This window comes from Salinicola sp. JS01, from assembly GCF_030284585.1.
Taxonomy (GTDB): domain Bacteria; phylum Pseudomonadota; class Gammaproteobacteria; order Pseudomonadales; family Halomonadaceae; genus Salinicola.
The window spans coordinates 2750745-2863267 of record NZ_CP127244.1 but is presented as its reverse complement, the minus strand read 5'-3'; the positions used below and the strand labels follow the sequence as shown (position 1 = coordinate 2863267).

Genomic DNA, 112523 nt, shown 5'->3' with positions numbered 1-112523 from the left:
AGGCCGTGCGGTAGAGCGCCGTCGGTCTCGGGCGCGGTCCACGGCGCCAGGCGCTGCTCCAGCGTGGCCTGGGCGAGCTCGCTGTCGGCCACGCGCTGATCGCGCTGCGCGCCGAAGCGGCTGCCGCCGGAACCGAGGTAGATGATCGAGCTGCCGCGCTCGCGCTGCAGGGCGTGCACGCAGCGACTGATATCGCTCACCACGGCGACGGTCGCGGAAAGCGCCGCGAGCTGCTCGCGCTGGAGCTTACTGGCTGCTTGCAGCAGCCGTCGGGTAGCGGTCATGGGGTAGCCTGGGCGTTATTGTTGTGGGTACCGGAGCGCCGGATACGGCCTGCGACCAAGGTCTAAGAAAACTCTATCGCGTCTCGGCACGCCGTGCACGCGGGTCGTTCGTCTGACTGTCTCGCTTCAAGACTGGGGTGGGAGCGATGGCAGCAAGACGACCGCGCCGACGTCACTGTGGTGGCGTCGGCGCGGTCGCGCTGAGGGGAAGAGGAGGTGGAAGGACGGCTTCAGCGCTCGGAGCGCACCTCGTACTCGCCTTCCAGCACGCGCTGGCTGCGGGAGCTCGCCGCCGGGCTCGGCGTGGTCGGCGCTGCCGCCGGCGTACTGGGCGCGGGAAGCGCGTACCTGCTCGGCGCGTTTCTTCATGCGGTGGCGCAGGAAGGGCAGCATGGCCCAGCCGACGAGCAGGAAGAACATCCCCAGCAGGGTACCGACGAACAGCACGATCCCGAAGATCAGCCAGGTGAAGAGCATTCTCAGCCCGCTCGCACCCTGGCCGGGGCGGGTCCGGTCAACCCGCTCGCGCCACTGCTGGGCGGCGCGCCAGGCGGCGTTTTGCTGCTGTTGGCGATGATCGGTCATCGGGTCTCTCCGGTGGCGGTGAGGGCATCGCGGCGCAGGTCGAGATCGAGGTCGCGCTGGTTGGCATCGTAGCCTTCGATCTCGACGTGCCCATTACTATCGACCTCGAGTTCGTCGAAGCGTTGCATCCCGCGTGCCTGGGCCAGGCTCAGGGCCTGGCGCAACTGGTCGCCGGTGAGGCTCCAGTCGGGCACGCTGGAGCGGCGCTGGCTCTCGCGGGTCAGGCTGGCGTCGTCGAGCTGCATCGAGACATCCAGCTCCCAGCCATCGTTGCGCCAGCCCTCGACTTCCAGCACATTGTCGTCGCGGTCGACGTCGAGTTTTTCGTAACGGCTGAAGCCGTACTGTTCGGCCTTGCCGAGCAGGCCATCGAGCTCAGCGTAGGAAAGGGTGCCATCGTTGGCCATGGCGCCGGTACTCAGGCCGCAACCCATGGCGACAGCGGGTAACATCCAGAGACGATATTTCATGGCAGTTCTCCCTGTCTATCCGGCAGCGGGCGCCGCGTGGCGAACGCCCTGTTCCTTCGTTATACGCGGGCCGACCTTGCCCGGGACTGACAGTGCCGTTCATCTGCGGTTCATCGCCTCCGGCCCACGCCAGCACGGTGGGCGTTCATTCCCGGTTCATCGCCGATGGGTCAGACTGAGCGCATGAAAATGCGCAACGTTATCGCTCTACTGATCGCTCTGCCGTGCCTGGCCAGCGGTGCCCTGGTGCCCGTGTCGGCGGCGGATGACGAGGCCGACTCGGCGAACCAGGACTGGCACGACCTCCACCAGGAGGTCAAGGCCGGCCATCTGGTGCCGATGACCGCGATCATGGATTGGCTCGAGGCGCGGTTCGAAGGGCAGATTCTCGAGGTCGAGCTGGAGCAGGACCATGGCCACGGCAGCATCGAGTACGAGGTGGAGATGATCGGCCCCCAGGGTCAGGTGGTGGAGTTCGAGTTCGATGCCACGACCGGCGAGCTACTCAGCATCGAAGGCGTTAATATCGAGGCCATGAAGAAGAAGACGCCTTGAGCCGGCCCGACCTCGAATATCGAGGCGGCTGGGTCGAGACGGTAGCGTCGATGGACTTTAGGTGCTGTTTGAAAAGTCGACGAGCGAAGGCCAGGCAAGGCAAAAATCGGCGAAAACGCGGAGTTTACGTGTTGTAAATGAGCATTTTGAGCCGATTTTTAACGCCGCATGGGCGAGCACAGTACTTTTCAGACAGTGCCTAGTCGAGGGATGGGAGTCGAGGTATGAAAGTACTGCTGGTCGAGGACGACGCGGCGCTCGCCGAAGCGCTGGTGGCGGCGCTGGAGGAGGCCGGCCTGCTGATGGAGTCGACCACCACCGGCAGCGAGGCCGACTATCTGGTGCGCACCGAGCGCTACGATGCGCTGATTCTCGATCTCGGCCTCCCGGACGGTGATGGCACTCGCTGGCTGTCGCAGTGGCGCGAGGACGAGATCGATCTGCCGGTGCTGGTGCTGACCGCGCGCGAGCGCTGGTCGGACAAGGCCGCGGGCTTCTCCGCCGGCGCCGACGACTACGTGGTCAAGCCGTTCGAGACCGCCGAGATCCTGTTCCGCCTGCGCGCCCTGGTGCGCCGCAGCCACGGCCACTCGCACCCGGTGCTGCGGGTCGGCGAGCTGACCCTGGACACCCACACCGGCAGCGTCACGCTGGCCGGGCGGCCGATCACCCTGACCGCCCAGGAGTCGCGCCTGCTCTCCTATTTGATGCACGCCTCGCCGCGTATCGTCAGCCGCGCCGAACTCTCCGAACACGTCTACAACCGTGACCACGAGCCCGACTCCAACGTCATCGACGTGCAGATCAGCCGCCTGCGGCGCAAGTTCGGCCGCGCGCGGATCGAGACGCTGCGCGGCCAGGGCTACCGGCTGATCGACCTCGAGGCCGAGGCTTGAGCGCCAGTCGATTCCCGCGTCTGACGCGGGCAAGACACCGGCTTTACTGTGCGCCTCTCGGTACCCGGTTGCTGCTGGCCTCGCTGGTGCTGGTGGTGGTGCTGCTGCCGCTTGCCGGCTTCGGTCTCACCTACAACTTCCGCGAGTCGGCCACGGCTTCCTTCGACAGCCGCCTGGAGTCCCAGCTCAATGCGCTGCTGGCGGGCATCCAGATCGATGGCATGGGCCAGCACCTGCGGCTCAACCGGTCGCTGGGGGATGCGCGCTTCGAGCGGGTCTACTCCGGCTGGTACTGGCAGGTGACCGACGAGGGCGATCTGACACTCACCTCGCGCTCGCTGTGGGATCAGCGCCTGCCCACGCCGGCGCCGCAGAACGGCGTCAGCGTATTCGCCATCACCGGCCCCCGCGACGAGCCCCTGCGCATGATCGAGCGCGATATCCGCGTGCCCGGCCACCCCGAGGTGATCCGTGTCGCCCTGGCCGGGTCCACCCGTGAACTCGACCGCGAAGTGGGGCGCTTCGAGCGTTTGCTGATCATCTCGCTGGCCACCTTTGCGGTGCTGCTGCTGGCCGGGCTGGCGCTGCAGATGCGCTGGGGGCTGGCGCCGCTGCGGCGCATGTCGGCCAATTTGCGCGCGGTGGAGGAGGGCGAAGCCGAACGCCTGGATACCCAACTGCCCGCCGAGCTCGAGGAGCTGGCACTGGCGATGAACAGCGTGCTCGAGCGCGACCGCCGCCTGATCGAGCGCGGGCGGGCCGCCGCGGGCAATCTGGCGCACGCGCTGAAGACCCCGGTGAGCGTGCTCAAGACCCTGGCCGAGCGCTTCCCCCCGAGCAGCGCCAGCCGATCAATACCGAGCTCGCGCGGATCGACGACGCCGTGCGCCACCATCTGGCGCGCGCCTCCGCTGCCGGCGGGCTGGCCTTCGCCGGGCGGGTCACCATCGCCGAGGCGATCGCGCCGGTGGTCCAGGGACTGTCGCGTCTCGCCGAGCGCCGCGGGGTCAGCTTCGAGGCCCAGATCGACCCTACCGCGACGGCGCGCATCGACCCGCAGGACCTCCAGGAGCTGGTCGGTAACCTGCTCGAGAACGCGCTGCGCTGGGCCGAGACGCGGGTGATCTTCGTGGTGCGCCGGGCCGAGCACGGCGTGCGCCTGCGGGTCGAGGACGATGGCCCCGGGATGACCCGGGCGCAGAGCGAATCGGCGCTGGCGCGCGGTGTGCGGCTCGACACCAGCGCGGCCGGCTCGGGCCTGGGGCTGGCGATCGTCGAGGATCTGATGGCGCTCTACGGCGGTGAGCTGACCCTGGACCGCGCCCCGCTGGGCGGGCTCGCCGCGGATGTCTGGCTGCCGGCATCGCCGGTCTCGGCACAGTTGGAGAAGTCCGGTTGAACACCCTCTGAGGGCATTGCATTTGCCACCGATGAGACGGGGTTGAGATGATTCCCAGCGAGGCACCCGGCTCGGGCACAGGTAAGACAGGCAATGGACAAACACGAACTCAAGCGTGAACAGGCGGCCCGTGCGGCGTGGCTCTCCTACGTCGGCGGGCGCACCCAGGACGAGATCGCCGCCCAGCTGGGGGTCTCGCGCCCGGGCGTCCAGCGCCTGCTGGCGCTGGCGCGGGACGAGGGGTTGGTCAAGATCCGTATCGACCATCCGATTGCCGGCTGCATGGCGATGGGCGATGCCATTCGCGCGCGCTTCGATCTGGCCTTCTGCGACGTGGTGCCCAGTGGCCCCGATGCGATCGGCGGCAACGCCGCCTTCCTCGCGCCCTCCGGGGCCGAGCGCCTGGCCGGGCTGCTCGAAAGCCAGGCGCCGCTGACGCTGTGCCTCGGTACCGGGCGTTCGGTGCGTGCCGCGGTGGAGGCGCTGGGGGTGATGGCGCGGCCGCAGCACCGGATCGTCTCGCTGGTGGGCAACGTCGCCCGCGACGGTTCCGCCAACCGCTACGACGGGGTGATGATGCTGGCCGACAAGGTCGGCGCCAGCCGCTTTCTGCTGCCGGCCCCGGTGGTCGCCGCCTCGGTCGAGGAGAAGTCGGTACTATTGGCGCAGCCGCTGGTACAGGCGGTGTTCGCGGTGGCCCGCCAGGCTCAGGCGGGGGTGATCGGAATCGGCCGCGTCGACCCGCAGGCGACCCTGTTCCAGGATCACTTCATCAGCCGCGGCGAGCTCGACGAGCTGCTCGCGGCGGGGGCCGTGGGCGAGCTGCTGGGCTGGCCGATGAATCTGGCCGGCGAGCTGATCGACTGTCCGCTGACCCGGCGCATCACCAGTCTGCCGCTGGCCGAGCTCGGCGCGCAGCCGCTGATCGGCCTGGCTGGCGGGCGCGACAAGGGCCCGGCGATCCTGAGCGCGCTGCGTGGCGGCTGGCTCAAGGGTCTGGTGACCGATGAGGCGGCGGCGCGCTATCTGCTCGAGGCCTGACCCCGAGGTCTGTCTCCCAGTACTGTCTCCAACGCCTGGCTCTAATAACGCGGTGGACGAAGCGGGCTAATCCGGCGGAAGGGCGTCGCGAGGGCGCTGTAAACCCCTCCCTGGGCGCTACCTTTGCCATCCCTGGCAAAGGCCCCTCGCTTTGCCCTACCCCCGGCGCCCATCATCTGAGACTGGGAGATGAGCGCTAATTACTGCCCCAAAGCGCTGCCTCCAAGTGCGGGATCTAAGTACTGGATTTAAGCACTGGAACTAAGCACCGCCAACGACCGCTAGCGTTACCTCCAGGCGTGATTGACGAGGCTATAGACCATGGTCGATAGCCCCGCTGCCGCGTGCGTGCTGGTTTTTTCCTTCGCTAAATCAGCGGATTGTGATTTTTTGCGGGCGCCTTTGGCCAAAGTCTAAGGGTCAGGGGTTTGCTTTTCGCGGCAGGCGAAATGATCATTTGACTACGCTGTGAGTAGATTGATCAAAACAACGCCCGCCCTCGCTGAAGGAGCCCTCCATGCGCCCGATCTCCCTGATACCTGCTGCCGGTGTCGCGCTGCTGACCTCGCTGGCCGCCCACGCCGAGACCATTACGGTGGCGACGGTCAACAACAACGACATGATCATCATGCAGGGGCTGACCGACGAGTTCGAAAAGGCCCACCCCGACATCAAGCTCGACTGGGTGGTGCTGGAAGAGAACGTGCTGCGTCAGCGCTTGACCACCGACATCGCCACCAACGGTGGCCAGTTCGACGTCATGACCATCGGCACCTATGAAGTGCCGATCTGGGCTCGTCAGGGCTGGCTGACCGCGCTCGACGATCTGCCCAAGGACTACGACGAGAACGATCTGCTCAAGCCGATCCGTGACGGCCTGAGTCAGAAGGGCAAGCTCTATGCGCTGCCGTTCTACGGCGAAAGTTCGATGATGTACTACCGCAAGGACCTGTTCGAGAAGGCCGGCATCCAGATGACCGAGCAGCCGACCTGGAAAGAGGTGCGCGGCTGGGCCGACAAGCTCAACGACCCGGACAACGGCGTCTACGGCATCTGCCTGCGCGGCAAACCGGGCTGGGGCGAGAACATGGCGTTCCTCTCCACGCTGGTGAACACCTACGGCGGGCGCTGGTTCGACGAAAAGTGGCACCCGGAGATCGACTCGCCGGCGTGGAAGGAAGCGGTCTCGTTCTATGTCGACATGATGAAGCACGATGGCCCCCCGGGCGCCACCTCCAACGGCTTCAACGAGAACCAGGCGCTGTTCTCCAGCGGCAAGTGCGGCATCTGGGTCGACGCCACCTCGGCGGCGGGGCGCATCTTCGACCCCAGCGAATCCAAGGTCGCCGACGAACTCGGCTTCGCCCCGGCACCGATCGCCGAGACCCCCAAGGGCTCGCACTGGCTGTGGTCCTGGGCTCTGGCGATTCCTGAATCGTCGAAGTCCAAGGACGCCGCCAAGACCTTCATCACCTGGGCGACCTCCAAGGGCTACGTCGACCTGGTCGGCGAGAAGAAGGGCTGGACCAGCGTACCGCCGGGCACGCGCAAGTCGACCTATGACAATCCCAAGTACCAGCAGGCTGCACCCTTCGCCGATTTCGTGCTCAAGGCGATCGAGACCGCCGATCCCACTGACCCGAGCGCCAAGCCGGTGCCCTACACCGGGGTGCAGTACGCCGACATCCCCGAGTTCCAGGCCATCGGCACCCAGGTCGGCCAGATGATCGCCGCCGCCCTGGCCGGGCAGCAGACGGTCGACCAGGCGCTGAGCAACGCCCAGCGCAGCGCCGACCGCACCATGCGTCAGGCCGGTTACTACAAGGATTGATCCGGTATAGGGACTGATCCGGCAGGACGAGGATCGTCCCGGCGCCCGCTCGCGGGCGCCATCGATTGTCACGGCGCGGCCCGCTCGAATCCGGCCGCGCTTCCCTTCCACGCTTACCGATGGGCCTAGCCATGCGTCATAGAGCTTCCGGTCGCACCGTAGGCGGAATGCGTTCGCTCCTGCTGCAGGCGCCCGCCGTCTCCCTGCTGCTGTTGTGGATGCTGGTACCGCTGTGCATGACGCTGTGGTTCTCGTTCCAGCGTTACAACCTGCTCAACCCGTTTATCTCCGGCTTCGCCGGGGTCGACAACTACACCTACCTGCTCACCGATCCGGCGCTGTGGACGGCGATGGGCAATACCCTGCTGCTGGTCGGCTGGGTGCTGGCGATCACCGTGGTCGGCGGCACGCTGCTGGCGGTGCTGTTCCAGCAGGAGTTCTTCGGCCGCGGCATCGCGCGCCTGCTGGTGATCGCGCCGTTCTTCATCATGCCCACGGTCAGCGCGCTGATCTGGAAGAACATGATGATGCACCCGGTCAACGGGGTGTTGGCGTGGCTGTTCAACCTGTTCGGCTTCCAGGCGGTGGACTGGTTCTCGTCGCTGCCGCTGACCTCGATCATCATCATCGTGTCGTGGGAATGGCTGCCGTTCGCCCTGCTGATCCTGCTCACCGCGATCCAGTCCCTCGATGACGATCAGGTCGAGGCGGCACGCATGGATGGCGCCGGGCCCATTGCGATCTTCTGGTTCATCACCCTGCCGCACCTGAAGCGCGCGATCAGCGTGGTGATCATGATCGAGATGATCTTTCTGCTCACGATCTTCGCCGAGATATTCGTCACCACCTCCGGCGGGCCGGGGCTGGCGTCGACCAATCTGGCCTACCTGATCTATATCCGCGCGCTGCTCGACTTCGATGTCGGCGGGGCGTCCGCCGGCGGCGTGATCGCCATCGTTCTGGCCAACATCGTGGCGATCTTCCTGATCCGCACCGTGGCCCGGCATCTCGAGACCTGAGGCGAGGTAGCGCATGCACTCTTCCATCACCAAGAAACTGGCGATCACGCTGCTGGCCTGGGCCATCGCGCTGGTCGTGTTCTTCCCGATCTTCTGGATGATCCTCACCGGCTTCAAGACCGAGGGCGAAGCGGTGGCGACGCCGCCCAGCCTGTTCTTCGAGCCCACCCTGAGCGGCTACCACGAGGTCATGGCACGGGCCGACTACGTCAAGTTCGCCATCAACAGCGTGGTGGTGTCGCTCGGCTCGACCCTGCTGGCGCTGCTGATCGCGGTGCCGGCGGCCTACTCGATGGCGTTTCTGCCCACGCCGCGCACCCGCGGCACGCTGTTGTGGATGCTCTCGACCAAGATGCTGCCCCCGGTGGGTGTGCTGATGCCGATCTACTTGCTGTTCCGCGATCTGGGGCTGCTCGACAGCCTGAGCGGGCTGATCGTGATCTACATGCTGATGAACCTGCCGATCGTGGTGTGGATGCTCTACACCTTCTTCAAGGATGTGCCTAAGGACATCCTCGAGGCGGGGCGCATGGATGGCGCCGGCACCCTCCAGGAGGTGCTCTACCTGCTGGTGCCGCTGACCCTGCCGGGGATCGCCTCCACCGGCTTGCTGTCGGTGATCCTGAGCTGGAACGAGGCGTTCTGGAGTCTCAACCTGACCACCTCCAGCGCGGCCCCGCTGACCGCCTTCATCGCCTCGTTCTCGAGCCCCGAAGGGCTGTTCTGGGCCAAGCTCTCCGCCGCCTCGACGATGGCCATCGCGCCGATTCTGATCCTGGGCTGGATGACCCAAAAGCAGATGGTTCGCGGTCTGACCTTCGGCGCCGTCAAATAAGGAATGCATCATGGCAACGCTCGAACTCAACAATATCGTCAAGGACTTCGCCGGCACGCAGGTCATCAAGGGGGTCGACCTGGAGGTCAAGGATCGCGAGTTCGTGGTCTTCGTCGGCCCCTCCGGCTGCGGCAAGTCGACCCTGTTGCGCATGATCGCCGGGCTGGAGAGCGTCTCCAGCGGTGACATCCTGATCGACGGCCAGCGCATGAACGAGGTCGGCCCGGCCGAACGCGGGCTGTCGATGGTGTTCCAGAGCTATGCGCTCTACCCGCACATGACGGTCGAGGACAACATGGGCTTCAGCCTGCGCCTGGCCAAGGTGCCAAAGGCCGAACGGCGTGAAAAGGTGCTCGAGGCGGCGCGCATCCTGCAGCTCGAGAACCTGCTCGAGCGTAAGCCCAAGGCGCTCTCCGGCGGCCAGCGTCAGCGCGTGGCGATCGGCCGCGCGATCGTGCGCAACCCCAGCATCTTCCTGTTCGACGAGCCGCTCTCCAACCTCGACGCCGCGCTGCGGGTGCAGATGCGCATCGAGCTGGCGCGTCTGCACGAAGAGCTCGACGCCACCATGATCTACGTCACCCACGATCAGATCGAGGCGATGACCATGGCCGACAAGATCGTGGTGCTGCAGGGCGGCATCGTCGAGCAGGTGGGCTCACCGATGGAGCTCTACCACCACCCGCGCAACCGCTTCGTCGCCGGCTTCATCGGTTCACCGAAGATGAACTTCATCGATGTCGAGGTGCGCGACGCCCGCGGCGAGGGCGTCTCGGTGCGCCTGCCCGGCGGCGGCGAGTACGCGGTACCGGTGGACGGCAGCGGCTGCCAGGCCGGCGATACCCTGAGCCTGGGCATCCGCCCCGAACACCTGGCCCTCGACGAGGCCGGCCCTTTGGAGGGCGAGATCACGGTGATCGAACGCCTCGGCGGGGTCACCTCACTCTACGTGCAGTGCCATGGCGAGGAGTGGATTCTGGTCACCGACGGCGAAGTCGCCCACCGCGTGCGCGACAGCGTGCGCTTCGGCTTCGCCCCGGCGCGGGCGCATCTGTTCGCGCACGATGGCCTGGCCCTGAGCCACCTCGAGCGCCACCCGCTGGTCGATGTCGAGCGGCGCCAGAACCGCGCCTCGACCGCTGCCGATGCGTCCTGAGGAGGGTGGCATGGGGTTACTGATTTTCGACTGCGATGGGGTGCTGGTCGACAGCGAGACCATCGCCGAAAGCGTGCTGCACGAGCAGCTCGCGGCCTGGCTGCCGGACCTGGCCGCCGAGCACGAGCTGCGCGGTGCGCTGGGCATGACCACGGCGGGGATCCTGGCCCATCTGGAGGGGCTCAGCGTGCACCAGCTGCCGCCGGATGCGCTGCTCAGCATCGATGCGGCCATCGAACGTAGGCTGGCCGGCGAGCTCAAGGCGATCGCCGGCATCAGCGAGGCGATCGACGGTCTCGATCTGCCGCTGGCGATCGTCTCCAACAGCCGCCGCGCGCGGGTGCTCGCCTCGCTCTCCCACACCGGGCTCGACACGCGGCTGGGGGCAGCGCCGCTGTTCACCGCCGAACAGGTGGCGCGACCCAAGCCGGCGCCGGACGTCTATCTGCTGGCGGCGGAAACGCTCGCCACCGCGCCGGCCGACTGCCTAGTGGTGGAAGACAGCGTCTCCGGGACCCGCGCCGCCTGTGCCGCCGGGATGACGGTCATCGGTTTCACCGGTGCCAGCCATATCGACGCCGGGCACGCCGAACGGCTGCGCGACGCCGGGGCCTGGGCAACGCTCGAGCACATGACCGGGCTTGGCGAGCTGGTCGCCCGCTGGCAGCGCTGGCGCGCCGCCTGAGCGGGCCATCCACGCCCGCTTCATCAAAGGCTGTCTATCAGAGACTGGCTATCAAAGGCTGACTATCAAAGATTTGGGCTATCAACGACTGCGTGATCAACACAGGAATATTGCGATGAAACTCGATAGGCGCACGGCAGTGGTGACCGGTGGGGCCCGTGGCATCGGGCTGGCGATCGTCAGCCGCTATCTGGAAGAGGGCGCGCGGGTAGCGATCGCCGATATCGATCTCGCCGCCGCCGAACAGGCCGCGGAGACGCTGGCCGCGCGTCACGGTGATGCGGTGATGGCGGTGCGTCTGGATATCTGCAGCAGTGAATCGCGCACGGCGATGATCGAGGCGGTCCAGGCGCGCCTGGGGCCGATCGACATCCTCGTCAACAACGCCGCGGTATTCGACATGGCGCCGGTGCTCGAGGTCAGCGAGGCGAGCTATGACAAGCAGTTCGCGGTCAACGTCAAGGGCACCTTCTTCACCCTGCAGGCGGTGGCGGCGCACATGGTCGAGCGCGGTGAAGGTGGCAAGATCATCAACATGGCGTCCCAGGCCGGGCGCCGCGGCGAGGCGCTGGTGAGCATGTACTGTGCCACCAAGGCCGCGGTGATCAGCCTGACCCAGTCCTGCGGGCTCGACCTGATCAAGCACGGTATCCACGTCAACGGCATCGCCCCGGGGGTGGTCGACACCCCGATGTGGGACGAGGTCGACGCGCTGTTCGCCCGCTACGAGGGGCGCCCGCCGGGGGAGAAGAAGCGTCTGGTCGGCGAGGCGGTGCCCTACGGCCGCATGGGGCGCCCGGAGGATCACGTGGGCGCGGCGGTGTTCCTGGCCAGTGCCGACAGCGATTACGTGGTGGCGCAGACGCTCAATGTCGATGGCGGCAACTGGATGAGCTGACATGGCCGACACCACGCCCACCTTCGACATCGTCACCGCCGGGGAGCTGCTCGCCGAGTTCGTCGCCGAGCGCCGCGGCCAGCGCTTCACCGAGGCGGGGCGCTTTCTCGGCCCCTTTCCCAGCGGGGCGCCGGCGATCTTCGCCTCCCAGGCGGCACGCATGGGCGCCCGGGTCGCCTATGCCGGCTGCGTCGGGGCGGATGGTTTCGGCGAGTTGATCCGTGAACGCCTGACCGCCGACGGCATCGATATCGGTGCCGTCGCCTGCGATCCCGAGCGCCCCACCGGCACCGCCTTCGTGCGCTACCGCGATGACGGCGAGCGTGACTTCGTGTTCAACCTGGCGCACAGCGCGGCGGCGCGGCTGGCGCTCGACGAGGCCGGGCTCGCCCGGCTCGCCGATACCCGCTACCTGCACGTGATGGGCTCCTCGCTCACCTCGCCCGAGGCGATCGCGCTGATCGATGCCCTGGTCGAGCGGGTCCACGCCCGCGGTGGGCAGGTCAGCTTCGATCCCAATATCCGCCCGGAGCTGATGCGCGACCCGGCCAGCCGCGAGGCGGTCCTGCGCCGGGTCGACGACTGCGACATCTTCCTGCCCAGCGAGGCCGACATCGCCTGGCTGGGGCAGGGCGAGGGCCAGGGCGAGGGCCAGGGCGCGGTTCAGAGCGAGAGCGAGGGTGAAACGGAGGCCGACACCGTGGCCCGGCTGCTGGCGACCAAGCGCCTGTCGCTGCTGGTGCTCAAGCGCGCCGAGCGTGGCAGCGAGGCCTTTCGTGCCGGTGAGCACCAGCGCGTGGGCGCCTTCAGCGTGACCGAGCGCGACCCCACGGGGGCCGGAGACTGCTTTGGCGGGGCGCTGATCGCCGCACTCGCCGCCGGTGATTCGCTCCCCCGCGCCCTGACCCTGGCCAGCGCCGCCGGCGCCCACGCGGTGACCCGGATCGGCCCCATGGAGGGGGCCAGCGACCGCACCACCCTCGACGCCCTGATCGCATCCCATGGAGATCTCACATGAGTGGCCATCTGCTCGACGCCATCGTCGCCGCCAACCGCGCCGGGCGGCCCAGCGGCATCTACTCGGTCTGCTCGGCGCATCCGCTGGTGCTCGAGGCGGCCTTCGACCGTGCCCTGGCCGATGGCTCGCCGCTGCTGATCGAGGCGACCTGCAACCAGGTCAACCAGGAGGGCGGCTATACCGGCCAGACCCCCGAAGACTTTCGCGCGCGGGTGGTGGCGATCGCCACGCGACGCGGGTTCGACCCGGCCCGCCTGATCCTGGGCGGTGACCACCTGGGCCCCTCGCCGTGGCAGCACCTGCCCGCCGCCGAGGCGATGGCACGCGCCGAGACGCTGGTCGCGGCCTACGCCGCGGCGGGCTTCACCAAGCTGCATCTGGACGCCAGCATGGGCTGTGCCGACGACCCCGCGGCGCTCGACGATGCCGAGATCGCGGCGCGCGCCGCGCGCCTGTGTCACGCTGCCGAGGCCGCTGCCGGTGAGCGCCGCGGCGAGCTGCGCTATGTGATCGGTACCGAGGTGCCGACCCCCGGCGGTGCCCATGAGCGGCTCGAGGGCGTGGCGGTCACCACTACCGCCGATCTGGCGAGCACGCTGGCGGTTCACGCCGCGCGCTTCGCCGATGAGGGGCTCGACGACGCCTGGCGCCGGGTACGCGGCGTGGTGGTGCAGCCGGGCGTGGAGTTCGGCCACGCCGAGGTGGTCGATTTCGACCCGGCCGGTGCCCGGGCGCTGAGCCAGGCGATCCTCGACTGGCCCGATCTGGTGTTCGAGGCGCACTCCACCGACTACCAGACGCCGGCGGCCTACCGCGCGCTGGTCGCGGGGCACTTCGCCATTCTCAAGGTCGGCCCCGCGCTGACCTTCGCCATGCGCGAGGCGCTGTTCGCCCTGGCCGCCATCGCCGCCGAGACCCCGGGTATCGAGGCGCCGGATCTGGACGCCGCGGTCGAGCGGGCGATGCTCGACGAGCCGCGCTACTGGCGCGCCTACTACCCCGGCGACCCTGCCGAGCAGCGTTTCGCCCGGCGCTACAGCCTGAGCGACCGCATCCGCTACTACTGGGGCGTGCCCGCGGTCGCGGCCACGGTGGAGTCGCTGTTCGCCGCGCTGGAAGCGCATCCGCTGCCACTGCCGTTGATCAGCCAGTACCTGCCCGATGCGTATCGGGCGATCCGCGTCGGCCGGCTCGCCCCCGAGCCGCGTGCGCTGGTGCGCTGGCATATCGAGGGCGTGCTCGACGCCTACGCCCGGGCCTGCCAGGACACCGCCGATACTCCCGCGTGCGATTCATGATGAGGATGATGCGATGACCCAGGTGCAGTTCGACTTCAGCGCCAGCGTGGTGATGATCACCGGGGCGGCCAGCGGCATCGGTCGCGAACTCGCCCAGCGCTTCGCCGCCGCCGGCGCCAGTCTGGTGCTGGTCGACAAGCAGGCCGAGATCGAGACCGTGGCGGCGGGGCTGGCAGGCGAGCCTCTGGCCGCGGTACTCGACATTACCGACGAGGCCGCTGTCGAGGCGCTGGTCGAACGCGCCGTCGCGCGGTTCGGGCGTATCGACGTACTGGTCAACAATGCCGGTATCGGCCCGTTGGCGGCGGCCGAGGCGATGGAGACCGCGCTGTGGGACGCCACCCAGGCGGTCAACCTGCGCGGGGTCTTCTTCGGCTGCCGCGCGGTGGGGCGGCAGATGCTGGCGGCGGGCTACGGGCGCATCGTCAATCTTGCCTCCCAGGCCGCCAGCGTCGGGCTCGAAGGGCATCTCGCCTACTGTACCAGCAAGTCCGGCGTGCTCGGGCTGACCCGCACGCTGGCGCTGGAGTGGGGGCCGCGCGGGATCACCATCAATGCGGTGTCGCCGACCGTGGTCGACACCGAGCTGGGGCGCTACGGCTGGGCCGGCGAGAAGGGCGAACGGATGAAGGCGCTGATCCCCACCCGGCGCTTCGCCACGCCGGCCGAGATCGCCCACGGGGTGATGTTCCTGGCCTCGCGGGAGGCGGCGATGATCAACGGCGCCGATCTGCGCATCGACGGCGGCTACACCGCCTGCTGATACATCAGCTAATGACCTGCTGACATGTCATGGACGGACCCATACGTCATCACATCAGGTCATCACACCATCTACGCAGAGGAGCAGACGCATGTCGATCACGCCTGACGCCACGGGCTCGGCGCTGCCCATGTCGCCATCGCTCGAAGTGATGGCCGAGCGCGTGCTGGCGGCTTCCCGCGCCGAGCGGCGCACCCTGGTCGCCATCGCCGGGCCGCCGGCGGCGGGCAAGTCGACCCTCGCCGAGGCGCTGTGCGCGCGCATCGATGCGCTGCGTCCGGGCTATGTCGCGCTGGTGCCGATGGATGGCTACCACTTCGACAACGCGGTGCTGATTCCCCAGGGTCGACTCGACATCAAGGGCGCACCGGAGACCTTCGATGTCGCCGGGCTGAGCCACGACCTGGCCAGACTGCGGCGCGACGATGGCCCGGTGGCGGTACCGCTGTTCGACCGCCCGCTGGACCTGGCCCGGGCCGGTGCACGACTGATCCAGCCCGGCCACCGGCTGGTGCTGGTCGAAGGCAACTATCTGCTGCTCGACCGCGCGCCCTGGCGGGCGCTGCGCTCGTTCTTCGACCTCACGCTGTTCATCGAGGTGCCCGACGCGGTGCTCGTCGAGCGACTGCTCCAGCGCTGGCACGACCTCGGCCAGGATGCGGCGGAGGCGGCCAGGCGTACCCATGCAAAGGACATGCTCAACGCCCAGCTGATCAAGGCCCACTCGGTGGCGCCGGACTGGCACTGGCACTTTCTGGCCGGCACGTCGGACGCGCCCGAGACCTTGGGCGCGCCGGCTATCGCTGATTCGTCCGATACCGCGGGTTCAATCGATACCGCGGGTTCAAGCAGAGTATCGGATTCACCCGGCCCCGCTGGCTGACGCCGAAGCGTCGTTTCATCCCGAGCCCGCGTCGCGCGGGCCACACCCATGCTCAAGCCCCAGCGCCGCCGGGCGCGCGGCAACACGGATACAGGCCGTGGCCGGCCCAAGGAGACCCCCGATGACCGCACTCAACCAAGCCAATCTGACCCAGCTCGATGCCGCCGTGGCGACCCCGAGCTATGCGCGTGATCGGGTCACGCCGGGTATCGTCCACTTCGGCGTGGGTGGCTTTCACCGCGCCCACCAGGCGATGTACCTCGACACCCTGATGAACCGCGGCGAGGCGCTCGACTGGGGCATCGTCGGGGTCGGGGTGATGCCGGGCGACAAGCGCATGCAGGCGGCGCTGGCGGCTCAGGACCACCTCTATACGCTGGTGGTCAAGCACCCCGACGGCGAGTACCAGCCGCGGGTGATCGGCTCGATCGTCGACTATCTCTACGCCCCGGACGATATCGAGGCGGTGCTCGAGACCCTGGCCGATCCGCGCATCCGCATCGTGTCGCTGACGGTCACCGAGGGCGGCTACAACTTTCACCATGTCACCGGCGAGTTCGATCTCGACAACCCCGATGTGCAGCACGACCTGGCCTCGCCGCAGACGCCGCGGACCACCTTCGGCATCGTCATCGAGGCGCTGGCGCGGCGTCGGGCGCGTGACATCGCGCCGTTCACGCTGATGTCCTGCGACAACATCCAGGGCAACGGCGAAGTCGCGCACAAGATGTTCGTCGCCTATGCCCGCGCCCGCGACCCCGAACTCGGCGCCTGGGTCGAGGCCGAGGTGCGCTTCCCCAACTCGATGGTCGATCGCATCACGCCGGTCACCACCGCCGCCGACATCGACGAGATCGCCGAGCGCTTCGGCCTCGAGGACCGCTGGCCGGTGGTGTGCGAGCCCTTCACCCAGTGGGTGCTGGAGGATCATTTCAGCCTCGGCCGGCCGGCCTTCGAGACGGTCGAGGTGCAGGTGGTCGAGGACGTCATTCCGTATGAATTGATGAAGCTGCGTCTGCTCAACGCCAGCCACCAGGCGCTGACCTACTTCGGCTATCTGGCAGGCTACCGCTACGCCCATGAGGTGTGTCAGGATCGAACCTTCGTCGATTTCCTGCTCGCCTACATGGATCGCGAGGCGACGCCGACGCTCTCGCCGGTGCCGGGGGTCGATCTCGACGCCTACAAGCACACCCTGATCGCGCGTTTCGCCAATCCGGAGATCAAGGACACCCTGGCGCGGCTCTGCGCGGAGAGTTCGGATCGCATTCCCAAGTGGTTGGTACCGGTGATCCGTGAGCGACTGGCCCAGGATGGCGATATCCGTCTCAGCGCGGCGGTGGTCGCCAGCTGGGCGCGCTATGCCGAAGGGGTCGACGAGCAGGGCGCGCCGATCGAGGTGGTCGACCGGCTCAAGGATTCGCTGATGGCGATCGCCCAGCGCAACCGCGATGAACCCACGGCATTCATCGAGAACCGCCAGCTGTTCGGCGATCTGGCCGACGACCCACGCTTTCGCGCGGCCTATCTCGACGCCCTGGAACGGCTGCACCGCGACGGCGCCCGCGCCTGCGTCGAGCACCTGATCGGCGCCTGATACGCGATACCCCGGACCCGCGACAACACAGACAAGGAAACCAGCATGTACATCGGCGTGGATTGCGGCACTCAGAGCACCAAGGTGGTGCTGGTCGACGGTGCGGACGGGCGGATCGTCGGCGAGGCGTCGCGACCTCACGCGCTGGATCAGGGCGACAACGGGCGCCGTGAGCAGCGCGTCGAGAGCTGGACCGACGCCTTTCGTGGCGCCCTCGACGAAGCCCTGGCGCAGGCCGGGGTCGACGGCCGCGCCGTGCGCGCGATCGGCATCTCGGGCCAGCAGCACGGTATGGTGGCGCTGGATGCCGCCGGCGTGGCGGTGCATCCGGCCAAACTCTGGAACGATACCGAGACCGCGGCCTGGAACGCGGATCTTATCGAACGGCTCGGCGGCGAGGCGGGCTGTCTCGACAAGCTGGGCCTGGTGCTGCAGACCGGTTACACCGCCTCCAAGGTCGCCTGGCTGCGCGAGACCCATCCCGAGGCCTACGCGCGCATCGCCACGCTGCTGCTGCCGCACGACTATCTCAACTTCTGGCTCACCGGCGAGCGCGTGGCCGAAGCCGGGGACGCCTCCGGCACCGGCTACTTCGACACCCGAACCCGCCAGTGGCGCCACGATGTGTTCGCGACCATTGCCCCGGAGCTCGACCCGGCGCAGGTGCTGCCGCGGCTGATCGATTCGCGCGAAGCGGCCGGTACGGTACGCCCCGAACTCGCCCGTGAGCTGGGCCTGGGCGAGGACGTGCTGGTCGCCAGCGGCGGCGGCGACAACATGATGGGCGCGATCGGCACCGGCAACATCGTGCCCGGGCGGGTGACCATCAGTCTCGGCACCTCGGGCACCATCGCCGTGCACTCGCCGGAGCCGGTGGTGCCCGACAGTGCCATGGTGGCCAACTTCTGCGCCAGCCACGCCGGCTGGTTGCCGCTGATCTGCACCATGAACGTGACCTCCGCCACCACCACCATACGGGAGCTGGTGGGGCTCGATATCGCCGGCTTCAATCGCGCGGTCGAGAGCGCCGAGCCAGGCGCCGGCGGTGTCACCCTGCTGCCGTTCTTCAGCGGCGAACGGGTACCGGCGCTGCCCCAGGCCCACGCCAGCCTGCACGGCCTCACCAGTCTCAATACGCGCCCCGCCAACCTGTGCCGGGCGGCGGTGGAGAGCGCCACCTACGGTCTGCGTTACGGGCTCGAGCTGCTGGGGCCGCTGGCCGATCAAGCGACCCAGGTGCGCCTGGTCGGCGGTGGCGCCAAGAGCGCGGTGTGGCGCCAGATCGTCGCCGACGTGCTGGATGTGGAGGTGGTGTGTCCGGTGGTGACCGAAGCCGCCGCCTTCGGCGGTGCGATTCAGGCGCGCTGGTGCGACCGGCGCGACGCTGACATCGATCTCGCCGCGCTGTGCCAGGCCTGGGTGGCGCTGGACGAGACCACGCTGACACGGCCGCGCCCCGAGGTGGTGGCGCGCTATCACACCCTCTATCGCCACTATCGCGAGACCTTGGCGGCGCAGTATGCGATCGCCGACTGAGCCTGCCGGATCGAGGTGTGATCGCCCGGCGAGCCCGGCGGATCAGTGTTATCCTTTAGGGATTGGGATTGCGAAGGGGTGCAATCCACACATCAAGACGATGGAGCGATTCATGACACAGCAGCTCGACTCTCTCAAACAGCTTTCCATGGTCGTGGCCGACACCGGCGATCTCGACGCCATCCGGCGCTATCAGCCGCACGATGCTACGACCAATCCGTCTTTGATTCTCAAGGCCTTCGATCTCGACGGCTATCAGGACCTGATCGACGAGACCCTGGCTGCAGTGAAGTCCGAGGTCTCCGACCCCGATGCGCGCATCGAAGAGGCGGTCGACCGGTTGTCGGTGGCGATGGGTACCGAGATCACCAAGATCGTACCGGGGCGCGTCTCCACCGAAGTCGCGGCCAAGCTCTCCTTCGATGAAGCGGCCAGCATCGACAAGGCCCATCACCTGATCTCGCTCTACGAGAAGCAGGGGGTCTCCAAGGATCGCGTGCTGATCAAGCTCGCTTCCACCTGGGAAGGCATTCGTGCCGCCGAGAAGCTCGAGAAAGAGGGCATCAATTGCAACCTGACGCTGCTCTTCTCCGATGCCCAGGCGCGTGCCTGCTTCGAGGCCGGGGTGTTCCTGATCTCGCCCTTCGTGGGTCGCGTCACCGACTGGTACAAGAAGGCCACCGGTACCGACTCCTACGCGCCGGACGAAGATCCGGGGGTCAAGTTCGTGCGCGGTGTCTGCGACTACGCCAGCCGCTACGGCTACCAGACCGTGGTGATGGGCGCCAGCTTCCGTAATACCGACCAGATCCTGGCGCTGGCGGGCTGCAACCGCCTGACCATCTCGCCGGCCCTGCTGGAAGAGCTTTCATCCACCGAAGGTGAGGTGACGCGCAAGGTCACCGATGAGAGCGATCGTGCCGAGCACCCGGGCCGGATCGGCGAAGCCCAGTTCCGCTGGGAGCACAACGAAGACGCCATGGCGACCGAAAAGCTCGCCGAAGGCATTCGCAACTTCGCCGCCGACCAGAAGAAGCTCGAAGGGCTGCTGGCCAAGCGCCTCGCCTGATACGCCTCTCGGTTGCTCGTGCTAGACCCCAACACCCGGCCATGTGCCGGGTGTTTTGCTATGCGGGGATGCCATCATAGTGCTTCCAGAATAGTATTCTGCATTGCGTTTTAAATTATCGATAAAGGGCATGTTTTTACCCGAACATAAATCCCGATATAGAGATTTAAATTGATTTATTCTAGTCGGTTGCTTTTTTAGTTCGCAATAAAAAAAATACTTAGGTTCATTTTTTTCGTTGCTCCCCTTCTCCGATAATGCGCCCGCTTGCACGGTTTGATCCCTATCATCGTGCTGACGACGAATCTTGAGGAGGGTGGGTAATGGCTGTCACATTTGATGTCATCCAGACCGCGGGCATCGCGGCAGTGGTCTATTTCTTTGCTATGTCGATCAAGCAGCGGGTAACGTTGCTTAGACACTTTTTCATTCCGGCACCGGTCATCGGCGGGCTTATCGTCAGCCTGCTGTTATTCGCGATGTCCCAGGGGGGCGGGGTAGAGGTGCATTTCGACAAGACCCTGCAGAACTTTTTCATGAACCTGTTCTTCACTTGCGTGGGGTTCACGGTCAGCGCCGCGTTGATTCGCTTCAGTGGCCGGCAAGGTGCGCTGCTTGCAGTCATCGCGGTGGCTTTTCTTGTGATCCAGAACCTCGTTGGGGTGGGCTTAAGCCGATTGCTGGGCATCAATGAATTGCTGGGCATCGCCATGGGTTCCATCTCGATGTCCGGTGGTGTCGGTTCGGGCGCAGCATTCGGGCCGACGCTGGAAGCGGCCGGTGCAGTTGGCGCGACGACGATCGGCATCGCCGCGGCCACCTTCGGGTTGCTGATGGGCAGTCTCATCGGTGGCCCCGTTGCCAAACGCCTGATTGACCGGCACGGTCTGCGGTCGGCGGGAAAAGAGAGCTATGACGTTCAGTCGACAGAAGCGTCGATCCCGTTGACCGGTAGCGGGTTGTTCCGGTCGACCCTGGTCATTCTGATCGCCGCCGCCATCGGTACCGTGATCTCCTGGTTGCTCAATCTGACGGGAATCCAATTCCCCTATTACGTCGGCTGCCTGTTCGGCGGCGCGCTGGTACGTAATTTTGCCGACGCGGGCCGGTTCTCGCTGCGCATGCCCGAGATCGATGTAATAGGGGACATTTCGCTCAATCTCTTCCTTTCGATCACGCTCATGAGCCTCAACATCGCGGCGCTGATTGGGCTGGCGCTGCCCATGGTACTCATTCTCCTGGCGCAAATGACGGTCATGGCGCTCTATGCCTATGTCGTTACCTTTCGGTGTATGGGGAGAGACTACGACGCGGCCGTGATGGCGGCGGGGCATTGTGGCGTGGGGCTGGGCCAGACGCCCAACGCCTTGGCGAACATGTCCGCGGTCATCGAGGACCGGGGGCCCGCGCCTCGGGCGTGGTTCGTGCTACCGATCATCACCGTGGTGTTCATTAACATCTTCAACCCGCTGGTCATCACGCTGTTCATCAATCTGTTCGCGTGACAGTGTACGTTAAATATTCTTAAAAAGAATATTTAAAGATATAAAAATATCGCTTTTTGAGTTTATTGCCGTCGCTTACCGTGATCGAAACCACAAGCCTGGAGTCCGACATGAGCCTTCACCCCCATGTTTCTACCGTTCCCACGTTGGCCGATCCTGCGCTTATCGAGGCGCTTCAGAGCATCGTCACACCGCACCTTAGTGACAACCTTGATCGCTTGAGCGGCATTCGGGGGCTCACGCCCCACCACGACGGCACGAAACTGGTCGGCACCGCGTTCACGGTCAGGTGCCGTCCCGGTGACAACCTCTATGTCTACCAGGCACTGACGCTGATCCGTCACGGGCATGTCCTGGTGCTCGAAGGCGGGGGACATCTCGACAACGCGCTGATCGGCGAGTTGATCAAGCTTTACGCCCAGCAGCGCGGCTGTGCGGGGTTCGTGGTCGACGGCGCCATTCGCGACGTGGAGGCGTTCGCCAGCGATAGCATGCCGTGCTACGCCCGGGGTGCCGTGCATCGTGGCCCGTACAAGCACGGCCCCGGCGCACTCAACGTGCCGGTCTCGGTCGGTGGTCAGGTGGTCAATCCGGGCGACATCGTTGTCGGCGATGCGGATGGCCTGGTCACGTTTTCACAGACGGAGGCGGAGCCGCTGATCGCGGCGGCTCGCGCCAGCGCGCGCAAGGAGGTCGGCATCATGGAGGAGATCGCCACCGGCGCGCACCACCAGCGCTGGCTCGACGCTGTGTTGTCGGCGCAGGGGCTCGACTACGGCAGGGAGTCCGCATGAGCCAGCAGTTTGCTGATCGCCTTGCGCGCATCCAGCCGTCACCCAGCGTCGAAGCCAATGCCCGCGTCACCGAACTGCGCGCCCAGGGCAGGGACATCGTCAACTTCACCATCGGCGAACCCGACTTCGATACGCCGGCACACATCGCCGAAGCGGCGATCGCGGCGCTGAAAGCGGGCGATACCCACTACACGCCGTCGGCCGGTACGCAGGCGCTTCGTCAGGCAGTCGCCGACAAGCTCGCACGTGACAACAATCTTGGCTACGCCCGCGACGAAGTGGTAATCGGTGCCGGTGGCAAGCACATCCTCTATCACGCTCTGGCGGCAACGTTGAACCCCGGCGATGAGGTGATCGTGCCGGCGCCCTATTGGGTCTCATACCCCGACCTCGTCGCGCTCAACGAAGGCGTGCCGCGCATCGTCATCTGCGATGCTGCCTGTGGTTTCAAACTTTCGGCGAAGGCCTTGGCCAGCGCGATTACCCACAAAACACGTTGGCTGGTGCTCAATACGCCGTCCAATCCCACCGGTGCGGTCTATACCGCGGCTGAACTCGATGCTCTGGCGGCTGTGCTGCGCGAGAACCCCCATGTGGGCGTGATTTCCGACGAGATCTACGAGCACTTCGTCTATGCGCCGGCGAGTCATCTCTCCTTGGTCAACGTCGCGCCAGATCTCAAGGCACGCACGCTGATCGTCAACGGCGCTTCCAAGGGCTACGCCATGACCGGCTGGCGCATCGGTTTCGGCGCCGGGCCGCGCGATCTGGTCCGGGCGATCGTCAAGCTGATCTCTCAGACGACGACCTGCCCGAGTTCTCTCAGCCAGGCCGCCGCGGTGGCGGCCTTCGCCGGTGACCAGGCACCGGTACGTGAGATGGCTGCGCGTTACACCGAGCGTCGACGGCTGATGCTAGAGGGAATTCAGTCGGTGATAGGTGTAAGTAGTTTCGCCCCAGATGGCGCCTTCTACGTCTATCTCGATGTTGGTGGTCTGATCGGGCGAGAGACTCCGACGGGGCAGCGGCTCCAGAGTGACGACGACGTGGTGCTCTACTGGCTCGAATCGGTCGGGGTGGCGGGGGTCAGCGGCAAGGCCTACGGGCTGTCCCCCTATGTCCGAGTCTCCTTCGCTATCGGGGAGGAGGCGATTCAAGAGGGATGTCGAAGGCTCGGCGAAGCATGCCGTGCGTTGCGCTGATGTGAGCGGAACCCTGATGGAAACAATCTAACAATTCACAATGACGACAACGAGGTTCTTATGACGATCACTATCCGAGGCGCTCGGGGCTTGCCCGTGCGAATTTTCATCGGCTTCGTGCTGGGCATTGCCTGCGGTTTACTGTTCTCTAATTTCTCCTTGGCGATCAAGCCATTGGGCGACGCTTTCATCAGTGGCATCAAGATGCTCATAGTGCCGATCATCTTCTTCTCGGTGGCCGGCGGCATCGCCAACATGGGCGATGTTCAGCAGCTCAAGCGAGTGGGTGGCAAGACGCTGCTGGTCTACACAGTGATGACTGTCGTCGCCGGGGTTATTGGACTGAGCGTCGCTTCCATCATTCAGCCCGGGCAGGGGCTAGATATTGACGCTAATGCACCAGTGAATGCTGCAGCGAACGGTTTGGATATCGGCCAGTTCCTGCTTCAGATGATTCCCAGCAATCCCGTCGAAGCCATGGCCAGTGGCAATGTCATCCAGTTGATCGTGTTTACCATCCTGGTTGGCGTCGCCATGGTCATGCTGGGTGAGCGCGCCGCCAGGCTGCGTGAGCTGTTCGACGAGGGCGCGGCGGTCTCGTTTCGTATCCTCGATATGATCATGGCCGTCTCTCCGCTCGGTATCTTCGCGCTGATGGCGTACGCGGTCGCCAACTATGGCATCGATATCTTCGGTCAAATCGGCAAGTTTGTGCTGGCGGACTACGCTTCGTTGCTGGCGATCTGGATCGTGGCATCGATCCTGCTGGTGATGTTCACACGAATCTCCTACGCACGCTTCGCACGCAAGATGGTGCCGATCTGGCTGATGACCTTGTCGACCACCAGCAGCAACGCCACGCTGCCGGTGACGATGAAGGTCACCAATCAGGACCTCGGCGTACCGAAATGGCTGTGCTCGTTCATGCTGCCGCTGGGGGCCACGATCAATTTGATGGGGGCCGCTGCTTATCTTTCGGTGCTGGTGGTTTTTGCTGCGGGCTTCTACGATCTGCCGCTGAGTCTGTCGCAGATGGTGAACGTGATCTTCATCGGCACCATCCTCTCGATGGCGGCACCGGGCATCCCTGGCGGCGGCATCGTCATGGGCACGCTGATACTGCAACTGATGAACCTGCCGTTCGAGCTGGTCGGGGTGATCGCCGGTATCTATCGCATCGTCGACATGGGCCACACCACGCTCAACGTCTCCGGGGACGTGATCGGCGCGCTGCTGGTGGCGAAGAGCGAACGTTTGCTGGACACTCATCGGGCTGCGTCGCCGGTGGCCGCCCCGCACTCCGCCGACGGTGCCTCCTGAAAAGGGCATCCGCTGGCAACGACATCAGTAAGAGTTGAAATAGAGCTGGTCGAAGCAGCAGGCCTGTTTCGCCAGCTCGACGATCGCGTCGTTGAGATTGGCCTGGCGATCGGCGCGGTAGAGCGCGCAATACCGCACGTGAGGCAGCCCTGGCGCGGTATTCAGCACCTGAAGCATTCCGCGGTCGATTAGAAACTGCAGACAGTGGCGGGGTAGATAGCTGATGCCCACCCCGGCCAGGGTCAGGCCCACCTGTGCCAGCAGATAGTCGCTGACGAGGGTGTTGCGCAGACGCACTCCATGCTGGGAGAACCAGCGCTCGTACACCAGACCGGTGCCGGAGTGGCTGCCCTGGGAGAGCACGGTGAACTCGGCGAGTTCCGCCAGCGTCAGCATATGATCTTCCGCCACCGTACCGGGCGCCGCCATCCAGGCATTCTCCACGCTCTTTAACGGCTGCGACACGAAGCGCGTATCCGAGAACACGTCGGGCACGACGACCATGTCCAGCTTGTCTTGCTCGAGTTTATCGAATAGATCACTGCTGAGTTCGATGGACGGTTCGATGTTCAGACGGGGGAAGCGCACACGAATGCTCTCGATCAACTGTGGCAACCAGGTCAGGCCAGTGAGTTCGGTCACACCGATGCGAAAGTGGCTTTGGATCACCGACTCATCGCTGATCCGCTCAAGCAGATGATCGCGCCGCTCCAGCAGCTCCCGGGAGAGCGTCAATAGCTCAGCTCCCTTATCGGTCAGGCGCGCCGAACGCCGGCTGCGGTCGAACAGCGCCACGCCAAACGCATCCTCGAGCTCCTGGATGCGCTTGGAAATTGCTGACTGCGTGGTATGCAGCTTGTGGGCTGCCGCCTCGAAACTGCCCAGCTCACTGACCCAGTAGATGGCGTCGAGCTGCTTGAAGGTAATCATGGCAAAATCCTCAGCCTCGGGGCCGCGCGAAAAGCATTCAATAAAAGAATGAATATTTTTTTTAATGTATCGTAAAAAGCGAATTAAAATCATGCCGCTCAATGGTGCGGGGGAGCGAAGAGAGGCGTTATCAGCTGCACTGAACCCCATCTGTAGCACTGCGCGACCGTCTCGGTCATCAATGTTTACGTCCTAGTAGATCGGTATCGGCTCACTGATGTCAGTTTTCATCACTGTGCTAATGTGACTGTATCACTGTACCCAGAAGCCTATGGTAGCTTTTGACATAGAGCGGCCCAGCTCTCTTCCACCGAGGATGAGATGGGGCGCAAGGTCATTTAGAACGCCGCCACTGACCAAAGCTACAGCGCTGAACACCCGGCCATGTGCCGGGTGTTTTGCTATGTGCGTGGCTAGGGTGGCGGGTTCACTGCTCCAGTATTCGCCGGTAGCGCTCGGCATAGCGTGGCCAGGCCTCGGGGTTGAGCAGGCGCGGCGGTACCTGGCCATCCAGGGTCGCGATCAGTTGCTCCGCCGCCCAGGTGGCGATGTTGCGCCGTGCTTCCCGCGTCACCCCGGCGGTGTGGTAGGTCGCCATGACGTTGGGCATCTGCAGCAGCGGGTGGTCCCGCGGCGGTGGCTCGATGTCCCAGACGTCGATGCCGGCGCCGGCCAGATGCCCGCTCTCGAGGGCTGCCGTCAGCGCCGCTTGTGAATGGATGCCGCCGCGCGCCGTGGTGATGAACAGCGCCCCCGGCTTCATCGCGGCGAAGGCGTGCGCGTCGAAGAGATCGAGGGTGTCGGCCTGGCGCGGGCAGTGCAGGGAGACGATGTCCGCCTCGGCCAGCAGCACCGCCAGCGTCACCGGGCGCGCGCCGCGTTGGCGAATCGTCTCGGCGTCGAGCAGCGGGTCATGGGCGATCACGTCCAGGCCGAAGGCGCGCGCCAGCTCGGCGACACGCCGGCCGATATGGCCGATTCCCACCAGCCCCAGGGTCTTGCCGTAGAGCTCTCGACCCATCAGATCCTCACGCGAGAACTCGCCGCCGCGGCGCAGGCGATGATCGCTCTCGGCAAGGCGCTTGTTGACGCCGAGCATCAATCCGAGGGTGTGTTCGGCGACCGACTGGGCGTTGGCGCCCGCCTGATTCATGACCAGCACGCCGACCCGGGTGCAGGCCGCGACGTCCACGGTGTCGTAGCCGGAGCCGGAGGTCGAGACGCACAGCAGGTTGGGCGTGTGGGCCAGGAGCTCCTCGTCGGCGAACCAGCGGGCGGGAGTTTCATCCTTGGCCGAGGAGACCTGATAGGCATGGGCCTGGCGCAGGGTGTCGGCGTGATCCTCGGGGGCGCTGGCCACGGGAAGGGTGGTCAGGGCGATGTCCGGGCGGTCGGCGTAGCGCTGCTGCATCGAGACGTCGTACCACACGTCGAGCCGGAACACCGAGCGGTGACCAGCGCGTGGCCCGGCCGATGATGAGGGTGATGTAAGTGGGGTGAGTTCGGGATGCTGGGTCAAGGCTGGGTCCTCTATGGCTGATCATGAAGTGGGCGGTCGGTGTGGGGCTCGCGGGCGCACGTTGCGGCGGGCTGGGCCAGGCCGCGCTCGCCCAGCATCGTCAGCGCGGCCAGGTGATCGCGGCCTAGCTGATCCAGCCGGGTGATACCCAGCAGCGCCATGTCACGCCGGATTTCGGCGGTCATGAGGTCGATGGCGTGGGCCACGCCCGCCTCGCCGCCCACGGCGGCGGCATAGGCGAAGGGGCGGCCGATGAACACGCAGGCGGCCCCCAGCGCCAGGGCCTTGAGCACGTCGGTGCCGCGCCGAAAGCCGCTGTCGATCATGACCGGCAGATCACCGGCGGCGGCGAGGATGCCCGGCAGCGCGCGCAGCGGCGAGAGGGCGCCGTCCAGCTGGCGGCCGCCGTGGTTGGAGACGATCAGCGCATCCACGCCGAGTGCCCTGGCCCGGGCTGCATCTGCCGGATGCAGCACGCTCTTGAGCACCAGGCGACCCGGCCAGCGTTCGCGAATGAACGCGAGATCGTCCCAGTTCAGGTGGCCGCGGTCGGAGATATCGCGATTGACATGGGGTGAGAAGATCGGTGCGCCGCGCGAGGCGTAGTTGTTCTCGAAGTGGGGCATGCCGTGTCGCATCAGCGTGCGCAGGAAGGTGTCGCACAGCCAGCCGGGATGCGAGAGGCCATCCCAGGCGAGCCCGAGCGAGGGCTTCAGCGGTGAGGAGAAGCCGGCCCGGCGGAGATTGTCCGGGTTGGTGGCGACAGGCGTATCCAGGGTGATCACCAGCGTGGTGAAGCCCGCGGCCTGTACCCGTGATATCAGCGCCTCGATGGCCTCCCGGCCGGCGGGGAGGTAGGCCTGGAACCAGGTCGACTCGCCTTGGCCGCCGAGGGTTTCCATGCGGATCAGTGACGAGCCGCTCATGATCATGGGAATGCCCGCGGCGCGTGCCGCGTCGGCCAGCACCACATCCGCTCGATAGGCCCACAAGGCGCCGAGCCCCATCGGCGCGATACCCAAGGGCGAGGCCATCTGCTGGCCCAACAGCGTCGTCTCCTGGCTGACCCGGGAGACATCCACCAGGACGCGTGGCACCAAGCCGTAGTCGTCGAAGGCGTCACGATTGGCCTGGAACGCGCGGCCGTCCTCCGCCGAGTTGGCGATATAGGCGAAGATCGCCCGCGGCAGGTAGCGTCGCGCGGCCGCCTCGAAGTCGTGCAGATTGTGCAGGCGTGCCAGCCGCCGCCTCACCAGCGCGTGACGCGCCCGCGCGGAGAGCGACATGGGGCTCTCCCTCGGCCCGGCCGGCGAGTTCGGCCTCACTGCAGGCCGAGCCGCGCGAGGGTGCCGCGCAGGTCGAGCAGGTCCAGCGTGCTGGCGCCTCGCTCCAGCTCGCGCCGGAAGGCCTCCTCTTTCTCTTCGCGGGCCTGGGCGGCGGTGATGACCTCATCGAGCTCCGCGGCCTCAACCACCACCACGCCATCACGATCGCCGACCACGAGGTCGCCGGGGCGAATCGAGACGCCACCGCAGACGATGGTGTGGTTGACCTTGCCCGACTGGTGCTTGTGGGTGCCCTTGATCGAGAGGCCGCGGCAGAACACCGGAAAGCGGGAGTCGATGATCGCATCGGCGTCGCGCACCATGCCGTCGATGATCAGACCACGGATGCCCGCCAGACTGGCGGCCAGGGTCAGGATGTCGCCCCAGGGGCCACCTTCGCTGAAGCCCTTGGCATCGACCACCAGCACGTCCCCCGGCTTCGCCTGGGAGATGGCGTAGTGGATCAACAGATTGTCGCCGGGGGCGCAGTCCACGGTCAGGGCTCTGCCGGCCAGTCTCAAGGTGGGGTCGAGTGGCTTGATACCGCAGTCCATGGCACCGCGTTGGCCCTGGGCTTCGTGCAGCGTTGCGCTGCCCAGGGTCTTCAGCGTCTCCAGCGTGGCTTGCGAGGTCATATCGTCTTCCCGTCGTTCTGGTGGATAGTTCTGGTGGATAGTTCTGGTGAACAGCCCTCGTGAACAGTCCTGGTGAAAGGCCCTGATGAAAAGCGTCTGGGGCCAGTCGTCGTGGCTCGATCGGCGATGGGGCGTATTCATCCCGCTTAGTACAATAAAAAAACAATATTTAGGGTCTGTCTATCTGCGATCGGTTTTTTCAATACGAGACAAAAGTCTAATGATGATGAATTTCAAAAATAAACAATCACTTGGTGGGTTTTCTGAGCGCCGGTGCGGCATCGACGAAATCGACGCTTGAGGCGGGGTGTCCGCTATGGTTCGATGATTTTGTTTTTATGAAAGAACAATAACGGCGGGGTGCTCGACGGCTCTCTGCCAGCGCACCGCGCCAGGCCAGGTCGCGACGAACGACCCTGGCGGTCAACCAGGAGAAGCCAATGAAGCCCGGCAAGAAGACCCGAACACTCGCCATCGCCGCCCTCGTGCTGACACCGCTGTCGGCCATGGCGGATTATCCCGAGCGTGCCGTCCAGATGATCGTGGCGTATTCCGCTGGGGGCGGCACCGATATCGCTGCCCGCACCCTGGTGCCCTACATCGAGAAAGCCCTGGGCACCGACATCACCGTGATCAACCGGCCGGGTGCCGGTGGTGAGGTGGGCTTCACGGCACTCGCCAACGCCCAGCCCGACGGTTACACCATCGGTTTCATCAACACGCCCAACGTGCTGACCATCCCCATCGAGCGCAAGACGCGCTATACGCTGGCCGACTTCCAGCCGGTGGCGAGCGTCGTCGACGATCCCGATGGCTTCAATGTGGCGCCGGACAGCCAGTTCGACTCGCTGGCGGCGCTGGTCGACTACGCCAAGCAGCATCCCGGTGATATCACCTATGGCACCACCGGGGTCGGTTCGGACGATCATCTGGCGGCGCTGGCGCTGGAACGTCAGGCGGGCATCGAGATGACCCACGTGCCGTTCCCCGGCGCGGCCGATGTGCGCCAGGCGCTGATGGGCGGTCATATCGACCTGGGCATCTTCAACATCGGAGAGGCGGCGTCCGACGTGAAGGCCGGGCGGGTCAGAATGCTCGCCCAGGCCGCCGCGCAGCGCTCGAAGGAGCTGCCCGACGTGCCGACGACCGCCGAGGCGGGTTACCCGCTGATCATCGGTTCCAACCGCGGCATCGCCGTTCCCGCCGGCGTGCCGGGGCCGATCGTCGACAAACTCTCCAGCGCCATCGCGACCGCGATGCAGGACGAGGACTTCCGCAAGGCGGCCGCGCAGCAGTCGCTGCCGCTCGACTATCAGAATCCGACCGCCTATCAGCAGACGCTCGAGGATCTGCAGGTGCGCTTCCAGGCGCTGTGGAACGAGTCGCCCTGGAGTGATTGACGCCCCTGGCGGGGCAATCGCTCCGCCGCCTGCCTCCCGCTCCGGGCTCGGCCCTGGCTCGGGAGTCGTCACTTTGGAGAGGAGTGCACACCATGCGTCAAGCCACGCTGGAGACGAGTGTCGCCCTGGCCGGGGCGGTGCTCAGCGGCTGCGGGCTCTGGCACGCGCTGAGTTTCACCCGTGACTCGGCCTATCTGCCCACGGCGGTGATGAGTCTGCTGACCTTGCTGCTGCTGGTGTGGGGGATTCGCGCGGCCTGGTCGCTGCGCCAGGCAGGCAGCGACACGCTGCGCTTTGCCCCGGGTCATGCGCGGCGGTTTCTCACCCTGCTGGCGACCTCCGTCGCCATGATCGCCATCGCCCCCAGGCTGGGTTTCGCCACCACCTTCTTGTTGTTCGTACCCGTGAGCGGATGGCTGCTCGGCTATCGCCAGGGCAAGTGGCTGGTGACGACCGCGATCCTCTTTTCACTGCTGATCTATCTGATCTTCCAGATCGTGCTCGACAGACCGCTGCCGCCGGAGCTGGCGCTGCGTCTGGTGACCGGGAGCTAAGCCATGTGGGATTCGATTCTTGCCGCCTTGCCGCTGCTGTTCTCGCCGGCCGTACTGCTGGCGATGGCCGGCGGCACCACCATCGGCGTGCTGATCGGTGCGCTACCCGGGCTTTCCGCCACCATGGGGATTGCCGTGCTGATCCCGCTGACCTTCACCATGCAGCCGCTGGTGGCGTTGGGGATGATGGCCGGGATCTACAACGGGGCGATGTACGGCGGGGCGATTCCCGCCATTCTGCTGCGCATTCCCGGCACGCCCGCGGGGATCGCCACGGTGTTCGACGGCCACCCCATGGCGCAGAAGGGGCAGGGGCTCGAGGCGATGAAGATCGCGCTGGTGTCCTCGGCGGTCGGCGGTTCGATCAGCGCGCTGGCGCTGCTCTTTCTCAGCCCGCCGCTGGCAGCCATGGCGCTCAAGTTCGGCCCCGTCGAAATCTTCTGGCTGGCGATCTTCGGGCTGGCGGCGATCGCCGTGCTGCTGAGCGACGCCCCGATCAAGGGGCTGATCAGCGCCTGTATCGGTCTGGTGATCGGCATGGTGGGTATCGATTCGATGACCGGCAATGAGCGCTTCACTTTCGATGTCATGGAACTGATGGGCGGCATCGACATCCTGGTGCTTTTGACCGGGCTCTATGCCATTCCGCCGGCGCTGACCCTGGCGCAGGAGGCGCTGCTGCTGAGTCGCAGCAGTGGCGGCAGTGGCAAACGCACACACAGCGGCATCGGCTGGCGACGCCTGCTGCCGACCTGGGTGCGCGCCTCGACCATCGGGGTGATCGTGGGGATCATTCCCGGCACCGGCGGCAATATCGCCGCCATGCTGTCGTGGAACGAAACCCGGCGCGTGGCCAAGGACAAGTCGCGCTTCGGCAAGGGGGCGCCGGAGGGCGTCGCGGCGGCGGAGTGCGCCAACAACGCCGACAACGCCGCCTCGCTGATCCCTGCCCTGACCCTGGGCATCCCCGGCAGCAGCGTATCGGCGGTGATCCTGGGCGGGCTGCTGGTGCACGGCATGCTACCGGGGCCGGAGCTGTTCACCCGCTCGGCGCCGGTGACCTACGGTTTCATCCTGGCCATGCTGGTGACGTCGATCATGCTGTTCGTGATCGGCAGGCTGGGTGCGCGGCTGTTCATCAATGTGATGTACATGCCGGCGCTGCTGCTGGCGCCGATCATCATCGCTTTGACCACCATCGGTGTCTATGCCATCAACAACAGCCTGTTCGATGTCTGGCTGATGCTGGCGTTCGGGGTCATGGGTTGGGGCATGGAGCGTCTGGGGATTCCGCTGGCACCGGCGGTGCTGGCGGTCATTCTGGGGCCGGTGGCGGAATCCAGCCTGCGTCGGGCGATGCTGATCGGGCACCATCAGGTGGGGTTTCTGTTCTCCAGCACCATCGCCATCGTCATGGTCACGCTCATCGTGCTGACGATCCTGGTGCCGCTGGTTCGGCGCCTGCTGACGCACTACCGTGGGCGGCCGTCGAAGCTGGCCATGGCCGCCGATCCGCAGCGGGCGCGTCGCCACATGGAGCCGGAACCCTGACTTGGCGGTGCCAAGACACGCCAAGACACAACCAGCGTGACGCGCCGCCGGGAGATCGACGGCGCGTCACGCCTCCTCGGCGGCGTTCCAGGGCTCTCCTTGCTCCCGCGCCGACTGCCGGGCCATGAAGGCGCAGTAGGCCATGCGCAGGTGCACCCGCATCAGGTCCTCGGCGTAGCGCGCCTCGCGGCGCTCGATCGCATCGATGAGGTCACGGTGCTGCTGCATCGAGCGCTGCATTTCGGTCTCGGAATAGAGATAGTAAGACCCCACCGTGATCGGCGAATCGACCAGCATCCTGACCATCCGGCTGAGCTGGACCGAGCCCGCCGCGCTCAGGATGACCTGATGGAACAGCTGGTTCTCGCTCTGGATGCTGAACAGATACTTGTCGGGCTGCTCCCGGTAGATCCCCTCGATGACGCTGGCATGGTGGCGCAGGTGCGCGATCTGCTCCGGCGTCGCGCGGCTGGCTGCCAGCCTGGCGGCACGTGACTCCAGCAGGATGCGCAGCTCGTAGATATCGACGATATCGTCCTGCTGCCACGGCGAGACGAACGAGCCACGACCTTTCTCGTGATAGATCAGACCATCGTCGGCGAGGCGCTGGATCGCTGCTCGCACCGGTGTGCGGCTGACCGAGAGCATGTCGGCAAGGTGGGCCTCCTTGATCTGCATGTCCGAGGAGAGCTCCCCGGACATGATCTGTCGTCTCAGGATCGTGTAGACCCGGTCTGTGAGCTTGGTCATGCGGCCCGGCTACCTCGATAGGGATATCGTATCGTCCCGTGACCCGACCCGCAGGCGGGACCCGAAGACGATCCGACGATACTACCCAAGAGACGCCATGGGCGCGAGACGGGCCCCGGCCGAGGCTTCAGGCGCTTTTCCACACCTCGGCCAGAATCTCGTAGGAGCGCACCCGGTCGGCGTGGTCGTAGCAGTCGGTGTTGACCATGATCTCGTCGGCACCGGTGGCGTCGAGCAGCGCGTCGAGCTGACGGCGCACGCTCTCTGGGCCACCGACCACGGCGGCGCCGAGGTTCTGCGACACCGCGGCCTCTTCCTGGGGCAGCCAGTCGAGCCGCTCGACCGGCGGCCGTGTGCGGGTGCTCTTGCCGCGGATCAGGTTGAGGAACTTCTGCTGTTGGGTGGTGGCGAGGAAGCGCGCGCGCTCGTCGCTTTCCGCCGCGATCAGCGGAATGCCGATCATGGCGTGGGGGGCATCGAGCACGCCGGGCTGGAAGCCCTCGCGATAGAGGTGCAGGGCTTCGCGCATGTAGCCGGGGGCGAACTGGCCGGCGAAGGCGAACGGCAAGCCCAGGCGTGCGGCGAGCTGGGCGCTGTAGCCGCTGGAGCCGAGCAACCAGATGGGCACGTGGGTGCCCTGGCCGGGGATTGCGCGCACGCGCTGGCCCGGGGTGGCGTCGCCGAGATAGCGGCGCAGCTCGTCGAGGCGCTCGGGGAAGTCGTTGACCCCGGCATAGGGGTCACGGCGCATCGCCTGCATGGTCACACCATCCGAGCCCGGAGCGCGGCCCAGGCCCAGGTCGATGCGGCCGGGGTAGAGCGTCTCCAGGGTGCCGAACTGCTCGGCCACCACCAGCGGCGGATGGTTGGGCAGCATGATGCCGCCGCTACCCACGCGGATCGTCGACGTGGCGCCGGCGACGTGGCCGATCAGCAGGCTGGTCGCGGCGCTGGCGATGCCATCGATGTTGTGGTGCTCGGCCAGCCAGTAGCGGTTGTAGCCCAGGCGCTCGGTCTGCTGGGCGAGGTCGACGGTATGGCGGAAGGTCTCCGCCGGGGTACCGTCGAGGGTGATCGGTGCCAGGTCCAGCACCGAAAGCGGAATGTCGGCCAGTCGTGACATGGGACTCCTCGATCGAAAACGGCGGGCGAGTTTCCTTAGCGCCCTCATGATTCCCATCATGAGGGCGCCCATCACGATTGCAAGCGTAGTTCCCGCCATCGGCTCACTCAGGCAGGGCTCAGCTCTTCAATTGACTCATCAGCTTCTGAATATCCTGACGCCGGCCGGCATCGGCGCTCTCGCGGCCGGGGCGGGGAGCGGCGGCCAGTGCTTTCTGCAGCGCCTGGCGGGCCTTTGCGTCATCGCCCTGGTCGTGCAGGAAGTCGGCCCAGAAATAGTTGCTGTCGATGCCGTCGGGATTGATCGCCAGCCCTTTCTGTAAGAGCTCACGCGCCTTGTCGTCGTCGCCGAAGGCGATCGGCCAGCCGGGTACCTTGTGATAGAGCGTGCCCAGACTGGTATAGGCGGAGCCATTCAGCACCTGGGGGTCGATGGCCAGGGCCTTCTCGAACTGCTGACGCGCCTCCTTGACCTGGGAGAGCGCACTGAGGCCGCCGCCGGCGCCGGCTTCGGAGGCGCGGATGATACCGGCCCAGGTGTGCAGTTCGGCGCTTTGCGGATGCGCGGCGACCAGGGCGGTGGCGCGCTTGTAGAGCTGGTCGAAGGCGTCCTCGCGGCGTGATTCCGGCAGTTGGTAGCTGATGTTGGCCCAGCGGCTCTGCAGTTCGTGCAGGCCGGCGGCCACTGAGGTGGCGGCAGCGGCGGGTGCCGCCTGCGCTTCGGCCACGGGGGTGGCGAGCAGGCTGGCGCTGCCGCTGAGGCCGAGCAGCAGTGCCAGGGCCAGCGGGCGCCAGCGCCGGGAGCGCGAACGAATGCCAGCGTGAGCGACGGTTTGGGAGAGCGAAGCGGGTGTCATGATGACCTCACGAATCAGGAAGATGGCGTCGAGACGCGACGCGCGTGGCGCTGGATGATCGGTAGCCGCTTCTTGAGCGCGCGGTCGACCATCCCGGGCAGCAGACCGTTGAGACGGACCAGCAGACACTCGGGCCAGCCCAGCTGACGCTCGCGGGTGCGCTTCTCGATGCTCGAGACGATCGCCGCGGCCACCGCCTCCGGGGCGTCGACGGCGTTGCCGAGCGCGGCGTTGAGCGAATCCGCAGCGGCACTGTTCATGCCGGTGCGGGTCGCCCGCGGGGCGATGTGCAGCACCGCCACCGGGGTGTCGGCGAGCTCGCGGCGCAGCGCCTGGCTGAAGCCGCGCAGGGCGAACTTGGTGGCACAGTAGGTGGCGTAGCCCGGATGGCCGATGGCGCCGAAGGCCGAGCCAACGTTGACGATCCAGGCGCGGTCGTGGTGCAGCAGGCGCGGCAGCAGCGCCTGGGTCAGCAGCAGGGTGGCGGTGACGTTGAGCTCGACCATGGCACTGATGGCTGCCGGGGCCTGCTCCTCGAACAGGCCGAACTGGTTGCTGCCGGCGGCGTTGATCAGCATGTCGATGCGTATCTCGCTGGCGGCATCGACCACCCGGCGGCGCTCTTCTGTTTGGGCGAGATCCGCTTTGAGCACGTGGATGCGGTCCGGTGCCAGCGCCGCTAGGCGATCCAGGCTCGGCTGGTTGCGCCCGACGATCAGCAGTGTGGCACCGGCCTCGGCGAGTTCGGCCACCAGTGCGCCGCCGATACCGCCGCTGGCACCGGTGACCAGGATGCGGCGATCAGACCAGCGCATCGGCAAGTACCTCGCTGGTGTGGGCGTCGCCCGCGGCCTGGCCGAGAGTCCGGAACATCGCGCCGTAGAGGCGGTAGACCATGTTGGCGGTATCGATCACCGCCTGCAGGTCCTGGGCCGATTCGATGCGGTTGATCTGCTCTTCGAAGAACGCCAGGTGGCCGATGTCGAGGCTGCCGTGGGACTCCAGGTAGCGGAAGGCATCGGCGGGCAGGCCGGCGCCGTCGCGCATCTTCTCCGCCGCCTGGGTGGCGATGGCGGTGCTGGTGCCTTCGAGTACCTGAACCATGCCGAAGAAGCCGATCGGGTTGCCGTGTTCGATCACGTCGCGCACGTAGCTCACCATCAGCTCGGTGGCCGGCGCCGGGCGCCCGGCGGCGACCGCGTCGGCATCGCCGCCGAGGGCGCGAATGTCATCCAGAATCCACGCCTGGTGGCCGTACTCTTCCTCGATGTACTCGACCAGCGCGCCGCGCAGCCACTCCAGGCGCTCGGGCAGGCGTGCGCCGCAGGCCATCATCAGCGGCACCGTGTACTTGACGTGGTGGTAGGCCTGGGTGAGGAAGGCCTGATAGGTGGCGCGATCGATGTCACCGGCCAGGGCGCGGCGGATCACCGGCGTGTCCAGCAGCCACTGGCGCTGTTCGGCGGTTTGCTGCTGCAGGGTCTGATACGGGGTCATGGCGTTCTCCAGGGCGGCCTTGCTGGCCGCATGATGGACAGGGGTGGTGCGAGTCGAGGCGTCGTGCGTCGATTTCGCGGATGTCGTGTCTTGAAGCGTCGGGTCTTGAAGCGTCGTGTCTTGAAGCGTCGGGTCTGCGTGCGTTGAAGCTTCTGGCGGCGAAGGCGGGTGAGACATGGGCGGCTCTCCTCGAGCGGGTTGCGGGCGCGTCACGCGCTGACCGGCGTGTCCAGCCAGCGGCGGTAGCGCTCGGCCAGCGCCTCGCGGCGCAGCCGACCGTTGGCCGTGGCCAGGCCGTTGTCCGGCGTGAAGGGGGCGCCACGCTGCCAGCACGCTACGCGGGCGTAGTCGGGCAGGCGCTGATTGGCGCGAGCCACGGCTTCTTCGAGCTGCTGGTCGTTGACCCATTCGCCGCGCGGTACCAGCAGTGCGCGGTTGCTCGGCTGCGCTTCGCCGCTGACCCAGGCCTGGGCGATCGCCGGTTCTGCGGTGAGCTCGGCCTCGACCCAGGCGGGGTCGACGTTGCGCCCGTAAGCGGTGATGAAGACCTGTCGCCGGCGCCCCTTGAGCACCAGCGCCTCGCCCTCCCAGGCGCCGAGATCCCCGGTGGGCCAGCGCGTCGGGCGCGGGGCGTCGTCACCCAGATAGCCGAGCATCAGACTGCCCTCGACCATCACCTCGCCATCCTCGGCGAGAGTGATCCGGGCATGCGGCAGCGGGCGGCCGACGCTACCCGAGCGCACCTCGCCGGGGCGGTTGAGCGTCACCACCGAGGCGCACTCGGAGAGCCCGTAGCCTTCGAAGACCGGCCAGCCGGCCTCGGCCGCACGTGCCAGCAGTGCCGGGGAGACCGTGGCCCCGCCCACCGCGAAGAAGCGCCCGAAGCCAAGCGGCGCCTCGCCCTGCTGCATCAGCAGCGCGCTGAGCAGCTGCGGCACCAGGATCAGGCTGTCCGGGGCCTCGGTGCGGATCACACGCCACGCCTGGGTGCTGTCGAAACCGCTGGCGCCGCGCCAGCCGAGTTCGCCCAGCCCCGGCAGAGTGACGCTGCCGCCCAGCCACAGCGGCGCGTAGAGGCCGCCGATGTTTTCCAGCAGCGTGGCCAGCGGCAGCATCGCCAGATGCCGCCTCACGCCCACGCCGCGGGCCACCTCGGCCAGGCTGTCCGCCACCGTCAGCTGGGTATCGCTATCGAGGCAGACCCCCTTGGGCGTGCCGCTGGTGCCGGAGGTGAAGGTGATCTTGTGCGTCCCCGCTGGCAGCCTCGGTGGCGCTGCCACCTCGCGCTGCCACAGCAGCGGGTCGTCGCTGGCGGTAAAGCCCAGCCCTTCGGCGACCGCGGCGGGGCCGATCAGGGTGTCGATCCCGGCCTGCGCGACCACGTGGGCCAGCTGGGCCGGCGAGAAGAACATCGGCAGCGGCACGTTGACCGCCTCGCTCTGCATCAGCGCCAGGTCCCACAGTGCCCAATCGAGGCCGTTGTCGAGCATCAGCGCCACGCGGCGTCCACCCATTGCGGCCAGCTGCTGGCAGCGCCGGGCGATCTCGCCGGGCAGCTCGGCGTAGGTCAGCGTCACGCCGTTGGCGCTGAGGGCGACCTGCGCCGGCTGGCTCACGGCAAGCGCGCCGAGATGGTCGAGAAAGCGTTCACGCATGGGGGTCGACCTTGTGATGGCAGCTCTGGGCTGTCACGGTGAGTGGGGTAGGGCTATCGGGAGAGGTGAGCTCGCGGCTGGGATCTAGCCGCCGCCACGCCTTGATCAGATCGCCGCCCATGACCCACGGGCGATGCAGGTAGTAGTTGCCCCAGCGCTCGCGCTCGTCGGCGTCGAGATACGCAGGGTCGGCGTCACCCAACCGGCGCACGTCGAGCCCCAGCCGGCGGAAGCCGTTGCGCACCGCGGCGGTGGCGGTAAAGGTGAGCCAGCCGCAGCCCTCGGCCACTAGCGACTCGATCAAGTGGCGGATCAACGGCACTGCCAGGCCCGGGCGCAGCGTCGCCAGGTTGGCGATTTCGGCCAGCGCGTGGCGCGCGACCGGCGCGTTAAGCTCGCGCGCCAGCAAGCACTCGACCGGTTCGCTCAGATAGCGCTCCAGGTAGAGCGGGGCGTCGCCGGCCAGGCGCACGCCGACGGCGGCCTGCAACTGGTCGGCTTCCCACAGCCCATAGAGGCGCGGCGCGAACTGGCTCAGCTCGGCGCCGTGCTGACGCCGATAGGTCGTGGCAATGAAGTCTTCGAGCTGGGCGCGCTCCGATGCCTTTTGGCATTCGCGCCAGTGCAGCGTGGCGGTGGGAAAGGTCAGCGGTAAACCGGGCATGGGGTCTTCCCTCGTGGTCGGTCTCCTGCCCCCTTCAGGGTCTGAAGGAGAGGATGTCGAGGGTAGGGTGACGTGGGTGGGCTTAACGAAGTCTTACGTATATTAAGTTTTCTTCATGCCCGTCGCGCGGGCTGGCCGACGCGGGCCGAAAATCGCCTCGTCTATACTGTGGCCAGCCCGGCGTTGCGACGCCGGCATGATTCAAGGAAGAGAGACAACGACCGGGGAGTCCTTATGGCCAGACTTGGCAAGCAAGGTGTATTCATCGTATCCGCGGTGCTGATTGCCGCGATCGTGGCCATCGGTGCCATCTTTCCTAACCGCTTCGGCGAACTCGCCAACACGGCGCTCGGTGCGACCACGCACTATTTCGGCTGGTTCTATCTGATTTCGGTGTTCGGTTTCGTGACCTTCCTGGTGGTACTGGCCTTCAGCAAGTACGGCAAGATCCGGCTCGGGCCCCAGGACAGCAAGCCGACCTACGGCTTCTTCTCCTGGGTGAGCATGCTGCTGGCCGCCGGCTTCGGCGTGGGGCTGGTGTTCTACGGCATGGCCGAACCCATGACCCACTATCTCAACCCGCCGTTCGGCGACGTCCAGGGGGCACGCCCGAAGCGGCGCGCTACGCCATCCAGTACAGCTTCTTCAACTGGGGCATTCACCAGTGGGCGGCGTTCTCGGTGGTTGGGCTGATCATCGCCTACTACCAGTTCCGCAAGGGTCAGGCGGGCATGGTCTCCAACGTGCTCTCCTCGGTCACCGCCAAGCGCCCCAAGCTGCGCCGGCTGGGGCCGGTGCTCGACATCTTCGCGGTGGTCGCCACGGTGATGGGGGTAGCCACCTCGATCGGCCTGGCGGTGCTGCAGATCAACGGCGGCCTGCATTCGGTGTTCGGGGTCGAGGAGAACATGACCTGGCAGTTCATCATCATGGGGGCGATGTTCGTCTGCTACATGATCTCGGCCACCTCGGGGCTGGACAAGGGGATCAAGAATCTCTCCAACCTCAATCTGATCATCTGCTTCGCACTGATGTTCTACATCCTGTTCACCGGGCCCACGGTCAAGATTCTGGAGACCATCACCCTGGGCATCGGCGACTACCTGCAGAACTTCATCGGCATGAGCCTGCGCATGTCGCCCTACAACGGCAGCGACTGGGCCGCTGGCTGGACCATCTTCTACTGGGCCTGGGTGATCGCCTGGTCGCCGTTCGTGGGGACCTTCGTGGCACGTATCTCGCGCGGGCGCACGATCAAGCAGTACGTGTTCGGCGTGCTGATCGTGCCGCCGCTGCTGGCGTGCCTGTGGATCGGGGTGTTCGGCGGTGCGGCGATCCAGATGGAGCTGCACAGCGACGCAGGTCTTGCCCAGGCCACCGCGGATAACATCACCTCGGCGCTGTTCCGCATGTTCGATCTGATGCCGTTCTCCAACGTGCTGTCGGTGGTGGCGCTGTGTCTGATCTTCATCTTCCTGGTGACCTCGGCCGACTCGGCGACCTACATTGTGTCGCAGATGACCGATAACGGCTCGCTCAACCCGCCGCTGCTCAAGCGCGTGATCTGGGGTGTGCTGATCGCCGCGATCTGTCTGACTCTGCTCTCCGCCGGCGGCGAGAGCGGCCTCAAGGGGTTGCAGTCGGCAGCGGTGCTCTCGGCGCTGCCCTTCACCTTCATCCTCTACGGCATGATCTCGGTGATGATCAAGGAGCTCCGGGCCGACCGCAAGGCGATGCTCACCGCGCTCTACCGCCGCCACAGCGAGACCCCGGTGGGGGCGGATGCGTTCGAGGCGGAAGAGCTGGCCGACGAGGACCGCTACCGCCGCGCCCCGGACGTCAAGAACCGCCGTATCAACCCGCGCTGAAGCGCCCCGCCCGCCATTGGAGGCGGGCGGCGTACGCTATCGGGCCCCGCTTCGGCGGGGCCCTTGCGTATCCGGGCCGGCAGGGCGAGGCCTGTTCAGGCGGGGAAATGGCTGGGCGGGGGAGAGCGGTGAGGGAGAGCTGTGAAAAAGAGCGGTGAGATAGGGCGGTGAGAAGAAGCGCGGTGAAAAGAAGCGCGTTGGCACGCGGCAAGCGCGCGTGGCAGTGGAGAAAAATCCCGGTGCGGCCTAATGTAACGAGAGTCACGGCCGTTAACTTTTATCACCCACCCTTAACCGATTGCCCACCGCCCATGCCGAACCGATCCCCCCGCCGTGCCCCTCAGGGCGCCACCCGGCGAGCCGCGCCGATGGCGCTGTCGCGCTTCGACCGCTGGCTCAATCGGTTGGTCAGCGTGAGCGTGTCGGTGGCACTGGTGGTCGGCGCCGTGGCTCTGCTGTTGACGCTGCTGGTGCGCTGACGGGCGCCGTCATGTCGCTCGCCGTCAGCGGCGCATGGCCTGCAGCCGCTGCATCGATGCCACCAGATCGTTGAAACGCTCGCCCTGAATCTGCACGTGATCGCGGATCGCCTGCTCGGCGCCCGCGGCGTCGCCGGCTTCCAGCGCGGCGATGATCGCCTGATGCTCGGCGTAGCTGCTCTGCATGCGCTGGCGCACGTGCAGCTGCAGACGCCGGTAGGGCTTGAGAATGGCGTGCAGCCGTGTCGCCTCCTGGGTCAGGAAGGCGTTGTGGCCGGCGGCGTAGATCAGATGGTGGAATACGCCATTCTCGTAGTAGTAGCCATCGACGTCGCCCGCTTCGAGGCAGGCATGGCACGCGCGATGTGCCTCACGCAGGCCTTGCAGCTCTTCGGGGGTGGCACGCCGCGCCGCCAGGCGTGCGCACATCCCCTCCAGTTCCGCCATCACCTCGAAGCGTTCGACCAGTTCGGTCACCCCAAGCTGGGCCACGAAGGTGCCGCGCTTGGGCAGCACCTTGACCATGCCCGAGGCGGCCAGCTGCTGCAGCGCCTCGCGGATCGGCGTGCGCGAGCAGGCGTAGTCGCGCGCCAGCGCCTCGGGGTCGAGGCGGTCACCGGGGGCGTAGTGTCCCTCGACGATCGCGTCCTCGAGTAGATCGCGCAATCGCTGGGCCTGGGGGACGCTGGCCATGCTCGACATTCTCCTCTGCTTTTCCGCTTGTGTGATCCCGCCAGAATTTACCGTCTTTTCAGACTTTTAGGGCTCGCCTGGTAGCGGAGCTGTGCCGCCATCTTAGACTTTTTCCCATGTTGACAGTGAAGTCGGGAGTCGTGACTGTTGTATATAACAGAACGGTGACTTGTATGTTAACACCTGCGTCCGTGCGATCTCGTCAGGCTTTTCTGACAGTCAGACCTGAGCAGTCAGACCTGAACCGTCAGATCCGAGCAGTCGGGTCTGAAAAGTCAGCGAGCGCACCCATTCCATACCCGAGAGGGCCGGCATGAACGTCAACATGAATTTTCTGCAGGAACTCCTGTCGAGCATCGGCCGCCGCACTCGCGGTCAGGCCGCGCACGCCGACAAGCGCGACACCCCAAGCAGCCTCGCGCGCCTGACCTCGGTGTGCGAGACGCTGATGCTGCCCGGCGGGGAGGCGTCGCAGATCCTGATCGCCCAGGAGGCGCTGGAGCGCTATGCCTCTCTCGATGACGCCGGGCGCCTGGCCTTCTTCCAACTGCTCGCCGAGCACTACGCCGCCGAGCCCGCGCAAATCCACGCCGCCTATGCGGCTTATCAGGCGGCCGAGGACAACGCCAGCCTGGCGCAGCTGTTCGCAGTGTGTGAACCGCGTCGCCAGCACCTGCTGCGGCGGCTCAATCTCTGCCCCGGTGGCACCTACGAGCTGGTGAAGATGCGCGCCGATCTGCTCGGTCTGCTCAAGGCCCACCCGGAACTGGCGCCGCTGGATGCGGATTTCGCGCATCTGTTCGCTTCCTGGTTCAACCGCGGCTTCCTGATGCTGGAGAGCATCGACTGGAACACCTCGGCGGCGGTGCTCGAAAAGCTGATCCGCTACGAGGCGGTACACGCGATTCGCGACTGGGGCGATCTGCGCCGGCGGCTCGACCCCGACGACCGCCACTGCTACGCCTTCTTTCACCCGGCCACCGGCGACGAGCCGCTGATCTTCGTCGAGGTGGCGCTGTGCCGCGGCATTCCCAACAACATCCAGACCATCCTCGAGAGCGGCGACGAGGTGCCGCCGCAGGAGGCGGATACCGCCGCCTTCTACAGCATCAGCAACTGCCAGGCCGGGCTCAAGGGCATCTCCTTCGGCAATTTCCTGATCAAGCAGGTGGTGCAGGAGCTCAAGCGCGAGCTGCCCAATCTGGAGAACTTCGTCACCCTATCGCCGGTACCGGGCTTCGCCGCCTGGCTGCAGCAGGCCCGCGACCAGGGCGAACTCGACCTCAACGACGGGCTCGCCGCCGAGCTCGACGCCGGGCACTGGCGCGAGCCGGGCAAGGCGCGTGACAAGCTCGCCCCCGACGTGCGCGCGCTGGCCGCCCACTACCTGATCGACGTCAAGCGCGGCGACAGCGGTATGCCGCTCGATCCGGTGGCGCGCTTCCATCTCGGCAACGGCGCCAGCCTGCATCGCCTCAACTGGCCGGGTGACGTGTCGGAGAAGGGGCTCAAGCAGTCCCACGCGCTGATGGTCAACTACCTCTATGAGCTCGAGCGGATCGAACAGAACCACGAAGCGTTCAGCCGCGAGGGTAGCGTGATATGCACCCAGGAGATCCGGCGCGATGCCAAGCAGGCGCGCAGTCGTCTGCTCGCCGCGCCCAAGAACGATGTCAAGGTAAATGCCAAGGGCGATGCCAAGAGCAGCCCCAAGGCCGGTGCCAAAGGCGATCCCAAGGCCAAGGCATGAGGTCCGGCGTGCGGACACCGGGCGCGAGTGTCATCGGGTGTGGCCCGGCGAACGAAGGCCCGACGAACGATCGCCCGGCGAACGATCGCCCGACGAAAGATGGCCCGAAAAAAGATAGTACCTGGCTTGCAGGCGAATCGCCGCGGCGGCCAGCAGCAGTCCAGTCATGAATCGTAAGAGTGATATGAATCGCAAGCGTGATATGAATCGCAGGAGAGTGGCATGAATCAAAACCTTTACCTTCAGTTCTTCGACAACTTCTCGCGCCAGCCGGAGAAGGTGCTGATCGACACCGCCGAGGGGGCGAGCTATCGCTACCGCGACGTGCTCGATACCTCGCGGCGTCTGGCGCGGGTACTGCGCGAGCGCGGCGTGACCCCTGGCGAGCGGGTGGTGGTGCAGGTCGACAAGAGCCCGCAGACGGTGATGCTCTATCTCGCCTGTCTGCAGGTCGGCGCCGTCTATTTGCCGCTCAATACCGCCTACACCGAGGCCGAGATCGAGTACTTCCTCGGCGATGCCGAACCGCGACTCTACGTGTGCCGCCCCGAGGACCGCGACAGCGCCGAGCGGCTCGCCGAGCGCTGCGGCGATGTTTATCAGACACCGACCGCGGTCGAGACCCTGGGGGCGGCGGCCGACGGTTCGCTGATGGCGCTTGCCGAGGCGGCCGAAGCGGACACGGAGATCGCCGAGCTGGGCGGTGACGATCTGGCGGCGATTCTCTACACCTCCGGCACCACCGGGCGCTCCAAGGGCGCGATGCTGACCCACGCCAACCTCGCCGCCAACAGCCAGGCGCTGGCCGAGACCTGGCACTTCGGCAGCGATGACCATCTGCTCCACGCGCTGCCGATCTTCCATACCCACGGGCTGTTCGTGGCGTGCAACATCATTCTCACCGTCGGCGCTTCGATGACCTTCCTGCCCAAGCTCGATCCGGAGCAGCTGATCACGCTGATGCCGCGGGCGACCGTGCTGATGGGGGTGCCGACCTTCTATACCCGCCTGCTCGCCAGTCCGCGTCTCGACCGCGAGGCGGTGCGCAACATGCGCCTGTTCGTCTCCGGCTCGGCGCCGCTGCTTGCCGAGACCCATCGCGACTTCTTCGAACGCACCGGCCACGCCATTCTCGAGCGCTATGGCATGACCGAGACCAACATGAACACCTCCAACCCCTACGACGGTGAGCGCCGCCCCGGCACGGTCGGCTTCGCGCTGCCCGGCAGTGAGGTGCGCATCACCGATCGCGACAGCGGCAAAGTGCTGGCGGCGGGCGAGACCGGGCTGGTGGAAGTGCGCGGCCCCAACGTGTTCAAGGGGTACTGGCGCATGCCCGAGAAGACCGCCGCCGAGTTCCGCGAGGATGGCTTCTTCATCACCGGCGATCTGGGGGTGATCGACAGCGACGGCTATCTGTCGATCGTCGGCCGCGACAAGGATCTGGTGATCTCCGGCGGCTACAACGTCTATCCCAAGGAGATCGAGCAGTGGATCGACGAGCTGCCGGAGGTGGTCGAGTCGGCGGTGATCGGCGTCAACCACCCGGACCTGGGCGAGGGCGTCACCGCCGCGGTGGTGCTCAAGCCGGGTGCTGTGCTCGACGAGGCCCAGGTGCTCGCCTCGCTCAGCGACAAGGTGGCGCGCTACAAGCAGCCCAAACGGGTGTTCTTCATCGACAGCCTGCCGCGCAACGTGATGGGCAAGGTGCAGAAGAACGCGCTGCGTGAGCGCTACGCCGACATCTACCAGACACCGGTCACGGCGTCGCGCTGAGGTCGACGCCAGTCAGCGCCAGTTCCTGCCATAACAAGCGCCGGTGATCAGGGGCTCGCCGGCGCCACAACAACGCCCCGGAGGTGAATGACGATGGTGATCTACGGTGTTGCGCTACTCGCCGGCTGCATGCTGGTGGGGCTGATCATCGGCGATGTGCTGGGCCAACTGCTCGGCATCAGCGCCAACCTGGGCGGCGTGGGTATCGCCATGCTGCTGCTGATCTTCGTGACCGGCTATCTCAAGGACCGCGGCAAGCTGCCGGAAGCGACCGAGAGCGGCATCAATTTCTGGAACGCGATGTACATCCCGATCGTGGTCGCCATGGCGGCGAGCCAGAACGTGGCCGCGGCCTTCAGCGGTGGCATGGTGGCGATCGTCGCCGGGGTGCTGGCGGTGGCGCTGGGGCTGGCGCTGGTGCCGGTGCTCACCGGCAAGAAAGGAGAGGATGCGCAACCGCTGGACCCGCCCGCCAGCGCCGCCATGCCGCCCTCCCGGGCGCCCGCTTCCGATCGTTCCGCACGTTAACAACAACAGGGGAAAGCCCGCATGAACGACTCCATCGTGTCGCTGGTCGACAAGTACCATCTGATCGCGGCCTTCGCCGTGGTCGGCCTGACCATGTACGTGGCCTACTGGCTCAGCCGCCATCTCACCGCCGGGCGCCTGCACGGTTCGGCCATCGCGATCATCATCGGCCTGGTGCTGGCCTACGTGGGGGGCGTCTCCACCGGCGGCAGCAAGGGGCTATCCGATGTCACCCTGTTCTCGGGGCTGGGCCTGATGGGCGGCGGCATGCTGCGCGATCTGGCGATCATCGCCACCGCCTACGGCGTGCGCTTCCAGGAGATCAAGAAGGCCGGGCTGCGTGGAGTGATCGCACTGTTTCTCGGCGTGCTGGTGTCGTTCGTGGCCGGCGCGGTGGTCGCGGTCGGCTTCGGCTATACCGACCCGGTGGACATCACCACCATCGCCGCCGGTGCGGTGACCTATATCGTCGGCCCGGTGACCGGTGCCACCCTCGGGGCGAGTTCCGAGGTGATCGCGCTGTCGATCGCAGCCGGTCTGGTCAAGTCGATCCTGACCATGATCGCGACTCCGGCCACGGCGCGCCTGATCGGGCTCGACAATCCGCGCTCGGCGATGATCTTCGGGGGGCTGATCGGCACCACCAGCGGGGTGGCGGCAGGGCTCGCCGCCACCGATGCGCGGCTGGTGCCGTACGGTGCGATGACCGCGACCTTCTACACTGGCCTGGGTATCCTGCTGGCGCCGACGGTGCTGTTCCTGGCCGTACGCGCATTTTTCTGATGCTGCTGTGAGTCTCAGTGCTGGCCGCGTACCAGTGCGAACTGGGCCGGCTGGCACTGCGGCAGACCTTCGGTTTCCGGACGCGAGTACCAGTAGCCCTGCTGGCGAGTGATACCGCGCCGGTAGAGCCAGCGCGCCTCCTCAAGGGTCTCCACGCCTTCCGCCACCAATGCGATATCGAGCTTTTCCGCCAGGGTCACGATCTGCTCGATCAGGATCTGCTGGCGCGGGGCGGCATCGACGCCATCCACCAGACGGCGGTCGATCTTGAGCAGGTCGGGCGTGATATCCACCAGCAGGTCGAGGTTGGCGTGGCCACTGCCGAAATCATCCAGGGCGACGGTCATGCCCATGTCGCGGTAGGCGCTGACGATGTTCTGCAGATGGCGCCGATCCCTGACCTTTTCGGTCTCGATGATCTCGAAGCAGAGCCGGTCCACCGGCCAGCCGAGCCGCTCGGCGGTGATCAGCGTGGCCTGGATGCAGGCCTCGGGCTCGTAGACGGCGTTGGGCAGGAAATTGATCGAGAGCAGGCCCTGGTGGCCGAGTCGATGGGCCAGCTCCAGCGCCTTGACCCGGCACGCCTGATCGAAGCGGTAGAGGTTATCGTCGTCGACCCGGCTGAGCACGCTAGCCGCGGAGCCGCCGTCGCTGCCGCGTACCAGTGCCTCGTAGCCGTAGATTTCGCCACGTTCGAGGTCGACGAGCGGCTGGAAGGCCATGGTGAAGTCGAACGGCAGCGGCGCGTCACAGCGCCGGCATACCGATTCGTGTCTCGCGCATCCCGGCATTGTGGTCCTCCCTGACGCGACAATCTGGGTAATCGAGCTGGGCAATCGAATTGATGGCGCGGTTGGGCAGCGCGACGCAGCGCCCTGAAAGCCTCATGCGCCCAGATTAGAAGAGATTGGTGCCCAGGAATAGTGAAGAGTGGTCGCAATGTCCTCGTCGTGGCGTCAAGGCCCCGGGGGGCTTTGTGGAACTTGGCTTCGGCGGGCGAGCGTGAAGCCGGCCTGGGTCGCCAGCCGGTGCAAATGGCGATAGCCCAGGCGGGCGTAGGCGAGAGGCGGGGCGACCGCTGGGTCCTGCTCTGCCTCGACCACCAGCCAGCCGTGATAGCCCGCCTGGCGCAGGTGTTCGAGGGTGGGCAGGAAAGCGACATCGCCATCCCCGGGGACGGTGAACAGTCCGTCGAGTACGCCGGCCAGAAAACTGCGGTCGCGGTTGCGCAGGTCGTCGAGTATCGGTTGGCGCACGTCCTTGCAGTGCACGTGATGGATGCGCTTGGCGTAGCGCCTGGCGATCGTCAGCGGATCGCCGCCTGCGGCATGCAGATGGCCCAGGTCGAGTAGCAACCCCACCGAGTCGCGTGTGGCGTCCATCAGACGCTCGATCTCTGCCTGGCTCTCGATCAGTGTGCCCAGATGATGGTGATAGACCAGCTGTATGCCGTGGCTGGCCAGGTAGTCGCCCACGCGTTCGAGCCCCTGGCACAGTCGTTGCCACTCGTCATCATCGAGCCGGGGGCGCTGCGACAGCGGGCAGGTGATATCACCATGCACGCAGCGCGTGACTTCGCAGTAGACCATTACCTTGGCACCGCCCGCCTCGAGCAGCGCCAGATGCGACTGCAATGCCTCTATCTCGGCCTCTGGTCCGCGTTCGAGCAGGCGGCTGGAGTACCAGCCTGATACCAGAGAGAGGTCATGGGCGCCGAGTGCTGCATTGAGCGCGGGTGCCTCGCGGGGAAATTTCTGGCCCAGTTCGAAGCCGGTGAAACCCGCCTCACGGCCTTCGCTAAGGCAGGTCTCGAGCGGGGTGTCGCCGCCCAGGCTGGGCAGATCGTCGTTGGTCCAGGTCAGCGGGTTGATGCCCAGGCGTACGGCCATCATCTCTCTCCTCTCTCTCGGCTTTGGCTCGGTCCTGGCGACAGGTCGCAGGGGCGGGCCGCATCGGTGCGGATCAGCGGTTCTGCCACTGGCGCGTCTTGTGGTTTTCGTAGCGGCGGCGGGCTGCGCCCACGGCCTCACGCTCGGAGACCTCGGCGACGGCGACATCCCACCAGGCGCCGCCGGCTTCGGTGGTCGCCAGCGGGTCGGTGTCGAGGGCGATCACGTAGCTGGTGGTCGATGCCTTGGCACGCGCCAGCGCCGCTTCCAGCTCGGCGATGCCGGTCACCGTTTCACTGCGCGCGCCGAGTGCGGCGGCGTGCGCGGCGAAGTCCACCTTGGGCGCGCCGTCACCGGCGTCGCGGCAGTCGGCGAGCAGGTTGTTGAAGCCGGGCCCGCCGCAGGCCTGCTGCAGGCGGTGGATACAGCCGAAGCCGCGGTTGTCGAGCACCACCGCGACGATCTTCAGCCCCAGTGCCACCGAGGTCGCGATCTCGGAATTGAGCATCAGATAGGCGCCATCGCCGACCATCACGAACACTTCCGAGCTCGGGCTGGCCAGCTTGACCCCGACACCGCCGGCGAGCTCGTAGCCCATGCAGGAGTAGCCGTACTCGAGGTGGTAGCCCCGTGGATGGCGCGTGCGCCACAGTTTGTGCAGCTCCCCCGGCAGGCCACCGGCGGCGCACACCACGATATCGCGCTCGCCGGCGGCGCGGTTGACTGCACCGATCACCTCGGCGTCGCTGGGCAGCGGACCGGCGCGGTCGCGGGTGGCGTGATCGACGCAGCGCCGCCACTCGTCGCGTAGGGTGGCGCTACGCTTCGTCCAGGCCGTTTCGGGCTGCCAGTCACCCAGCTCTGCCGCGAGCGCCTGCAGGCTCAGCCGAGCATCGCCGACCAGCGGCTGGGCACGGTGCTTGATCGCGTCGAAGGCGGCCACATTGAGCGAGAGCAGGCGCGCTTGCGACGAGAGCAGGGCGCGTGAGCCGGAGGTGAAGTCGCCGAGCCGGGTCCCCACGGCGATCACCAGATCGGCATCCGCCGCCAGGGCGTTGGCCGCGGCGGCGCCGGTGACGCCGATACTGCCCATGTTGCAGGGGTGGTCCCAGGGTAGTGCGCCCTTGCCCGCCTGGGTCTCGCCCACCGGCAGCCGATGACGCTCGACCAGCGTGGCCAGCGCCTCACGCGCCTGGGCGTAGTGCACGCCGCCGCCAGCGATCACCAGCGGACGCCGGGCCTGGCGGACGAGGTCGAGCGCGGCTTCCAGCTCCACGGTGTCGGGGCCCTGGCGGCGTAGACGATGCACCTGCGGTGTGAACAGACGCTCGGGGAAGTCATAGGCCATGGTCTGCACGTCCTGGGGCAGCGCCAGTGTGACCGGTCCGCAGTCGGCGGGGTCGGTGAGCACGCGCAGCGCCTGCGGCAGGGCGGTGAGCAGCTGTTCGGGGCGGGTGATGCGATCGAAGAAGCGGCTGACCGGCCGGAAGCAGTCGTTGCTGGTCACGCCGAGATCCTGAAAGTCCTCCACCTGCTGTAGCACTGGGTCCGGCAGGCGGGTAGCGAAGGTATCGCCGGGCAGGAACAGTACCGGCAGGCGATTGACGTGGGCCAGCGCGCAGGCGGTGACCATGTTGGTCGAGCCGGGGCCTGCGGAGGCGGTGCAGACCATCATCCGGCGGCGCTCCAGCGTCTTGGCATAGGCGATGGCGGCATGCGCCATCGCCTGCTCGTTATGGGCACGATAGGTGGGTAGCCGGTCGCGGGCGTGATAGAGCGCCTCACCCAGCCCCGCCACGTTACCGTGGCCGAAGATCGCCCAGCAGCCGGCGAACAGGGGTAGTCTTTCGCCATCGACATCGACCTGCTGGACGCTCAGGTAGCGAACCACGGCCTGGGCCATGGTCAATCTCACGCTATCGCTCATGGGGTAGCCTCCGCGGGGGTGAGCGGGGCGCGCAGCGTGCGCCACGCCTGGATCAGCTCGGCATAGTTGGTCGCCACCTGGGCGATTAGCTCGGCATCGTCGATATGACCGGCGAGCCAGGCCCGGCTGGCGCGAGCGAACAGCGTGCGCCCCACGGTGAAGCCCTTGCACCAGCGGTGGCTGGCCGCTACCGCGAAGCCGGCCTTCATGGTCTCCATGGGGGCATCGAGGCCGAGCAGCACCACGCCCCGGCAGTGCGGGTCCTGGATCTCGATGACCGCGCCCACGGCTTGCCAGGCGGCCTCCGACATCGGCGGCAGCTTCCACCAGTCGGGACGAATGCCCAGGTGATAGAGGCGTGTCAGGCTGCGCGCCAGGGTGGCGTCGTCGTCAGGAAGATCGTCGGGAGGGATGATCTCGATCAGCAGCTCGAGGTCGACATCACAGGCCGCCCGGTAGAGCTGCTGCAGCCGCGCCTCCTGATCGAGACGCAGCGCGGGGGGATCGTCAGGGTGGTAGAACACCAGACACTTGATGATATGTTCGCGTGGCCAGTGGCGCAGGCAGCTACCCAGGTCGTCGCCGTGCTGGAAGCGCAGCGGGCGCGACCCGGGTAGCTCCACGGGGCGCCCGATCCACCACTGTCGGCCACTCGCGTCGTTGAGCGCGTCCTGACCCTGCACGTCGTCGACCAGAATCGCCGGCGTATCGAGTCCGGCGCGCTCGGCACCGCTGGCGGCGGCGGCCACCAACAGGCGTTTGAGCTGCGGCAGACGAGCCGGGTCGGCCTGGGTCTCGCGCGCCATCTCGCTGAGCTGGCGGCGATGGTCGAAGGCCAGGCCGCACACCTGCGGCCAGGCGCGCGGGGTGCGCGTGGTGACGCGATGCAGATGGTTGAGCCGGGGATCGAGATCGGGGCGCTTGACGGTTTCGCGCCGATCCAGGTAATCGAACAGCTCTTCCGCGGTCGGCATCGCCGGGGCACAGCCGTGGCGCGAGACCACCAGGGCGCCGCAGGCATTGGCGTAGGTGGCGCTGGTCTGCCAGTTCTCGCCCCATAGCCAGCCGCGCAGCAGCCCACTCATGAAGGCGTCGCCGGCGCCAAGCACATTGAGCACCTCGACCTTGACGCCTTCGACGAGGATGCCGTCCTCGATGCACGCGGGAATCTCACCCTCGAATATCACGCAGCCAAGGGCGCCGAGCTTGCACACCAGGGTGGCGTCACTCACCTCGCGTACCGTGCGCAGGGCGGTGAGGGTGTCGGTGCTCCCCCCGGCGATATGGAATTCTTCCTCGGTACCGACGATCAGGTCGAAGTCGGCAAGCCAGGCCTGGAGGTCGTGCGTCACGGTCTCGTCGGCGATAAAGCGGGTCTCCCCGTCACCGGGTTGGGTGAGTCCCCACAGCACCGGACGGTAGTCGATGTCCAGGACCCGCTTGACGTCATGCTCGGCGGCCGCATCCAGCGCCTTGCGGCAGGCGCGCTGGGTGGCGGCAGTAGAGAGATGGGTGCCGGTGATCGCTAGCGCCCGGGCGCTGGCGATGTAAGCCGGGTCGATGGCGTCGGCATCGATGGCCATGTCGGCGCAGTCACGGCGGTAGAACAGCAGCGGGAAGCTATCGCGATCCTTGAGCGCCAGCAGCACCAGGCCGGTATGGCGCTCGGAGTCGGTCTGCAGAGCGCTGACGTCGACCCCGGCCCGGCTCAGCTCCTCGCGCACGAACCGGCCCATCTGCTCGTCACCGACGCGTGACAGCATCGCCGAGCGCAGGCCGAGGCGGGCGCTGCCGTAGGCGACGTTGCCGGAGCTGCCGCCGAGATAGCGGGCGAAGCGCGAGACGTCCTCGAGTCGGCTGCCGAGCTGTTCCGAGTAGAGATCCACCGCGACCCGGCCGAGGCAGATGAGATCGAGCGGGCGTTCAGGGTTGAGGGCATGAGGCATGGCGTGTCTCCACGTCGTGGTTCGTCGGTTGGCATCGCGGTGACGAGAGGGCTGGGCGATCAAGCATCGAGATCGACCCAGCCGCGCGTCTGGTGCGAGCGTTCGATGGCGTCGATCAGATGATTGATACGCCAGGCATGGCCGAAGTCGGGATAGAGCTCGCGCTGACCACACAGGCCCTCGACCAGGTCGCGTACCTCGATGATCTTCTGGTCGTTGTAGCCCAGGCCGTGGCCGGGAGCGGGGCTGAAGGCGGCATAGTCGGGATGCTCGGGCCCCATCAGCAGGGTGGTGAAGCCGCGTCTGCCGGCGGGGCCCGCCTGGCGATAGAGCTGGAGTTCATTCATGCGTTCCTGATCGAAGACGATGGCGCCGCGGCTGCCGGTCAGGGTGTAGGAGAGCCCCAGCTTGCGTCCGCTGGCGATGCGGGAGGTCTCCAGGTTGCCGATCAAACCGTTAGAGAAGCGCAAGAGCGCCTGCGCCTGGTCGTCGTTCTCCACCGTGCCCAGGCCGCTGCCCTGCGCCAGGGGCCGCTGACGGATCAGCGTCTGCAGGTCGCCGCAGAGGGCGGTGATCGTCTGGCCGCAGAGGTACTCGGCCAGGTTGAGAATGTGCGAGCCGAGATCGCCGAGAGCGCCACTGCCTGCCATATCGCGGCGGGTGCGCCAGCTATGTGGCGTGGCGGGGTCGGCCAGGTAGTCCTCGTTGTGGCGGCCGCGGAAGTGCACCAGCTCGCCGATCTCGCCACTGACGACGATCTCGCGCGCCAGTCGAGTGGCCGGATTGCGCAGGTAGTTGAAGCCGACCAGCGTCTTCACTCCGGCGCGCGCGGCGGCGTCGCGCAGGCGTTCGGCGCTAGCTGCACTCAGCGCCAGCGGCTTCTCCACGTAAACGTGCTTGCCGTGGGCGATGGCAGCCAGCGCCATGGGCTCGTGCAGCGCGTTGGGCGCACAGATATCGACCACGTCGATGTCCGGATCGGCGACCAGCGCCTGCCAGTTGCCGGTGGCTCGTGCGAAACCCAGCGCCGCGGCCTGGTGTGTCGCGAGCGTGGCATCGGCCTCCGCCAGCAGCGCGCAGACCGGCCGTGCCGGCAGTGCGAACACGCGCGGCGCGGCGTGGTAGGCAATGGCGTGGGCCTTGCCCATGTAGCCGCTGCCGATCAGACCGACATTGAGGGTGGCTGTCATCTGCGTATCTCCGGGATGAGCCAGCGCAGCGGGCGCCGACGCCGTTCAGGCAGCGGGCGAAGCGGCGCTGCGCTGAAACTCGGCCAGTTCCGCATCCAGGCTTTCCAGCTCGGCGCCGCCGGCCATCATGTCGAGCACTTCTTCGCGGCTGATCTCCGACTTGCGGAAGTAACCCAGGCTGCTGCCGCGCTTGAGCAGGGTGAAAGCATCCGCTACCGGGTAGGCGTGGTGGACGTTATGGGTGATGAAGATCACCGCCAGACCGTTCTGGCGTGCCTTGGCGATATAGCGCAGCACGACCGATGCCTGCTTCACGCCCAGCGCCGAGGTGGGCTCGTCGAGGATCAGCACCTTGGCCCCGAAGTAGACCGCCCGCGCGATCGCCACGCACTGACGCTCGCCGCCGGAGAGCGTGCCCACGGGCTGACTGGGATCGCGCACGTCGATGCCGATCTTGGCCATTTCGGCCATGGCGATACGGTCGGCGCGTTTCCAGTCGACCCGCTTGAATGGCCCCACACCCGTGGTCGGCTCACGCCCCATGAAGAAGTTACGCGTGATCGACATCAGCGGGATCATCGCCAGATCCTGAAACACCGTGGCGATGCCGCTGTCGAGAGCGTAGGCAGGGGACTTGAAGCGAACCGGTTGGCCGGCGACGCGGATCTCGCCGCTGGTCGGGCGGTGCACGCCGGAGAGGGTCTTGATCAGGGTCGACTTGCCGGCGCCGTTGTCGCCCAGCAGGCACATCACCTCACCGGCATGCACGTGCAGAGAGACCTCTTTCAAGGCGATCACGTTGCCGAAGTGCTTGCTGACCTGGCGCATCTCGATCATCGGAGTCGAATGGCTCATTAGCGGGCCTCCATCATCTTCTTGCGCACGAAGTTGTTGAACAGCACCGCGATCAGCAGCATCGCGCCGAGGAAGACCTTGAACCAGTCGGTGTTGACGCCGGTGTAGAAGATGCCCATCTGCACCATGCCGAAGATCAGCGCGCCGAGCGCGGCGCCCACCGCCGAGCCGTAGCCACCGGTGAGCAGCGCGCCGCCGATGACGACCGCGATGATCGCCTCCAGCTCTTTGAGCATGCCGCGTATGGTGTCGGCGGACCCGGTGTCCATCACCTGCAGGCTGGCGAAGACCGCAGCCGAGAGCGCGGTGAACATGAACAGCGAGATCTTCACCCGGCGTACCGGGACGCCCGAGTTGCGCGCCGCATTGGCATCGCCACCAGCGGCGAAGATCCAGTTGCCGTAAGGGGTGAACAGCAGTATCCAGGTGGCGATCGCGGTCAGGCCCAGCCACCACACGATCGAGACCGGTATGCCGGTCACTACCGGGTTGCCGGCGAAATTGGTGGCGATCCAGCCGTGCGCGGCCATCCACGCGAACAGCCCTGTTGCCACCTCGCCGGAGAACAGTGGGGCGAGCCAGTCGTGGGCGATATGAGGCTCCAGACCACCGATCTGTGTGCGCCCGGTGAGCAGCCGGCAGCCGCCGATGGCGAGCCCGCGCAGAATGAACAGAAAGGCCAGGGTGACGATGAAGGAGGGCAGGCCAGTGCGGTTGACCAGATAGCCGTTGCACCAGCCCACCAGCATGGCGCAGGCGAAGGCCAGCAGCAGCGACGCCCACAGCGGCCAGCCGTACTCCACCACCGGAACCGCGATGATGATGCCGGCCAAGCCGATCATCGAACCGATCGACAGATCGAACTCTCCGCCGATCATCAGCAGGGCCGCTGCGGTGGCGAGAATGCCGAGCTGCGCCGAGACCTCCAGAAAGTTCATGATGCCGGCGGGCGAGAACATGCCGGTACCGCTGGCGGCGACCAGGAAGAACGCCAGTACCAGTAGCGCGCCGGCCATGGCGCCCAGCTCCGGGCGGCGCATGATTCTCTTCCAGGTCGCCTGCTTGTTCAGGCGTTCGTCTTCGCCCACGGCGGGGACTGCGGTGGTCGCTGTCATGACGATGATCTCCTGAGAGTCGAAGGCGGGAGCAAAATTCTGGCGTCAGCGGATGCCGCGCCGGCTCAACTCCATCACCCGGGCGGCGTTCTCCTTGGTGACGAAGCCGGGGCCGGTTGCCACGTCATCCGCCGGCAGCAGGCCGTGTTCGACGTACTGGTCGAGGAAGACCACCGGCAGATAGCCCTGCAGGTACTGCTGCTGGTCGATGGCGAAATCCAGCGCACCCTGCTGCAGCGCGAGCAGGATGGCGGGGGAGAGATCGAAGGTGGCCAGGGTCAGCTTGCCGGTGGCGCCCTCGTCGCGCATGGCCTGGATCAGCGGCCCGGCGGTGATCGCGCCCAGTGTCAGCACGCCCTGGATATCTCGGTGCTGGTTGAGATAGGCGACGATGGCGTTACGGATTTCGGTCGGGTCGTAGGAGGTGGCGAGCTGCTCGGCGTTGCCGTCGAAGCCATCGATGAAGCCGTCGCAGCGCTGATCGAGGCCCTGGTTGCCCTGCTCGTGATTGACGCACAGCCCTTTCTTGACCCCCATCTTGCGCATGCGCTCGGCGGCCGCCTTGCCCGCGGCGTACTCGCTCTGGCCGACATGGAGCAGAGCGCCGTACTTGGTCGCGGCGTCACCGCCGGAGTTGATGGTGATCACCGGAATACCGCGATCGGTGGCGTTCTGCACCACCTTGCCCAGGGCGCTTTCATCGGTGAACGAGAGGATCAGACCGTCCGGGTCGGAGGCGATGGCCGCCTCGGCCAGTTGCTGCATCTTGGCCATGTCGAAGGTAGAGGGGGCGCGGTACTCCAGGGTATCGCCCAGCGTTTGGGCAGCAGCGTCGGCGCCGTTCTTGACCACGGTCCAGAACGGGTCGGAAGGTACGCCATGGGTGACCATGACGAAGCGGTGGCCCTCGGCATGTGCCAGCCCGCCGACGAGCAGGCCCAGAGCGGTGACGAGTGTGGCGGCAAGGCGCTTGCCGCCGGCCGGTGGGAAATCGAAGCGGTTACGGCGTCGCATGATGAATCCTCTTGGCGTATGTCACGTTGTCATTGTCTGACGCCGAGTCGCGATAGAGGCTGGCGTCGAGTCGCGGTCGAGAGGTACGGCTGCTGTTCCGGTCGAACCGTGACATGGAATATAAATTCCATTTTTTGAAAATTTCAAACTTATCGTTCTATACTTTGGTATGTGTGGAATTTTCATTCCATCGCTCTTAGGCTCGTCGCATCGACAGTCGGTCACGTGGATCGCCGCGTCGGCTGCCCATTCAGTAAAGGTTCGTTGCATGCCCATCGAGGATTTCGCGGCGCTGGAGCGCCAGATCACCGAGGTCTACGCCTCCCTCAGTCGCCGCCTACAGCAGACGGCGCGCTTTTTGCTCGATAACCCTCGCGAGGTGGCTTTTGCCACCGTGGCCAAGCTGGCCGAACAGGCCGGCGTCACCCCTTCGACGCTGATTCGCTTCGCCAACAGTTTCGGTTTCACGGGATTCTCGGAGATGCAGGAGCTGTTTCGCGCCCGCCTGGTCAACGAGCTGCCCAATTACGCCGAGCGTATCCGTGCGGTGCGCGTGGCCACCGGTGAAACGCCGGATAGCACGCAACTGCTGTGGGAGTTTGCCGAGGCCAATCGGCAGGTGCTGGAGGCACTGCCAGGGCGTATCGATCCGGCCGATCTGGAGCGCGCGCTGGATCTACTCGAAGGCGCCGAGATCGTGCATGCGCTGGGGGCTCGGCGCAGTTTCGTGGTAGCCAGCTATCTCACCTATGCGCTGCACCACATCGACAAGCGCGCGGCGCTGATCGATGGCCTGGGTGGCATGCACGGCGAGCAGATCAAGTCGATCGGGGCGCGGGATGCGCTGCTGGTGGTGAGCTTTTCACCCTATGCCGAAGAGAGCCGGCGCGCCGCCGATGACGCCAGCGAGCGCGGCATCCCGCTGGTGGTGATCACCGATTCCAGCCTCAGTCCGTTGGCGCGGGTCGCCGACGTGGCGCTGGTGGTGCAGGAGGCCGAGGTCAAGAGCTTTCGCGGTCTGAGCGCCTCGCTGTGCCTGGCCCAGACCCTGGCCATTGCGCTGGGCATGCGTCAGGCCCGCGAACGCGACCCCGCCGATCCGACGCTTCCGCCGCCAGACTCAGGGCGGCCGACGGCTGAGCACTGACGCACTTCCGCGGCGAGCGGGTCGAGTTGATCCCGATACGAGTCGCCCGTTCGACGACAGCCTTCGAGGGGCTCGTTTCCAGACTCGTTCGAAGGACTCGTTCGAGACACGCATTCGAGGAACGGATTCGAAGAACGCATTCGAGGAGCGATGCATGAGACTGGCACTGATCGGCGCGGGACGGATCGGCAGGGTGCACGCCACTGCCATTGCCGCGCACCCCGAGGTCACCTTGGCGGCGGTGAGCGACGCCCACGTGCCGGCGGCCCAGGCACTCGCCGAGCGTTACGGCTGCAGCGTATTGCCAACCGAGGCGCTGTTCGAAGATCCGGCGATCGACGCGGTGCTGATCGCGTCGAGCACACCGACCCACGCCGACTATCTCGAGCGCGCCGCGCGTGCCGGCAAGGCGATCCTGTGCGAAAAGCCGATCGCCCTGGATCTGTCGCGGACACGTGCCGCACTGGCGGTATTGGCGCGGCATCCTGTGACCTGCGCGCTGGGCTTCAACCGGCGTCACGACCCGCAGTTCGCTGCGCTCAGGCGCCAGATCCTGGCCGGGCGTATCGGTACGCTGGAGACCCTGAGCGTGATCAGCCGCGATCCGTCGCCGCCGCCGCCCGCCTACGTCGCAGCCTCGGGTGGGCTGTTTCGCGACATGACCATTCACGACTTCGACATGGTGCGCTGGCTGCTCGACGAGCCCATCCGTGACGTCTACGCCGAAGGTGGTTGCCTGATCGATCCGGCACTGGGGGCGGCGGGGGATATCGACACCGCGATGATCACCCTGGTCAGCGCCAGCGGCCGGCTATGCCATATCAGCAACTCGCGCCGCGCCAGCTACGGCTATGACCAGCGCATCGAGGCCTTCGGCAGCCTGGGCATGCTCGAAGCGCGCAACGAAACCGAGACCCGGCTGCGGTTCACCGGGGAGGCCGGCCAGATCGGGGAGCTGCCCCACGCTTTCTTTCTCGAACGCTACGCCTTGGCCTATCGCCATGAGCTCGATGATTTCGTCACCAGTTGGCGCGACGGACGGCAGCCGCTGGCCGGCGCCGAAGACGGGCTGGAAGCGCTGCGTCTGGCCGAGGCGGCGCTGCTGTCGTTACGCGAGGGGCGTCGCGTGGCCCTCGACGAGATCGATCAACCCCAGGCTATGAGCGCAGGAGAGACACCATGAGTTCACTGCTAGTTCGACCCCAGCAACCCGATGCGCAGGGCAAGGTGCTCGACGTCACCCCGGCATCCGCCGGCTGGGAGCATGTCGGTTTTCGCGTTCACAAGCTGGCCGAAGGGCAGCGTATCGCGGGCAGTACGGGCAGTCGTGAACACTGTCTGGTGCTGCTTGCCGGGCGCGCCAACGTGACCAGTGGCGACGAGCGCTGGGAGGCGATCGGCGAGCGGATGGATGTGTTCGAGCCAGTGCCGCCCTACGCGGTCTACCTGCCGCCGGGCGCGGATTACCAGGTCGAGGCGCTCACCCCGCTCGAACTCGCGGTGTGCAGCGCGCCGGGCCAGGGGAGACACGCCGCGCGCCTGATCGCCCCGGCGCAGATCAAGCGCAGCACTCGGGGGCGCGGCAGCAATACCCGGCATATCCACGACGTGCTGCCGGAGAGCGAGCCAGCCGACGGCCTATTAGTGGTAGAGGTCTACACCCCTGCCGGCAACTGGTCGAGCTACCCGCCGCACAAGCACGACACTGACGATCTACCCCATGAGTCGAGGCTCGAAGAGACCTATTACCACCGCCTGAACCCTGCGCAGGGCTTTGCCTTCCAGCGTGTCTATACCGATGATCGCTCGCTGGACGAGACCCTGACGGTGGAGGATGGCTGCGTGGTGATGGTGCCGCGTGGTTACCATCCGGTCGCGGCCGCTCACGGTTACGACCTCTATTACCTCAATGTCATGGCCGGGCCGCGGCGGGTCTGGACATTCCGTAACGACCCGGACCATGCCTGGATGGTCGAGGGCTGATATACGCAGTCATCTCTGACAGCGCCTAAGCTAGACCTTGAATCGGCAACACGGTGCAGGGAGGCGCATGCGCGCAACGACGCTGGGATGGCTGGCGCTGATCGCGCTGGGTGTGGCGCTCGACAAGCATGTCATCGAGGTGCCCCGGGCGTGGAATCCGTTCGCGCCGCTGGCGGTGGACGACCCGGTGACACCGGTCACCCGGCTCAAGCTCGCGCGCGTCGAACGCGACCCCGAGGCGTGCCGCGCAGCGCTGCGCACGGCGCCTGAGGTGCGCTTTACCCCGCTGGCGGACTACACCCCGGTGCAGGGCTGCCCGCTGACCGACGTGGTACGTCTGCAGAGCACCGGGGTGCGCTTCAGTTCGAGCTTCGTCGCCACCTGCCCGCTGGCCTTGGCATGGACGATGTTCGAGCGTCACGAACTCCAGCCGCTGGCCGAGCGCACCTTCGGCAGCCGCGTCACTGCCGTGCGCCATTTCGGCTCCTTCGCCTGCCGTAATATCTATCACCGTGAGAACGCGCGGCGCAGCGAGCACGCCACGGCCTCGGCGCTGGATGTCGCAAGCTTCACCCTGGCCAGCGGCGAGCGCATCGACCTACTCGAGGATTGGGACGGCGAGGGCAGGCGTGCTGCGTTTCTGCGCGAGGTACAGGCGGGGGCGTGCGGCTATTTCGGGACCGTGATCGGCCCCGACTACAACGCCGCGCACGCCAACCACTTCCATCTGGGGATGCGCGGCGTTGCCTTCTGCCGATGAGGGCAGCTTGCGTTGGCGCTGCGTTCAGGGCCGGGGTTGCTGCTGGGTGATGCAGTGGATGTTGCCGCCGCCGAGCAGGATCTCGCGTGCCGGCACGCCGATCACCCGGCGCCCGGGGAAGAGCCCTTCCAGTATCTCGCGCACACTGGCGTCATGGGCGGGGTCGAGCAGCGGCATCGCTACCACGCTGGTGCCGATATAGAAGTTGACGTAGGAGGCTGCCATGCGATCCCCCGGGCGCCGCGGGCGCGAGCTCGACAGGCGGTCTACGCCGCTGGCTTCCTCTTCGCCCAGATAGAGCGGGCCCGGCTGCGGCAGTTTGTGGATCACGAAGCGGCGGCCGCGGGCGTCGGTGGCCTGTTGCAGAATCTCCAGCGCCTGCCGCGAGATGGCGTGCTGCGGGTCGCTCTCGTCGTCGGTCCAGGTCAGTGCCACCACGCCGGGGGCAATGAAACAGCAGAGGTTGTCGACGTGGCCGTCGGTCTCGTCCTGGTAGCAGCCCGCCGGCAGCCAGATCACCTTCTCGATGCCCAGATAGTCGGCCAGTAGCTGGGTCTGCGCCTCGCGGTCGAGCTCAGGATTGCGGTTGGGGTTGAGCAGGCACTCTTCGGTGGTGATCAGCGTGCCCTCGCCATCCACATGGATCGCGCCGCCCTCCAGCACCATCGGCGCGGTGAAGCAGGGAATGCCCAGCATCTCGGCGATCTTGCGGCGAATGCGACGATCCTTGTCCCACGGGAAGTAGAGCCCGCCCTTGAGCCCGCCCCAGGCGTTGAAGTCCCAGTCGACGACGGCGATACGCCCGTCCGGGTGGGTGACGAAGGTCGGGCCGACATCGCGCATCCAGGCATCGTTGCTGGAGAGCTCGACCACTCGAATGTGCGCCGGTAACTGGTGGCGGGCGTTCTCGTACTGCTCGTCGTTGACGCCCACGATCACGGTCTCGCTCTCGGCGATGGCGCGGGCGACATCGACGAAGGCGCGCTGCGCCGGCTTGGCCCCCAGGCGCCAGTTGTCCGGACGCTGTGGCCACAGCATCCAGCAGGCATCGTGGGGGGCGAACTCCGCCGGCATGCGAAAGCCCAGTTGGGCGGGCGTCTGGGAGGGGGAAGCGAGATCGGTCATGACAAACGCCTGCGGGAACCTTAGGGTTATCGGTGAACGGTAGTGAGTACGGCGCGACTGCGTCGTGACGGCGACTGTAGCACTCCGCGTCGCGCTTGCGCAGTGGGGGCCCGTTGGCGTCAGCGCTTCGCGACGATGCCAGGCCCTGCCGCTGACGGCGCCTCGCCCGACGCGGGCTCGGAGACGATCCGCAAGCACCGGTAGAAGTCGAGAGATCGAGAAAGGCATCGATAGCGAGACAGAGATAGCGGATAGAGATCGAGACAGAGATCGAGATAGCGGATAGATATAGTGGTAGACATAAAGAGGAGAGGCGCATGCCACCCCACGACAATCACACTCCGAAGCGGCGCTGAGTCGCGTGACCGCTAGGGTGATCGCGCGAGGGTCGAGCCGATGAGCGATGCTCGCCACACCACGCGGCGTCTCGGCCTCGGCATGATGCTGCTGTGCTGGGTGGTGATGCTGGCGTTGGCGATGTGGTGGTTTCGCGGCGTCGAAAGCCGGCGCGCCAATCCCAATCTCGAGCTCTCTAGCCACGCCGCCCCCGGCGCGCCGGTGACCCTGGCGCGCAACGCAGCTGGCCACTTCGTCGCCCCGGGCGAGATCGACGGCCAGCCGGTCACCTTTCTGCTCGATACCGGCGCTACCTATGTTTCGCTGTCGCGTGGGTTGGCCGAGCGCCTCGGTCTGCAATCCGGCCCTGCGGCCACCTTCACCACTGCCAATGGGCGTGTCCAGGGCCATCTCACCACGCTCGACAGCGTGCGTCTGGGCGGTCTGTCGGCGCGTCGGGTGACAGGATCGATCCATGCCGGTATCGGCGATGACATGGTGCTGCTCGGCATGAGCTTTCTCGGCCGCTTCGATATCCAGATTCGTGCCGACCATCTGACCCTGAGCCCGCGTAGTCCCTGAATCGCCTCTCTCGACCGGTCCTCGCCCAGTGGCTCGATCAGGCCGTCGCCCAGCGGCTCGATCAGTCCGTCGCCCAGCGGCGACAACGCTTGCGTAATCTCTGCGTGATTGTCGTTTACAATCGAATTCTCGAGTTACCCAAGATGACACTGTCGGACAGATCGACAGTGCGGCGTGACGTAAGATAAGCGTCTATCGTGGTTTATCCGGGTAAGGAATGTCCGGCCATGAACGCGCGCGTTGCATGCAAGGAGTCGAAGATGACGCTGACACAGTGGCGGCCCTGGCTGTTACCCCTTTTGATCACGCTGGGGCTGACCGGGTGCGAGAGCCTTTCCACCGGCAGCTTCGAGATGCCCGATATCTTCGGCAGCCAGTCCCGCGACGAGAATGTGGTCAAGCGTCAGATCGCATTTCCGGCCGAGGAGTACGCCAAGCTCGAGAAGCACGGCACCGCCGCGGTGCAGGGGCGGCTCAGCTACACCACGCCGAGTGGTCAGACGATCGTCGGTGCCAACGAGACGATTTCGGTGGCGCCGGCGACGCGATACGCCGCCGAGGCCGCGGATGTCGCGCTGTCCGGCCGCCGGATCGAGCCGGCCGACCCGCGAGCGCGTGATTACACCCACTACGCCAAGACCGACGACAACGGTTACTTCGTGGTGCGGGGTATTCCCGCCGGGGTGTTCTATGTGGCCGGCAGCGTACTGTTGCCCGGCGGTGAGGCACGTAGTCCGATCATCATCAAGCAGGTGACGCTGCGCGATGGCAAGACCCGTGAGGTCGAACTCAGCCGATGATGGCGGCGCAATGGCGTCACCGAGTCGCGACATGCGGAAGTGATTGAGGTGGGCTTTTCCTAAGTCTAATGAGTGAAAGGTTATCTGTTATCTCACGCAACCAGCCTGAAGTCTCTCTCGAGAAAGCGTGCTGGATAGTGACTAACGCCAAACTATCTAACCGAGTTAGTAGGTTGCATGGGGGGCTTATGAGGTATCATGAATACTCCGATACCACCTGTGCCGGGTGAGCTTGGCGCCTCGCAGCCTGTCTCAAGATTTCGTTGCGTTATAGGCCACCTTGGTCCACCGTTCACTATCAATCGGTCGATGCCTTCGCGCGTCACACAATAAATGAATCAGTGGTATGCAGGGCCGGGTTTCGAGGCCAACTCATAGGGATGGAAGACAGCTTGGACAGCACTGCACATCAAGATCGCGTTCTGATCATCGAAGATGACGAACGGCTGGCGCATCTGACGCGCGAATATCTGGAAGCCAACGGTTTCCAGGTCGGACTGGAGCATGATGGCGGCCACGGCGTGGAGCGTATCATCGAGGAGCAGCCGGATATGGTCATCCTCGATCTGATGCTGCCCGGCGAGGATGGGCTCTCCATCTGCCGCCGGGCGCGTCCGCACTACGCCGGTCCCATTCTGATGCTGACCGCCCGCACCGACGACATGGATCAGGTGCTGGGACTGGAGATGGGCGCCGACGACTACGTACCCAAGCCGGTGCAGCCACGGGTGCTGCTGGCGCGCATGCGGGCGCTGATGCGCCGCGCCGACAGCCTGGTGTCGTCGAGCGGTGCCACGCGTCTAACCTTCGACAATCTGGTGATCGACAGCGCCACCCGCGAAGCCTGGCTCGAGGAGCAGCGCATCGATCTCACCAGTGCCGAGTTCGATCTGCTCTGGTTGCTGGCCGACAACGCCGGACGCGTACTCACCCGCGAGGAGATCTTCTCGCAGCTGCGCGGGATCAAATACGACGGCCAGGATCGTTCCATCGACGTGCGCGTATCGCGTATTCGTCCCAAGATCGGCGACGATCCCAATCACCCCCACCGCATCAAGACGGTGCGTAGCAAAGGCTACCTGTTCGTCAGGGATAGCTGAGCCGCGGCGGTGACCGCCCCGCGGTCACCGCCGTTTGCCGACCCACCCCCTCACTCCCCGCGAGAGCAGCGATGCGGCGTTCGCTTACCGACAGCACCTTTTTGCGTTTCTACCTGGCGCTGTTGGCCGCCTTGGTGATCACCTTCGGGCTGGCGCTGTTCGGCTTTCTGATGGTCGACAAGGTACGTCAGGAGCACTACCGCGAAAATCTGGTCAGCGGGCCTCTAGCGCTGCTCGCCGATCTGGTCTCGCGTCAGCCACCCAGCAAGCGCGACGACTGGCTCGCCTCGATGGCCTCGACCTTGGGCATGCCGCTAGGGCTGTTTCGGCTCGAGGATCTTTCGCTGGATTATTTCGAACGCGCCCGGCTGGAAGAGAAGCGCCCGGTGATCGAGTCCACCGGCGAGGGCTGGCGCTCGCTCTACAAGGTGCCGCAGTCCGACTGGGTGCTGGCGGCGCGCATCAACTCGCTCAACGAGATGCAGCTGCGCGGCATTACCGAGGTCCTGCGTACCTGGCTCAGCGGCGAGTCGACCAAGGTGCAGGCCAAGCGCCTGCATCGGGTGCAGCAGCAGTTTCACGTGCCGGTCGCGCTCCACGCCGATCCGCCATCCAACGTCGACCCGATCCAGGCCACCCGGCTCGATGCCGGCGAGGTGGTGGTGCGTCTCGACCCTAGCCTGAGCGCGCTCTATATCCACGCTCGGGTCGGCCCCGACCGCTGGCTGAGTATCGGCCCGCTGCCCAGCTTCGAGGCGATGCCGCTATCACTGGCGCTGTCGCTGTTGATCATCGTGTTGATCATCTTGGCGGGGGCGATCTATCTGATCGTGTGGAGCGTCGAAGGCCGGGTCGGCCGGCTCGAGCGCGCGGCGACGCGGATTGCTGCCGGCCATCTCAACGCCCGCGTAAGGGTCGATGGCAACGATTTTCTCGGCCGCCTGGGCATGGCGCTCAACGGTATGGCGGCGCAGGTGCAGTCGCTGTTGCGCAGCCAGCAGGAGATGATCCGCGCGGTCTCCCACGAGCTGCGCACGCCAGTGGCGCGCATCCGCTTCGCGGTGCAGATGCTCGAGGATCTCTACGGGGAGGGGCATGCGCGCAAGCAGTTGGAGGGCATCGATGAGGACATCTCCGAGCTCGATCGTCTGATCGATGAGATCCTCACCTATGCCAAGCTCGACAGTGAGAACGCCCAGGGCGTCACGCTCAAGACCGAAAGCCTGGAGTGCCGCGCGCTGGCGTGGCGGGTGTTGGAGATCTTGAGCCCACTGCATCCGCATCTGACGCTGACCGTGGCCGACGGCGAGGAGCTGGAGGTGGAGGCGGAGCCGCGTTATCTGCAGCGCGCGGTGCAAAACCTTGTCGCCAACGCCTGTCGCCACGCCGAGACCCAGGTCTGCGTCACCATTCACCGCGAGCCGCGGGCAATTCGTATCGATGTCGAGGACGACGGCCCCGGCGTGCCAGAGAAGGATCGTATCGCCATCTTCAAGCCCTTTGCCCGGCTCGATGACAGCCGCACGCGTCGCTCCGGCGGCTATGGCCTGGGGCTGTCGATCGTGCAGAAGATCATGGCTTGGCACGGCGGCAACGTGGTGGTGGATCGCAGCGAACGCCTGGGCGGTGCGCGCTTCAGCCTGCTGCTGCCGCTGCATGCGCGCGAATCGATCAGCCCGCTCAATTTCGACGACGGCGCTCAGTGAGCGCCGTCGTTCAAGCCGGTTTGATACCGCTCAGCACTGCGAAAGAGGTATCCCGCGCGGTGCGAATGAAATCCTCCATCCACGGCAGCGCCCGGTCGTTGTCGCGAACCGCGGCGTAGAGCGTGCTCCACACCCCTTCCTTGCCCAGCGGCAGCGCCTTGACGTAGTCGCGCTCCAGATATTCGGTCAGCGCCCAGTTGGGCAGGGCGCAGACGCCACGACCGCTGGCCACCAGCTGCATCATCATCACTGTCAGCTCGGCGCTGCGGATCTCGCGCGGGCGAATCGCCGCCGGCTCCAGGAATTGGGTGAAGATATCCAGCCGCGAGTGGTCGATGGGGTAGACGATCAGCGTCTCGGTGGCCAGATCCGGCGGCTCGACCCAGCTCTGCCCGGCCAGAGCGTGTTGCTTGGCCACCGCCAGCAGCCCCTCGTAGCGGAACAGTGGGGCATAGTGGATGCCGGGCAGCGGCTCGGGATTGTCGGTGATCACCAGATCGAGGGCCTCGCGCACCAGCGCCGGCAGCAGATCGAAGTTCTGGCCGCTGGGGATGTCCACCTCCACTTCGGGCCAGTGATCGCGGAAGTGGTCGACCGTGGGCATCAGCCACTGAAAGCAGCTATGGCACTCGATCGCCATGTGCAGGCGGCCCTGCTCGTGCCCGGCGAGACGAGCGAGATCGCGCTCGGCCAGGCGCAGCTGCGGCAGCACCTGCTCGGCCAGGGTCAGCAGCCGCTCGCCGGCGCGGGTGAAGGCGACCGGGCGCGTCTTGCGCGCGAACAGCGGCATGCCCAGGCGCGACTCCAGATCCTTGATCTGATGCGATAGCGCCGACTGGGTGAGATGAACACGCTCCGCCGCCTCGACCAGCGAGCCGGTGTCTCGCAGAGCGATCAGCGTGCGGAGGTGGCGAAGTTCGAGCATGCTATGAATATTGTTCACGTCAGGTGTTAGGCAAGCGCGTCTGATTCAGGGAGAGGGCGTGGCGAGACTGCGTGTCTGGCCGTCGGCCCCCGATGTTACCCGCTATTGCACAGAGACCCTACCCATGACGACGCAGGTTCGCACGCCCGGCTATCCGCGGATCGGTGTTCACCGCGAGCTGAAGAAGGCCGTCGAGGCCTATTGGCGAGGCGAACTCGACCGCGAAGCGCTCGAAAAGTAGGGCAAGCGCCTGCGCCTGGCGCACCGGCAGGACCCGCGCCGACCGCGCATGGTAGTCTGCGTCACGCGTTGTGAGTTCGCTTGCGTCGCCTTTTCATCGTTCAACCGCTCGCTGCTTACAGCCGATCATTCTCAGACAGACGGTCTCAGCCAATCGCTCTCAGCCAACCACTCTTAGACAACCATATTCGGGAACTCGCTCATGTCTTCTGCGCCTCTCGTCGCTTTTCGTCGTGCTCTTCATCGCGCTCTGACGTCGCCCCGCGCGCCAGGGCTCGCAGCCACACTTCTGCTCGCTTCGCTGGTCGCCGGCTGTGCCGGGGGCACCCAGCCGACGTCGGGCGTAGCAGGCGCGGATGTCGCCAAGGACAACCAGGCGTCCGCCAGCGCGCCGCAGTCACCGCTGCTGCCGAGTGCTTTCTTTGCCGATGGTGGTGAGCGCTTCAGCGCCTGGCGCTGTACGCCGTCGCAGAATCTGGTGACCACCACGCCGGATGCCAAGCGCCTGCGCCTGTGGACCGCCCTCGGTAGCACCGAACTGCAGCGTGCGGTGGCGGCCGACGGTGACCGTTACGTACTCGGTGGGGTCGCCTTCGAGCGCCACGGTCGCGATGCCCGGGTCGAGAGCGACCATGGCCAACTGGTTTGCGCGCTGGCCAGCGAGCGCGCGACTACCACGCGCCAGGCGCATCCCCAGAGCATCTTCTACGCCAGCGGCAACGAACCGGGCTGGAACGTCTCGCTGGATCGTCAGACCACCACGCTGACGCTGGTGTCCGACTACGGCCAGGCGACCGATACCTTCCACTACCGCGTGGCCTCGGTGAAGAACGGCAGCGATGCACGCATGGTGCTGGTCAGCGACAGCGGGCGTCAGCCGCTGGAGATGGACCTGCGCGCCGGCGCCTGCTTCGATGACATGAGCGGGCAGCCGTGGCCGGTCAAGGTGACCCTGCGCTACGGGCGCCACGAGTGGCAGGGGTGCGGGCAGGGCGTGGAGGCGACGCGCTAACATTTGAACGACTGAATCGAATGATTTATGCCAATATTCGCGGTTTTTATTTCAAAAACCACAATGAATAATGGCGGTCAGCGTTCACCCGCCGTTCTCGGCGGGCTTCATCTCCACGCCCCACTCACTCTGCTAGGGAAGCTTCGTCCATGACTCAACGCATCCTGCTGATCACCAGCTCGCTGTTCGGCGAGAATGGCCAGTCCCGCGGCCTCGCCGCGGCTTTCAAGTCCGCCCTCGAAGGGCGCGATGTCACGCTGGTGGAGCGTGACGTGGTCGCAAGCGAACTGCCGCACCTGAGCGGTGAAGAGATGGGTAGCTGGATGACCGAGCCCAGCGCGCGCACCCCGGAGCAGGCCGCCCTGGCGCGCCACTCCGACGTGCTGCTGGCCGAGGTCGAGGCCGCCGATCTGATCGTACTCGCGGTACCGCTCTACAACCTCGGCATCCCCAGCCAGCTCAAGGCCTGGTTCGATCGTATCCTGCGTGCGGGCAAGACCTTCAAGTACACCGAGAACGGCCCGGTGGGGCTGCTCGAAGGCAAGTCAGGGCTGATCCTGGCGGCGCGCGGCGGCATGTACGCCGGCACCGAGATGGATTCCCAGACGCCGCACCTGCGTCACATGCTGGGTCTGATCGGCATCAAGGATGTCCACGCCATCTATGCCGAAGGCCTCAATATGGGTGACGGCCAGAAACAGGCGGCCCTGACCGAGGCCAAGCAGGCGATTGCCGAGTACGTCAGCACTCACTGCTGAGCGCTGCCGCGCTGCTGGCCAAGCGCCCGCTACCTGACGGTGGCGGGCGCTTTTTGTTGGTGTGGAGAATGCTATCCAGGCCCATCCGCCACGTCGCGAGGAGGGAGAACCGGTTCGACGCTGGGGTCGACCACTCGCGCCAGCAGGCGTTCGAGCAGCGCGCGGTCGGGGCGCCCCTGGCTTTCGCGCACGCTGGGCACGGGCTGCCAGCCGCCGTCGGCATCGCGGGCGGCGAGGGTGAAGACGAACGGATGCAGGCCGGGGATACCCAGGCGCAGGTCGGTGGCGGTCAGACGCGGTGGGGCGTCTTCTGGTGTGACCACGGCGTAGCGCAGGAATGGCCCGCTGAACCAGGCCAGGCGCTGGCCATCCGTGGTGGCCAGCGCGGCCTGTCGCCAGGTGTCGCCCAGCGGCCAGGGGGTCAGCGTGACGGGTGCATCGCCATCCAGTAGCCCCACCCAACCCTCCAGAGCCTGATCCTGATCGATCACCGTCACTCGCCACAGCAGGGTGGTCAACGGTGCCGGCTGCACCAGCATGGGCGCCTGTGCCAGGCCGCGGGCAGCCAGAGCACTCTTGACCCGCGACTCGACGAACGCCTGAGCGCCTAGGCTGAAGCCGATGTAGGCGCAGGAGACCCCCAGCGCGATACCCAGCGGGCGCCGCCGTGGGCGGATCGCGAACACCAGCACCCCGATCAGCAGCGGCAGCGTGTAGGCGGGGTCGATGATGAACAGGCTGTGCCAGCTCACCGGCGTTAGCGGCAGCGGCCACAGCAGTTGGGTGCCGTAGGTGGTGAAAGCGTCGAGCAGCGGGTGGGTCAGGAGGCAGAGCGCGAACAGCCACCACCAGTGGGCGAAGGAGGCGATCTCGCGGCTACGCCGCCAGCGGCTGGCCAGCCACGCCAGCAGCGTGGCCAGGGCGGCGAGTACAGGCAGCGAGTGGCTGAAGCCGCGATGGCGGGTGTAGTCGGCCACCGCGTCGCCGTAGTCGATCGCCACGTCCAGGTCGGGCAGGGTGCCCAGTGCCGCGCCCAGCAGTAGCGCACGGCGCCCCAGACGCGGCATCACCGCGCCGGCGACCGCGGCGCCCAGGCAGGCTTGTGTCAGAGAATCCATGCTGACTCCTCGATAGGGATGGCTGAATTGTGTGCGAGCCGCGCGGGGGCGTCGAGTTCGCGATCGGCGGCGCCGAGGAGGAAGCCGCCTGAACCCTGCGCCGGCATTCACCGCTGCGCGTTCCTGGTCTACCATGAAACGGTTCAACCCACTGACGAATCAGGAAGATTCCCATGGAATACCTGCACACGATGGTGCGCGTGTCGGATCTCGACGCGTCGCTGCATTTCTATTGCGATCTGCTCGGTCTCGAAGAGGTGTCGCGCAGGGAGAGCGAAAAGGGCCGTTTCACGCTGGTCTTTCTCGCCACCCCCAACGACCGCCCGCGTGCCGAGGCCGAAAAGTCGCCGATGGTCGAGCTGACCTACAACTGGGACCCGGAGACCTACACCGGCGGGCGTAACTTCGGCCACCTGGCCTATCGCGTCGACGACATCTATGCGCTGTGCGACAAGCTCCGGGCCAACGGCGTGACCATCAACCGCCCGCCGCGGGATGGCCATATGGCCTTCGTGCGTTCGCCTGACGGTATCTCCATCGAATTGCTGCAGAAGGGCGAGCCGAAGCCGGCCCAGGAGCCCTGGGCGTCGATGGAAAATACCGGCTCCTGGTAAGCCGTATGAATCGCTCGCTGGCGATCTTCCTCGGCTGGTTGCTGCTGGTGGCGCTCGCCGCCAGCAGCGGCATTCTGGCGCCACCCGGCCCTTGGTACGAAGCGCTCACCAAACCGCCGCTGACGCCCCCGGACTGGCTCTTCCCGGTGGCCTGGACGCTGCTCTACCTGCTGATGGCGGTGGCCGCCTGGCGGGTCACACTGGTGGCGCCGTCGGGCCAGCGGCGCCAGGCGCTGACGCCTTTCGTCGCCCAGCTCGTCGCCAATGCGCTGTGGTCGTGGCTGTTCTTCGGCGCCCACTGGATGCTGGTGGGGCTGCTCGATCTGCTGCTGATGTGGGGGCTGATCGTATGGACGCTGGTGACTTTCTCGCGCTATTCGCGACTGGCGGTGGTGCTGTTGCTGCCCTACCTGATCTGGGTCAGCTTTGCCGGCTATCTCAATGCCGGGTTGCTGGTGCTCAATTTTCCCACTGGTTGAATCGTCGCAGCGAGGGTAGGCCGATGACGACGAACGGTCAGCGTTAGCGCATGAAAGAGCGTGCATTAAGGAGAGCACATGAAGACGAGCGCACGCCCGGTGCGGCTGCCGGCGACCATCGAGGCAGCCCTGCGCCGGGAGGCAGCCGAGCTCGAGCGCCTGGATCGCGACACCTATGCGCGCTTTGGGCGCGACCCCTGCGAGCCGATCGTCGGGCTCGGCCCATGCGATGCGCCGCTGGCGATCTTCGGCCGCGACCCCGGCACCCGTGAGGTCGAGACCGGAGAGCCGTTCGTCGGTGCCGGGGGGCAGAAGGTGCGGGGCGAACTCTACTGGCACCGCCACCATGAGCCGCTGCCGGATGTCGAGACGTCTCTAGCGATCGGCCGCGAACTGTTCTGGATCAATACCGTGCCCTACAAGCCGCAGGGCAACAAGGCGTGGTCGATGGCGGTCAAGCGCCGCTTTCGACCGCTGGTGGCGGATCTGCTCGATACCTGCTGGCAGGGCGAGCGGATCATCACTCTGGGCCGGGAAGCCTTCTTGTGGTTCGGCATCGAGCAGCCGCGCGAGGTGCGCGCGGCGCTCGACGCTTTCTGGGCGCGGGAGGATCGCTTCACGGCACTGCACCAGATCGAACTGCGCCTGCCGGACGGCCATCAACGCCATTTTACGCTGGCACCATTGCCGCATCCGTCACCGCTCAATCAGCGCTGGTTCAAGCGTTTTCCCGAGCTGATGGCGCAGCGTCTGTCGCAGCTGGGCTGGGCGTGAATACGCCCCATCTTCAATATTAGTAATTTTTAAAATAAAAAATGACTGCCTGTCATGCACCACTAATGCAGGAAAAGTAGAGCAGGAGAAATCGACAATCTTCAGTCCGGCTTGAAGGCCATCCGCCCGCTGCCCAGAAACATCACCGCCAGCGCGGCGCCGAGGAACATCCCCTGCAGCTCCAGCGTCCAGCCCCCCTGGCCGTTGAGGCTGTAGAGCTGCGATAGATGGACCAGGAAGATGGCTACCAGCATGTTGATCGCCATCAGCATCCCGCCCAGCCGTGCCTGCCAGCCAACGATTGCCATCAGTGGCGCGATGATTTCACCCGCCAGGACGCCATAGGCGACAAAGGAAGGCACGCCCATCTGCGCCAGCTGGTGGGCGATACCGTTGAGACTGGTGGGATCCATGAGCTTGTGCAGACCGTGAAGCAGGATCAGAATCCCTACACAGAGTCGTAGCAGCAGTTTGCCCAGATCGTCGTTGTGCATGAAGCGCATGGGTGAACGAGTCCTTTGTCCGAGAAGGGAGAGATGGCTGCGAGGGCGATGGCCGGCCCCGCGGTCGTCAAGATTATCAGAATTTGTTAATGGAAAGTTAATATCGTCAATGTCGTCATTGGCTTACAAATTAAATCGGCAAATTCGAATGTTATTTGAAGTTAAAAAAAGCGATACTCTTGTGCTCTCACGTTCCCGCGCTTCAAACTCGGCCGACGCCGCTTTTTTCCGGGCGCGCGCCGTGTCCGCGCCAAGCGAATAACAAGATTGCGAGCCTATCACCATGCCTAGCCGCTATCTCTTTCATCTTTGGCGGCGCGTCACGCGTCCCCCCGATACTCTGCCGGTAGAGCGCCGCCGCAGTTTCGAGATCATGGCCGAAATCTACTTGCTGGCGCTGTGCCTGCAGGCTCTCGTCGCTCCTTGGCTCTATCTGCTCGGCTATGAGGTCCTGGGGCATCTGAATCTCGTCTGTTTGCTCGCCTACACGCTGGCGCTGCGTCTGCATCGGCGCCTGTGGGTAGCGCTAGCCCTGGGCGTGAAATTGAGCGCGTTTCTCTCGCTGCTGATCTATGGCGCCTCGGTGGTGGGTAGTGGCAGCAGTATCGTCTACTGCCTACTGTTCGCTGAGGTGGAGCTGATGCTCTCCGATCTGCGCCGACGGACCAAGTTGCTATTGACTGCCGGGCTGGCACTGCTGGCGCTGGGCGTCGAGGACCTGCCCGGGCTCAATTCGCTGCCGCTGGGTCCACGCGATCATCTGCTGGCGAACATCGTGCTGGTGGCGGTTTTTGCCATGCTGTGCATGGTAATCCTGCGCATGCTCACGATCACCGATCGCCACGAGTACCGCTATCGCCGGGATGCCATGCACGACTCGCTGACCCTGGTGCTCAATCGCCGCGCCATCTTCGAGAAGGCCTCGGCCTATTGGCGCCAGCAGACGCCGTTCGCGATGATCCTGGTGGACGCCGATCACTTCAAGGAGATCAACGACAACTTCGGCCATACCGCGGGCGATGCGGTACTGCACCATCTGGCCGGCGTGCTCAGCGACGCGCTGCGTGGCGAGGACGACGTTGGGCGCGTCGGCGGCGAGGAGTTCCTGCTGCTGTTGCCCGAGACCGGTATCGCCGAGGCCGTGACGGTCGCCGAGCGCATTCGCGTGCGGCTGGCGCGACGCCCGTGTCAGTTCAGTGGCCAACTGATGCCGGTGACGCTGTCGATGGGGATCGCCTGTGCCGACGAGGGTGGGCATTTGCAGAGCATCATCGAGCTCGCCGACCGGCGGCTGTATGCCGCCAAGTCGGCCGGGCGCAATCAGGTGGTATCCGAAGGGCATGTCGAGAGCGCCAGCTCACGTAATGCCGGGCGGTTGTCGCGCGGGGTGCAGGATGCGCTGGAATCAGAGGGGCTATAGTCTCAGCCCCTCAGTCCCTCAGCCCAGGTGCACACGCTGCGGCAGCCAGCGCGCCAGCGCGCGCTGAACCCGGCCGGCGGTAGCGGCCGCCAGCGGCGTGCACAGGACCCACGGCAGGGCGATCAGGGCGATGCTCAGCGCGCCCATGTAGACATCGCTGAACCAGTGCGCGCCGACCATGATGCGCGGCGCGCTCAGCAGCACCACGAAGGCCACGCTGAGCAAGGCGATGCGGCGCGCGGCGAAGCGCAGCATGAAGCCGGCGAACACCATCAGCATCAGCCCGTGGTCACCGGGGAAGCTGTTCGATGCCGAATCCTTGGTCGGAATCGAGACCACGTCGGTCAGGCGCATGGCGTTGGCGAAGAAGCGGGTCGGGCTGGGGTGGCCATAGCTGATGCCCTTGGTGGTGAACAGCGCCAGCACGCCGGCGGTGAGCACCATGGTCACGCCGATACCGATCCAGCGCGTCAGGCGCTGAGGATGCGGATCGCGGCGCATGGCCCACAGGAACAACAGGCCCATGATCGCCAGCGAGATCATGTCGAAGGCGCGGTGGTTGAGAATCGCCAGGGTGTCGTCCCACCAGTTGGGCTCGGGGGTGATCAGGGCGTTGAAGAACCAAAAGATGCGATCGTCGAGATCGTTCCACAGCACGCCGTGGGGCCAGGCCCAGCTCAACAGCAGCAGCAGGCCGGTGACGTTGAAAGCGACGATACGCTTGAGATCGAGACGAGAACGGGTCATGAACGAGCCTTGCCGGATGGCGTTGCAAGAAGCGGTAAGGCCGTCATTTTAAGTTAAGCTCGGCATAAGAAACAATGTTTCTTAACCATGCAGACTTCTTCGCGTCATCTTCCGATGCTAGACATCGGCGCCAGGCAGCGTCCAGAGCGGCCCCGATGGGACCGACAAGGGGGCCGAAAAGCCAGCGGCCCCGCCAGATGGCGGGGCCGCTTGAGTCACTGCAGGCCGTCGGTCAGCGCGAGGCGATCAGCCGTCGAGTTCGGCGATCTTGTTGCGCTGCTCGACCAGATGCTGGCGCGCTGCCAGATACTCATTGAGCTTGCCGCGCTCCTTCTCGACCACCGCCTCCGGGGCCTTGGCCACGAAGCTGTCGTTGGAGAGCTTCTTCTCGATGCCGACGATCAGCTTGTCCTGCTTGTCGATCTCCTTGGCCAACCGTGCCAGTTCGGCCTCCTTGTCGATCAGGTCGGCCATCGGCACCAGCACTTCCATGTCGCCCACCAACTGGGTCGCGGCCAGCGGTGCCTGGGCCGGATCTTCGAGCCAGGTGACGCGTTCCAGCTTGGCCAGCTTGGCCAGGAACAGCCGATTGGCCTCGAGGCGTTCACGGTCGCCGGCGTCGCCCTTGGTCAGCAGCACCTCCAGCGGCTTGCCGGGGGCGATGTTCATCTCGGCGCGAATGTTGCGCACGGCGACGATCACACCCTTGAGCCACTCGATGTCACGGATCGCCTGCTCGTCGACGGTCGAGGGGGCGGCCTCAGGCCACGGCTGGGTCATCAGGCTGGCGCTGTCGCCGAAGGCGGTGCCGGCCAGCGGCGCGACGCGCTGCCAGATCTCTTCACTGATGAACGGCATCATCGGGTGCGCCAGACGCAGCACCGTCTCCAGTACGCGCACCAGGGTACGCCGGGTGCCGCGCTTGGCTTCCGGCGCCGCGGCGGCGTCCCACAGCACCGGCTTGGAGAGCTCCAGGTACCAGTCGCAGTACTCGTTCCAGACGAAGTCGTAGAGCGCCTGGGAGGCGTGGTCGAAGCGGTACTCCTCGAGCGCCCTGGTGACCTGGGCCGCGGTCTGCTGCAGGCGCGAGACGATCCAGCGGTCGGCCAGCGACAGCGCCACCGGGGCGTCGTCGAGGCCGACGTCTTCGCCCTCGGCGTTCATCAGCACGTAGCGCGAGGCGTTCCACAGCTTGTTGCAGAAGTTGCGATAGCCGTCGAGGCGGCCCATGTCGAACTTGATATCGCGGCCGGTGGTGGCCAGCGAGAGGAAGGTGTAGCGCAGGGCGTCGGTGCCGTGGGCCTCGATACCCTCCGGGAACTCGGCGCGGGTGGCCTTCTCGATGGCGCGCGCCTTCTGCGGCTGCATCATGTTGCCGGTACGCTTGGCCACCAGGGTCTCAAGGTCGATACCGTCGATCAGATCGATCGGGTCGAGCACGTTACCCTTGGACTTCGACATCTTCTGGCCCTGGCTATCGCGCACCAGGCCGTGGACGTAGACGGTCTTGAACGGCACCTCGTCGGTGAACTTCAGCGTCATCATGATCATCCGGGCGACCCAGAAGAAGATGATGTCGAAACCGGTCACCAGCACGCTGGTGGGGTGGAAGGTCGCCAGTTCCGGGGTCTTCTCCGGCCAGCCCAGGGTGCCGAAGGTCCACAGGCCCGAGCTGAACCAGGTATCCAGCACGTCTTCGTCCTGGGTGAGCGCTACCTCGGCGCCGAGGTCGTGCTTGGTGCGCGCCTCTTCCTCGCTGCGCGCCACATAGACGTTGCCCTCGGCGTCGTACCAGGCCGGAATGCGGTGGCCCCACCACAGCTGACGCGAGATGCACCAGTCCTGCAGATCGCGCATCCAGGCGAAGTACATGTTCTCGTAGTTCTTGGGCACGAACTGGATATCGCCGTTCTCCACCGCGGCGATGGCCGGCTTGGCCAGCTGCTCCACGGCGACGAACCACTGATCGGTGAGCAGCGGCTCGATGACGTCGCCGGAGCGGTCGCCGTAGGGCAGGGTGTTGCTGATCGTCTCGATCCGTTCGAGTAGCCCGGCGGCCTCCATGTCGGCGACGATGCGCTCGCGCGCCTCGAAGCGGCCGAGCCCGGCGTAGGCGGCGGGCAGGCTGAGGTCGATGTCGCCCCGCGGCTGGCCCTGGAGATCGAACGCCTCTGCGCGTTCGAGGATGGTGGCATCCTTGGAGAAAACGTTGATCAGCGCATGGTCGTGGCGCTTGCCGACTTCATAGTCGTTGAAGTCGTGGGCCGGGGTGATCTTGACGCAGCCCGAGCCCTTCTCCATGTCGGCGTGCTCGTCGGCGATCACCGGGATGCGGCGGCCGACCAGCGGCAGCTCGATGAACTTGCCGACCAGCGAGGCGTAGCGCGGATCTTCCGGGTTGACCGCCACGCCGGTGTCACCCAGCAGGGTTTCCGGACGCGTGGTGGCGACCACCACGTAGTTCTTGCCATCGGCGGTGGTGACGCCGTCGGCGAGCGGATAGCGGAAGTGCCAGAATTGGCCCTGCTGTTCGCGGTTCTCCACCTCCAGATCGGAGATCGCGGTGTGCAGGGTCGGGTCCCAGTTGACCAGGCGCTTGCCGCGGTAGATCAGCTTCTCTTCATGCAGACGCACGAAGACTTCCTGCACCGCCCGGTAGAAGCCGTCATCCATGGTGAAGCGTTCGCGGTTCCAGTCGACGCTGGCGCCCATGCGTCGCAACTGACGCGTGATATGGCCGCCGGACTCCGCCTTCCACTCCCAGATCTTGTCGGTGAACGCCTCGCGCCCGAGATCGTGGCGGCTCTTGCCTTCCTCGGCGGCGACCTTGCGCTCCACCAGCATCTGAGTGGCGATGCCGGCGTGGTCGGTGCCCACCTGCCACAGGGTGTTGTTGCCGCGCATCCGCCGCCAGCGGGTCAGCGTGTCCATGATGGTGTCCTGGAAGGCGTGACCCATGTGCAGGCTGCCGGTGACGTTGGGCGGCGGGATCATGATCGAGAACGGCTCGCCCTGGCCGCTGGGGGCGAAGTGGCCATCCGCTTCCCAGCGTTGATACCAGCGGGTTTCGATCTGATCGGGTTGGTACGTCTTGTCCATGGCGGCTTCTTGACTCGGCAAACGATGGCGGGCACGCAGCGCCCGCGGAGGCGGGCGGCGTGACGAAAATGGCGAGGATTATACCTGCTGAGGGGCGAGCGCGTCAGGTTCGCATCGGCGCTTGGGCGGTCCGCTGCGCCCGCGATCGAGAGTGTTGCGCCGCTTACAGCTTGTGCGCTTCGACCCGGTAGCCGCGATCCTTGTAGGTCTTCCAGCAGGCGCGCTTGGTGCGCAGCACCTCCTGATGCTGGTTGATGATCTCGGCGACGCGCTCGACCCGGGAGAACCATTCGGGAATGTCGTCGTGCAGATTGAGCAGCGCCTGCACGCCGGGTTCCGGGGCGGCCTGCCAGCCGATGCTCACCGGTGGCACCGGCCCCACGTCGTCGCCCACCACCGCATGCGGCACATAGCTCTCGTCGCGGAATTTCCACAGGTGCTCGTCGAACTGGCGCGCCATCGCTTCGTCCTGGGTATGCACATGCAAGCGATAGCCCTTGCGGTAGATCGTCTCCGCCAGGCGACAGGCGAAATCGAAGCGCGCCTCCAGCGTGGTGTCCTGAAGGATGTAGAAGTCGACTTTGGTCATAAATGCCCTTCGGGGAGCTGTAAGCGGCGAGATGGGTGGCCTCACACGAACTCGCGCGATTGCGCGAGCGAGTTTCAGCCAAGGCGAATCCAGCCAAGCGAGCGCAGTCGAGGGGGCTTCAATGCGCATCGCGAAGCTGGATTCAACGCCGCATGGGCGACGCGCAGCCAATCGATAGAGGACTAGACGCCGCCGTCGACGTCGACCAGCGCCCCGGTGGTGAACCCGGCTTCGGCCAGCCACAGCACCGCGTTGGCGATCTCTTCCGGTTCGCCAATGCGGCCCATCGGGATCACCTCGCCGGCGACATCTGGCTTGTCCGGATTGCCGCCGCTGGCGTGAATGGTGGTGCGGATCACCCCGGGGCGCACGGTGTTGACGCGGATGCCCTCGCCGGCGACCTCCTTGGCCAGGCCTTCGGTCATGGTGTCGATGGCGCCCTTGGAGGCGGCGTAGTCGACGTATTCGCCGGCACCGCCGAGGTGCGAGGCGGCCGAGCCGACATTGATGATCGCGCCGCCGTTGCCGCCGTGGCGGGTAGACATGCGCTTGACCGCTTCACGGGCGCAGACGAAGGGGCCGACCACGTTGATTTTCATCATGCGATCGACGCGCTCGAAGCTCATCTCGTCGACGCGGCTGATCTGGTCGACCACCCCGGCGTTGTTGACCAGTACATCGACCCGGCCCAGCTCGCGGTCGACGGTCTCGAACATGGTGACGATGGCGGCTTCGTCTACCACATCGGCCTGGACGGCGATGGCGCGGCCACCGGCGGCTTCGATCTCGGCGACCACCTTGTCCGCGGAGGCCTTGTCGCTGCGATAGTTGACGGCCACGGCGTAACCCTTCTGGGCGGCCATGAGGGCGGTGGCGGCGCCGATGCCGCGGCCGGCACCGGTCACGATCATGACAGGTTTCATGTGCTCCTCCGATAACAGGGTGAGAGAGTCGGCGCCGCGCCCGAGCGCGACGCCGACAGGCAGCCTATCAGGCTGCGGGTTCTAGCGGATACATGGCGCAGAGCTTGTGGCCATCGGGGTCACGCATATAGGCGAGGAAGAGTTCGCCCATCGGCGTCTGGCGCACGCCGGGTTCGTCCTCGATCGAGGTGGCGCCCAGCGCGACCGCGGTGTCGTGGAAGCGCTGCGCCTGCTCCTGAGAGCTGCAGGTAAAGCCCAGGGTGTCGCCGTTACCCACGGTAGCGGGCTCGCCGTTGATCGGCTCGGTGACGACGAAGACGTTGCCGTCATGGCGATAGGATAGACGCTGCAGGCCGTCGTACTCGAAGCGCTTGCCGGCTTGCGCACCGAGTACGCCGAGCACTTCGTCGTAGAAGCGCTGGGCGCGATCGATATCGTTACTGCCGATCATGATGTGGCTGAACATAGGGCTCTCCTCGAAGGCCTTGGCGATAGTGATCCTCGAAGGCCGTGGCGATAGTGAATAGGGGTTCCCCGGTGAATGGGGATACCCGGGCCGCTTCGCGCCAGGGCGCGATCAGGCCAGACGCACCAGCCAGCCGCGGGTGTCTTCGCTGCGGCCGTACTGGATGTCGAGCAGGCGCTTGCGCAGTTGGGCGCTGACCGCTTCACCCTCCACCGGCGGAGTGGCGATGCGTTCATCCTCGCTCACCAGCTCGCCGATCTGGGTGATCACCGCCGCGGTGCCGCAGGCGAACACTTCGGTGATCTCGCCGCTGGCGACGCCGTCGCGCCACTCGTCGATGCTGATCTGGCGCTCTTCCGGGGTGAGGCCGGCATCGCGCGCCAGTTCGAGGATCGAATCGCGGGTCACGCCTTCGAGGATGGTGCCACTCAGCGCCGGGGTGACCAGGCGGCCGTCACGGTAGACGAAGAACAGGTTCATGCCGCCCAGCTCTTCGATCCACTTGTTCTCGGCCGCGTCGAGGAAGGCGACCTGGGCGCAACCGTGCTGCTCTGCTTCGGCCTGGGCCAGCAGCGAGGCGGCATAGTTGCCACCGCACTTGGCGAAGCCGGTGCCGCCGGGGGCGGCGCGCTTGTAGTGGGAGGAGAGCCAGATCGAGACCGGCTTGCCGCCGCCCTTGAAGTAGGAAGCCGCCGGCGAGGCGATCAGGTAGTAGTCGACCTCGGCGGCCGGCTTCACGCCCAGCGACTTGCCGTTGCCGATCATGAATGGGCGCAGGTAGAGGCTGCACTCTTCGCTGTCGTTCTGCGGCGTCGGCACCCAGGCGGCGTCCTGGGAGACCAGCGCTTCGAGGGAGCCGAGGAAGGTTTCGTCGTCGAGTTCCGGCAGCGCCAGGCGACGCGCCGAGGCGCGGAAGCGCGCGGCGTTCTTCTGCGGGCGGAAGGTCCACACCGAACCGTCGGCATGACGATAGGCCTTGATGCCCTCGAAGATCTCCTGGCCGTAGTGCAGCACCGGCGAGGCGGGGTCGATCAGCAGCGGCCCATAGGGGCGAAGTTCGCCACGCTGCCAGCCGTCCTGCTTGGTCCAGCGTACGTGCACCATGTGATCGGTGAAGAAGCGGCCGAAGCCCGGATTGGCGAGAATCTCGTTGCGCAGGTTGGCATCGAGCGGGTTGGACGAGAGGCGAACTTCGAATCCTTGAGTGGACACTGCGACTTCTCCTGGCGGCCCCGGATGATGGCGGCGCGGTGGCATTCGCGCGCCGGCCGGCGGGCATACGATCGGTGACGGTGGGTCCGCATCACGCGCTTGGGCGAAGACGCGCCGCGGCGGCGACGTCAACGCGGGGCGGCGCTGGCGGAAGGGTCAAATTAGCATGCAAAGCGTATTCTGCGAAGAGGGGCCGTGGCCGCATCGGCGCGGCGGCCACGGTGTCGCCGGCTCAGCCCTTTAGCGCTTCGAAGCCGGGGGCGGTCAGGGTGATGGCGCACTCGGCGATGTCGTAGTCGGCGAGGTCATGGACCTTGAACGGGTCCGCGGCCAGGCACGCCTCGAGCGCCGGGCGCTCGGCGTGGGAGAGCAGTACGCCGCCGGTGCGCGGCACCTTGCGCCCGGAGGCGGTCAGCAGCCCCTGGGCGTAGGCGTCATGGAGCCACGCCATGTGGCCCTCGACATGCGGCTCGATACGCTCGAGCGGCACCTTGTAGGTGAGTGAAACGATGAACATCCCACGGCTCTCCTGATTCACTTCTCATCGATGTCAAAAAACCGCCGTGAGGCCCCGGAGGGGCGTCACGGCGGGTTCCGCTCTGCAGCGCGGCGTCGTCACCGGCCCGTGGACCTCGGTCGATCACCACCGGTGAGCGGTGGCGGGGCGCCTGTGGGGCTCAAAGACGTGCCGCTCAGGTCTCGTCGGTGACCACGTGCTCGCTCTCGCGGTCGAGCAGGTAGCGCGTGAGCAGGCCCACCGGACGCCCGCTGGCGCCTTTCTGCTTGCCGCTGTGCCAGGCGGTACCGGCGATGTCCAGATGCGCCCAGGGGTAGCTGTCGGCGAAGCGCGAGAGGAAACAGGCGGCGGTGATGCTGCCCGCCGGGCGTCCGCCGATATTGGCCAGATCGGCGAAGTTGGACTCCAACTGGGCCTGGTAGTCGTCCCACAGCGGCATGTGCCAGGCGCGGTCCCAGGCGGTCTCGCCGGCTTCGAGCAGGTCGAGGGCGAGATCGTCGTCGTTGGAGAAGAGCCCACTGGCGTGGTCGCCCAGGGCGATCACGCAGGCGCCGGTGAGGGTGGCGATATCGACCACACTGGCCGGCTGGAAGCGCTCGGCGTAGGCCAGGGCGTCGCACAGCACCAGGCGCCCCTCGGCGTCGGTGTTGAGGATCTCGACGGTGAGCCCCTTGAGCGTTTTGACGATATCGCCGGGCTTGATCGCGCGGCCGTCCGGCATGTTCTCGGCGCTGGCGACGATGGCGATCACGTTGAGCTTGGGCTTTAGCGCGATCACGCTCTTCATGGTGCCGAACACGCTTGCCGCGCCGCACATGTCGAACTTCATCTCGTCCATGCCGGCGCCCGGCTTGAGCGAGATGCCGCCGGTATCGAAGGTGATGCCCTTGCCCACCAGCACGTGGGGCGCCTCTTCGGGGTCCGCCGCGCCCAGGTACTTCATCACGATCAGCTTGGAGGGTTCGGCGCTGCCACGGCCCACGGCGAGCAGGGAGTGCGCGCCCAGTGCTTCGAGTTGGGCCTCGTCGAGCACCTCGACCTCGAGGCTGCCGCCGGCTTCACCGGCCAGCGTCTCGGCCTGGTCGGCGAGGTAGCTGGGGGTGCAGATATTGCCGGGCAGGTTGCCCAGGGTGCGCGCCAGGTTGACCCCGTCGCCGAGGGCAGCCCCGATACGTGCGCCACGCTCGGCCGCTTCGCTCTGGCCGCTGTCGGCGATCAGCAGTTCGACCCGGTTGAGCGCCGGCAGCGGGCTCGGCGTGGATTTGCACTCGTTGAAGCGGTAGACCGCCTGGGTCGCCGCATCCAGCGTCATCTGGGTGTTCCAGGCGATATCACGGTCGGCGATGACGGCATCGCTGAAGCCCACCGCGACGCTGTCCACCGGCAGCTTGGCGACGGCGGCGAAGGCCGCGTCCAGCGCCTTGCGCAGGCCGCCCTCGTTGAACTTGGCGCGCTCGCCCAGGCCCACCAGCAGCAGGCGCTCGGCGGAGAGCCCCGGGGCGAACGGCACCAGCTGTACGTCGCCCAGATTGGGGGTGAAGTCACCGCGCTCCAGCAGCTGCGCGATCAACCGCTCGCTGGCGTCGTCCAGCTTGGCCACGGTGGGCAGCAGCTCGCCATCCTGGAACAGCGGCACCACCAGACAGGCGGTCTCGACCTTGGCCGGGTTGACGCTGAGTACGGAAAATTCCATGTCGTCTCCAATGAACGATTGCGCTGGCTTCGCGTCACAGGTCTCGGCAACGAGACAAGTGCGCGGGTAATCGGGATAATGGCCTGGGCCGCGCCGGCGTGTGCCGCTCGTCGCGGCCCAGCGCCGCGCCCGGGGTTGCAGGCGCAGCCCGCAAGACGCCTCAGTTTACGCAAAGCGGGGGGCGATGCACAAGCCCGCCCGCCGCCGGAACGCACGCCGTGCGGTGGCAGGAAGCCAGATCAGGAGTCGATGTTGATTGTATTCCGCTATTTGACCCGCGAGATCCTGCTGACGATGTCGGCGGTCGCTGGCGTGCTGCTGCTGGTGATCATGGGTAGCCGCTTCATCCGCTACTTCACCGACGCCGCCCAGGGCGAGCTGCCGCTCAGCGCGCTGGGGTCGCTGATGCTGTTCCACATGCCCAGCTTCATGGAGCTGGTGCTGCCGCTGGCGTTCTTCATCGCGATCCTGCTCGCCTACGGTCAGCTCTATCTCAACAGCGAGATCACCGTGCTGGTGGCCTGCGGCATGAGCCCCAGCCGCCTGCTTCAGGTCACGCTGCTGCCGGCGCTGCTGATCGCCGTGCTGGTCGGTGCCTGCAGCCTGTGGCTGACCCCTTACGGCGCGCTGCACAACGAGCGTCTGATCGAGCAGCAGAAGAGCCAGCTCGACTTCTCGCTGCTCACCCCGGGGCGCTTCCAGGACTTCGGCAGCGGCCGTACCGCCTATACCCAGGCGCTCAACGATGACCGCTCGCGTATGGAAGACGTCTTCATCAGCGAGCAGGGCAAGGGCAGCGACGGCGGCCAGCAGGTGGTGACCCGCGCCGAGAGCGGCTATCAGACCGTCGACCCCAAGACCGGCAGCCGCTTCCTGGTGCTCTCCAACGGCACCCGCTACAGCGTCGACCCGGGTAGCCCGGTGGCCGAGCGACTCGCCTTCGGCAGCTATGCGGTGCGTCTCTCCACCGACGGCGAGACCGATATCGGCGACGACACCGAGTTGATGAGTACCCGCAAGCTGGTCGAGCAGGGCGACAGCGAGGCGATGGCGCAGCTGCAGTGGCGCCTGTCGATGCCGCTGATGGTACCGATCCTGACCCTGCTGGCGCTGCCACTGTCGCGGGTCAATCCGCGCCAGGGGCGCTTCGCCAAGCTGCTGCCGGCGCTGTTTCTGCATGTCAGCTATCTGAGCCTGCTGCTGGCGGCCCAGGATGCGATCGCCCGCGGCAGCCTGCCGGCGAGCGTCGGCATGTGGCCGATCCACGGCGTCTATCTGCTGCTCGGCCTGATTCTGCTGCGCCGCGACCAGCGCCAAGGAGGCCGCTGATGCTGCTCGACCGTCTCGACCGTTACATCGCGCGCAACGTCCTCGGCGCCATGCTGGTGGTGCAGGTGATGGTGCTGGGCCTCGACCTGGTGATCTCCTACATCAATGACCTGGGTGACGTCTCCGGCAACTACTCCGCCTTCGACGTGCTGCTCTATCTGTTGATGCGACTGCCCTGGCGCTTCTACGAATACGCCCCGGTGGCGGTGCTGATCGGTGCGCTGGTGGGGCTGGGCTCGATGGCCTCGAGCAACGAGCTCACCGTGATGCGCGCCGCCGGGCGCTCGCTCGGGCGTATCCTGGTCGGCGTGCTCAAGCCGCTGCTGCTGGTGATCCTGATCACCATGGGCATCGGCGAGTTCGTCAGCCCCGCCACCGAGCAGCACGCCGCGGCCTGGCGTCTGGAGCAGTCCGAGGGCGCCGATGCGGTGCTCGAACGCGGTGGCGGCTGGCAGCGCGAGGGCGACAACTTCTATCGCTTCGGCACCATCCGCGCCGACGACACCGTGATCAACGTGCGCCGCTACGAGTACGACGGCCAGCGCCTGGTGGAAGCGTCCGAAGCCCAGCGCGCGGTATGGAACGGCAAGGCGTGGACGCTGGAGAACGTCAAGACCACCTACTTCGACGCCGACGGCACCCGGGTCGAGTCGAAGCCCACCGCGACCTGGCATACCGATTTGACGCCGGCCCAGCTCAACCGCCTGCTGCGCCCGCTCAACAGCCAGCGCATGAGCAGCCTGTGGCAGTACGCCAGCTATCTGCGCTCCCAGGGGCAGGAGGCGACCCAGCCGCTGCTCTACTTCTGGCAGAAGAGCCTGTTGCCGGTCACCCTGGCCGGGCTGGTGCTGCTGGCGGCTTCGTTCGTGTTCGGCCCGCTGCGCAGCGTCGCCGCCGGCACGCGGATCTTCTACGGCGTGATCGTGGGGCTGTCGTTCAAGTACCTGCAGGATCTGCTGGCCCCCGCCTCGGTGCTGTTCGGCTTTTCGCCGGCGCTGGCGGTGGTGGTGCCGACCGCGGTGTGCTATCTGCTCGGCATCTGGCTGCTGCGCCGCACCGGTTGATCCCAGCGCTGCCGTGCCTCGGCTCACATGATGATCAGAACGACGCCGCACTCCTGGAGTGCGGCGTCTTGCGTTGGGGCGTTTCACATAGGGGCGTTTAGTGTGGGTTCGGGGCCGTCGAATGGCGTCTGAGTTCTGGGATGCGGTGGTCGGTCCGAGCGAGAGAGGGCGGAAGAGGGCGGCTGATGCCTTTGCTAAGTCTGCGCTAAGAAAGCGTGGCTAACGTGAGCGAGATGATTGTGATTCGGACTTGAAAGTGACTATGCGAATCATTTACATTCACCGTCACGTTGAGCGCGAGGATCTGCCGTGTACGTCTGTCTCTGCCTGGGTGTCACCGACCGCGATATCGAAAGCGCCGTGAGCGATGGCGCCCGCAGCTGGCGCGAAGTGCGCGAAGTCACCGGCTGCGCCGGACAGTGCGGCAAGTGCGCCTGCACCGGCAAGCGCGTGATGCGTGATGCGATCAGCGAACAGTTGAGCTTCGACCCGGATCTCGCCTACGCGGTGTGACTCATCGGGCATTATCCCCACACCGCATGCCTCGCCTGTTGTCTGTCTGCGCTTTTTTCGTCTCCACGACAGGTCGTATGGACGGCTTTTCCCGCCTTCGCGCTCTTGCCTTTCCGTGTCATTGGTAGCCTGTATTCCTGTCTTTCTGCATGACACCAGCACTTCCTGCTGGTGAGCTTCCCTTGAGTAGTCCAAGTTGTCAGCCGTCGGTAAGGGCTGGCGGGCCGGTGCGTCAGCGTGCCACGCTCGGTGCAGCGCGACTCGTTATCAGCCGCGTTTTCACCTGCCAATTGCTGGCAGATGCGATGATTTCGTAAGTCACTGTAATAGTTGTAATTTCTCGATGCCTTGTGGATACTGCCAGGATCGGACCGACGCCACCTTGTGGTAGCGTACTCCGTCAGGGAGCGCCCGCTGCTTCCCCACGCCAGTTACCCATGAGGAGAACACGACAATGAAAGGCGACCCGAAGGTCATCAGCTATCTGAACACCGTCCTCGGCAACGAGCTGGTGGCGATCAACCAGTACTTCCTGCACAGCAAGATGTACAAGGACTGGGGCTTCAACGTGCTCGCCAAGTGGGAGTACGAGGAGTCGATCGAGGAGATGCAGCACGCCGACAAGCTGATCGAGCGCATCCTGTTCCTCGAAGGCATCCCCAACCTGCAGGACCTGGGCAAGCTCAACATCGGCGAGAACGCCAAGGAGATGCTGGAGAGCGATCTCAAGATCGAGCACAAGGCGCGTGCCGACCTGCAGGAAGCGATTCCCTACTGTGAATCCGTGCGTGACTACGTCAGCCGCGATCTGTTCATCAAGATCCTCGACGACGAAGAAGAGCATATCGACAAGCTCGAAGCGGAGCTGGGCCTGATCGACAAGGTCGGCATCCAGAACTACCTGCAGAAGCACATGTTCGGCGACGAGAAGGAGTGAGCGCAGGCTCAATACGCTCCACGGGCCGGGTCTGAGCGGACCCGGCTCGCGCCAGCATGAGGCTGGAACCTAAAAGGCCCCGCTGTCATCGACAGCGGGGCCTTTCAGGTTTTTCGAGCGTGCTGCAGGGCGACTCGTTGTCGTACGGTGCCTAGGTGCTGTCTGAAAAGTCGACGAGCGAAGGCCAAGCAAGGCAAAAATCGGCGAAAACGCGGAGTTTACGGGGTGTAAATGAGCATTTTGAGCCGATTTTTAACGCCGCATGGGCGAGCGCAGTACTTTTCAGGCAGTGCCTAGCCCAGATCGTTGACCAACAGCGCCCCCACCGCGGCAACCCGCTCGGCCAGCGTCTCGTCGTCGGCGGCGAGCACGGTGATATGACCGATCTTGCGGCCCGGCCTGGGCGCCTTGCCGTAGTCGTGCCAGCGCGTGCCGGGCACGGCGAGCACTGCGTCGCGCTCGGGGAAGGCGCCGATCACGTTGAGCATGGCGCAGGGTGCCAGGCGGGCGGTCTCGCCCAGCGGCAGCCCGGCCACCGCGCGCACGTGGTTCTCGAACTGGCTGGTGACCGCGCCCTCGATGCTCCAGTGGCCGGAGTTGTGCACCCGCGGGGCGATCTCGTTGGCCAGCAGGCCGGCGTCGGTGACGAAGAACTCGAACGCCATCACCCCGACATAGTCGAGCTCGCGCATCACCCGGCTGGCGTAATCCTCGGCCTGAGCCTGCAGCGGGTGCGCCACCTGCGGTACCGAGCAGTGCAGGATGCCCTGGCGATGCGCGTTGCGCACCACCGGCCAGTGGCGGATCTCGCCGTCCCGGGCGCGCACTGCGATCACCGAGATCTCGTGATCGAAGTCGATGAAGCCCTCGAGGATCAGCGGCACGCCGCCGAGCTCGGCGAAGGTGCCACTGACGTCGGTGGGCTCGCGCATCACCTTCTGGCCCTTGCCGTCGTAACCCAGGGTGCGGGTCTTGACCACCGCGGGCAGACCGATCTCGGCCACCGCGGCGTCGAGATCGGCCTGGCTGTCGATGCGCGCGATCGGCGGCACGGCGATATCCAGCTCGCGGAACAGCGACTTCTCCAGCCAGCGGTCGCGGGCGGTGGAGAGCGCCTGGGCCGGGGGAAGGCCGGGCGCTGCTCGGCGAGACGGGCGACCGCCTCGGCCGGCACGTTCTCGAACTCGAAGGTGATCGCATCGCAGTTCGCGGTCAGCGCTGCGAGCGCCGCCGGGTCCTGCCAGTCGGCCTGCAGGTGCTCGCCGTGTGCCGCTGCGCAGGGCTCGCTGCCCGGGTCGAGAAAGGTGAAGCGCAGGTCGAGCGGGGCGCCGGCCTGGGCGAGCATGCGGCCGAGCTGGCCGCCACCGACGATTCCGATTCGCATGATCAGCTCTCGCTCTGGTCGTGGTCGTGGTCGTGGTCGGGGGCGCTGGGGCGCGGATCGGGGGACTCGAGCACCTTGCGCGTCTGCTCGGCGCGGTAGGCTTCCAGCGCGGTGCGGATGCGCTCGTCGTGATTGGCCAGCATGGCGGCGGCGAGCAGGGCGGCATTGATCGCCCCGGCGCGGCCGATCGCCAGCGTGGCGGTGGGGATGCCCGCCGGCATCTGCACGATCGAGAGCAGCGAGTCGACCCCGGATAGGGTGCTCGACTTGACCGGTACGCCCAGCACCGGCAGGCGGGTCTTGGCCGCGCACATGCCGGGCAGATGGGCGGCGCCGCCGGCGCCGGCGATGATCACTTCGAGCCCCCGGTCGGCCGCGGTCTCGGCGTACTCGAACAGCAGGTCCGGGGTGCGGTGGGCGGAGACCACCTGGGTTTCGTGCTCGATGCCGAGCTGCTCCAGGGTCTCGACGGTATGGCAGAGGGTCGACCAGTCCGACTTCGACCCCATGATGACGCCGACGCGTACGCTCATGCTTCCTCCCGGGGGAAAGGCTCGACCGCCGCGGCTTGTGGGTTGTCAGGCGGCGTCGAGATACGGTTTGGAAAGCGGCGCATTATACCCGTCATGGGGCCGCGCAGACAGTCACTCTCGGGGGGAGAAATACGGCGAGGGCTTGACCGATCGGTCAGCGGAACGCCTTCTCCAGGGCGAAGCGCGGCACCGGTTCGCCGCTCACGTCGACCTGCTCGCAGAACATCTCCAAAGGCCGGGCCCAGACGCCATAGTCGCCGTAGAGAGCGCGGTAGATCACCAGACGCTCCTCGCTCTCGCTGTGCTGGGCCACGTCCAGCACCTCATAAAGCTGGCCCTTGTAGTGGCGATAGATGCCCGGAACCGGGCGGCTCGAATCACTCATGCGATGCGGACTCCTGCGTGGATGTTGCAGCGGGCGAAGTACTCTCTGGCGCGTCGGCCTGGGCGCGCCGCGCCAAGCGGCTGAGAACCCGCGCGGCGGCGGTGAAACCGAAGCTGCCGGTGACCACGCTCACCGCGCCGAAGCCGGCGGCGCAGTCCAGCCGTGTGGCCTGACCCGGTGCCGGCTTGTGCTGGCACACCTCACCATCGCTGCCAGGGTAGACCAGTTGTTCGTCGGAGTAGACGCATTCGATGCCGAAACGGCGCTTGGGGTTGCGCGAGAAGCCGTAGTCTCGGCGCAGCTTCGAGCGCACCTTGGCCAGCAGCGGATCGTGCTCGGTGCGGGTGAGATCCGCGACCTGGATCCGGCTGGGGTCGCTCTGGCCGCCGGCGCCGCCGGTCACCGTGATCGCCAGCTTGCGCCGCTGGCAGTAGTGGATCAGCGCCGCCTTGGCGCCGACGTGGTCGATGGCGTCGATCACATGGTCGGCGTCGGCGGGGATGCGCTCGGCCAGATTGGTCGGGGTGATGAAGGCTTCGTCGGCGACCACCTCGATACCCGGCCAGATCGCGCGGCAGCGCTCGGCCAGCACGGCCACCTTGGGCTTGCCGATCTCGCCGTCGAGGGCGTGGAGCTGGCGATTGACGTTGGAGACGCAGACATCGTCGAGATCGATCAGGGTCAGTTTGCCGATCCCCGAGCGCGCCAGCGCTTCGGCGCTCCAGCTCCCCACGCCGCCGACCCCGACCACCACCACGTGGGCGCGGCGGAAGGCGTTGGCGGCGCGGGTGCCGTAGAGGCGGCGGATACCGCCGAAGCGGAAGTCGTAGTCGTCGGTCATGGGCTCTCGGGGTTGGGTTCTGCCAGCGTCGTGGTGGCGGGGTGTGTGATGGACCGAGTGACGCTGGGCGGGTCGAAGCGCGCGCTGTCGCTGACGGCGTGGGCCTGCCAGCCGAAGCGTGCCAGCAGCGCGGCGAAGGCGGCGTCCGGCGCCGCGGTCAGGCTCAGCCAGCGCTCGGCATAAGGGTGCCAAAGGCGCAGCTCGGCGGCGTGCAGCAGCAGGTGCGGGCACGCCAGATGGTCGCGGAAGTAGCGGTTGTGGATACCCTTGCCGTGCTTGGCATCGTTGATGATCGGGTGCCCGCAGCGCGCCAGATGGCGGCGAATCTGATGGCGCCGGCCGGTCTCCGGGCGCGCTTCCATCAGCGCATAGCGCGACTGCGGATAGCGCTCGATCGCTACCGGAATCTCGACGCAGGCGAGCCGGCGCAGATGGGTCAGCGCCGGCTGGGCCGGCATTTCCGCCTTGGGCCGGATGCCATCCTCCTCGCGCAGCGGCGCATCGACGCTCAGTGCCTCCGGGCCCCAGCCGCGCACCACCGCCAGATAGCGCTTGGTCACGCGCTTGTCGGTGAACGCCTGGGTCAGTGCGGCGGCGGCCTCACTATCGAGGGCGAACACCAGCACGCCGCCGGTGGGGCGGTCGAGCCGGTGTACCGGGTAGACGTGCTGGCCGATCTGATCGCGCAGGGTCTGCATCACGAAGCGCGTCTCGCCGCGGGCCAGGGCGGTACGATGCACCAGCATGCCCGGCGGCTTGGCCACCGCGATCATCTGGGCGTCGCGATAGAGCACTCGAAGGGGCGGCGTGGCGGCGTTCATCGAAACTGTCGGGGTCGTGGCGTGGGGCGCTATTGTCGGGTCTGGGCAGGGTGATCTCAAGTGCCGCCCCTGCAGTGCCGTGCTAGGGTGCCCAGACAAGCGATGCGCCACCCCAGGGATCTTCCATGACCGAGACTCGCATGCCCCACCTCGTCGTGCTCACCGGTGCCGGTATCAGCGCCGAGAGTGGGCTCAAGACCTTTCGTGACGGCGACGGCCTGTGGGAGAACCATCGGGTCGAGGATGTCGCCACGCCCGAGGCCTGGGCGCGCGACCCGGCCAGCGTGCTGCGCTTCTACGACGAGCGCCGCCAGCAGACCCGCCGCGCCCGGCCCAACCCCGCCCATCGCGCGCTGGCCGAGCTGGAAGCGGCCGGCTTCCGGGTCGATGTGATCACCCAGAACATCGATGACCTGCACGAGCGCGCGGGCTCGACCCGGGTGCTGCACCTGCACGGCGAGATTCTGCTGGCGCGCTCCTCGGTGGATGACAAGCTGCGCTATCCGCTCACTCGCGGCGGTATCGCGCTGGGCGACCTGTGCGACAAGGGCAGCCAGCTACGCCCGGACGTGGTCTGGTTCGGCGAGGCGGTGCCGCGCTACGCCGAGGCCTGCGATATCGTCGCCGAGGCCGACGCGCTGCTGGTGGTCGGCACCTCGCTGGCGGTGATGCCGGCGGCGCTCCTGCTCGAACAGGCGCCGCTGGATGCCCCCTGCTGGCTGATCGACCCCCAGGCCCGCGACCTCGCACCGCCGGGCGTGGCGCCCATCGCCGAACCCGCCAGTCAGGGCGTGCCGACTCTGGTGGCGCGCTGGAAGGCCCAGGGCGGGTTCGAGTAGCGGGGGCGAGCGGGGCTCGAGTAGTGGGTTCGCCCAGAGGTTTCGAGCAGAGGATATGCGCCGACGATTCGCGTCGCCGTTGCGATGGGTGGCTTCCTCGCGCCCGAATCCTGCGGCATGATAGCCGGCTAAGGAATTAAGCAGTCAAGACGCCAAGCAGTTGAGAAGCCAAGCAGCTAAACAACAGAACAATAGAAGTAGACCCAAAGACGACGCCAAGAGCCGCGCGCAGCGGCCATCACGATCATTCAACGCCAGGACACATCTTCATGTTCGAACGCATCAACCGGCTGTTTCCGGTCTGGGCCATCCTGCTGGCCACTCTCGCTGCCTTCCAGCCGCAGCTCTTCGTCGGCTTCAAGGCCGATATCAAGATGCTGCTGGTGGTGATCATGTTCGCCATGGGGCTGACCCTGACCCGCGAAGACTTCGCCCGCGTGGTCAAGGCGCCCAAGCCGGTCGCCGTCGGGGTCGTCCTGCAGTTTCTGATCATGCCGCTCGCTGCGCTGCTGGTCTCGCGCGTGCTCGGCCTGGGGCCGGAACTCACCACCGGCATGGTGCTGGTCGGCGCCACCGCCGGCGGCACCTCGTCCAACGTCATGACCTGGCTCGCCGGCGGGCACGTGGCGCTCTCGGTGACCATGACCATGGTCTCCACGGTGATCTCGGTGGTGGCCACGCCCTTCATCACCTGGCTGCTGGTTGGCCAGAGCATCGATGTGCCGGTACTTGGCATGCTGCTGAGCATCGCTCAACTGGTCATCGCCCCGATCGCCCTCGGGGTGCTGTTCCACCATCTGCTGGGGGCGCGCATCCGCAAGATCGAATCGGCCCTGGCGACGCTGGCGATGGCGGCGATCGTGTTGATCATTGCCATCGTGGTCGCGCTCAACGCCGGCAATCTGGCCACCCTGGGGCCGATCGTGGCGCTGGCGGTGATCGCCCATAACGCCATAGGGCTGTCCGGCGGCTACTGGCTGAGCCGTGCGCTGGGCTTCGATATCCGCACGGCGCGCACCATCGCCTTCGAGGTCGGGCTGCAGAACTCCGGGCTCGCGGTGGCCTTGGCCAACCAGTTCTTCACCGCCGGCGCGGCACTCCCCGGGGCGCTGTTCTCGGTCTGGCACAACGTCTCCGGCTCGCTGCTCGCCGGCTACTGGAAGCAGCGCGGTGTGCCCGCGGCGAAGCAGCCTGAGGCCGAGCGCGCAAAGGGCTGATTGCCTGACACGGTTTCGTCCTCGCGTGGTTTCATACTCGCGCGAGTTCTTCACCACGCGGTTGCGTACTCATGACCAAAGCCCCGGGAGCTTCGGCCCGGGGCGCGGGCTCACCCAAGGAGATACTCGAGATGGCGGATCTGAAACTCTTCTACGCCCCTGGCGCCTGTTCGCTCGCCTCGCACATCGCGCTGGAAGAAGCGGGTGCCGAGTTCGAAGCGGTGCGCATCGACACCGCGGCGGGCGAGCAGCGCTCGGCGGCCTATCTGCGCATCAACCCCAAGGGGCGGGTGCCCGCGCTGGCGGTGGGGGAGACGGTGATCACCGAGAATCCGGCGATCCTGCGCTATGTCTCCCAGCGCTTCCCCGAGTCGGTGCTGTGGCCGAGCACGCTGCTGGAGGATGCCCGCTGCGCCGAATGGCTCGCCTTCCTCGGCTCTGGCGTGCACCCCGTCTACGCCCATGTGCGCCGCCCCGAGCGCTATGCCACGGGTGACGCGGCCAAGGCCGATGTGGTTGAGACCGCCCGCCGCAGCACCCGCGAGCTGTTCGAGATGATCGAAGCGCGCCTGGCCGAGCGTCCGGGCGCCTGGGCCCTGGGGGAGCGCTACAGTGTCGCAGACCCCTACCTCTTCGTCTTCTGGCAGTGGGGCGCCGGTGCCGTGCTCGGCTACGACATGGCCAGCGACTTCCCCGTCTGGAGCGATCACGCCCGGCGCATGCTCGCCCGGCCCGCCGTCGGCCGCGTGCTGGCGCGCGAAGGGCTCGACATCGCGACACCCTGAGCCATCCCTCTGCACCCAGGATGGGATGATGGCATCGCCTGCGGTGGCAAACTTTCCTTGATTGCTGCGTTTGGCCCGCCGCGCAAAGTGATAGACTGCGCGGCCTTTGAGACTGGCTGGAGAGCGGCACCCGATGCGAGACGATGCCGACACCATGATGGCGCGCCCGGCGCGCGACCCCGAGGCAACCCAGGATGCGCAGGACCCGGCGACTGGCCACCCGCGCCCGCCGCGGCGCGAATTCAAGGCCCGCGGCAGCTTCGTCGAGCGTTGCGACGGCTGCCGCCTGCCGGTGCTCAACTGTCTCTGCCCCTACCGGGTGAGCACCACCAGCGACGCCCAGGTCTGGCTGCTCACGCACCCGCTGGAGCACAACAAGCCGACCAACACCGGGCGGCTGATCGCCGATGTGCTGCCGGAGACCCGGGTCTTCGACTGGCACCGCACAGCGCCGGATGAGGGGCTGCTCGCACTGCTCGCCGACCGCCGCTACGTGCCCTTCGTGATCTTTCCCGACGACCAGCCGGACTACCAGCATCGGGTGGTCGACGAGCGCGCCGTGGCCGGGGTCAAGCAGGATGGCTTCATTCCCGTATTCATTCTGCTCGACGGCACCTGGCGCCAGGCGCGGCGGATCTTCCGCAAGAGCCCCTATCTGGACGGCCTGCCGGTGCTGCCGCTGCACACCGACCGCCTGACCCGCTACCGCCTGCGCAAGCCGGCCTCTGCCTCGCACCTGTGCACCGCCGAGGTCGCCGCCGAACTGCTGCGCAAGACCGGCGACGCGGTGGCCGCCGAGGTGCTCGACGACTACTTCGACGCCTTCAACCAGAGCTACGCCGCGAGCCGCTTCTACCACAAGATCGACAAGCCCAGCGCCCCCATGCAGCGCCTGCTCGAGCGTCGCATGGCCGCCCGCGCCAAGGGTTTCCCGCCGCGCGGCTGAGCCGGCCAGCGGTGCCCGCAGCGAGCGAACGGCTCGCCGGCGGGGCGCCTTGAGTGTTATCGTCTCGGCGGTGCGCCCGAATAGCTCAATTGGATAGAGTACCGGCCTTCGAAGCCGTGGGTTGCAGGTTCGAGTCCTGCTTCGGGCGCCAGATCCGATCTCTCCAGCATGTCGGGATCTTCCCGCAAGCCGTCAGAACGCTGCCTTTTCCAGCGAGTCATGTGCTCCCTATCGCTTTTTGTCCCTGGTCGGAAAGCGCTCAATCAGAGAGAGCAGCCCTCATCATGACCTCGAGTGGGAGCCCGTGCCGTGGCCTTCTCCGATAACCTTACGCCCCAGGGCTATCTCACTGAGCCGCCGTGTGCGCCGCTGCAGCCCTCCTTTGCCGGTACCGTCGACGCGGTGTGCCGGGCGCTCGCCGATCAGCTCGGTGCAGGGCTGGATAGCGTCTACGTCTATGGCAGCGTAGCGCGGGGAGAGGCGATACCGGGGACATCCGATCTCGACTTGACCTTGCTCCTGGCCCACCCGCTGACGCCCGCTGCCCAGGCCGACCTCGAGCAGCTGAAGGCCACGCTCGAGGGGCGCCACCCAGAAGTGTCGAAGATCGACTTCGACGTGGGAACGTTGGATGACGCGCTGTCACCGGCCCACCGGTACAGCTGGGGCTACTGGCTCAAGCACCAATGCCGCCATGTGTGGGGTCCGGATCGCCGCCACGCGCTGCCCCGCCACACGCCGTCGCGGACTATCGCCCTTGCGGTCAACGGCGACTTTCCCCAGGTGTTGGCGCGCTACCGGCAGCGTCTCGCCGAAGCTGGCACGCCGAACGAGCGTCGCCGGCTGCAGCGAGAAGCCGCCCGCAAGCTGATCCGCGCTACACACACGCTATGTCACCCCGACGAGACACGCTGGCCAGTGACGCTCGAGGAGCATGTCACGCTGGCCGTCGAGCGCTATCCCGAGCGGGCAGACGACCTGGGCTACTTCTTGCGCATGGCGCGAGATCCTGACGGCGATGCCGACGCCTTCGACGCACGCCTGGCCACCGTCACTGAGTGGATGAGGGCTCAGCTCGCGGAAACCGGCACCGCCGCACTCTGACCCCAATCCCAGTGCTTGCCGCCGCGTCGCCGGTGTGACCCCTCCTCGCGCTCTAAATGGGTTGGTTTTGATGCAGCATTGCAGCGAGCCTAAAGACGCGCCGGTGCGGGGCGGTGGGTTGGCTTCAGCGTCGGAAAAGTGATGCGAAGTTGTGTGTTTTGCAGCGGACTCGACGAAAGGCGGGGAGCGGCGGATAGATAAGGTAAGCAGAATGTGGCAGATTGATACACAAGGTGTTCCTGTGCGGCTTCGAGATGTCTACAGGGGGCCGCGCCAAGGGACAGGCATGTGAAGACAACAGGCGCAGTTGTCAGTGTTATTTTTCAAAATTAGGCTTAAAATCATGAAATTAAATTTCTAGTACAAGAGTATTAAGGGCGCATGCTCTCTTAAGAGAGCATGCGCCTGGTTTTTAAAGTATGCTCGGTATCAATGGAGGTTCTCATATGACTCAGCAATTGATTGAGCAAGCCATCCGTTCTAAGTCGTTAGTGTCATTCAATTACAGCGGTCATACTCGTGTAGCAGAGCCTCACGTGCTTGGTGTAAAGGACGGAGCGTTGCAATTCCTCGGTTATCAGACGGGTGGTTCTAGCAGCTCGGGAAGAGCTCTCCCTGAGTGGCGTCGCTTCGACCTCGCAAAAATTTCCGGGATCTCTATCGTAGACCAGAAGTTTCCTGGTCGCAGGCCATTTACATCTGGCAGACATAGCGTTTGGGAAAGAGAGATTCTTGTGGTTGATGCCTAACAACTCATTCAGTCGATACCGCTTTGCGGCACAGCTTAATTCAGGTGTTAGGTGCTGACATGGATATCTTTACAGTGACTGGAGCTATAGGCTCAGTCTTAGCGATGTTAGGTGGCGGTGCAGTCGTTGTGGCGGGCTTGTCCGGTTGGTTAGGAAAACTATGGGCTGAACGGCTGATGCGAAATTCGACGCAAGAGCACGAAAAAGTTCTGGAAAGAATCCGCGACGAGTATCGGTCAGATCTGGAGAAGTTGAGAAATCGACTAAAAAAATCAGAATTTGTGTTTGAAAAAGAGTTTTTAGCTGCATCTGCCTTAGCTGCGTACCACGAAAAAATAATTCCGATCGGTCAATGTCCCGATATGCATATGAATGATGTATTTGTAAGCATTGCTCGCGATTTTGATGATGTCGAGGTGTGGATTAAAGAATTTGTGTCGGCTCATGGCGCTGTTTTACCTGAGGATGTGGCTAAAAATCTGATGATGGCAGCGCGCATTGCCGGTGAGTTCAAGTTCCGGTTAGGCGAAGGACCCGATGAAGCAGTGGATAGCAGGGCAATCGATGCTGCAGAAGATGTGTACGATCGTGTCCGACTCGCTCGTGATGTGATGAAAGAGCGAGTTTGGAATCAGTCAAGTACCTAGCTTGGCGCTGTGTACAACCGTCCGAAGCGCTTGCGTATTTCGGATCCCCTACTCAGCCTTCGGTCGCTCCGTCGGCAGTTAAGCTTTGGCATTGGAATTAAAGAGGTGAAAAGTTGGTGACTGAATCAAATTTCAAATTAGCTAGTCGCACCACGATTGCAATTCTAGCGCTCGTAGTCATCGGTTTAGTTTTGATAGTTGTATCGCTCTGGCTTACCGAGGGGTTTTGGAGCCAACTCTGCAGTCAGCTTTCCACGGCGCTTCTAGTTGGCGGTATTTGGACAGGGGTATACGAATGGTTTATGCGAAAGGATTTCATTAATGTTAATCGAGAGCAAGCCAAAGAGATACTCGACCGGATTAAACTGGCTCAGGGCGAGGAGTCAATAGGCTTATATGAGGTTTATGACGATTCTAATGACTTTAATTACTCATCGTTGCTCCTTCAGTCTCGTCAGCTTACAATCCTATTGAATGATGGGAGGACTTGGATTTCAACGCATAGCGAGGATATAAAAAAACGTCTTCGTGATAGGGAAAAAAGCACGACATTTTTAGTTTTGCATCCAGAGGCGAAAATGCTAGAGGTTATGGCTATAAAGGTTGACAGTACACCGGCGAACTTACGAGCTAAGATCGCTGAAAGTGTTAAAATGCTCCGTAATCTTTCTGACAGCGATTCGAATGTTGAAATCCTTGGACATCATTTATTTAACCCTCAAAGTATGTTTATAGGAGATTCGATAGCTGTTGTTACGCCATATTATGCCGCACGGGGGCGCAGAACAGTGCCCCTGTTCCGCTTCGGTGATTCTGGAGATCACTCGTACTATCGAAAGCTTATGGAAGATCTCCATGATTTAAAAAATGATGCTGTCGATATCTCTGATTATGAGCGCGAATAACATTCTCAAAAGATGGTGCGGTTGCCGTCCAAGGCGTTGCCGCATTATAAGCGGAAGCTGAGCTTCGGTGTGGGATTTTTGTTATGAGCGATATGTTTAGGCAAGCTGTTGTTTTATCGAGATTTTCTGTAAAGGGATGGTATCGTTATCGAGATCTTTTTCAGATTTTGTCGCCGAAAGATAACTTTACGAAGCCTAAGGCAATAGTGGGTCATCATCCCCTAATGTTTCAGTGGAAATATCAAACTCCTCAAAGTGTCGAAAACGAACCAGACCAACCTGAAATGCCTTCGTGGGTGCATGAAAATAATGCCTCTGCCGCGAAAGCGAGAGAGATTCTCTTGATTTTGGGAGTTTTTCTTAGCCCCCGGATCTTCGAATACCAAGACGAGCAAAGCTGGTTTTTACCCCTCGATGAGACTCATCGCGGATCAACGGAGCCGCAGTGGGGGCAAAACTTTATACTGTCAAAGAATTTTTCAGTTCAATTGATGATTTGTCCGATGTGGGTGGTGTTCAAGAGATAGAGAAAGTCGAAAGTAATGCTTATTCTAATAGGTATGCAGAAAGTTTCGATGCGCTGTTTGATCTCCCGGAAAATCTAGACTTCCTGCTCGATGCATACTTTGAACTGGATCTATATCAGAAAGATCGCTTCCCTTCACCTTGTGCCTTGTTTGAAAAAGGTTCTGAGTTGTGGAGCTCTCACCCGAGCTTATCATTTATCTCATTCGTTTCGAGTTTGGAAGCTTTGGTTAATCTAGAATATAGAGGTAAGCAGGTTGAGAAATGCGTTAAGTGCGGCCAGGATCGACACAGAGTGACTAAAAAGCTCCTTGATTTTTTGCTAATTATGGAGCTGATGGTCCGGAATTCAAAAAGTACTCAATGAAGATATAAAAATATCGATAAAAGGTGGTTCACACTGGAGAGCTTTTTATTGGAGAAGTGATTCCTGAGGAGTTATGGTAGTCATAAACGGGTGTTCGATTACGATTTTCGCCGAAGTGTAATGCGGACGGTTCGAATATGTATCGCAAACTGGATTCTTTGTCATGGCTCAAAATCTAGCAAGTAAATGCAAGAGACGCCTGCGGCGCATTTGATTTAGGTTTTACATCAATTCTGAGTCAACATCCGTTTAGGAGGCTAATCCCCCTCGAGGTGAGCTGACGTGAAGGTGGAGGTAAGACCCTCCGATTGCACCTTGTGGTATACCTAATGGCATATATCGATTTTTCTAAAGGTATTTTCTCAGTAAGTCATGTTGTTAAGGGGTTTTTCTAGTCCTGCTTCGGGCGCCATTCCTTCCGCGTTACCTGCCTCGCCTCCTTGATCTGGGCACTCGAGGCGTACTTACGCCACCTTCTCGAGCGCTAGCTCGACCCCCAGGCGTGCCAGCATGCGTTGAAAATCCGCCAGGCTGTAGCGCTCATCTTCCGTTACCAGCGCGCGGATGCGGCCGCTGCCCGGCGTGCCTCCGCCCAGCCCGGCGACGATCGTCTCGGCGGGGTCGAGGAAGTGGCAATCCGGGCTGGCGGTCTCGAAGAACCCCTTGAGCCAGGGCAGGTGCGTACTCGATAGCGTCAGCACCTCGAGACCCGGCACCCGGCGATGCAGCTCTTTGACGAAGGCATCCACCTGCGCCTGCGTCCCCTCGGGGTCGAACAGAAAGGCGCCACTCTCCACCAGTTCCACCATCGCTGAAGCGTCGATCAAACTCACGGTCTCCGGCGCCGACGTCTGCTTGGCCACGAAATCGCGCAGCTCGTCACTCTCGATCAGCGAGCGCACCCCCATGATGCCTACCTTGCCATGCGGGGCGAGCGCCAATGCCTCGGCCAGCGGCGGAAAGACCCCGAAGAGCGGCAGCGTAGTGAGCGGTCGCACTCGCTCCAGCACCGTGATCGAAGGCGCATTCGACGCCATCACGATGGCCGAAGGGGCGAAGCCTTCCAGAAAGCGCAGGGTGCGTGCCATCACCTCTGCGAGCTCGTCCGGCCCCTTGCTACCATAGGGAAAACTGGCGCGGTCGGCGAAGTAGATCACGTCTTGCCGGGGCAGGCGGCGCTGAATCTCGGCGACGATGGCGTAGCTGCCGATACCGGCATCGAAGACGGCGATAGGGCGGTTCAGGGCGCTCTCTGGCATGGAAAAATCCCCATCACGATGAGTTCAGCGGTGTGATACGGCCAGGGCTCCCCCGGCGGCAACGAACAGGCTGCCGGTGGTGCGGTTGAACAACCGCGCACGACGCGGCGTGGCGAACCAGCGGCTCACGCTGGAGCCAACCGAGGCGTAGGTGGTCATGGTGGCCAGATCGACCACGAGCCATGTCAGCGCCAGGATCGCGAACTGCGACCACTGCGGTTGGCTCAGGTCGATGAAGTTGGGAAACAGCGCGCCGAAGAACAAGAGGTCCTTGGGGTTGCTGATCCCCACGGTAAAGCCTTTGGTGAAGAGCTGCCGCCGGCTCCGCCCGAGTGTGGACGGCGCGCCCTCCCCTGCAGACACCGCAGGCGCCGCCGGTGCGCGCCACGCCTGCACGCCGAGATAGACCAGATAGGCCGCTCCGATCACCTTGAGCACCACGAAGGCGGTTTCAGAGGTGGCCAGAATCGCCCCCAGACCCAACGACGACAGCGCCATCAGGGCGAGCGATGCCAGCGCGCCACCCACCACCGTGACCAGCGCGCGGCGGCGCCCGTGGCGCAGCCCGTGATGCATGCAGAGCAGGGCAAAGGGCCCGGGAAACAGAATCAGCGCGGTGATGACGCCGAGATAGGTGATCCAGAGGGCGAGGTCCATCGTCTCTCTTCCTTGAATGGGCGGCTGGGCATCGAGTGATGCGAGCCATGTGGCGGGCACGGTTCGAGCTTACCGCAGCGCCAGTGGGGCTGTCGCATTGGTCTGGTGGGTTACCGTCTTGAGAAAGCTGAAACCAACATAGGCGTTGCGGTGGTGTCGGGCGGTATTGAATTCGCTTCAAAAGCGATAGCCTGGGCCAAATCGGCCGCTATCACGACTTGTCCCAGTAGGCCGCTTCGACACCCAGCGGCTCGACCCCATATCCGTAGGGCAGCTTCCCATGAACCTCCACCAACTCTGGCTCTTTCTCCCGGCCTGCTTCGCGCTGAATATGGCCTTTGGTCCCAACAATCTGCTGGCAGCGACCAATGCCGCACGGGTCGGGCCGTTGAAGGCGGTGCTGGCTTCGCTGGGGCGGATCGCGGCGTTCGTTCCGATGATCGCCGTGACCGGAGTCGGAATGGGGACGCTGCTGACGACTTCGATGTGGTTCTTCCTGATCGTCAAATGGGCCGGCGCTGCCTATCTGGCCTGGCTAGGGATCAAGCTGCTGTTGAGCCGGCCGCAAGCGGTCGAAGTTGCGGGCGAGGCGCCTCAGCCGCTCTGGCGGCTCATGCGTCAGGAGTTTCTGGTCGCGGCCGGCAACCCCAAGGCGATTCTGATTTTCACCGCCTTTCTGCCGCAGTTCGTGGTGGCAGAGCACTACGCGGCGAGCTTCACTCTGCTGGGCGCGCTCTTCTCGCTGATGGAACTGATCGCCGTGGCGGCCTACGCCATCCTAGGCAGCCGTATTGGTCGCTATCTGCGCGGTGGGCGCACCTTGCAGTGGTTCAACCGTGTCAGCGGCGCTTTGATGCTGGCGTTCAGCGTGGGCATTGTGGCGATGAAGCGGCCGGTGGTGTAGCGGATTGCAGGTGGTGGCGGCTTCGTTCTTCGCGAGCGAAGCTCGCTCCTACAGGGGGAGTGACAACTGTCGCGGCGCTCTTATCGGTGGATTGGCAAACGGCATGGCGGTAAGGCAATACGATGAGACTTTGGATATGACACCGCAGCAGCAGGCGTTCGTTGAGCGTTTTCTGGCCACGCTGGATGAACCGGAGCGGCACCGGGCATCGGCGATTCAGGTCGATTTTTTCTGTGACAATCAGACCGATACCGATGAATGCGCGCGTCTGGTCGATTAGGGTATCAAGCGTGCGAGCTGCGATTTGTTGGCGGCGCATGAGATCGAGGGGCGCGATAAACCGGCGCCCGGTGCGTTTACGCTGGTGGTCGATTGGGCCCAGAACCCGGTGTGCGTGATCGTGACGACGCAGGTGGAGATCGCCCCTTTCGATCAGGTCTCCGCCGAGTTCGCTTATCGGGAGGGCGAGGGTGACCGCTCGCTAGCGCAGTGGCGGGAGACCCACCGCCGCTATTTCGAGCGCGCGGCGAGCCAGCTCGGTATCTCCTTCAGCCCGCAGGATCTGCTGCTGTTGGAGCAGTTCGAGAAAGTCTATCCGCGCTGATATTCCGGCCGGCACGCCCGCTGTGGGTTGCTACGCTCAATAGGCAATCGAGCTGTATCACCGACGCAAGGGAGTGTGTTCATGGCTAGCGCGACCCGCCGCCGCTGGATCGGCGTTTTCACCGTGGCGCTGGCGCTACTGTTTCTGGCCATCGTGGCCGGCCCCTGGGCGCTGACGAAGTGGGCGGAGAGCCACTTTTCCCGCTCGCTGGGGGAGCCGGTCGCGTTGGAGCGCTTGTCCTTCAACCCCTTCACCGCCACGGCGTCGTTCTCGTCACTGGAGATCGGCAGCGGCAAGACGCCGATGCTCACCGCGGCGTCGGGCCGGGTGGCGTTCGCCTGGGATAGCCTATGGCAGCCGGGTATCCATATCGAGTCGGTCACCCTGAGCTCGCCGCATCTGAATCTGGTCTCGCCGCCTTCCGGGCCGCTCAACGTGGCCACACTCGGGCAGGGCTCGTCCGCATCGAACGATGCGGGTCAGCCGATGCCGCTGACCATCGACCGGATCCGCGCCGAGCACGGGCGTATCGCCTGGGTCGATCAGGCGGCTGCCGGGCAGCCCAGGATTCAGGCGGACGAGGTCGATCTGACGCTCGAGGATTTTCAGCGCCCGGATGGCGGCCCGATGCAGGGGCAGGCCACGGCGACCTTGGGCGGCGGCCAGCTCGATCTCGAGGGGCAGTTCGGAGTGCTGCCGCTGAGTGGCGATCTGGCGCTGAAGGCGCAGCAGGTCAATGCCGCGGCGCTCGACCCCTGGTTGACCCGGGCGCTGCCGGCGCGGGTGGTGGGCGGTCAGTTCTCACTCGATGGCAGGCTGCGCTTCGGCCAGGCGAGCCGTGCCGCCGTGGCCTATCAGGGCGGGGTGACGCTGAATGGCGTCGAGACCCAGGGCGCCCAGGGTCAGCCGCTGTTCTCGGTGCAGCGGGGCGTGGCCGAGCAGATCGATTTCGCCAGCGGTGACCATCTCGTCGTCGGTTCGCTTTCGCTTACCGCCCCCAAGTTGAACGCGCTGGTGGATGCTCAAGGTCGCTTCAATCTCCTCGCGCAGTTCGGCGGCAGCCAGCAGGCCCAGGCGGGGCAGGCTCAGAATGAGCGCAGTGAGGCCCAGAGCAGTCAGGGACAGACCGGCCAGAACCCAAGCATCGGGTATCAGAGTCAAGGCAGCGGAGATGACAGTCAATCCGGCGGTATGGCCCTGGCGCTGGATAAGCTGCGTGTCGAGCAGGGCGAGATGACGTTCGAGGATCGCCGCATGTCGCCGGTGGTGTCGCTGGATATCGGTCGGTTGCAGGGTCAGTTGACGCGCTTCGATACGGGTACCGCCAAGCCCGCCAAGTACCATGTCGAGGGCCGGGTGAGTGACGGCACGCCGGTGATGATCGAAGGCGAGGTGAGCTTCGGTGATAGCCTGGGTGCGCGCATGCATCTGACCACCCAGCGGCTGGCGCTGTCCCAGTTCGCGCCCTATATCCGGCGTTTCGCGGGCTATCGTATCGAGCACGGCAGTGCCGATCTCGACCTTCACTACCGCCTGCAGGACGGCGCGTTGACCGCGCGCAACCATATCATCCTCAAGCAGCTCGACCTGGGTCGCGAGGTCGACCCGGACGCCAGCTCGCTGCCACTGAAGAATCTGGTGGCGTTGTTGCAGGCGGAGAGCGGGGTGATCAATCTCAACATCCCCATCGATACCACCGTCAGCGGCAGCAACGTGGATATGAGCGTGGTGATCTGGCAGGCGATATCGGAGTCGTTGGAGAATCTCGTCACCTCGCCGATCGACTCGCTCCAGGCGCTGATCGGCTCCCCGGAAGAAGAGAGCCCATGACCCCACAGCCCATGAATACGCCAGGGCAACTGACGCTGCGCTGCGACTGCGGCAATCTCGAGGTCACTGCGGCGTTACCCGAGCAGGTGACCGCCTGCAACTGCGGCATCTGCCGGCGCTACGCGGCGCTCTGGGCCTACTATGCGCCCGGCGAGGTCACCCTGCGGGTCGGCGAGGCCGGGGTGGCCCTGTGGCAGCGCGGTGATCGCGAGATCGAGTTCGTGCGCTGTGCCAGATGTGGCTGTGTGAGCCATTACCGCACGCTACCCGATGATCCAGAACCGCTGATCGCGCTCAATACGCGGCTGGCAGAGCCGGCGCTGACGGATATTCCGGTGCGGCAGGCGGACAACGCCTGGCGCTGAACTTAAGCATCCGGTACGCAGGCTGTGGGTGTCTGGCAGGTATCGAAAAAAGCCCGGCGCGCTGGCCGGGCCGGGGGTCACTTGCGGCGCGCGGCGGCGATGCTGCCGAAGCGGCGCTGGAACTGGGCGGCGCGGCCTTCGCTGCCGACCTCGCGCTGCTTGCCGGTATAGAAGGGGTGCGAGGCGGAAGAGATATCCAGGCGCACCACCGGGTAGGTGTGGCCGTCTTCCCACTCCATGGTCTCGTCCGAGCTCATGGTCGAGCCGATCTTGAAGTACTTGTCGACGCTGGTGTCGTGGAAGATCACCGTGCGGTATTGGGGATGGATGCCGTCTTTCATGCGGTTTCTCCTGGGCCGTGGATGGCTGAATCGATGGCTTTATATTGTTATGTTATCACATATCTATATGGTGTGGGCAATGTTGCCGCTGGCTTCCCGCCAGGGGCGCGATGCCGAGCCTGGAGCGCAAGCCTCCGCTGTCTGCCCTGCGACTCATCGCTAGCTGGTTGAGTCATCCGTCTACGTTCAGCGGCGCCGATCCGGTATCATCGGCGCACTTTCCGGCGGACTTCTCTTTCTCTGACAGGCAGCGGACATGCATAACGTCTACGTACCCGTGGTGGCGATCCTCCTCGTCTTTGGTGCCATCTTCGGCTATCAGGCCTTCAGCGATAGCCAGGTCGATGACGACGTGGCGCAGCTGATCGCCGCCCAGCGCGGGGTGGAAAAGGTCGAGATGAAGGATCTTCAATCGGTGCAGAAGGGCTACGGCCTGTGCGGCGAGTATCGGGCCGCAGGGGAGACTACCTATGCGCCTTTCTACTACAGCCAGGTCAATGAGCAGGTGACGCTCGATACCCAGGCCAAGGTTTTCCAGAAGTACTGCGCCCGTTGAGCGCCTGGGCGATACGCCCCATCTTACGGCGGTAGACGGCGCAACCAACGGGGCTGTCGGCTTGTTTATCGAGAAGCAGGTATCGCGAGAGACGGGAACCGAGAAACGGAGGTCGCCATGGTCAGACGTTTTGCACTAGGCGCACTTGGCGCGGTGACTTTGGCACTGCTCTGCGGCTGTGCCCCGGCACCGGCGGCGCCGAAGCCAGATGCGCAGGCCGCCCACTCGGCGGGCATCTCCCCGGCCGCACCCGAGACGCCGGCGGCGGCGAAAGGCGCCTGCGACAAGCCGGCGGCGCACCCCATTCCTGCTCAGCGCTTCGACGAGACCGCGCAGCAGTTGGCCCATGCCACCGGCTGTTTCATCGAGACCGACCTCTCGCGAACCGCTGCTGTGCCGGTCAACGCGGTCACCGGGGCGATGAGTATTCGCCAGGCGCTGGAGACTGCTCTCGCGGGTACGCCGCTCGAAATCGTCGCGCAGACGCCGGATCGCATCACGGTGCGCTGAGACAACCCCGACGCGTAGAAACCCCGGCCGCCTCGATGAGCGGCCGGAGATGATCGCTGGTGGCGCAAATCAAATCTGCTGAAAGCGCTCGATCCGATCGCGGATCGCGACTTCAGGGCCGACCAGCTCGTTGAGATCGCTCTCGGTGAGGCCGATATGGGTGTGGCCCCGGGCGATGGAGACATAGGTTTCGCCTTCGCGGATCGCCTCCTCGACCATCAGCGACAGCTCCTTGCGGTCATTCAGCGACGCGGGGTCGAAGGGTTGCCGAGCGCGCTGGTGCTGCAGGCTCTGCTCCTTGCGGCAGCGGGTCAGCAGGCTTTCGGTGATGAACGGTGTACTCTTCACGGGATCGATCCCCCTCGGTCAGGTCCATCTTGAGCCTAGAACCGAGAGAGAACTCCTCTCCATTAGCTTTTGGGCGAATAGAGATAGCCGCCCGCTCCGGTCTGATGCATGGTCTACGCTGTGAATCCAGGAGGGTGTGCGTCTGTGAATCTGTGAAGTGACAGAGCGCCTGATCGCCGGAGTGGGAGCCAGCCATGTCTTATCGCCTCGATCTATCCCAACCGCTGGAAGATGAAACCCGCCGAATCGCCCTCGAGCAGATTGCGCGGGCGCGGCGTGCCCTGGCGGAGGCGCCGCCGGTGGAGGCGATCCACGAGCTGCGCAAGCGCTGCAAGAAGATTCGCGCGCTGCTGCGTCTGGTACGCTCGGCGCTGGGCAAGCGCTATGCCCGCGAGAACCGGCGTTTTCGCGATCTGGCACGCCAGGTCTCGGGCTGGCGCGACGAGCAGGTGCTGCTGGAAACCTTCGATGCGCTACTGGCGCACTATCGGGACGAGATAGACTGCCGCCACTACACTGCGATCCGCGCGCGGCTGAAGGCGCGTCGTGAACGCACCCTGGCCGATGAGCTTGTCGGTGAGGGTAAAGGCGGGGAGGGTAAAGGTGGGGAGGGCAAGGTTGGGAGCGAAGGCGCGGTGGACACCGCCGCACTCGAGGCGGCGCTCGATGAGGCGCGCCAGGCGGTACTCGGCTGGCGGCTGAAAGGGCCACAGCGCGATGCCTGGCAGGCGGGGCTCGCCATGACCTACCGCCGCCTGGATGATGCCGGCGAGACGGCCGCGGAGGAGGGCAGCGTGGTGGCGCTGCACGAGTGGCGCAAGCGGGTGAAATATCACCGCTACCACTGCGAGCTGCTGCGTTCGCTATGGAAGGCGCCGCTGACGGTGCGCGCCGAAGAGGCGCACCGGCTGTCGGACCTGCTCGGCGAGGATCACGATCTGGCGATGCTGGCGGCGGCGTTGGATGATGCGGACATGCAGCGCATCTCCGCCGAGCGGCGCCAGGCGCTCGGCTCGCTGGTGGCGCGCCGTCGCCTGAGTCTGCAGCGTAGCGCCATGCCGCTCGGCACGCGGCTGGCGGCGGAGTCGCCCAAGGCCCTGAGTAAGCGCTTCAAGCGCTATCGCCGGGCGCTGCCAAGCTGAGCACGCGCCGGATAGACGGACGCGCGCAACCCGGCGGGCGGCAAGCGCCGATACGCTCGGCGCTTGCCGTCTGCGGCGCGGGCCGGTAGGGTGGCGCGCTTCATGCCTAACGAACGCTCCCCTCATATGACTTCCGATCCCAACGCGCCATCGTCTACAGGTGGCCGTTTTGGCGACCCCGTCGTACTCATACTCACCGTGGGTTTCATCGTGCTGTTCGTCGCCGCTTCGGCGATCGCACCCGACACCGTGGCCCATCTCATCGACGTCGGTTTCACTCAGTCCGCGCGGCTGTTCGGCAGTACCTTCCAGCTCTTGATGCTGTTGACCTTCTTCATCGCCATCGGCGTGGCGCTGTCCCCGGCCGGCCGCGCGCGCATCGGCGGGCTCGACAAGCCGGACATGAGCACCTTCCGCTGGGTCTCTATCATCCTGTGCACGCTGCTGGCGGGGGGCGGGGTGTTCTTCGCCGCCGGTGAGCCGATCTACCATTTCGTGGTCACCCCGCCGGCGTTCGACTCCCAGGCGGGCACGCCGGCGGCGGTGCCGAATGCCCTGGCCCAGGCCTTCTTCCACTGGGGCTTCACCGGCTGGGCCATTCTCGGCACGCTGCCGGTGTGCATCCTCTCGCATCAGCACTACCAGCGAGGCTTACCGCTGCAGCCGCGCACGCTGCTGGCGCCGGTGATCGGTGACAAGCGGATGAAAGGCGTCCTCGGTGGCGTCATCGATGCCATCTGCGCCATCGCGGTGACCGCCGGTACGGTGGGGCCGCTCGGCTTCCTGGCGACCCAGGTCAGCTTCGGGCTCCACGATCTGTTCGGCTTTCCCCGTGGCTACGAGGTGCAGTTGATGATCCTCGTCGGGCTGGGGGCGATCTACGTCACCTCGGCAGTGACCGGGATCGACCGCGGCATCCAGTTTCTCAGCCGCTTCAACGTGATCTGGGCGATGATCCTGGGCGGCGTGATCCTGGTGCTGGGGCCGACCCTGTTCCTGGTCAATAGTTGGTTCCAGGGCTTCGGTAGCTATCTGAGCCACTTCTTCGAGCTGTCGACCCTGACCACGGTCACCGCGCCGCTGGGCTGGCTGAAGTGGTGGACAGTGTTCTTCTTCGCCTGGTTCGTCGGCTTCGCGCCGCCGATGGCGATCTTCGTCACGCGGATCTCCCGCGGGCGTACCATCCGCGAGATGATCATAGCCACTGCGGTGCTGGCGCCGATCGTGACCACGGTGTGGTTCACCCTGCTCGGCGGTTCCGGCATCTTCTACCAGCTCCAGGGCGTGATCGATCTGGCCGAGCCGCTCAAGAACTTTCAGTTCGACGTGGCCACGCTGACGGTGGCGCAGGCGCTGCCCGGAGGCACCTGGATGGCGCTGGCGGTGCTGGTGCTGACCACCATCTTCGTCGCCACCACCGGTGATTCGATGAGCTACGCGGTCTCCGTGGTGTGTGCTGGCCACGATGACCCGGGTGTGGCGCTGCGCGCCTTCTGGGGCGTCACCTTCGCGCTGATGGCGGCGATCCTGCTCTACATGGGCTCGGGTCAGGTCAGCGTGCTGCAGCAGTTCCTGGTGATCCCGGCGGTGCCGGTGGCCTTCCTGCTGATTCCCACCCTGTGGCACGGGCCGCGGGCGGCATATGCCATGGCCAGGGAGCAGGGTGTGCTCTGAGGTCCAACGTCACAGGCTCGGACGAAAGAAGGCCCGGCGGGTTACCCCGCCGGGCCTTCTGCTATCCGTCGTGCCGGCAGTGTGGGCTGCCTGGCCGGCGGATCTTGGCGGCCGTCGCGGCCGTCATCGCGCCCGGTTCACGCTCAGGCGTGGGCGGTCTCTACCGTTTCGCCCTGCGTCACGTCGCCCTGAGTCGCGTCGCTCAGGCGCTGCTGCTTGCCATTGATCGGGATCTGGCGCGGGCGCTGCTCTTCGGGCACCACGCGCAGTAGATCGACGATCAGCAGGCCGTTTTCCAGCCGTGCGCCCTGCACCTCGATGTTCTCGTCGAGGCGGAACGAGAGCTTGAACGCGCGCTGGGCGATGCCCTGGTGCAGGTACTGCACTCGCTCTTGGTCGTCACGCCCGTTCTTGCCGGCGCTGATGGTCAGCACGCGTTTCTCGACGTTGACATCGAGCTCGCCCTCGCCGAAGCCGGCGACCGCGACAGCGATGCGGTAATCGTTCTCGCCATACTTCTCGACGTTGTAGGGCGGATAGCTGGGTACGTCGTTCTGCATCGCGGTCTCGAACAGATCGTTGAGCCGGTCGAAACCGATGGAACGGCGGAACAGCGGAGAAAGAGACATCGTATTCATGGTGCAACCTCCTGAATGACAGCGAAGTCTTGGGGTGCCCGAGCCCATCTCGGGCCACCGGTCGCGGACCCGCTCGGCGGCGTCCGCTGTCGAGGGGATGACGCATGCAAGATGCCGTCGGCTGACTGCTCCTCTCTCGACGTTATGTTAAATAGGGTCGCCTGAACGGCTTTCAAGAGGGGAGGGCATCACGCGGCGATATTTTTTCTTCCCCAGTCCTCGGCCCCGCTATCAGGGGCCTCAGCGGAACCCGGAGTAGACAATGGTGGCAGTTGGAGGTCTTTCAATAGGGGGAGATGGAAGAGCAGGCGAATGCGCGGCAGGCGTTATGGGCGCACGCCCCGGGGCAGCCGCACGGCTCCCCCTATCAGGTGCGAGCTCGCTAGCGCAGGCATTTATGCAGCACTTCCCTAACGTCGTGGCGGTCCCGACGAAGGTGGCCAAACCCAACGATTCGCGAGCAGAGCTCACGCCTACAGCAGATAGATTGCAGCGTTCAGAGAGATGAAAGCCAGGCGAGTGTCTACACCACCGCAGCCAACGCTACCTCGGCTGGATGGTTTCCCCTGTAGGAGCGAGCTTGCTCGCGAAGGACGCAGCCGCCGAGCTAGCCAAATAGCTGCCCGGCGATACGCAGGCCGGCGACCCAGGTAGCGATCGCCGAGCCGAGGCTAGAGAGCAGGAACACCAGCAGGGTGCGAGCTACCCGGTTGCGCCACCAGCCGCGCCAGTGGCTGACGTCGCTGCGCAGGCGCGAGAAGTCACCCACCGTGGGGCGGCGGAAGTAGAGCTCGACCCCGGCGGTGACGAAGCCGACCCCGATAGTGGGGTTTAGCGAGGTGAGCGGGGCGCCGAGGAAGGCCGCGGCGATGGTCAGCGGATGGCCCAGGGCGATCAGCGCCCCCAGCGCCGAGAAGCTGCCGTTGATCAGCACCCATTCGGCGACCAGCGACCAGCCGAAGGCGGTATCGCGGCTGAAGCCGATGGCGAAGCCGGTGAGCACCAGCGCGACGATGATCCAAGGCAGCGCCTTCCACCAGCGCGCACGGGGCGCGGTGGACTCCAGCGCCGCGCGCTCCTCGCGCACTGCCAGCGCGGCCGGCGGCTGGGCGTCCAGCGCCCGCAGGTGCTCGCTCATGCCTTTGAGATGCCCCGCGCCGATCACCACCAGCACCCGGCGGGCCTGCCCATCGGGCAGCGACTCCACCAGCTTGAGCGCCATGAAGCGGTCGCGCTCGGCGATCAGCGGCACATAGAGCGATTCCGACTGCTCGGCGAACTCGGCGAAGGTGGATTCGAGCACATCACCCTCCTTGAGCTTCTCGATCTCCTCGCTGGAGACCGTCTGCCGCGACAGCACGCTGCCGAGCAGCCCCGAGATCAGCCCGAAGCGTTTGTACCAGGGCACGTTCTGGTAGATGCGCTTGAGGGTGACGCCGATCTCGCGATCGATCAGGTAGAGCGGCAGGCCGGCACGCTGGGCGCCCTGGACCGCGGCGCGCATCTCCGCCCCCGGCTCGATGCCGGAGTGGGCCGCCACCCGCTGCTGGAAGGCGCCGAGCGCCAGGCTCGCCGCGACCATGCCCGCCTTGCCCTGCTTGAGGACCTGGAACAGGTCGAGCTTGGCCATGGCGTCGGGCTGGGTCAGGCTCTGGTGGCGCGAGGTGCAGAGTTCGATCGCCACGGCGTCGAACTCGCCGGAGTCGATCAGCTCGCGTACTTCGTCGGCACTGGCCTGGGAGACATGGGCGGTGCCGAGCAGGGTCAGCTCGTGCTCGGCGAGCGCGACGACCTCGCGGGGGCCGGCTGTGGAGTCAGACATCGAGGAGAAATTCCAAAGGCTAGAGAAAAGTCATCGCCCCATATTGCACGTCACGGCGGCGATGCCAAGCCGGCCGGTGAAAAACCGGCCGACTTGGCCCGGGCTGGTCTCAGATCGCCTCTTCCACTGCGCCACTGGTCTCCTGCGCTGCGCGCGCCTTAGGCGAACGGCAGGCGGCGGCGGTGAACAGCACGTCGGTGGAGGAGTTGAGCGCGGTCTCGGTGGAGTCCTGCAGCACGCTGATGACGAAGCCGATCGCCACTACCTGCATGGCGACGTCGGCGGAGATGCCGAACAGGCTCGCCGCCATCGGGATCAGCAGCAGCGAGCCGCCTGCGACCCCGGAGACGCCGCAAGCGGCGAGGGCGGAGACGATGCACAGCAGCAGCGCGGTGGAGAAGTCGACGCTCAGGCCCAGGGTGTGGGCGGCGGCCAGGGTCATC

111 protein-coding genes, 1 tRNA gene and 3 pseudogenes (2 of these 115 cut by a window edge) are annotated in these 112523 nt (G+C 65.5%); 67 read left to right on the top strand and 48 right to left on the bottom strand.

Annotation, left to right across the window (positions count from 1 at the left end):
- The 3 genes from QO259_RS13150 to QO259_RS13140 form a co-directional block, all read right to left on the bottom strand.
- A protein-coding gene (locus tag QO259_RS13150; protein ID WP_285950293.1) for a nitrate regulatory protein crosses the window boundary here: on the bottom strand, nt 1-284 show its 5' end (the start). The gene continues 991 nt to the left of window position 1, outside the view; the window shows 284 of its 1275 coding nt (coding positions 1-284); the start codon lies at nt 282-284; its stop codon lies beyond the left edge, outside the window.
- Between the two features lie 126 nt (nt 285-410).
- A complete protein-coding gene (locus QO259_RS13145) occupies nt 411-869 on the bottom strand; it encodes a hypothetical protein (protein WP_285950292.1) in 459 nt (152 codons plus the stop codon).
- The gene (locus QO259_RS13140) at nt 866-1339 is read right to left on the bottom strand and encodes a hypothetical protein (protein WP_106419648.1); all 474 of its coding nucleotides are present in this window, start codon (nt 1337-1339) and stop codon (nt 866-868) included. Before QO259_RS13140 ends, QO259_RS13145 begins: the two co-directional genes overlap by 4 nt.
- Before the next feature lie 183 nt (nt 1340-1522).
- Between QO259_RS13140 and QO259_RS13135 the strand changes: the two genes are divergently transcribed.
- The 22 genes from QO259_RS13135 to QO259_RS13035 all read left to right on the top strand — a co-directional run bounded on the left by QO259_RS13135 (nt 1523) and on the right by QO259_RS13035 (nt 24639).
- Entirely contained in the window at nt 1523-1894 is a 372-nt protein-coding gene (locus QO259_RS13135; protein ID WP_207032296.1) for a PepSY domain-containing protein, read from the top strand.
- 224 nt (nt 1895-2118) lie between these two features.
- Entirely contained in the window at nt 2119-2790 is a 672-nt protein-coding gene (locus QO259_RS13130; RefSeq protein ID WP_285950291.1) for a response regulator, read from the top strand.
- On the top strand, nt 2787-3914 hold the full coding sequence (locus QO259_RS13125; RefSeq protein ID WP_353057287.1) for a sensor histidine kinase N-terminal domain-containing protein: 1128 nt from the start codon (nt 2787-2789) through the stop codon (nt 3912-3914). Before QO259_RS13130 ends, QO259_RS13125 begins: the two co-directional genes overlap by 4 nt.
- A complete protein-coding gene (locus tag QO259_RS20295; RefSeq protein WP_353057329.1) occupies nt 3815-4189 on the top strand; it encodes an ATP-binding protein in 375 nt (124 codons plus the stop codon). Before QO259_RS13125 ends, QO259_RS20295 begins: the two co-directional genes overlap by 100 nt.
- A gap of 93 nt (nt 4190-4282) precedes the next feature.
- Nucleotides 4283-5230, top strand: a complete 948-nt coding sequence (locus QO259_RS13120) for a sugar-binding transcriptional regulator (RefSeq protein WP_285950290.1) — start codon at nt 4283-4285, stop codon at nt 5228-5230.
- A gap of 517 nt (nt 5231-5747) precedes the next feature.
- On the top strand, nt 5748-7061 hold the full coding sequence (locus tag QO259_RS13115; protein ID WP_285950289.1) for an ABC transporter substrate-binding protein: 1314 nt from the start codon (nt 5748-5750) through the stop codon (nt 7059-7061).
- 167 nt (nt 7062-7228) lie between these two features.
- On the top strand, nt 7229-8080 hold the full coding sequence (locus QO259_RS13110) for a carbohydrate ABC transporter permease (protein WP_207032280.1): 852 nt from the start codon (nt 7229-7231) through the stop codon (nt 8078-8080).
- Nucleotides 8081-8093: 13 nt separating this feature from the next.
- Nucleotides 8094-8915 (top strand): carbohydrate ABC transporter permease, encoded by an 822-nt coding sequence (locus QO259_RS13105; protein ID WP_035474102.1) that lies wholly within the window; start codon nt 8094-8096, stop codon nt 8913-8915.
- Between the two features lie 10 nt (nt 8916-8925).
- Nucleotides 8926-10071, top strand: a complete 1146-nt coding sequence (locus QO259_RS13100) for an ABC transporter ATP-binding protein (protein ID WP_285950288.1) — start codon at nt 8926-8928, stop codon at nt 10069-10071.
- Nucleotides 10072-10081: 10 nt separating this feature from the next.
- Nucleotides 10082-10756 (top strand): HAD family hydrolase, encoded by a 675-nt coding sequence (locus tag QO259_RS13095; protein WP_207032274.1) that lies wholly within the window; start codon nt 10082-10084, stop codon nt 10754-10756.
- Between the two features lie 115 nt (nt 10757-10871).
- On the top strand, nt 10872-11654 hold the full coding sequence (locus QO259_RS13090) for an L-iditol 2-dehydrogenase (RefSeq protein ID WP_285950287.1): 783 nt from the start codon (nt 10872-10874) through the stop codon (nt 11652-11654).
- 1 nt (nt 11655) lies between these two features.
- Nucleotides 11656-12672, top strand: coding sequence for a sugar kinase (locus QO259_RS13085; protein ID WP_285950286.1), 1017 nt, complete (start codon nt 11656-11658; stop codon nt 12670-12672).
- Nucleotides 12669-13970, top strand: coding sequence for a D-tagatose-bisphosphate aldolase, class II, non-catalytic subunit (locus QO259_RS13080; RefSeq protein WP_285950285.1), 1302 nt, complete (start codon nt 12669-12671; stop codon nt 13968-13970). Before QO259_RS13085 ends, QO259_RS13080 begins: the two co-directional genes overlap by 4 nt.
- A 13-nt stretch (nt 13971-13983) precedes the next feature.
- Nucleotides 13984-14733, top strand: a complete 750-nt coding sequence (locus QO259_RS13075) for a GolD/DthD family dehydrogenase (protein WP_285950284.1) — start codon at nt 13984-13986, stop codon at nt 14731-14733.
- Nucleotides 14734-14824: 91 nt separating this feature from the next.
- Entirely contained in the window at nt 14825-15616 is a 792-nt protein-coding gene (locus QO259_RS13070) for a nucleoside triphosphate hydrolase (RefSeq protein WP_353057286.1), read from the top strand.
- 121 nt (nt 15617-15737) lie between these two features.
- Nucleotides 15738-17213 carry a mannitol dehydrogenase family protein gene (locus QO259_RS13065; protein WP_285950283.1) on the top strand — a complete coding sequence of 492 codons (1476 nt, stop codon included), beginning with the start codon at nt 15738-15740 and terminating at the stop codon, nt 17211-17213.
- Between the two features lie 45 nt (nt 17214-17258).
- Entirely contained in the window at nt 17259-18749 is a 1491-nt protein-coding gene (xylB, locus tag QO259_RS13060) for a xylulokinase (protein ID WP_285950282.1), read from the top strand.
- A 112-nt stretch (nt 18750-18861) separates the two neighbouring features.
- A complete protein-coding gene (tal, locus tag QO259_RS13055) occupies nt 18862-19818 on the top strand; it encodes a transaldolase (protein ID WP_285950281.1) in 957 nt (318 codons plus the stop codon).
- A 323-nt stretch (nt 19819-20141) separates the two neighbouring features.
- On the top strand, nt 20142-21323 hold the full coding sequence (gene gltS, locus QO259_RS13050) for a sodium/glutamate symporter (RefSeq protein ID WP_285950280.1): 1182 nt from the start codon (nt 20142-20144) through the stop codon (nt 21321-21323).
- Nucleotides 21324-21433: 110 nt separating this feature from the next.
- Entirely contained in the window at nt 21434-22117 is a 684-nt protein-coding gene (locus QO259_RS13045; protein WP_285950279.1) for an RraA family protein, read from the top strand.
- Nucleotides 22114-23319, top strand: coding sequence for an aminotransferase class I/II-fold pyridoxal phosphate-dependent enzyme (locus tag QO259_RS13040; RefSeq protein ID WP_285950278.1), 1206 nt, complete (start codon nt 22114-22116; stop codon nt 23317-23319). The genes QO259_RS13045 and QO259_RS13040 overlap by 4 nt, the downstream gene beginning before the upstream one ends.
- Nucleotides 23320-23379: 60 nt before the next feature.
- The gene (locus tag QO259_RS13035; protein WP_285950277.1) at nt 23380-24639 is read left to right on the top strand and encodes a dicarboxylate/amino acid:cation symporter; all 1260 of its coding nucleotides are present in this window, start codon (nt 23380-23382) and stop codon (nt 24637-24639) included.
- A gap of 24 nt (nt 24640-24663) precedes the next feature.
- Here the strand turns inward: QO259_RS13035 and QO259_RS13030 are convergent, their stop codons facing one another.
- From QO259_RS13030 to QO259_RS13015, 4 genes are all read right to left on the bottom strand, one after another.
- Complete coding sequence (locus QO259_RS13030; protein WP_285950276.1) at nt 24664-25662, bottom strand: LysR family transcriptional regulator; 999 nt, start codon at nt 25660-25662, stop codon at nt 24664-24666.
- Between the two features lie 334 nt (nt 25663-25996).
- The gene (locus QO259_RS13025) at nt 25997-27013 is read right to left on the bottom strand and encodes a hydroxyacid dehydrogenase (protein WP_285950275.1); all 1017 of its coding nucleotides are present in this window, start codon (nt 27011-27013) and stop codon (nt 25997-25999) included.
- Nucleotides 27014-27099: 86 nt separating this feature from the next.
- Nucleotides 27100-28374: an alpha-hydroxy acid oxidase gene (locus tag QO259_RS13020; protein WP_285950274.1), complete on the bottom strand. Its 1275-nt coding sequence runs from the start codon at nt 28372-28374 to the stop codon at nt 27100-27102.
- Between the two features lie 35 nt (nt 28375-28409).
- Nucleotides 28410-29048 (bottom strand): 4-carboxy-4-hydroxy-2-oxoadipate aldolase/oxaloacetate decarboxylase, encoded by a 639-nt coding sequence (locus QO259_RS13015; RefSeq protein WP_285950273.1) that lies wholly within the window; start codon nt 29046-29048, stop codon nt 28410-28412.
- A gap of 440 nt (nt 29049-29488) precedes the next feature.
- Between QO259_RS13015 and QO259_RS13010 the strand changes: the two genes are divergently transcribed.
- The 3 genes from QO259_RS13010 to QO259_RS13000 all read left to right on the top strand — a co-directional run bounded on the left by QO259_RS13010 (nt 29489) and on the right by QO259_RS13000 (nt 32553).
- The gene (locus tag QO259_RS13010) at nt 29489-30448 is read left to right on the top strand and encodes a tripartite tricarboxylate transporter substrate binding protein (protein WP_285950272.1); all 960 of its coding nucleotides are present in this window, start codon (nt 29489-29491) and stop codon (nt 30446-30448) included.
- Between the two features lie 92 nt (nt 30449-30540).
- Nucleotides 30541-31002, top strand: a complete 462-nt coding sequence (locus tag QO259_RS13005) for a tripartite tricarboxylate transporter TctB family protein (protein WP_207032248.1) — start codon at nt 30541-30543, stop codon at nt 31000-31002.
- Between the two features lie 3 nt (nt 31003-31005).
- Nucleotides 31006-32553 carry a tripartite tricarboxylate transporter permease gene (locus QO259_RS13000; protein WP_207032246.1) on the top strand — a complete coding sequence of 516 codons (1548 nt, stop codon included), beginning with the start codon at nt 31006-31008 and terminating at the stop codon, nt 32551-32553.
- A gap of 66 nt (nt 32554-32619) precedes the next feature.
- Here the strand turns inward: QO259_RS13000 and QO259_RS12995 are convergent, their stop codons facing one another.
- The 7 genes from QO259_RS12995 to QO259_RS12965 form a co-directional block, all read right to left on the bottom strand.
- Nucleotides 32620-33303: a GntR family transcriptional regulator gene (locus QO259_RS12995; protein ID WP_285950271.1), complete on the bottom strand. Its 684-nt coding sequence runs from the start codon at nt 33301-33303 to the stop codon at nt 32620-32622.
- Nucleotides 33304-33430: 127 nt separating this feature from the next.
- On the bottom strand, nt 33431-34426 hold the full coding sequence (locus QO259_RS12990) for an LLM class flavin-dependent oxidoreductase (RefSeq protein ID WP_285950270.1): 996 nt from the start codon (nt 34424-34426) through the stop codon (nt 33431-33433).
- Nucleotides 34427-34544: 118 nt separating this feature from the next.
- Nucleotides 34545-35282 (bottom strand): tetratricopeptide repeat protein, encoded by a 738-nt coding sequence (locus QO259_RS12985; RefSeq protein WP_285950269.1) that lies wholly within the window; start codon nt 35280-35282, stop codon nt 34545-34547.
- A 14-nt stretch (nt 35283-35296) separates the two neighbouring features.
- Nucleotides 35297-36097 (bottom strand): SDR family oxidoreductase, encoded by an 801-nt coding sequence (locus QO259_RS12980; RefSeq protein ID WP_285950268.1) that lies wholly within the window; start codon nt 36095-36097, stop codon nt 35297-35299.
- On the bottom strand, nt 36084-36779 hold the full coding sequence (locus QO259_RS12975) for an iron-containing redox enzyme family protein (protein ID WP_035474077.1): 696 nt from the start codon (nt 36777-36779) through the stop codon (nt 36084-36086). The genes QO259_RS12980 and QO259_RS12975 overlap by 14 nt, the downstream gene beginning before the upstream one ends.
- A gap of 209 nt (nt 36780-36988) precedes the next feature.
- Nucleotides 36989-38434, bottom strand: a complete 1446-nt coding sequence (locus QO259_RS12970) for an AMP-binding protein (RefSeq protein WP_285950267.1) — start codon at nt 38432-38434, stop codon at nt 36989-36991.
- Nucleotides 38427-39098: a thermostable hemolysin gene (locus tag QO259_RS12965; protein ID WP_285950266.1), complete on the bottom strand. Its 672-nt coding sequence runs from the start codon at nt 39096-39098 to the stop codon at nt 38427-38429. The genes QO259_RS12970 and QO259_RS12965 overlap by 8 nt, the downstream gene beginning before the upstream one ends.
- 234 nt (nt 39099-39332) lie before the next feature.
- Between QO259_RS12965 and QO259_RS12960 the strand changes: the two are divergent.
- Nucleotides 39333-40966: pseudogene (locus QO259_RS12960) on the top strand (BCCT family transporter).
- 503 nt (nt 40967-41469) lie between these two features.
- Here the strand turns inward: QO259_RS12960 and QO259_RS12955 are convergent.
- Entirely contained in the window at nt 41470-42138 is a 669-nt protein-coding gene (locus QO259_RS12955; protein ID WP_207032220.1) for a GntR family transcriptional regulator, read from the bottom strand.
- A gap of 325 nt (nt 42139-42463) precedes the next feature.
- Between QO259_RS12955 and QO259_RS12950 the strand changes: the two genes are divergently transcribed.
- From QO259_RS12950 to madM, 4 genes are all read left to right on the top strand, one after another.
- A complete protein-coding gene (locus tag QO259_RS12950) occupies nt 42464-43888 on the top strand; it encodes a malonyl-CoA decarboxylase (protein WP_285950265.1) in 1425 nt (474 codons plus the stop codon).
- A gap of 222 nt (nt 43889-44110) precedes the next feature.
- Nucleotides 44111-45664 (top strand): malonate--CoA ligase, encoded by a 1554-nt coding sequence (locus QO259_RS12945; RefSeq protein ID WP_285950264.1) that lies wholly within the window; start codon nt 44111-44113, stop codon nt 45662-45664.
- An 87-nt stretch (nt 45665-45751) separates the two neighbouring features.
- Entirely contained in the window at nt 45752-46192 is a 441-nt protein-coding gene (madL, locus tag QO259_RS12940) for a malonate transporter subunit MadL (protein ID WP_233076523.1), read from the top strand.
- 21 nt (nt 46193-46213) lie between these two features.
- Nucleotides 46214-46975: a malonate transporter subunit MadM gene (gene madM, locus QO259_RS12935; protein WP_207032216.1), complete on the top strand. Its 762-nt coding sequence runs from the start codon at nt 46214-46216 to the stop codon at nt 46973-46975.
- A 14-nt stretch (nt 46976-46989) separates the two neighbouring features.
- Here madM and QO259_RS12930 read toward each other — a convergent pair whose 3' ends face one another.
- The 8 genes from QO259_RS12930 to QO259_RS12895 all read right to left on the bottom strand — a co-directional run bounded on the left by QO259_RS12930 (nt 46990) and on the right by QO259_RS12895 (nt 56911).
- Complete coding sequence (locus QO259_RS12930; RefSeq protein WP_285950263.1) at nt 46990-47766, bottom strand: EAL domain-containing protein; 777 nt, start codon at nt 47764-47766, stop codon at nt 46990-46992.
- Nucleotides 47767-47931: 165 nt separating this feature from the next.
- Nucleotides 47932-48867: a myo-inosose-2 dehydratase gene (gene iolE, locus QO259_RS12925; protein ID WP_285950262.1), complete on the bottom strand. Its 936-nt coding sequence runs from the start codon at nt 48865-48867 to the stop codon at nt 47932-47934.
- 70 nt (nt 48868-48937) lie between these two features.
- Nucleotides 48938-50791, bottom strand: a complete 1854-nt coding sequence (gene iolD, locus QO259_RS12920) for a 3D-(3,5/4)-trihydroxycyclohexane-1,2-dione acylhydrolase (decyclizing) (RefSeq protein WP_285950261.1) — start codon at nt 50789-50791, stop codon at nt 48938-48940.
- Complete coding sequence (locus QO259_RS12915) at nt 50788-52737, bottom strand: bifunctional 5-dehydro-2-deoxygluconokinase/5-dehydro-2-deoxyphosphogluconate aldolase (protein WP_285950260.1); 1950 nt, start codon at nt 52735-52737, stop codon at nt 50788-50790. Before QO259_RS12915 ends, iolD begins: the two co-directional genes overlap by 4 nt.
- Before the next feature lie 59 nt (nt 52738-52796).
- A complete protein-coding gene (locus QO259_RS12910) occupies nt 52797-53927 on the bottom strand; it encodes a Gfo/Idh/MocA family protein (RefSeq protein ID WP_285950259.1) in 1131 nt (376 codons plus the stop codon).
- A gap of 45 nt (nt 53928-53972) precedes the next feature.
- Nucleotides 53973-54782 carry an ATP-binding cassette domain-containing protein gene (locus tag QO259_RS12905; protein WP_285950258.1) on the bottom strand — a complete coding sequence of 270 codons (810 nt, stop codon included), beginning with the start codon at nt 54780-54782 and terminating at the stop codon, nt 53973-53975.
- Nucleotides 54782-55897: an ABC transporter permease gene (locus QO259_RS12900; RefSeq protein ID WP_285950257.1), complete on the bottom strand. Its 1116-nt coding sequence runs from the start codon at nt 55895-55897 to the stop codon at nt 54782-54784. The genes QO259_RS12905 and QO259_RS12900 overlap by 1 nt, the downstream gene beginning before the upstream one ends.
- A 45-nt stretch (nt 55898-55942) precedes the next feature.
- Entirely contained in the window at nt 55943-56911 is a 969-nt protein-coding gene (locus tag QO259_RS12895; protein WP_285950256.1) for a sugar ABC transporter substrate-binding protein, read from the bottom strand.
- 268 nt (nt 56912-57179) lie between these two features.
- Between QO259_RS12895 and QO259_RS12890 the strand changes: the two genes are divergently transcribed.
- The 4 genes from QO259_RS12890 to QO259_RS12875 all read left to right on the top strand — a co-directional run bounded on the left by QO259_RS12890 (nt 57180) and on the right by QO259_RS12875 (nt 60801).
- Nucleotides 57180-58058, top strand: coding sequence for a MurR/RpiR family transcriptional regulator (locus QO259_RS12890; RefSeq protein ID WP_285950255.1), 879 nt, complete (start codon nt 57180-57182; stop codon nt 58056-58058).
- 154 nt (nt 58059-58212) lie between these two features.
- Nucleotides 58213-59241: an inositol 2-dehydrogenase gene (iolG, locus tag QO259_RS12885; protein ID WP_285950254.1), complete on the top strand. Its 1029-nt coding sequence runs from the start codon at nt 58213-58215 to the stop codon at nt 59239-59241.
- A complete protein-coding gene (gene iolB / locus QO259_RS12880; protein WP_285950253.1) occupies nt 59238-60041 on the top strand; it encodes a 5-deoxy-glucuronate isomerase in 804 nt (267 codons plus the stop codon). Before iolG ends, iolB begins: the two co-directional genes overlap by 4 nt.
- Nucleotides 60042-60108: 67 nt before the next feature.
- The gene (locus QO259_RS12875; protein ID WP_285950252.1) at nt 60109-60801 is read left to right on the top strand and encodes an extensin-like domain-containing protein; all 693 of its coding nucleotides are present in this window, start codon (nt 60109-60111) and stop codon (nt 60799-60801) included.
- A 24-nt stretch (nt 60802-60825) separates the two neighbouring features.
- Here QO259_RS12875 and aguA read toward each other — a convergent pair whose 3' ends face one another.
- Nucleotides 60826-61926, bottom strand: coding sequence for an agmatine deiminase (gene aguA, locus QO259_RS12870; protein ID WP_285950251.1), 1101 nt, complete (start codon nt 61924-61926; stop codon nt 60826-60828).
- A gap of 396 nt (nt 61927-62322) precedes the next feature.
- On the opposite strand from aguA, the gene QO259_RS12865 reads away from it, so the two are divergent.
- The 4 genes from QO259_RS12865 to QO259_RS12850 all read left to right on the top strand — a co-directional run bounded on the left by QO259_RS12865 (nt 62323) and on the right by QO259_RS12850 (nt 66450).
- Complete coding sequence (locus QO259_RS12865; RefSeq protein ID WP_285950250.1) at nt 62323-62844, top strand: retropepsin-like aspartic protease family protein; 522 nt, start codon at nt 62323-62325, stop codon at nt 62842-62844.
- A 260-nt stretch (nt 62845-63104) separates the two neighbouring features.
- Entirely contained in the window at nt 63105-63644 is a 540-nt protein-coding gene (locus QO259_RS12860) for a peptidase associated/transthyretin-like domain-containing protein (protein ID WP_207032195.1), read from the top strand.
- A gap of 380 nt (nt 63645-64024) precedes the next feature.
- Entirely contained in the window at nt 64025-64744 is a 720-nt protein-coding gene (locus QO259_RS12855; RefSeq protein WP_207032193.1) for a winged helix-turn-helix domain-containing protein, read from the top strand.
- Nucleotides 64745-64815: 71 nt separating this feature from the next.
- Nucleotides 64816-66450: an ATP-binding protein gene (locus QO259_RS12850; RefSeq protein WP_285950249.1), complete on the top strand. Its 1635-nt coding sequence runs from the start codon at nt 64816-64818 to the stop codon at nt 66448-66450.
- A 10-nt stretch (nt 66451-66460) separates the two neighbouring features.
- On the opposite strand, the gene QO259_RS12845 is transcribed toward QO259_RS12850, so the two are convergent.
- Entirely contained in the window at nt 66461-67375 is a 915-nt protein-coding gene (locus QO259_RS12845; RefSeq protein ID WP_207032185.1) for a LysR family transcriptional regulator, read from the bottom strand.
- A gap of 124 nt (nt 67376-67499) precedes the next feature.
- Here QO259_RS12845 and QO259_RS12840 point away from each other — a divergent pair.
- From QO259_RS12840 to QO259_RS12830, 3 genes and pseudogenes are all read left to right on the top strand, one after another.
- Nucleotides 67500-67613 (top strand): annotated as a pseudogene (locus tag QO259_RS12840) (hypothetical protein); the annotation flags it as partial.
- Nucleotides 67614-67817: 204 nt separating this feature from the next.
- On the top strand, nt 67818-68627 hold the full coding sequence (locus QO259_RS12835; RefSeq protein WP_285950248.1) for a C-type lysozyme, inhibitor: 810 nt from the start codon (nt 67818-67820) through the stop codon (nt 68625-68627).
- Between the two features lie 149 nt (nt 68628-68776).
- Nucleotides 68777-69385, top strand: a complete 609-nt coding sequence (locus QO259_RS12830; protein WP_285950247.1) for an FMN-dependent NADH-azoreductase — start codon at nt 68777-68779, stop codon at nt 69383-69385.
- A gap of 71 nt (nt 69386-69456) precedes the next feature.
- On the opposite strand, the gene QO259_RS12825 is transcribed toward QO259_RS12830, so the two are convergent.
- Complete coding sequence (locus QO259_RS12825; RefSeq protein WP_285950246.1) at nt 69457-70503, bottom strand: metal-dependent hydrolase; 1047 nt, start codon at nt 70501-70503, stop codon at nt 69457-69459.
- 173 nt (nt 70504-70676) lie between these two features.
- On the opposite strand from QO259_RS12825, the gene QO259_RS12820 reads away from it, so the two are divergent.
- From QO259_RS12820 to QO259_RS12810, 3 genes are all read left to right on the top strand, one after another.
- Nucleotides 70677-71117: a VOC family protein gene (locus tag QO259_RS12820; protein ID WP_285950245.1), complete on the top strand. Its 441-nt coding sequence runs from the start codon at nt 70677-70679 to the stop codon at nt 71115-71117.
- Between the two features lie 5 nt (nt 71118-71122).
- Complete coding sequence (locus QO259_RS12815) at nt 71123-71596, top strand: TspO/MBR family protein (RefSeq protein WP_207032177.1); 474 nt, start codon at nt 71123-71125, stop codon at nt 71594-71596.
- 78 nt (nt 71597-71674) lie between these two features.
- Nucleotides 71675-72370 carry a uracil-DNA glycosylase family protein gene (locus QO259_RS12810; protein WP_285950244.1) on the top strand — a complete coding sequence of 232 codons (696 nt, stop codon included), beginning with the start codon at nt 71675-71677 and terminating at the stop codon, nt 72368-72370.
- Nucleotides 72371-72471: 101 nt separating this feature from the next.
- Here QO259_RS12810 and QO259_RS12805 read toward each other — a convergent pair whose 3' ends face one another.
- Complete coding sequence (locus QO259_RS12805; RefSeq protein WP_353057285.1) at nt 72472-72873, bottom strand: DoxX family protein; 402 nt, start codon at nt 72871-72873, stop codon at nt 72472-72474.
- Between the two features lie 373 nt (nt 72874-73246).
- Here QO259_RS12805 and QO259_RS12800 point away from each other — a divergent pair, with 373 nt between their 5' ends.
- Nucleotides 73247-74293 (top strand): GGDEF domain-containing protein, encoded by a 1047-nt coding sequence (locus QO259_RS12800; RefSeq protein WP_285950243.1) that lies wholly within the window; start codon nt 73247-73249, stop codon nt 74291-74293.
- Between the two features lie 18 nt (nt 74294-74311).
- Here QO259_RS12800 and QO259_RS12795 read toward each other — a convergent pair whose 3' ends face one another.
- The 8 genes from QO259_RS12795 to QO259_RS12760 form a co-directional block, all read right to left on the bottom strand.
- Nucleotides 74312-75040 carry a phosphatase PAP2 family protein gene (locus tag QO259_RS12795; protein WP_207032174.1) on the bottom strand — a complete coding sequence of 243 codons (729 nt, stop codon included), beginning with the start codon at nt 75038-75040 and terminating at the stop codon, nt 74312-74314.
- A 246-nt stretch (nt 75041-75286) separates the two neighbouring features.
- Entirely contained in the window at nt 75287-78139 is a 2853-nt protein-coding gene (locus QO259_RS12790) for a valine--tRNA ligase (RefSeq protein WP_285950242.1), read from the bottom strand.
- A 163-nt stretch (nt 78140-78302) separates the two neighbouring features.
- Nucleotides 78303-78728, bottom strand: a complete 426-nt coding sequence (locus QO259_RS12785; RefSeq protein WP_285950241.1) for a DNA polymerase III subunit chi — start codon at nt 78726-78728, stop codon at nt 78303-78305.
- 182 nt (nt 78729-78910) lie between these two features.
- Nucleotides 78911-79651: an SDR family oxidoreductase gene (locus QO259_RS12780; RefSeq protein ID WP_207032162.1), complete on the bottom strand. Its 741-nt coding sequence runs from the start codon at nt 79649-79651 to the stop codon at nt 78911-78913.
- Nucleotides 79652-79718: 67 nt separating this feature from the next.
- Entirely contained in the window at nt 79719-80117 is a 399-nt protein-coding gene (locus QO259_RS12775; RefSeq protein ID WP_035474010.1) for a VOC family protein, read from the bottom strand.
- A 111-nt stretch (nt 80118-80228) separates the two neighbouring features.
- Nucleotides 80229-81374, bottom strand: coding sequence for a branched-chain amino acid aminotransferase (locus tag QO259_RS12770; RefSeq protein ID WP_207032160.1), 1146 nt, complete (start codon nt 81372-81374; stop codon nt 80229-80231).
- Nucleotides 81375-81561: 187 nt separating this feature from the next.
- A complete protein-coding gene (locus tag QO259_RS12765) occupies nt 81562-81846 on the bottom strand; it encodes a YciI family protein (RefSeq protein WP_285950240.1) in 285 nt (94 codons plus the stop codon).
- Nucleotides 81847-82021: 175 nt separating this feature from the next.
- Nucleotides 82022-83539 carry a leucyl aminopeptidase gene (locus QO259_RS12760; protein ID WP_285950239.1) on the bottom strand — a complete coding sequence of 506 codons (1518 nt, stop codon included), beginning with the start codon at nt 83537-83539 and terminating at the stop codon, nt 82022-82024.
- Between the two features lie 252 nt (nt 83540-83791).
- Here QO259_RS12760 and lptF point away from each other — a divergent pair, with 252 nt between their 5' ends.
- The 4 genes from lptF (at nt 83792) to bfr (ending at nt 87382) form a co-directional block, all read left to right on the top strand.
- The gene (gene lptF / locus QO259_RS12755) at nt 83792-84868 is read left to right on the top strand and encodes an LPS export ABC transporter permease LptF (protein WP_285952777.1); all 1077 of its coding nucleotides are present in this window, start codon (nt 83792-83794) and stop codon (nt 84866-84868) included.
- On the top strand, nt 84868-85932 hold the full coding sequence (gene lptG, locus QO259_RS12750) for an LPS export ABC transporter permease LptG (protein ID WP_035474004.1): 1065 nt from the start codon (nt 84868-84870) through the stop codon (nt 85930-85932). The genes lptF and lptG overlap by 1 nt, the downstream gene beginning before the upstream one ends.
- Before the next feature lie 309 nt (nt 85933-86241).
- The gene (locus QO259_RS12745) at nt 86242-86445 is read left to right on the top strand and encodes a (2Fe-2S)-binding protein (protein WP_035474002.1); all 204 of its coding nucleotides are present in this window, start codon (nt 86242-86244) and stop codon (nt 86443-86445) included.
- A 454-nt stretch (nt 86446-86899) separates the two neighbouring features.
- Nucleotides 86900-87382, top strand: coding sequence for a bacterioferritin (gene bfr, locus QO259_RS12740; protein ID WP_035474000.1), 483 nt, complete (start codon nt 86900-86902; stop codon nt 87380-87382).
- 293 nt (nt 87383-87675) lie between these two features.
- Here bfr and QO259_RS12735 read toward each other — a convergent pair whose 3' ends face one another.
- From QO259_RS12735 to QO259_RS12715, 6 genes and pseudogenes are all read right to left on the bottom strand, one after another.
- Nucleotides 87676-88458: a 5-(carboxyamino)imidazole ribonucleotide synthase gene (locus tag QO259_RS12735; protein WP_285952776.1), complete on the bottom strand. Its 783-nt coding sequence runs from the start codon at nt 88456-88458 to the stop codon at nt 87676-87678.
- A gap of 98 nt (nt 88459-88556) precedes the next feature.
- A pseudogene (locus QO259_RS20370) lies at nt 88557-88727 on the bottom strand (5-(carboxyamino)imidazole ribonucleotide synthase); the annotation flags it as partial.
- A gap of 41 nt (nt 88728-88768) precedes the next feature.
- Nucleotides 88769-89299: a 5-(carboxyamino)imidazole ribonucleotide mutase gene (purE, locus tag QO259_RS12730; protein WP_285950238.1), complete on the bottom strand. Its 531-nt coding sequence runs from the start codon at nt 89297-89299 to the stop codon at nt 88769-88771.
- 154 nt (nt 89300-89453) lie between these two features.
- A complete protein-coding gene (locus QO259_RS12725; RefSeq protein WP_207032146.1) occupies nt 89454-89684 on the bottom strand; it encodes a DUF1653 domain-containing protein in 231 nt (76 codons plus the stop codon).
- Nucleotides 89677-90525, bottom strand: coding sequence for a tRNA cyclic N6-threonylcarbamoyladenosine(37) synthase TcdA (tcdA, locus tag QO259_RS12720; protein WP_285950237.1), 849 nt, complete (start codon nt 90523-90525; stop codon nt 89677-89679). Before tcdA ends, QO259_RS12725 begins: the two co-directional genes overlap by 8 nt.
- Nucleotides 90522-91346: a pseudouridine synthase gene (locus QO259_RS12715; protein ID WP_285950236.1), complete on the bottom strand. Its 825-nt coding sequence runs from the start codon at nt 91344-91346 to the stop codon at nt 90522-90524. The genes tcdA and QO259_RS12715 overlap by 4 nt, the downstream gene beginning before the upstream one ends.
- A gap of 125 nt (nt 91347-91471) precedes the next feature.
- Here QO259_RS12715 and QO259_RS12710 point away from each other — a divergent pair, with 125 nt between their 5' ends.
- The 9 genes from QO259_RS12710 (at nt 91472) to QO259_RS12670 (ending at nt 99430) form a co-directional block, all read left to right on the top strand.
- Nucleotides 91472-92185 (top strand): SIR2 family NAD-dependent protein deacylase, encoded by a 714-nt coding sequence (locus QO259_RS12710; protein ID WP_285950235.1) that lies wholly within the window; start codon nt 91472-91474, stop codon nt 92183-92185.
- 263 nt (nt 92186-92448) lie between these two features.
- Nucleotides 92449-93402, top strand: a complete 954-nt coding sequence (locus QO259_RS12705) for a bile acid:sodium symporter family protein (RefSeq protein ID WP_285952775.1) — start codon at nt 92449-92451, stop codon at nt 93400-93402.
- Nucleotides 93403-93533: 131 nt separating this feature from the next.
- A complete protein-coding gene (locus QO259_RS12700; protein WP_285950234.1) occupies nt 93534-94187 on the top strand; it encodes a glutathione S-transferase family protein in 654 nt (217 codons plus the stop codon).
- Nucleotides 94188-94341: 154 nt separating this feature from the next.
- Nucleotides 94342-95133: a tRNA-uridine aminocarboxypropyltransferase gene (locus tag QO259_RS12695; RefSeq protein ID WP_502949151.1), complete on the top strand. Its 792-nt coding sequence runs from the start codon at nt 94342-94344 to the stop codon at nt 95131-95133.
- A 74-nt stretch (nt 95134-95207) separates the two neighbouring features.
- A tRNA-Arg gene (locus tag QO259_RS12690) sits at nt 95208-95284 on the top strand.
- A 158-nt stretch (nt 95285-95442) separates the two neighbouring features.
- Nucleotides 95443-96237, top strand: a complete 795-nt coding sequence (locus tag QO259_RS12685) for a nucleotidyltransferase domain-containing protein (RefSeq protein WP_285950233.1) — start codon at nt 95443-95445, stop codon at nt 96235-96237.
- Nucleotides 96238-97045: 808 nt separating this feature from the next.
- Nucleotides 97046-97633, top strand: coding sequence for a hypothetical protein (locus QO259_RS12680; RefSeq protein ID WP_285950232.1), 588 nt, complete (start codon nt 97046-97048; stop codon nt 97631-97633).
- Nucleotides 97634-97749: 116 nt separating this feature from the next.
- Nucleotides 97750-98538: a hypothetical protein gene (locus QO259_RS12675; RefSeq protein WP_285950231.1), complete on the top strand. Its 789-nt coding sequence runs from the start codon at nt 97750-97752 to the stop codon at nt 98536-98538.
- A 445-nt stretch (nt 98539-98983) separates the two neighbouring features.
- Complete coding sequence (locus tag QO259_RS12670) at nt 98984-99430, top strand: hypothetical protein (RefSeq protein WP_285950230.1); 447 nt, start codon at nt 98984-98986, stop codon at nt 99428-99430.
- Nucleotides 99431-99894: 464 nt separating this feature from the next.
- Here QO259_RS12670 and QO259_RS12665 read toward each other — a convergent pair whose 3' ends face one another.
- Together QO259_RS12665 and QO259_RS12660 are read right to left on the bottom strand one after the other, a co-directional pair.
- Nucleotides 99895-100689 (bottom strand): glutamate racemase, encoded by a 795-nt coding sequence (locus tag QO259_RS12665; protein ID WP_285950229.1) that lies wholly within the window; start codon nt 100687-100689, stop codon nt 99895-99897.
- 24 nt (nt 100690-100713) lie between these two features.
- Nucleotides 100714-101346: a LysE family translocator gene (locus tag QO259_RS12660; protein ID WP_207032133.1), complete on the bottom strand. Its 633-nt coding sequence runs from the start codon at nt 101344-101346 to the stop codon at nt 100714-100716.
- A gap of 280 nt (nt 101347-101626) precedes the next feature.
- On the opposite strand from QO259_RS12660, the gene QO259_RS12655 reads away from it, so the two are divergent.
- The 5 genes from QO259_RS12655 to QO259_RS12635 all read left to right on the top strand — a co-directional run bounded on the left by QO259_RS12655 (nt 101627) and on the right by QO259_RS12635 (nt 105049).
- Nucleotides 101627-102250 (top strand): LysE family translocator, encoded by a 624-nt coding sequence (locus tag QO259_RS12655; RefSeq protein ID WP_285950228.1) that lies wholly within the window; start codon nt 101627-101629, stop codon nt 102248-102250.
- A 13-nt stretch (nt 102251-102263) separates the two neighbouring features.
- Nucleotides 102264-102530 carry a hypothetical protein gene (locus tag QO259_RS12650; protein WP_285950227.1) on the top strand — a complete coding sequence of 89 codons (267 nt, stop codon included), beginning with the start codon at nt 102264-102266 and terminating at the stop codon, nt 102528-102530.
- A gap of 3 nt (nt 102531-102533) precedes the next feature.
- A complete protein-coding gene (locus QO259_RS12645; RefSeq protein ID WP_285952773.1) occupies nt 102534-102854 on the top strand; it encodes an ASCH domain-containing protein in 321 nt (106 codons plus the stop codon).
- Nucleotides 102855-102935: 81 nt separating this feature from the next.
- Nucleotides 102936-104684 carry a DUF748 domain-containing protein gene (locus tag QO259_RS12640; protein WP_285950226.1) on the top strand — a complete coding sequence of 583 codons (1749 nt, stop codon included), beginning with the start codon at nt 102936-102938 and terminating at the stop codon, nt 104682-104684.
- Nucleotides 104681-105049 (top strand): GFA family protein, encoded by a 369-nt coding sequence (locus QO259_RS12635; RefSeq protein WP_285950225.1) that lies wholly within the window; start codon nt 104681-104683, stop codon nt 105047-105049. The genes QO259_RS12640 and QO259_RS12635 overlap by 4 nt, the downstream gene beginning before the upstream one ends.
- Nucleotides 105050-105126: 77 nt before the next feature.
- Here QO259_RS12635 and QO259_RS12630 read toward each other — a convergent pair whose 3' ends face one another.
- The gene (locus tag QO259_RS12630) at nt 105127-105390 is read right to left on the bottom strand and encodes a type B 50S ribosomal protein L31 (RefSeq protein ID WP_285950224.1); all 264 of its coding nucleotides are present in this window, start codon (nt 105388-105390) and stop codon (nt 105127-105129) included.
- Nucleotides 105391-105646: 256 nt separating this feature from the next.
- On the opposite strand from QO259_RS12630, the gene QO259_RS12625 reads away from it, so the two are divergent.
- Together QO259_RS12625 and QO259_RS12620 are read left to right on the top strand one after the other, a co-directional pair.
- Nucleotides 105647-105946: a hypothetical protein gene (locus QO259_RS12625; RefSeq protein WP_285950223.1), complete on the top strand. Its 300-nt coding sequence runs from the start codon at nt 105647-105649 to the stop codon at nt 105944-105946.
- 117 nt (nt 105947-106063) lie between these two features.
- On the top strand, nt 106064-106456 hold the full coding sequence (locus tag QO259_RS12620) for an STN domain-containing protein (RefSeq protein ID WP_285950222.1): 393 nt from the start codon (nt 106064-106066) through the stop codon (nt 106454-106456).
- Nucleotides 106457-106525: 69 nt separating this feature from the next.
- On the opposite strand, the gene QO259_RS12615 is transcribed toward QO259_RS12620, so the two are convergent.
- The gene (locus tag QO259_RS12615) at nt 106526-106804 is read right to left on the bottom strand and encodes a hypothetical protein (protein WP_106419704.1); all 279 of its coding nucleotides are present in this window, start codon (nt 106802-106804) and stop codon (nt 106526-106528) included.
- Nucleotides 106805-106998: 194 nt separating this feature from the next.
- Here QO259_RS12615 and QO259_RS12610 point away from each other — a divergent pair, with 194 nt between their 5' ends.
- Nucleotides 106999-107946, top strand: coding sequence for a CHAD domain-containing protein (locus tag QO259_RS12610; protein WP_285950221.1), 948 nt, complete (start codon nt 106999-107001; stop codon nt 107944-107946).
- Between the two features lie 126 nt (nt 107947-108072).
- A complete protein-coding gene (locus tag QO259_RS12605) occupies nt 108073-109620 on the top strand; it encodes a BCCT family transporter (RefSeq protein WP_285950220.1) in 1548 nt (515 codons plus the stop codon).
- A gap of 143 nt (nt 109621-109763) precedes the next feature.
- Here QO259_RS12605 and QO259_RS12600 read toward each other — a convergent pair whose 3' ends face one another.
- The 3 genes from QO259_RS12600 to sstT all read right to left on the bottom strand — a co-directional run.
- Nucleotides 109764-110258, bottom strand: coding sequence for an Hsp20 family protein (locus QO259_RS12600; protein ID WP_353057284.1), 495 nt, complete (start codon nt 110256-110258; stop codon nt 109764-109766).
- A gap of 607 nt (nt 110259-110865) precedes the next feature.
- Nucleotides 110866-112080 (bottom strand): TraB/GumN family protein, encoded by a 1215-nt coding sequence (locus QO259_RS12595; RefSeq protein ID WP_285950219.1) that lies wholly within the window; start codon nt 112078-112080, stop codon nt 110866-110868.
- Nucleotides 112081-112189: 109 nt separating this feature from the next.
- A protein-coding gene (sstT, locus tag QO259_RS12590) for a serine/threonine transporter SstT (RefSeq protein WP_285950218.1) crosses the window boundary here: on the bottom strand, nt 112190-112523 show its final stretch. It continues 929 nt past the right edge of the window; only the last 334 of its 1263 coding nucleotides appear in the window; its start codon lies off the right edge, out of view; it ends in the stop codon at nt 112190-112192.

Excerpts from the sequence above, each read along its gene's own strand:
- QO259_RS13145 (WP_285950292.1), bottom strand. The coding sequence starts at position 869 with ATGACCGATCATCGCCAACAGCAGCAAAACGCCGCCTGGCGCGCCGCC.
- QO259_RS13140 (WP_106419648.1), bottom strand. The coding sequence starts at position 1,339 with ATGAAATATCGTCTCTGGATGTTACCCGCTGTCGCCATGGGTTGCGGC.
- QO259_RS13135 (WP_207032296.1), top strand. The coding sequence starts at position 1,523 with ATGAAAATGCGCAACGTTATCGCTCTACTGATCGCTCTGCCGTGCCTG.
- QO259_RS13130 (WP_285950291.1), top strand. The coding sequence starts at position 2,119 with ATGAAAGTACTGCTGGTCGAGGACGACGCGGCGCTCGCCGAAGCGCTG.
- QO259_RS13120 (WP_285950290.1), top strand. The coding sequence starts at position 4,283 with ATGGACAAACACGAACTCAAGCGTGAACAGGCGGCCCGTGCGGCGTGG.
- QO259_RS13115 (WP_285950289.1), top strand. The coding sequence starts at position 5,748 with ATGCGCCCGATCTCCCTGATACCTGCTGCCGGTGTCGCGCTGCTGACC.
- QO259_RS13110 (WP_207032280.1), top strand. The coding sequence starts at position 7,229 with ATGCGTTCGCTCCTGCTGCAGGCGCCCGCCGTCTCCCTGCTGCTGTTG.
- QO259_RS13105 (WP_035474102.1), top strand. The coding sequence starts at position 8,094 with ATGCACTCTTCCATCACCAAGAAACTGGCGATCACGCTGCTGGCCTGG.
- QO259_RS13100 (WP_285950288.1), top strand. The coding sequence starts at position 8,926 with ATGGCAACGCTCGAACTCAACAATATCGTCAAGGACTTCGCCGGCACG.
- QO259_RS13095 (WP_207032274.1), top strand. The coding sequence starts at position 10,082 with ATGGGGTTACTGATTTTCGACTGCGATGGGGTGCTGGTCGACAGCGAG.
- QO259_RS13090 (WP_285950287.1), top strand. The coding sequence starts at position 10,872 with ATGAAACTCGATAGGCGCACGGCAGTGGTGACCGGTGGGGCCCGTGGC.
- QO259_RS13085 (WP_285950286.1), top strand. The coding sequence starts at position 11,656 with ATGGCCGACACCACGCCCACCTTCGACATCGTCACCGCCGGGGAGCTG.
- QO259_RS13080 (WP_285950285.1), top strand. The coding sequence starts at position 12,669 with ATGAGTGGCCATCTGCTCGACGCCATCGTCGCCGCCAACCGCGCCGGG.
- QO259_RS13075 (WP_285950284.1), top strand. The coding sequence starts at position 13,984 with ATGACCCAGGTGCAGTTCGACTTCAGCGCCAGCGTGGTGATGATCACC.
- QO259_RS13070 (WP_353057286.1), top strand. The coding sequence starts at position 14,825 with ATGTCGATCACGCCTGACGCCACGGGCTCGGCGCTGCCCATGTCGCCA.
- QO259_RS13065 (WP_285950283.1), top strand. The coding sequence starts at position 15,738 with ATGACCGCACTCAACCAAGCCAATCTGACCCAGCTCGATGCCGCCGTG.
- xylB (WP_285950282.1), top strand. The coding sequence starts at position 17,259 with ATGTACATCGGCGTGGATTGCGGCACTCAGAGCACCAAGGTGGTGCTG.
- tal (WP_285950281.1), top strand. The coding sequence starts at position 18,862 with ATGACACAGCAGCTCGACTCTCTCAAACAGCTTTCCATGGTCGTGGCC.
- gltS (WP_285950280.1), top strand. The coding sequence starts at position 20,142 with ATGGCTGTCACATTTGATGTCATCCAGACCGCGGGCATCGCGGCAGTG.
- QO259_RS13045 (WP_285950279.1), top strand. The coding sequence starts at position 21,434 with ATGAGCCTTCACCCCCATGTTTCTACCGTTCCCACGTTGGCCGATCCT.
- QO259_RS13040 (WP_285950278.1), top strand. The coding sequence starts at position 22,114 with ATGAGCCAGCAGTTTGCTGATCGCCTTGCGCGCATCCAGCCGTCACCC.
- QO259_RS13035 (WP_285950277.1), top strand. The coding sequence starts at position 23,380 with ATGACGATCACTATCCGAGGCGCTCGGGGCTTGCCCGTGCGAATTTTC.
- QO259_RS13030 (WP_285950276.1), bottom strand. The coding sequence starts at position 25,662 with ATGATTTTAATTCGCTTTTTACGATACATTAAAAAAAATATTCATTCT.
- QO259_RS13020 (WP_285950274.1), bottom strand. The coding sequence starts at position 28,374 with ATGTCGCTCTCCGCGCGGGCGCGTCACGCGCTGGTGAGGCGGCGGCTG.
- QO259_RS13015 (WP_285950273.1), bottom strand. The coding sequence starts at position 29,048 with ATGACCTCGCAAGCCACGCTGGAGACGCTGAAGACCCTGGGCAGCGCA.
- QO259_RS13010 (WP_285950272.1), top strand. The coding sequence starts at position 29,489 with ATGAAGCCCGGCAAGAAGACCCGAACACTCGCCATCGCCGCCCTCGTG.
- QO259_RS13005 (WP_207032248.1), top strand. The coding sequence starts at position 30,541 with ATGCGTCAAGCCACGCTGGAGACGAGTGTCGCCCTGGCCGGGGCGGTG.
- QO259_RS13000 (WP_207032246.1), top strand. The coding sequence starts at position 31,006 with ATGTGGGATTCGATTCTTGCCGCCTTGCCGCTGCTGTTCTCGCCGGCC.
- QO259_RS12995 (WP_285950271.1), bottom strand. The coding sequence starts at position 33,303 with ATGACCAAGCTCACAGACCGGGTCTACACGATCCTGAGACGACAGATC.
- QO259_RS12990 (WP_285950270.1), bottom strand. The coding sequence starts at position 34,426 with ATGTCACGACTGGCCGACATTCCGCTTTCGGTGCTGGACCTGGCACCG.
- QO259_RS12985 (WP_285950269.1), bottom strand. The coding sequence starts at position 35,282 with ATGACACCCGCTTCGCTCTCCCAAACCGTCGCTCACGCTGGCATTCGT.
- QO259_RS12980 (WP_285950268.1), bottom strand. The coding sequence starts at position 36,097 with ATGCGCTGGTCTGATCGCCGCATCCTGGTCACCGGTGCCAGCGGCGGT.
- QO259_RS12975 (WP_035474077.1), bottom strand. The coding sequence starts at position 36,779 with ATGACCCCGTATCAGACCCTGCAGCAGCAAACCGCCGAACAGCGCCAG.
- QO259_RS12970 (WP_285950267.1), bottom strand. The coding sequence starts at position 38,434 with ATGCGTGAACGCTTTCTCGACCATCTCGGCGCGCTTGCCGTGAGCCAG.
- QO259_RS12965 (WP_285950266.1), bottom strand. The coding sequence starts at position 39,098 with ATGCCCGGTTTACCGCTGACCTTTCCCACCGCCACGCTGCACTGGCGC.
- QO259_RS12955 (WP_207032220.1), bottom strand. The coding sequence starts at position 42,138 with ATGGCCAGCGTCCCCCAGGCCCAGCGATTGCGCGATCTACTCGAGGAC.
- QO259_RS12950 (WP_285950265.1), top strand. The coding sequence starts at position 42,464 with ATGAATTTTCTGCAGGAACTCCTGTCGAGCATCGGCCGCCGCACTCGC.
- QO259_RS12945 (WP_285950264.1), top strand. The coding sequence starts at position 44,111 with ATGAATCAAAACCTTTACCTTCAGTTCTTCGACAACTTCTCGCGCCAG.
- madL (WP_233076523.1), top strand. The coding sequence starts at position 45,752 with ATGACGATGGTGATCTACGGTGTTGCGCTACTCGCCGGCTGCATGCTG.
- madM (WP_207032216.1), top strand. The coding sequence starts at position 46,214 with ATGAACGACTCCATCGTGTCGCTGGTCGACAAGTACCATCTGATCGCG.
- QO259_RS12930 (WP_285950263.1), bottom strand. The coding sequence starts at position 47,766 with ATGCCGGGATGCGCGAGACACGAATCGGTATGCCGGCGCTGTGACGCG.
- iolE (WP_285950262.1), bottom strand. The coding sequence starts at position 48,867 with ATGATGGCCGTACGCCTGGGCATCAACCCGCTGACCTGGACCAACGAC.
- iolD (WP_285950261.1), bottom strand. The coding sequence starts at position 50,791 with ATGAGCGATAGCGTGAGATTGACCATGGCCCAGGCCGTGGTTCGCTAC.
- QO259_RS12915 (WP_285950260.1), bottom strand. The coding sequence starts at position 52,737 with ATGCCTCATGCCCTCAACCCTGAACGCCCGCTCGATCTCATCTGCCTC.
- QO259_RS12910 (WP_285950259.1), bottom strand. The coding sequence starts at position 53,927 with ATGACAGCCACCCTCAATGTCGGTCTGATCGGCAGCGGCTACATGGGC.
- QO259_RS12905 (WP_285950258.1), bottom strand. The coding sequence starts at position 54,782 with ATGAGCCATTCGACTCCGATGATCGAGATGCGCCAGGTCAGCAAGCAC.
- QO259_RS12900 (WP_285950257.1), bottom strand. The coding sequence starts at position 55,897 with ATGACAGCGACCACCGCAGTCCCCGCCGTGGGCGAAGACGAACGCCTG.
- QO259_RS12895 (WP_285950256.1), bottom strand. The coding sequence starts at position 56,911 with ATGCGACGCCGTAACCGCTTCGATTTCCCACCGGCCGGCGGCAAGCGC.
- QO259_RS12890 (WP_285950255.1), top strand. The coding sequence starts at position 57,180 with ATGCCCATCGAGGATTTCGCGGCGCTGGAGCGCCAGATCACCGAGGTC.
- iolG (WP_285950254.1), top strand. The coding sequence starts at position 58,213 with ATGAGACTGGCACTGATCGGCGCGGGACGGATCGGCAGGGTGCACGCC.
- iolB (WP_285950253.1), top strand. The coding sequence starts at position 59,238 with ATGAGTTCACTGCTAGTTCGACCCCAGCAACCCGATGCGCAGGGCAAG.
- QO259_RS12875 (WP_285950252.1), top strand. The coding sequence starts at position 60,109 with ATGCGCGCAACGACGCTGGGATGGCTGGCGCTGATCGCGCTGGGTGTG.
- aguA (WP_285950251.1), bottom strand. The coding sequence starts at position 61,926 with ATGACCGATCTCGCTTCCCCCTCCCAGACGCCCGCCCAACTGGGCTTT.
- QO259_RS12865 (WP_285950250.1), top strand. The coding sequence starts at position 62,323 with ATGAGCGATGCTCGCCACACCACGCGGCGTCTCGGCCTCGGCATGATG.
- QO259_RS12860 (WP_207032195.1), top strand. The coding sequence starts at position 63,105 with ATGACGCTGACACAGTGGCGGCCCTGGCTGTTACCCCTTTTGATCACG.
- QO259_RS12855 (WP_207032193.1), top strand. The coding sequence starts at position 64,025 with ATGGAAGACAGCTTGGACAGCACTGCACATCAAGATCGCGTTCTGATC.
- QO259_RS12850 (WP_285950249.1), top strand. The coding sequence starts at position 64,816 with ATGCGGCGTTCGCTTACCGACAGCACCTTTTTGCGTTTCTACCTGGCG.
- QO259_RS12845 (WP_207032185.1), bottom strand. The coding sequence starts at position 67,375 with ATGCTCGAACTTCGCCACCTCCGCACGCTGATCGCTCTGCGAGACACC.
- QO259_RS12835 (WP_285950248.1), top strand. The coding sequence starts at position 67,818 with ATGTCTTCTGCGCCTCTCGTCGCTTTTCGTCGTGCTCTTCATCGCGCT.
- QO259_RS12830 (WP_285950247.1), top strand. The coding sequence starts at position 68,777 with ATGACTCAACGCATCCTGCTGATCACCAGCTCGCTGTTCGGCGAGAAT.
- QO259_RS12825 (WP_285950246.1), bottom strand. The coding sequence starts at position 70,503 with ATGGATTCTCTGACACAAGCCTGCCTGGGCGCCGCGGTCGCCGGCGCG.
- QO259_RS12820 (WP_285950245.1), top strand. The coding sequence starts at position 70,677 with ATGGAATACCTGCACACGATGGTGCGCGTGTCGGATCTCGACGCGTCG.
- QO259_RS12815 (WP_207032177.1), top strand. The coding sequence starts at position 71,123 with ATGAATCGCTCGCTGGCGATCTTCCTCGGCTGGTTGCTGCTGGTGGCG.
- QO259_RS12810 (WP_285950244.1), top strand. The coding sequence starts at position 71,675 with ATGAAGACGAGCGCACGCCCGGTGCGGCTGCCGGCGACCATCGAGGCA.
- QO259_RS12805 (WP_353057285.1), bottom strand. The coding sequence starts at position 72,873 with ATGCGCTTCATGCACAACGACGATCTGGGCAAACTGCTGCTACGACTC.
- QO259_RS12800 (WP_285950243.1), top strand. The coding sequence starts at position 73,247 with ATGGCCGAAATCTACTTGCTGGCGCTGTGCCTGCAGGCTCTCGTCGCT.
- QO259_RS12795 (WP_207032174.1), bottom strand. The coding sequence starts at position 75,040 with ATGACCCGTTCTCGTCTCGATCTCAAGCGTATCGTCGCTTTCAACGTC.
- QO259_RS12790 (WP_285950242.1), bottom strand. The coding sequence starts at position 78,139 with ATGGACAAGACGTACCAACCCGATCAGATCGAAACCCGCTGGTATCAA.
- QO259_RS12785 (WP_285950241.1), bottom strand. The coding sequence starts at position 78,728 with ATGACCAAAGTCGACTTCTACATCCTTCAGGACACCACGCTGGAGGCG.
- QO259_RS12780 (WP_207032162.1), bottom strand. The coding sequence starts at position 79,651 with ATGAAACCTGTCATGATCGTGACCGGTGCCGGCCGCGGCATCGGCGCC.
- QO259_RS12775 (WP_035474010.1), bottom strand. The coding sequence starts at position 80,117 with ATGTTCAGCCACATCATGATCGGCAGTAACGATATCGATCGCGCCCAG.
- QO259_RS12770 (WP_207032160.1), bottom strand. The coding sequence starts at position 81,374 with ATGCCACCGCGCCGCCATCATCCGGGGCCGCCAGGAGAAGTCGCAGTG.
- QO259_RS12765 (WP_285950240.1), bottom strand. The coding sequence starts at position 81,846 with ATGTTCATCGTTTCACTCACCTACAAGGTGCCGCTCGAGCGTATCGAG.
- QO259_RS12760 (WP_285950239.1), bottom strand. The coding sequence starts at position 83,539 with ATGGAATTTTCCGTACTCAGCGTCAACCCGGCCAAGGTCGAGACCGCC.
- lptG (WP_035474004.1), top strand. The coding sequence starts at position 84,868 with ATGCTGCTCGACCGTCTCGACCGTTACATCGCGCGCAACGTCCTCGGC.
- bfr (WP_035474000.1), top strand. The coding sequence starts at position 86,900 with ATGAAAGGCGACCCGAAGGTCATCAGCTATCTGAACACCGTCCTCGGC.
- purE (WP_285950238.1), bottom strand. The coding sequence starts at position 89,299 with ATGAGCGTACGCGTCGGCGTCATCATGGGGTCGAAGTCGGACTGGTCG.
- QO259_RS12725 (WP_207032146.1), bottom strand. The coding sequence starts at position 89,684 with ATGAGTGATTCGAGCCGCCCGGTTCCGGGCATCTATCGCCACTACAAG.
- tcdA (WP_285950237.1), bottom strand. The coding sequence starts at position 90,525 with ATGACCGACGACTACGACTTCCGCTTCGGCGGTATCCGCCGCCTCTAC.
- QO259_RS12715 (WP_285950236.1), bottom strand. The coding sequence starts at position 91,346 with ATGAACGCCGCCACGCCGCCCCTTCGAGTGCTCTATCGCGACGCCCAG.
- QO259_RS12710 (WP_285950235.1), top strand. The coding sequence starts at position 91,472 with ATGACCGAGACTCGCATGCCCCACCTCGTCGTGCTCACCGGTGCCGGT.
- QO259_RS12700 (WP_285950234.1), top strand. The coding sequence starts at position 93,534 with ATGGCGGATCTGAAACTCTTCTACGCCCCTGGCGCCTGTTCGCTCGCC.
- QO259_RS12695 (WP_502949151.1), top strand. The coding sequence starts at position 94,342 with ATGATGGCGCGCCCGGCGCGCGACCCCGAGGCAACCCAGGATGCGCAG.
- QO259_RS12680 (WP_285950232.1), top strand. The coding sequence starts at position 97,046 with ATGGATATCTTTACAGTGACTGGAGCTATAGGCTCAGTCTTAGCGATG.
- QO259_RS12665 (WP_285950229.1), bottom strand. The coding sequence starts at position 100,689 with ATGCCAGAGAGCGCCCTGAACCGCCCTATCGCCGTCTTCGATGCCGGT.
- QO259_RS12660 (WP_207032133.1), bottom strand. The coding sequence starts at position 101,346 with ATGGACCTCGCCCTCTGGATCACCTATCTCGGCGTCATCACCGCGCTG.
- QO259_RS12655 (WP_285950228.1), top strand. The coding sequence starts at position 101,627 with ATGAACCTCCACCAACTCTGGCTCTTTCTCCCGGCCTGCTTCGCGCTG.
- QO259_RS12640 (WP_285950226.1), top strand. The coding sequence starts at position 102,936 with ATGGCTAGCGCGACCCGCCGCCGCTGGATCGGCGTTTTCACCGTGGCG.
- QO259_RS12635 (WP_285950225.1), top strand. The coding sequence starts at position 104,681 with ATGACCCCACAGCCCATGAATACGCCAGGGCAACTGACGCTGCGCTGC.
- QO259_RS12630 (WP_285950224.1), bottom strand. The coding sequence starts at position 105,390 with ATGAAAGACGGCATCCATCCCCAATACCGCACGGTGATCTTCCACGAC.
- QO259_RS12625 (WP_285950223.1), top strand. The coding sequence starts at position 105,647 with ATGCATAACGTCTACGTACCCGTGGTGGCGATCCTCCTCGTCTTTGGT.
- QO259_RS12620 (WP_285950222.1), top strand. The coding sequence starts at position 106,064 with ATGGTCAGACGTTTTGCACTAGGCGCACTTGGCGCGGTGACTTTGGCA.
- QO259_RS12610 (WP_285950221.1), top strand. The coding sequence starts at position 106,999 with ATGTCTTATCGCCTCGATCTATCCCAACCGCTGGAAGATGAAACCCGC.
- QO259_RS12605 (WP_285950220.1), top strand. The coding sequence starts at position 108,073 with ATGACTTCCGATCCCAACGCGCCATCGTCTACAGGTGGCCGTTTTGGC.
- QO259_RS12600 (WP_353057284.1), bottom strand. The coding sequence starts at position 110,258 with ATGAATACGATGTCTCTTTCTCCGCTGTTCCGCCGTTCCATCGGTTTC.
- QO259_RS12595 (WP_285950219.1), bottom strand. The coding sequence starts at position 112,080 with ATGTCTGACTCCACAGCCGGCCCCCGCGAGGTCGTCGCGCTCGCCGAG.